The organism is Sphaerisporangium flaviroseum, assembly GCF_039537005.1.
GTDB classification, from domain to species: domain Bacteria; phylum Actinomycetota; class Actinomycetes; order Streptosporangiales; family Streptosporangiaceae; genus Sphaerisporangium; species Sphaerisporangium flaviroseum.
Map to the genome: position 1 here is coordinate 115,344 of NZ_BAAAZR010000040.1, position 93,235 is coordinate 208,578.

Annotated in this window: 77 protein-coding genes (1 of these 77 running past the window's edge); 44 read left to right on the forward strand and 33 right to left on the reverse strand. The window is 69.6% G+C overall.

Features of this window, described 5'->3' with window-relative positions:
* From ABD810_RS34355 to ABD810_RS34365, 3 genes are all read left to right on the forward strand, one after another.
* Positions 1-165: the 3' end of a DUF4307 domain-containing protein gene (locus ABD810_RS34355; RefSeq protein ID WP_344950616.1), read on the forward strand. Its footprint begins 273 nt before the window's first position; only the last 165 of its 438 coding nucleotides appear in the window; its start codon lies beyond the left edge, outside the window; it ends in the stop codon at positions 163-165.
* Between the two features lie 89 nt (positions 166-254).
* Positions 255-755, forward strand: coding sequence for a transcription elongation factor GreA (greA, locus tag ABD810_RS34360; RefSeq protein WP_344950618.1), 501 nt, complete (start codon positions 255-257; stop codon positions 753-755).
* 216 nt (positions 756-971) lie between these two features.
* Positions 972-2,333: a C40 family peptidase gene (locus ABD810_RS34365; protein WP_344950621.1), complete on the forward strand. Its 1,362-nt coding sequence runs from the start codon at positions 972-974 to the stop codon at positions 2,331-2,333.
* Here ABD810_RS34365 and ABD810_RS34370 read toward each other — a convergent pair.
* Entirely contained in the window at positions 2,330-2,938 is a 609-nt protein-coding gene (locus ABD810_RS34370; protein WP_344950623.1) for an acyl-CoA-like ligand-binding transcription factor, read from the reverse strand. The genes ABD810_RS34365 and ABD810_RS34370 overlap by 4 nt on opposite strands.
* A gap of 100 nt (positions 2,939-3,038) precedes the next feature.
* Here ABD810_RS34370 and ABD810_RS34375 point away from each other — a divergent pair, with 100 nt between their 5' ends.
* The 4 genes from ABD810_RS34375 (at position 3,039) to phoH2 (ending at position 8,391) form a co-directional block, all read left to right on the forward strand.
* Complete coding sequence (locus ABD810_RS34375; RefSeq protein WP_344950625.1) at positions 3,039-3,560, forward strand: hypothetical protein; 522 nt, start codon at positions 3,039-3,041, stop codon at positions 3,558-3,560.
* A 382-nt stretch (positions 3,561-3,942) separates the two neighbouring features.
* Entirely contained in the window at positions 3,943-5,727 is a 1,785-nt protein-coding gene (locus ABD810_RS34380) for a phosphoenolpyruvate carboxykinase (GTP) (RefSeq protein ID WP_344950824.1), read from the forward strand.
* A gap of 321 nt (positions 5,728-6,048) precedes the next feature.
* A complete protein-coding gene (locus ABD810_RS34385) occupies positions 6,049-6,810 on the forward strand; it encodes an isoprenyl transferase (protein ID WP_344950627.1) in 762 nt (253 codons plus the stop codon).
* A 312-nt stretch (positions 6,811-7,122) separates the two neighbouring features.
* The gene (gene phoH2, locus ABD810_RS34390; RefSeq protein WP_425567006.1) at positions 7,123-8,391 is read left to right on the forward strand and encodes an RNA 5'-3' helicase PhoH2; all 1,269 of its coding nucleotides are present in this window, start codon (positions 7,123-7,125) and stop codon (positions 8,389-8,391) included.
* 79 nt (positions 8,392-8,470) lie between these two features.
* Here phoH2 and ABD810_RS34395 read toward each other — a convergent pair whose 3' ends face one another.
* Genes ABD810_RS34395 through ABD810_RS34405 form a run of 3 tightly spaced genes read right to left on the reverse strand, consistent with a single transcriptional unit; the run spans position 8,471 to position 11,201 of the window.
* Positions 8,471-9,094, reverse strand: a complete 624-nt coding sequence (locus ABD810_RS34395) for a hypothetical protein (RefSeq protein WP_344950629.1) — start codon at positions 9,092-9,094, stop codon at positions 8,471-8,473.
* The gene (locus ABD810_RS34400) at positions 9,091-10,530 is read right to left on the reverse strand and encodes a sensor histidine kinase (RefSeq protein WP_344950632.1); all 1,440 of its coding nucleotides are present in this window, start codon (positions 10,528-10,530) and stop codon (positions 9,091-9,093) included. Before ABD810_RS34400 ends, ABD810_RS34395 begins: the two co-directional genes overlap by 4 nt.
* Entirely contained in the window at positions 10,527-11,201 is a 675-nt protein-coding gene (locus ABD810_RS34405) for a response regulator transcription factor (RefSeq protein ID WP_248961623.1), read from the reverse strand. The genes ABD810_RS34400 and ABD810_RS34405 overlap by 4 nt, the downstream gene beginning before the upstream one ends.
* Before the next feature lie 501 nt (positions 11,202-11,702).
* Between ABD810_RS34405 and ABD810_RS34410 the strand changes: the two genes are divergently transcribed.
* The 3 genes from ABD810_RS34410 to ABD810_RS34420 all read left to right on the forward strand — a co-directional run bounded on the left by ABD810_RS34410 (position 11,703) and on the right by ABD810_RS34420 (position 16,198).
* Positions 11,703-12,320 (forward strand): aggregation-promoting factor C-terminal-like domain-containing protein, encoded by a 618-nt coding sequence (locus tag ABD810_RS34410; protein ID WP_486387633.1) that lies wholly within the window; start codon positions 11,703-11,705, stop codon positions 12,318-12,320.
* Positions 12,321-12,441: 121 nt separating this feature from the next.
* Positions 12,442-14,442: a glycosyltransferase family 2 protein gene (locus tag ABD810_RS34415; protein ID WP_344950641.1), complete on the forward strand. Its 2,001-nt coding sequence runs from the start codon at positions 12,442-12,444 to the stop codon at positions 14,440-14,442.
* A 166-nt stretch (positions 14,443-14,608) separates the two neighbouring features.
* Positions 14,609-16,198, forward strand: coding sequence for a serine hydrolase domain-containing protein (locus ABD810_RS34420; RefSeq protein WP_344950644.1), 1,590 nt, complete (start codon positions 14,609-14,611; stop codon positions 16,196-16,198).
* On the opposite strand, the gene ABD810_RS34425 is transcribed toward ABD810_RS34420, so the two are convergent.
* From ABD810_RS34425 to ABD810_RS34450, 6 genes are all read right to left on the reverse strand, one after another.
* A complete protein-coding gene (locus ABD810_RS34425; protein WP_344950646.1) occupies positions 16,183-16,827 on the reverse strand; it encodes a response regulator in 645 nt (214 codons plus the stop codon). The two genes, ABD810_RS34420 and ABD810_RS34425, sit on opposite strands and share 16 nt — an antisense overlap.
* Positions 16,818-18,017 carry a sensor histidine kinase gene (locus tag ABD810_RS34430; protein WP_344950649.1) on the reverse strand — a complete coding sequence of 400 codons (1,200 nt, stop codon included), beginning with the start codon at positions 18,015-18,017 and terminating at the stop codon, positions 16,818-16,820. The genes ABD810_RS34425 and ABD810_RS34430 overlap by 10 nt, the downstream gene beginning before the upstream one ends.
* Before the next feature lie 458 nt (positions 18,018-18,475).
* A complete protein-coding gene (locus ABD810_RS34435; protein ID WP_344950652.1) occupies positions 18,476-19,888 on the reverse strand; it encodes a class II fumarate hydratase in 1,413 nt (470 codons plus the stop codon).
* A 15-nt stretch (positions 19,889-19,903) separates the two neighbouring features.
* A complete protein-coding gene (locus ABD810_RS34440; RefSeq protein ID WP_344950655.1) occupies positions 19,904-22,570 on the reverse strand; it encodes a serine/threonine-protein kinase in 2,667 nt (888 codons plus the stop codon).
* Positions 22,571-22,612: 42 nt separating this feature from the next.
* Positions 22,613-23,752, reverse strand: a complete 1,140-nt coding sequence (locus ABD810_RS34445; protein ID WP_425567005.1) for a serine/threonine-protein kinase — start codon at positions 23,750-23,752, stop codon at positions 22,613-22,615.
* A gap of 149 nt (positions 23,753-23,901) precedes the next feature.
* A complete protein-coding gene (locus ABD810_RS34450) occupies positions 23,902-25,557 on the reverse strand; it encodes a fumarate hydratase (protein WP_344950661.1) in 1,656 nt (551 codons plus the stop codon).
* Between the two features lie 202 nt (positions 25,558-25,759).
* Here ABD810_RS34450 and ABD810_RS34455 point away from each other — a divergent pair, with 202 nt between their 5' ends.
* The 12 genes from ABD810_RS34455 to ABD810_RS34510 all read left to right on the forward strand — a co-directional run bounded on the left by ABD810_RS34455 (position 25,760) and on the right by ABD810_RS34510 (position 40,894).
* A complete protein-coding gene (locus ABD810_RS34455) occupies positions 25,760-26,089 on the forward strand; it encodes a hypothetical protein (RefSeq protein ID WP_344950663.1) in 330 nt (109 codons plus the stop codon).
* 225 nt (positions 26,090-26,314) lie between these two features.
* Positions 26,315-27,298: a Gfo/Idh/MocA family protein gene (locus tag ABD810_RS34460; RefSeq protein WP_344950666.1), complete on the forward strand. Its 984-nt coding sequence runs from the start codon at positions 26,315-26,317 to the stop codon at positions 27,296-27,298.
* Complete coding sequence (locus ABD810_RS34465) at positions 27,295-28,275, forward strand: TIM barrel protein (RefSeq protein WP_344950669.1); 981 nt, start codon at positions 27,295-27,297, stop codon at positions 28,273-28,275. Before ABD810_RS34460 ends, ABD810_RS34465 begins: the two co-directional genes overlap by 4 nt.
* Complete coding sequence (iolC, locus tag ABD810_RS34470; RefSeq protein ID WP_344950672.1) at positions 28,272-29,216, forward strand: 5-dehydro-2-deoxygluconokinase; 945 nt, start codon at positions 28,272-28,274, stop codon at positions 29,214-29,216. Before ABD810_RS34465 ends, iolC begins: the two co-directional genes overlap by 4 nt.
* Positions 29,209-30,090, forward strand: coding sequence for a class I fructose-bisphosphate aldolase (locus tag ABD810_RS34475; protein WP_344950674.1), 882 nt, complete (start codon positions 29,209-29,211; stop codon positions 30,088-30,090). Before iolC ends, ABD810_RS34475 begins: the two co-directional genes overlap by 8 nt.
* Entirely contained in the window at positions 30,090-30,998 is a 909-nt protein-coding gene (gene iolB, locus ABD810_RS34480; RefSeq protein WP_344950677.1) for a 5-deoxy-glucuronate isomerase, read from the forward strand. The genes ABD810_RS34475 and iolB overlap by 1 nt, the downstream gene beginning before the upstream one ends.
* A complete protein-coding gene (iolD, locus tag ABD810_RS34485; protein ID WP_344950679.1) occupies positions 30,995-32,836 on the forward strand; it encodes a 3D-(3,5/4)-trihydroxycyclohexane-1,2-dione acylhydrolase (decyclizing) in 1,842 nt (613 codons plus the stop codon). Before iolB ends, iolD begins: the two co-directional genes overlap by 4 nt.
* 345 nt (positions 32,837-33,181) lie before the next feature.
* A complete protein-coding gene (locus ABD810_RS34490) occupies positions 33,182-33,355 on the forward strand; it encodes an FDLD family class I lanthipeptide (RefSeq protein ID WP_344950681.1) in 174 nt (57 codons plus the stop codon).
* Between the two features lie 161 nt (positions 33,356-33,516).
* Positions 33,517-34,872, forward strand: a complete 1,356-nt coding sequence (locus ABD810_RS34495; protein WP_344950683.1) for a lanthionine synthetase C family protein — start codon at positions 33,517-33,519, stop codon at positions 34,870-34,872.
* Complete coding sequence (locus ABD810_RS34500; RefSeq protein ID WP_344950685.1) at positions 34,869-38,063, forward strand: lantibiotic dehydratase; 3,195 nt, start codon at positions 34,869-34,871, stop codon at positions 38,061-38,063. The genes ABD810_RS34495 and ABD810_RS34500 overlap by 4 nt, the downstream gene beginning before the upstream one ends.
* Positions 38,063-39,904, forward strand: a complete 1,842-nt coding sequence (locus tag ABD810_RS34505; RefSeq protein WP_344950688.1) for an ABC transporter ATP-binding protein — start codon at positions 38,063-38,065, stop codon at positions 39,902-39,904. Before ABD810_RS34500 ends, ABD810_RS34505 begins: the two co-directional genes overlap by 1 nt.
* 27 nt (positions 39,905-39,931) lie before the next feature.
* Positions 39,932-40,894, forward strand: a complete 963-nt coding sequence (locus ABD810_RS34510; RefSeq protein WP_344950691.1) for an MsnO8 family LLM class oxidoreductase — start codon at positions 39,932-39,934, stop codon at positions 40,892-40,894.
* Between the two features lie 93 nt (positions 40,895-40,987).
* Here ABD810_RS34510 and ABD810_RS34515 read toward each other — a convergent pair whose 3' ends face one another.
* The 4 genes from ABD810_RS34515 to ABD810_RS34530 all read right to left on the reverse strand — a co-directional run bounded on the left by ABD810_RS34515 (position 40,988) and on the right by ABD810_RS34530 (position 44,593).
* Positions 40,988-42,169, reverse strand: coding sequence for an MFS transporter (locus tag ABD810_RS34515; protein WP_344950694.1), 1,182 nt, complete (start codon positions 42,167-42,169; stop codon positions 40,988-40,990).
* Between the two features lie 137 nt (positions 42,170-42,306).
* Positions 42,307-43,110 carry an ABC transporter permease gene (locus ABD810_RS34520; RefSeq protein ID WP_344950696.1) on the reverse strand — a complete coding sequence of 268 codons (804 nt, stop codon included), beginning with the start codon at positions 43,108-43,110 and terminating at the stop codon, positions 42,307-42,309.
* Positions 43,107-44,012, reverse strand: a complete 906-nt coding sequence (locus tag ABD810_RS34525; RefSeq protein ID WP_344950699.1) for an ABC transporter ATP-binding protein — start codon at positions 44,010-44,012, stop codon at positions 43,107-43,109. The genes ABD810_RS34520 and ABD810_RS34525 overlap by 4 nt, the downstream gene beginning before the upstream one ends.
* 179 nt (positions 44,013-44,191) lie before the next feature.
* Positions 44,192-44,593: a hypothetical protein gene (locus tag ABD810_RS34530; protein WP_344950701.1), complete on the reverse strand. Its 402-nt coding sequence runs from the start codon at positions 44,591-44,593 to the stop codon at positions 44,192-44,194.
* Positions 44,594-44,784: 191 nt separating this feature from the next.
* On the opposite strand from ABD810_RS34530, the gene ABD810_RS34535 reads away from it, so the two are divergent.
* Positions 44,785-45,480, forward strand: coding sequence for a DUF1707 SHOCT-like domain-containing protein (locus tag ABD810_RS34535; protein ID WP_344950704.1), 696 nt, complete (start codon positions 44,785-44,787; stop codon positions 45,478-45,480).
* 15 nt (positions 45,481-45,495) lie between these two features.
* Here ABD810_RS34535 and glpX read toward each other — a convergent pair whose 3' ends face one another.
* Complete coding sequence (glpX, locus tag ABD810_RS34540; protein ID WP_344950706.1) at positions 45,496-46,530, reverse strand: class II fructose-bisphosphatase; 1,035 nt, start codon at positions 46,528-46,530, stop codon at positions 45,496-45,498.
* Positions 46,531-46,673: 143 nt separating this feature from the next.
* Here glpX and ABD810_RS34545 point away from each other — a divergent pair, with 143 nt between their 5' ends.
* A complete protein-coding gene (locus ABD810_RS34545; protein ID WP_344950708.1) occupies positions 46,674-47,270 on the forward strand; it encodes a TetR/AcrR family transcriptional regulator in 597 nt (198 codons plus the stop codon).
* 141 nt (positions 47,271-47,411) lie between these two features.
* Positions 47,412-47,972 (forward strand): DUF4245 domain-containing protein, encoded by a 561-nt coding sequence (locus tag ABD810_RS34550; RefSeq protein ID WP_344950710.1) that lies wholly within the window; start codon positions 47,412-47,414, stop codon positions 47,970-47,972.
* A 76-nt stretch (positions 47,973-48,048) separates the two neighbouring features.
* Here the strand turns inward: ABD810_RS34550 and ABD810_RS34555 are convergent, their stop codons facing one another.
* The 3 genes from ABD810_RS34555 to ABD810_RS34565 are packed head-to-tail and all read right to left on the reverse strand — an operon-like array spanning position 48,049 to position 50,595.
* Entirely contained in the window at positions 48,049-48,288 is a 240-nt protein-coding gene (locus ABD810_RS34555) for an exodeoxyribonuclease VII small subunit (RefSeq protein ID WP_344950712.1), read from the reverse strand.
* 37 nt (positions 48,289-48,325) lie between these two features.
* Positions 48,326-49,537: an exodeoxyribonuclease VII large subunit gene (xseA, locus tag ABD810_RS34560; protein WP_344950715.1), complete on the reverse strand. Its 1,212-nt coding sequence runs from the start codon at positions 49,535-49,537 to the stop codon at positions 48,326-48,328.
* A 26-nt stretch (positions 49,538-49,563) separates the two neighbouring features.
* Positions 49,564-50,595 carry a hypothetical protein gene (locus ABD810_RS34565; RefSeq protein WP_344950718.1) on the reverse strand — a complete coding sequence of 344 codons (1,032 nt, stop codon included), beginning with the start codon at positions 50,593-50,595 and terminating at the stop codon, positions 49,564-49,566.
* Between the two features lie 186 nt (positions 50,596-50,781).
* Between ABD810_RS34565 and ABD810_RS34570 the strand changes: the two genes are divergently transcribed.
* On the forward strand, positions 50,782-51,753 hold the full coding sequence (locus tag ABD810_RS34570; protein ID WP_344950721.1) for a 4-hydroxy-3-methylbut-2-enyl diphosphate reductase: 972 nt from the start codon (positions 50,782-50,784) through the stop codon (positions 51,751-51,753).
* Between the two features lie 93 nt (positions 51,754-51,846).
* Here the strand turns inward: ABD810_RS34570 and ABD810_RS34575 are convergent, their stop codons facing one another.
* The 4 genes from ABD810_RS34575 to ABD810_RS34590 all read right to left on the reverse strand — a co-directional run bounded on the left by ABD810_RS34575 (position 51,847) and on the right by ABD810_RS34590 (position 55,318).
* The gene (locus ABD810_RS34575; RefSeq protein WP_344950724.1) at positions 51,847-52,374 is read right to left on the reverse strand and encodes a (d)CMP kinase; all 528 of its coding nucleotides are present in this window, start codon (positions 52,372-52,374) and stop codon (positions 51,847-51,849) included.
* Positions 52,371-53,006, reverse strand: coding sequence for a bifunctional 4-hydroxy-2-oxoglutarate aldolase/2-dehydro-3-deoxy-phosphogluconate aldolase (locus ABD810_RS34580; RefSeq protein WP_344950727.1), 636 nt, complete (start codon positions 53,004-53,006; stop codon positions 52,371-52,373). Before ABD810_RS34580 ends, ABD810_RS34575 begins: the two co-directional genes overlap by 4 nt.
* Positions 53,007-53,198: 192 nt before the next feature.
* Positions 53,199-53,723 carry a DUF6542 domain-containing protein gene (locus ABD810_RS34585; protein ID WP_344950730.1) on the reverse strand — a complete coding sequence of 175 codons (525 nt, stop codon included), beginning with the start codon at positions 53,721-53,723 and terminating at the stop codon, positions 53,199-53,201.
* A 50-nt stretch (positions 53,724-53,773) separates the two neighbouring features.
* Positions 53,774-55,318: a DNA recombination protein RmuC gene (locus tag ABD810_RS34590; RefSeq protein WP_344950733.1), complete on the reverse strand. Its 1,545-nt coding sequence runs from the start codon at positions 55,316-55,318 to the stop codon at positions 53,774-53,776.
* 74 nt (positions 55,319-55,392) lie between these two features.
* On the opposite strand from ABD810_RS34590, the gene ychF reads away from it, so the two are divergent.
* Positions 55,393-56,469, forward strand: coding sequence for a redox-regulated ATPase YchF (gene ychF / locus ABD810_RS34595; RefSeq protein WP_344950736.1), 1,077 nt, complete (start codon positions 55,393-55,395; stop codon positions 56,467-56,469).
* Between the two features lie 44 nt (positions 56,470-56,513).
* Here the strand turns inward: ychF and ABD810_RS34600 are convergent, their stop codons facing one another.
* Positions 56,514-58,097 carry a serine/threonine-protein kinase gene (locus ABD810_RS34600; RefSeq protein WP_344950738.1) on the reverse strand — a complete coding sequence of 528 codons (1,584 nt, stop codon included), beginning with the start codon at positions 58,095-58,097 and terminating at the stop codon, positions 56,514-56,516.
* 956 nt (positions 58,098-59,053) lie between these two features.
* Between ABD810_RS34600 and ABD810_RS34605 the strand changes: the two genes are divergently transcribed.
* From ABD810_RS34605 to ABD810_RS34650, 10 genes are all read left to right on the forward strand, one after another.
* Positions 59,054-59,884, forward strand: coding sequence for a conjugal transfer protein (locus ABD810_RS34605; RefSeq protein ID WP_344950741.1), 831 nt, complete (start codon positions 59,054-59,056; stop codon positions 59,882-59,884).
* Between the two features lie 117 nt (positions 59,885-60,001).
* Positions 60,002-60,274, forward strand: coding sequence for a hypothetical protein (locus ABD810_RS34610; RefSeq protein ID WP_425567007.1), 273 nt, complete (start codon positions 60,002-60,004; stop codon positions 60,272-60,274).
* Between the two features lie 38 nt (positions 60,275-60,312).
* A complete protein-coding gene (locus ABD810_RS34615; RefSeq protein ID WP_344950744.1) occupies positions 60,313-63,189 on the forward strand; it encodes a TcpE family conjugal transfer membrane protein in 2,877 nt (958 codons plus the stop codon).
* 37 nt (positions 63,190-63,226) lie between these two features.
* Complete coding sequence (locus ABD810_RS34620; protein WP_344950747.1) at positions 63,227-65,710, forward strand: ATP-binding protein; 2,484 nt, start codon at positions 63,227-63,229, stop codon at positions 65,708-65,710.
* A 44-nt stretch (positions 65,711-65,754) separates the two neighbouring features.
* Positions 65,755-68,346 (forward strand): type IV secretion system protein, encoded by a 2,592-nt coding sequence (locus ABD810_RS34625; protein ID WP_344950750.1) that lies wholly within the window; start codon positions 65,755-65,757, stop codon positions 68,344-68,346.
* A 2-nt stretch (positions 68,347-68,348) separates the two neighbouring features.
* Complete coding sequence (locus tag ABD810_RS34630) at positions 68,349-69,011, forward strand: hypothetical protein (RefSeq protein WP_344950752.1); 663 nt, start codon at positions 68,349-68,351, stop codon at positions 69,009-69,011.
* On the forward strand, positions 69,008-70,093 hold the full coding sequence (locus ABD810_RS34635) for a C40 family peptidase (protein ID WP_344950755.1): 1,086 nt from the start codon (positions 69,008-69,010) through the stop codon (positions 70,091-70,093). The genes ABD810_RS34630 and ABD810_RS34635 overlap by 4 nt, the downstream gene beginning before the upstream one ends.
* Positions 70,094-70,174: 81 nt before the next feature.
* Complete coding sequence (locus tag ABD810_RS34640) at positions 70,175-70,564, forward strand: (deoxy)nucleoside triphosphate pyrophosphohydrolase (RefSeq protein ID WP_344950758.1); 390 nt, start codon at positions 70,175-70,177, stop codon at positions 70,562-70,564.
* 105 nt (positions 70,565-70,669) lie between these two features.
* On the forward strand, positions 70,670-72,583 hold the full coding sequence (locus ABD810_RS34645) for a hypothetical protein (RefSeq protein ID WP_344950761.1): 1,914 nt from the start codon (positions 70,670-70,672) through the stop codon (positions 72,581-72,583).
* Positions 72,584-72,683: 100 nt separating this feature from the next.
* Positions 72,684-73,868, forward strand: coding sequence for a hypothetical protein (locus tag ABD810_RS34650; RefSeq protein ID WP_344950765.1), 1,185 nt, complete (start codon positions 72,684-72,686; stop codon positions 73,866-73,868).
* Positions 73,869-74,081: 213 nt separating this feature from the next.
* Here the strand turns inward: ABD810_RS34650 and ABD810_RS34655 are convergent, their stop codons facing one another.
* The 7 genes from ABD810_RS34655 to ABD810_RS34685 all read right to left on the reverse strand — a co-directional run bounded on the left by ABD810_RS34655 (position 74,082) and on the right by ABD810_RS34685 (position 82,122).
* Entirely contained in the window at positions 74,082-74,855 is a 774-nt protein-coding gene (locus tag ABD810_RS34655; protein ID WP_344950768.1) for a succinate dehydrogenase/fumarate reductase iron-sulfur subunit, read from the reverse strand.
* Entirely contained in the window at positions 74,855-76,762 is a 1,908-nt protein-coding gene (locus tag ABD810_RS34660) for a fumarate reductase/succinate dehydrogenase flavoprotein subunit (RefSeq protein ID WP_344950770.1), read from the reverse strand. Before ABD810_RS34660 ends, ABD810_RS34655 begins: the two co-directional genes overlap by 1 nt.
* Before the next feature lie 8 nt (positions 76,763-76,770).
* Positions 76,771-77,586 carry a hypothetical protein gene (locus ABD810_RS34665; RefSeq protein WP_344950773.1) on the reverse strand — a complete coding sequence of 272 codons (816 nt, stop codon included), beginning with the start codon at positions 77,584-77,586 and terminating at the stop codon, positions 76,771-76,773.
* Between the two features lie 223 nt (positions 77,587-77,809).
* Entirely contained in the window at positions 77,810-78,259 is a 450-nt protein-coding gene (locus ABD810_RS34670) for a response regulator (protein WP_344950776.1), read from the reverse strand.
* Positions 78,252-79,841 (reverse strand): sensor histidine kinase, encoded by a 1,590-nt coding sequence (locus ABD810_RS34675; protein ID WP_344950779.1) that lies wholly within the window; start codon positions 79,839-79,841, stop codon positions 78,252-78,254. Before ABD810_RS34675 ends, ABD810_RS34670 begins: the two co-directional genes overlap by 8 nt.
* Positions 79,838-81,034: a PP2C family protein-serine/threonine phosphatase gene (locus ABD810_RS34680; RefSeq protein ID WP_344950782.1), complete on the reverse strand. Its 1,197-nt coding sequence runs from the start codon at positions 81,032-81,034 to the stop codon at positions 79,838-79,840. The genes ABD810_RS34675 and ABD810_RS34680 overlap by 4 nt, the downstream gene beginning before the upstream one ends.
* Positions 81,035-81,183: 149 nt before the next feature.
* A complete protein-coding gene (locus ABD810_RS34685; RefSeq protein ID WP_344950785.1) occupies positions 81,184-82,122 on the reverse strand; it encodes a LysR family transcriptional regulator in 939 nt (312 codons plus the stop codon).
* Between the two features lie 232 nt (positions 82,123-82,354).
* Here ABD810_RS34685 and ABD810_RS34690 point away from each other — a divergent pair, with 232 nt between their 5' ends.
* From ABD810_RS34690 to ABD810_RS34710, 5 genes are all read left to right on the forward strand, one after another.
* Positions 82,355-83,086 (forward strand): succinate dehydrogenase cytochrome b subunit, encoded by a 732-nt coding sequence (locus tag ABD810_RS34690; RefSeq protein ID WP_425567008.1) that lies wholly within the window; start codon positions 82,355-82,357, stop codon positions 83,084-83,086.
* The gene (locus ABD810_RS34695; protein ID WP_344950790.1) at positions 83,083-85,008 is read left to right on the forward strand and encodes a fumarate reductase/succinate dehydrogenase flavoprotein subunit; all 1,926 of its coding nucleotides are present in this window, start codon (positions 83,083-83,085) and stop codon (positions 85,006-85,008) included. The genes ABD810_RS34690 and ABD810_RS34695 overlap by 4 nt, the downstream gene beginning before the upstream one ends.
* 56 nt (positions 85,009-85,064) lie before the next feature.
* Entirely contained in the window at positions 85,065-85,802 is a 738-nt protein-coding gene (locus tag ABD810_RS34700) for a succinate dehydrogenase/fumarate reductase iron-sulfur subunit (RefSeq protein WP_344950793.1), read from the forward strand.
* Between the two features lie 484 nt (positions 85,803-86,286).
* Positions 86,287-87,270, forward strand: a complete 984-nt coding sequence (locus ABD810_RS34705; RefSeq protein ID WP_344950796.1) for a glycoside hydrolase family 11 protein — start codon at positions 86,287-86,289, stop codon at positions 87,268-87,270.
* A gap of 232 nt (positions 87,271-87,502) precedes the next feature.
* Positions 87,503-87,973, forward strand: coding sequence for a hypothetical protein (locus ABD810_RS34710; protein ID WP_344950799.1), 471 nt, complete (start codon positions 87,503-87,505; stop codon positions 87,971-87,973).
* 1,245 nt (positions 87,974-89,218) lie between these two features.
* On the opposite strand, the gene ABD810_RS34715 is transcribed toward ABD810_RS34710, so the two are convergent.
* Genes ABD810_RS34715 through ABD810_RS34725 form a run of 3 tightly spaced genes read right to left on the reverse strand, consistent with a single transcriptional unit; the run spans position 89,219 to position 90,490 of the window.
* A complete protein-coding gene (locus tag ABD810_RS34715) occupies positions 89,219-89,626 on the reverse strand; it encodes a VOC family protein (protein WP_344950802.1) in 408 nt (135 codons plus the stop codon).
* A 36-nt stretch (positions 89,627-89,662) separates the two neighbouring features.
* Entirely contained in the window at positions 89,663-90,142 is a 480-nt protein-coding gene (locus ABD810_RS34720; RefSeq protein WP_344950805.1) for an SRPBCC family protein, read from the reverse strand.
* Between the two features lie 6 nt (positions 90,143-90,148).
* Positions 90,149-90,490: an ArsR/SmtB family transcription factor gene (locus ABD810_RS34725; RefSeq protein ID WP_344950808.1), complete on the reverse strand. Its 342-nt coding sequence runs from the start codon at positions 90,488-90,490 to the stop codon at positions 90,149-90,151.
* A 1,691-nt stretch (positions 90,491-92,181) separates the two neighbouring features.
* On the opposite strand from ABD810_RS34725, the gene ABD810_RS34730 reads away from it, so the two are divergent.
* Entirely contained in the window at positions 92,182-92,565 is a 384-nt protein-coding gene (locus ABD810_RS34730) for a hypothetical protein (RefSeq protein WP_344950810.1), read from the forward strand.
* Positions 92,544-93,235, forward strand: a 692-nt coding sequence (locus ABD810_RS34735) for a transposase (RefSeq protein WP_486387632.1), incomplete at its 3' end; no start/stop codon positions are given. The genes ABD810_RS34730 and ABD810_RS34735, both read left to right, overlap by 22 nt.

Genomic DNA, 93,235 nt, shown 5'->3' on the forward strand with positions numbered 1-93,235 from the left:
GAGGCCGTGTGCAGGCTGCGAGCCACCGACACCGACCACGTCGAGGTGGGCACGCGTGACGTCGTGCTTCCCCGCGGGCAGGCCGACTCCCGGCTGACCGAACGTCTGCAGACCAGCGCTCGCGCCACTTCGGGCCACGTGCAGTACTGCTATCTCGTACAATGAGACTTTTGGGAAAGCGTTCGGTCGGGTTAATTTGTTAGTCTCCCCGAATTCGAACGCTCGCAACTCTCACGAGTACGCAAGGAGAACCCGTGGTCGACTCCCGCGAAGAGAACGTCACCTGGTTGACGCAGGAGGCGTACGACCGCCTGAAGGCGGAGTTTGAGTATCTCTCGGGGCCCGGGCGCGTGGACATCGCCAAGAAGATCGAAGCCGCTCGCGAAGAAGGCGACCTCAAGGAGAACGGCGGGTACCACGCCGCCAAGGAGGAGCAGGGCAAGATGGAGGGCCGTATCCTCCAGCTCCGCCAGCTGCTCGACCAGGCGAGGGTGGGAGAGGCTCCCCGCGCCGAAGGAGTTGTCGGTCCAGGTATGACCGTGACCATCCGGTTCGACGGTGACGAGGACGAGGTGACCTTCCTGCTCGCATCCCGCGAGGAGAGCGGCGCGCCGATAGACGTCTACTCGCCCCGGTCCCCCCTCGGTGCCGCCATCAACGGCAAGAAGATCGGTGAACGCGCCACATACACGCTGCCCAACGGCCGGCAGAACACCGTGGAGATCCTGGAGGCCGTGCCGTACATCGGCAACTGACCCGCGCGGCCGGCCCCCGCGTCCCAGCCAGTGACATGATCCGCCGGAGCGCAGCTTCGGCGGATCCATGCTGATTAACGGCGAATCACCGGACACGCGGGTCTGGCTTCGGAACAATCAGGCACTGATGGGGACGAGGCACGCCTGGACGTTTCGACGAGCATGCGGCACTGTCATTGATCGGGACCTGCGAGACCAGGGCGAAAGGGGCGCGACGTGCTCGATCGGCGACCGGGTGGCACGACCGTCGTCCGAGAGAGCCTCACCCGGGGCCTGATCGGTGTCCGCGCCTATTTCGGCGGTGCCCTCAGCGAGGCACGCGAGGATCTGAGCTACCGGCCGCGCCTGCATCCCCGTCAGCGGCCCCGCCGCCGGCCGGTGCCACGGCTGCTGCGCCGGGCCGTGCCGATCATCGCCGTCGGCCTCGTCACGGTGCTCGCCGCCGACATCATGGTGCTCGGCGAGTTCGGCAAGCGCGAGTCGTGGGCCGCCGCGCCCGCCGCCCGCGTGCCGATCCCGAAGCGCGACGCCGGATACGTCGCGGCCACCCGCGACCTGCCCGCCGCCAAAGCGCAGACGCAGACGCGGTCCCAGGCCCAGACACAGGTGGCGCCGCTGGTCGCGCTCCGCAAGCCGCACCTGTTCGTGGTGACGCCCCGCTCGCTGTCCGCGGCCGCCGTCCGCAAGGTCAAGGCCCGCAGGGACGTCAAGGACGTCGAGGTCGTGAACGCCGCCGAGGTCATGATGGACGGCAAGCGCGTGCAGACCATGGGAGTGGATCCCTCGACCTTCCGCGCCTACACGCCTCGCTCCACGGCCCGCTCCGACGCTCTGTGGAACAGCGTGGCCGCGGGTGACATCGCCGTCTCGTTCACCCTCGGCAACGACGGTGGCGTGGCCCTCGGCTCCACGATCACCGGAGGCGGCCGCAAGCTGCGGGTCGGCGCCTACGCCACGATGGGCATGGGCATGATCAACGCCGTGGTCTCCCGGCAGGTCGCCACCTCGCTCGGCATCCCCGAGCGCAACGCGCTCCTCGTGAGCGCGCCGGGCATCGACTCCACCAGGCTCCGGCTGAGGCTGCTGAAGATCCTCCCCAAGGGCAGCCAGGTGGCCCTGATCAATCCGGTGCTCACACCCCCCGCCCAGGGGCGCACCTCCTGGCCTGTCGGTTCCTTCATGACCTCCGACCAGCTACGGGTGGCGCTCACGGCCGGGGCCGGCAAGCTGGGCCGGCCGTATGTCTGGGGCGCCGAGGGCCCGGACACCTTCGACTGCTCGGGCCTCGTGCAGTGGGCCTTCGCGCAGGCGGGGGTGCGAATGCCGCGCGTGACCCACCAGCAGTGGGTCAGCGGGCCGCAGGTTCCCCTGGCGCAGGCGCAGCCGGGCGACCTGCTGTTCTGGCGTAGCGACCCGACGAATCCCGGCTACATCTCGCACGTGGCGATCTACTGGGGTGACGGCAAGATGCTGCACGCGCCGCGTACGGGTGACGTGGTGAAGATCGCGCCCATCAACACCAGGAACCTCGCCGGAGTCGTCCGGGTGAGCCCGAGTGTGGCCGCCCGGGTCCGCTAGAGGGACAGCCCTCCTTCGAGGAGGTCCGGCACCTTCTCCATGATCTCGCCGAGTGGTTCCTCGCCGCCCGACTCGATCCAGCGGTCGACGGCCGCCACCCAGCCGCCGACGATGGCGCCGGCGAAGACGCGTACCTCGAAGTCATCGGCCGCCCGCCCGGTGCGCTCGGCGATGGCGCCGGTGAGCATGGCCATCGTGGCGATCTGTCCCTCGACCTGGCGGGCACGTAGCGCGGGGATCGACCACACGAGTCGCACGCGCCGCAGGATCGACTCCTCCTCGTCGGCGATGACCTGGGTGGAGATCTCGCGGACCGCCTCCCGGAGGGCGGCGAGGGTGGTCAGAGATCGGGGCTGCGCCAGGAAGGCCGAGATCAGCATGGGGCCGTAGTCGTCCTGCATGACCACGTCGTCCTTGGTGGGGAAGTAGCGGAAGAACGTGCTGGGCGACACCTCCGCGGCCTCGGCTATCTGCTCTATCGTCGTGCCGTCGTAGCCCTGCTCCGCGAACAGCCTCAGGGCGTGTTCCTGTATGGCGCGCCGGGTCTTGGCCTTCTTACGCTCGCGGAGACCGTGTCGCCGATCGGTTCGGGGTGGAGAGCTCATGGTCCGATTCTCCCGTGCCGGCCCGGTCCGGACTCGTCCTGATGGTCTCGGTCAAAATTGCTCTCTTGAACGTTGAACGTATGGGTGTAATCTCAATTACATGGAAACGGATGAAGCAGTAATCATCTCGTGGTTCACCGGTCGCCTGCCCCAGGAGTGGTTCTCCGGGCAGCACCAGTTCGTCCTCGACCGCGAGGAGATCGCCGTGGTCGGCACGCTTCCGACGCCGGCGACCGCCGAGGAGGCGTCGGCCGCGGAGAAGGCGGCACTGATCGACGGGCACATCCAGCGGTTCAGGGAAGAGACCCGCGAGCGCCGCATGGAGATCGCCCGAGAGGCCGAGCACCGGTTCCGCCGCAAGGTTTCCTGGGGGGTCTCCTACGGCGACGAGACAGTGATGTTCACCACCCTTTCGATCCCGGTCATGACCCGCCTGAGGCAGTCCGAGCGGCGCGTGCTCGACACGCTGGTCGCGGCGGGCGTCGCCCGCAGCCGCAGCGACGCTCTCGCATGGTGCGTGCGGTTGGTCGGCCACCACACCGACACCTGGCTCGCTGACCTGCGCGATGCCCTTCAGCATGTCGACCGCGTGCGTTCCGCCGGCCCGGAGTTGAATGCGTAGATTGGCCTAAACCAATTCTTTGACAGGCCTAGACCATTCGGATTGGCCTATACCAATGTGTACTCGGCGTCGGCTGGGTAGTGGGACCGCCGGCCGGGTGGCTCTCTTTTATCCCGGTCAAACGTGGGTAAAATCCACGGACCATCGCGGTCCCTGCCTGCCGTGACGTCGTACGGACGGGCAGCGGACAGGGGCCACGGCGGCGCATCGAATTCACCGGCGTGAAACAGAAATGAAATGGGAAGGGTGGATCTTCCGACTTGAGGAGTACTTGAACTCCCGTTTCATTGACTGGTCTACGCCAATTGGATTCGGCGCGGTTTGTCGTTAATGATGTTTGGCCTGAGAGTAAGGAGCCGGCCCCGTGTCAGTTTCCATTGAAATGACCGCACCGACGACCCACACCGAGCTCATCGCCTGGGTGCGGGAGATCGCCGAGCTCACCGGTCCCGACCGTGTCGAGTGGTGCGACGGGTCGGAGGCCGAATGGACGCGCCTCACGAACCTGCTGGTCAAGCAGGGAACCTTCACCCGCCTCGCCAAGCGCCCCAACAGCTTCCACGCGGCATCGGATCCCACCGACGTGGCCAGGGTCGAGGACCGCACCTTCATCTGCTCGGAGGACCCCGAGGACGCCGGGCCGACCAACAACTGGATCGCTCCCAAGGAGATGCGCGCGACCTTCGACGAGCTGTTCAGCGGCTGCATGCGCGGGCGCACGATGTACGTCGTGCCCTTCTGCATGGGCCCGCTCGGCGGCGAGATCTCCCAGCTCGGCGTGGAGATCACCGACTCCCCGTACGTCGCCGTCTCCATGCGGGTCATGACGCGGATGGGGGAGGAGGCGCTGCGGCTGATCGAGAAGCGCGGCGACTTCGTCAAGGCCGTCCACTCGGTCGGGGCGCCGCTCGCGCCCGGCCAGGAGGATGTCCCCTGGCCGTGCAACAAGACCAAGTACATCAGCCACTTCCCGGAGACCCGTGAGATCTGGTCGTACGGTTCCGGCTACGGCGGCAACGCGCTGCTCGGCAAGAAGTGCTACGCGCTGCGCATCGCCAGCGTGATGGCCCGTGACGAGGGCTGGCTGGCCGAGCACATGCTCATCCTGAAGCTCACCCCGCCGACCGGCGATACCCGCTACGTCGCCGCCGCGTTCCCGTCGGCCTGCGGCAAGACCAACCTCGCGATGCTCCGGCCGACCATCCCGGGCTGGAAGGTCGAGACGGTCGGCGACGACATCGCGTGGATGCGCTTCGGCGCGGACGGCCGGCTCTACGCGATCAACCCCGAGGCCGGGTTCTTCGGCGTGGCGCCCGGCACCGGCGAGTCCACCAACGCGAACGCCATCAAGACGCTCTGGGGCAACAGCATCTTCACCAACGTGGCGCTGACCGACGACGGTGACGTGTGGTGGGAGGGCCTGACCGACGAGCCCCCGGCGCACCTGACCGACTGGAAGGGCCGTGACTGGACCCCCGGGTCGGCCGAACCGGCGGCGCACCCGAACGCCCGTTTCACGACCCCGGCGGCGCAGTGCCCGACGATCGCTCCCGAATGGCGTGACCCCAAGGGCGTGCCGATCTCGGCGATCCTGTTCGGTGGCCGCCGCGCGACCGCCGTGCCGCTGGTGACCGAGTCGCGCAGCTGGCAGCACGGCGTGTTCCTCGGGGCCAACGTGGCGTCGGAGAAGACCGCCGCGGCCGAGGGCAAGGTGGGTGAGCTGCGCCGCGACCCGTTCGCGATGCTGCCCTTCTGCGGATACAACATGGGCGACTACTTCGCCCACTGGATCAAGATCGGTAAGACCGGTGCCGCCGACAAGCTGCCCCGGCTCTACTACGTCAACTGGTTCCGCAAGGACGCCTCGGGCCGCTTCCTGTGGCCGGGATTCGGCGAGAACAGCCGCGTGCTCAAGTGGATCGTGGAGCGCCTGAACGGCGAGGCCGAGGCCGTGGAGACGCCCATCGGGCTGGTGCCGCCCAAGGACGCTCTGGACACCGAGGGTCTCGACATCTCCGAGGCCGACCTGACGACCCTGCTGTCGGTCGACCGTGAGGTGTGGAGGGAAGAGGCCGCGCTGGTCCCCGAGCACTTCCAGACGTTCGGCGACCACCTGCCCAAGGAGCTGTGGGACGAGTACCACTCCCTGGTGAGCCGTCTGGGCTGAGCCTCTCAGGACGTTTGGGGGGTTATGTCCGGGAAATTATGACTAGGGTGATGGTTGTACGTTCCCGTGAGCCGACGGGCGCAACGGTGTTCGGCTCGCCGTACGACATCACCCTCGAACCTCCCAGGCCCCGCTCGCCGCAGGGCCGTTCGCACTGGTACGGAACGATGACGTCCCAGTACGCGGCCGGCCCCTGCACGCCGGCTGCACGGTTCCGGGACGGAACAGCAACCCAAGCGAGGGGCGGGCGAGCGCTCGGGCACGCGATAATTGCGTGTTGTCAACGCCCCGAAGCGGACGGGCGGCGAAGGGGAGGTCTTCATGGGCGTGCGCGATCTCGTGTACCGGCTGTACGAGCGCCGGCTCGAGACGAAGCTGTCCTCCGACCCGATACCCCGGCACGTCGGCGTCATCGTCGACGGCAACCGCCGCTGGGCGAGGGCCATGGGCCTGCGGGACGTCAGCCACGGGCACCAGAAGGGCGCCGACAAGATCTCCGAACTGGTCGAGTGGTGCCGTGAGGCGGGCGTGGAGATCGTCACGGTGTGGCTGCTCTCCAGCGACAACCTCACCCGGCCCAAGGAAGAGCTCGACCCCCTCATGGAGATCATCGAGGAAACGGTCCAGGGACTGGTCGTCGGGGGATGGCGGGTGAACCCGATGGGCGCGTTGGACCTTTTGCCCGATCGCACGGCCAGGATCCTTAAAGATGCGAAAGAAGTGACATCACGCCGACCTGGGCTGATTGTGAACGTTGCAGTTGGGTATGGAGGAAGGCGTGAGATCGCTGATGCGGTGCGCTCCCTCCTCCAGGAGCACGCCAGCAAGGGCGCGAGCATCGAGGAGCTTGTCGAGGTCCTCGATGTCGAGCACATCGCGGAGCATCTCTACACGCGCGGCCTCCCCGACCCGGATCTTCTCATCCGCACCTCGGGAGAGCAGCGACTCTCCGGATTCCTGCTCTGGCAGAGCGCCCACTCCGAGTTCTACTTCTGCGAGGCCTACTGGCCTGACTTCCGCAGGGTCGACTTCTTGCGGGCGCTGCGGTCGTATGCCGCGCGGCACCGGCGGTACGGGAACTGAAACACCCCGTGAATACCCCCTATTAGCCCTGGTCGAGCTGTTGGGTAGGGGGAATCCACGACGTACCGTAAGTAGTAGGCAGTCCATACGGCCTACTTCGGGAGAGGGTCCGCCCTTGCGTCGCCTTACGACGAGGAGGGCCGGGATCCGGCATCGCCTCGAACCTATGGGGGCGCACGACCGGACCCGGTCCGTTCACCACCTCATCTGGCAGGGCGCTTACTCCTGGCGCCCGGGGGAGAACGCGTGGCAGTGTCCTCGAGTAACTCGTCCACAACCTCCAGTAGCGCGACGCCGTCCAGGCGTACCTACATTGTGGACACCTCTGTCCTCCTAGCCGACCCTGCGGCGATGAGCCGCTTCGCCGAGCACGAGGTAGTACTACCGATCGTCGTCATCACCGAGCTGGAGGGCAAGCGGCACCACCCAGAGCTCGGTTACTTCGCCCGGAAGGCGCTGCGCTTCCTCGACGACCTGCGGGTGAAATACGGCAGGCTGGACGAGCCCATGCCGATAGGCGAGGGCACCATCAGGGTGGAGCTCAACCACAGCGACCCCGCCATATTGCCGGCCGGCTTCCGGCTCGGCGACAACGACACCCGCATCCTCACCGTCGCGCGGTCCCTGGCGGCCGAGGGCTGTGACGTGGTGCTGGTGTCCAAGGATCTCCCCATGCGGGTCAAGGCCGCCTCGATCGGGCTCGCCGCGGAGGAATACCGCGCCGACCTGGTGGTGGAGTCCGGATGGACCGGCATGGCCGAGCTCCAGGTGACGACCGAAGACGTGGAGTCGCTCTTCGAGAACTCCACCCTCGATCTGGAGGAGGCACGCGAGCTTCCGACGCACACCGGCCTGCGGCTGCTCTCGGCCAGGGGCTCCGCGCTCGGCCGCATGCTGCCCGACAAGTCCGTGCGGCTGGTGCGCGGCGACCGGGAGGTGTTCGGCCTGCACGGCCGCTCGGCCGAGCAGCGCATCGCCCTCGACTTACTCATGGACCCCGAGGTGGGCATCGTCTCCCTCGGCGGACGGGCCGGCACGGGCAAGTCCGCCCTCGCCCTGTGCGCCGGCCTGGAGGCCGTGCTGGAGCGGCGCCAGCACCGCAAGGTCATCGTCTTCCGCCCTCTGTACGCGGTGGGCGGCCAGGAGCTGGGCTACCTGCCGGGATCGGAGAACGAGAAGATGGGCCCCTGGGCCCAGGCGGTGTACGACACGCTCGGAGCCGTCACCACGCCCGAGGTCATCGAAGAGGTCCTCGACCGGGGGATGCTGGAGGTCCTCCCGCTCACGCACATCCGGGGCCGTTCGCTGCACGACGCCTTCGTCATCGTGGACGAGGCCCAGTCGCTGGAGCGCGGCGTCCTGCTGACCGTGCTCTCGCGCATCGGCGCCAACTCGCGGGTGGTGCTCACCCACGACATCGCCCAGCGCGACAACCTCAGGGTCGGACGGCACGACGGCGTGGTGGCCGTGGTCGAGAAGCTCAAGGGGCATCCGCTGTTCGCCCACGTCACGCTGACGCGATCCGAGCGCTCGCCCATCGCCGCACTGGTCACCGAGATGCTGGAGGACATCACACCCTGACCGCAGCCGGCGATCACGGTCCCGCCGGCCGCGGCGGACCGTGGTCGCGGTGGGGTCCACGCCGGACCCCGGATCTTGATCAGGGTGGGAGGTTCACGCCGGCGACCGCGAGGTCGTGGTACTCGCGGCAGGTGTGCTCGCCCAGCGCCATCGGCCCCTTGGCCGTCGTCTGAGTGATCTTCACGGCCCAGATCTCCTCGCGCAGCCGCGCTGTGCAGGTGATCTGGGCCATCGCCGTTCTGCCGAGCCTTCCCGGTCCGTTCACGATCACGTGCAGCCGCAGGCCGACCGGGTTCTCCGGGTCGTTTCGCACGCCGCTGTCGACCCCGTACCGCCCAAGGACGGTCTGTTCCAGCCGGAACCCTCTCAGGGCCGACCCGAAACCGTCCCCCGGCCGCTTCCCCACCTCGAACAGTGCGGTGATGACGTCCTGGGCCGCCGCCGAGGCGGTGGCGACGTTCTTGGGCGCGAGCCGCCCGTCGCGGAGCAGGTACACGCTCGCCGCCGCCCCCCGTGCGCTGACCACCGGGGCGGGTCCGGCGTCGACCACGTCCGTCGCATCGACGCCGCACGCCGTCGTACCGGCCATGGTCAGCAGCAGGGCCGGTACGACGAGGCGGCGGGCGCGCCGGGCCGTACTCGTGGGGCCGGGGGCTCGGCCTCGTCGATCCACGGCCCGCAGGGCGCGTCTGGGAGGCCTCATGGGTGCGGTATCCAGACGGTGAACTGGGTGCCGGGGTCGCAGAGCTCGACCTGGATCGTGCCGCCGTGCAGTTCGGCGTTGGCCCGGGCGATCGCGAGGCCGAGCCCGCTTCCCTCGCTGCGCGCCCGCCCCGCGCCGACCTTGTAGAAGCGCTCGAAGACGTGCGGCAGCGCCTCCTGGGGGATTCCCTTTCCCCGGTCGCGCACCTTCACCTCCAAGCCGCTGCGGAGGGCGCGCGCGGTCACCGTCACCGGGGACGCGCCGTGGTACAGCGCATTGCCCATCAGATTGGCGACGATGACGTCGAAGCGCCGGGGGTCGAGCGAGAACGACAGCCCGCGCGGGACGTCCAGGCGTACACGCCCGGTCCATCCCCGTATCTCCAGGCAGTCGGCCAGTGCGACGCCGACGTCGACGTTCTCCCTGCTCAGCACGGCGGCGCCCGAGTCGAGCCTGCTGGCCTCGATGAGATGCTCCACCAGGATCCTCAACCGGTTGATCTCGCGCACCACGAGGTCGACCGCCTTGCCGGCGTCCGGAGGCAGGCGCTCGGCCTCCTCGGTCAGCATGTCGGTCACCGCGGTCATCGCCGTCAGGGGAGTGCGCAGCTCGTGCGAGACGTCAGCCACGAACCGCCGGGACATCGCCTCCAGGGCGCGCAGCTCCGACACCGTCTGCTCCAGGGCGGAGGCGGTGTCGTTGAACGTCGCGGTCAGCCCGGCGAGCTCGTCCCTGCCGTGCACGGGCAGGCGCGTGTCCAGGCGCCCGGCGCCCAGCGCCCGGGCGGCGTCGCCGAGTCGGCGTACGGGCAGCAGGACGCTCCGCGCGGACACCAGCGCGACGGTGAGCGCGACCGCCAGCGTGATCCCCCCTGCCTGGGCCAGGGCGGTGCGCAGCCGTGCGAGGACCCCGTCCTCTTCCTTCAGGGAGACGAACACGAAGACCGTCATGCCGGTCGGCCTGACCGCCCCGGTACGGGTCAGCCGGTGGACCTGGGTGCCGATCAGCAGCCAGGGGTCGTCCCGGATCAGCAGCCGCTCGCGGACCATGCGCGACGCGGCCTGCCTGCGGACCTCGGCCGGGACGTCGGCGAGCCCGAGGCTCGTGCCGGTGCTCAGCCGCTCCTGGTCGCCGTACCGCAGGATCACCTGGCGGTCCGGCCCGCCCAGCGATTCGGCGAGGTCGTTGAGGTCGCTCTCGGTGACCACCGAGTCGGTCGGCCAGAGCAGGTCGCTGGTGCCGATGGGCAGCGAGATCCGCTCGAGGACGTCCCGTACGTCGACGACGGCGCCGTTCTCCGCCCTGTCCAGCAGCGCGCGGCGGACGAGCTGGAAGCCGATGCCCGCGACCAGGGCCGAGGCGGTCACCGCGACGAGGACGAAGGTGACGACGAGCCGGCCGCGCAGTCCGGTGGGACGACGGCGGCCGATGTTCATGGCGGGCTGAAGCGGTACCCGAACCCGCGCACCGTGTGGATGAACACCGGCTCGGCCGGGACAGGCTCGATCTTGGCCCGGATGCGCTGCACACAGGCGTCCACCAGGCGGGAGTCGGCCACGTGGTTGTGGTCCCAGACCGCGCGCAACAGGTAACGGCGGTTGAGCACCTGCCCCGGGTGGCGGACCAGTTCGAGCAGCAGGCGCAGTTCGGTCGGGGTGAGGTGGATCTCCCGGTTGGCCAGGGTCACCTTCAGCGCTCCCCGGTCGACCACCAGGTCGCCGAAGCTGATGCGGTCCGCGGAGGCCGACTCCAGGCGGCGCAGCACCGCCCGGATGCGGGCGTCGAGGACGCGCGGCTCCACGGGCTTGACCACGTAGTCGTCCGCGCCCGCCTCCAGCCCGACCACCATGTCGAGGTCGTCGCCCCGCGCGGTGAGCAGGATGATCGGCAGCGAGTCGAGCCTGCGGATGCGGCGGCACACCTCCACACCGTCGATCCCGGGCAACATCACGTCGAGGATGACGATTTCGGGACGGCGGGCACGCACATGGTCGAGGGCTTCCTCGCCGGTCGCGTACGCGGTGACGGAGTGACCTTGCCGCGTGAGCGCCAGCTCCAGCCCCGTCCGAACTGAGGGGTCGTCTTCAACGAGCAGGATGCCGGCCACCCGCACATTATGGCTTAAAGTCCGATATCCCCTTCTGTGTCACAGAACTGTGACCTGGCGCCGACCCGAACCCGATAGTAGCTATGGAGCCTTGAGGTGGTCCGCGCCCGATCACGAGTCCCATGCCGCCCTTCAGGTCATGTCCGCCTGGACGGTCGGGGGGATCCGCGCTCTGCCCGCGGACGCACCTCCAGGGCGGTTCGCCGCTCCGCCGCCCTCCGGCGCGGGGGTCCGGAGGGCGGACCGCGGATCGCGAGTGTGGCGAAAGTCACATCTGACCGGAAAAGCGCACGTTACTGATGGGTTAGGTCAGGTAACCGTCAAATAACTTCCACGTTTGGGTTGCGAACCACCCCCCATGTCAAGGCAAGCTCATAGGCCGTGAGCTCAGGTCAGCAGTTACGGGATAGGCGAAGCAGGCGGGACGACGATTACGTCAAGCCGCCGCGTGGCCGTGCCCGGCAACGGCCACCACGCGGTTCACGGCTGACCCCCAAGCGGATCATGGTCATCGGCCTGTCCCTCGCGGTGGTCGCGGCCCTGGGTGTCTTCACGGTCAAGACCATGCAGGAGAACGAGGCCGCCAAGTCCAGCGCGCTCACGCTGGAGGAGCTCATGCGCGGGGTGAACGACCCGTTCGCGCCCGACCCCGAGACCGACGCGCTGAAGGCCGTCGCGGCCCAGGCCCAGCGGGCGCACGACATCAAGAAGGCCCGCCAGGCGAACGCTCCCGGATGGGACCCGGTGAAGATCGTCAAGGAGGCGCCGGGGGGCGGGGGCTTCAGCCCGCAGGCGTTCCCGCCCGGCTCCAAGCCTGATCCCGGCAGCAACAAGGCGCTCGGCCAGAAGATGGCCGCCGCCAGGGGCTGGTCCGGCGAGTGGGGCTGCCTGGAGAAGCTCTGGGACAAGGAAAGCAACTGGAACGAGCGGGCGATGAACCGCAGCAGCGGCGCCTACGGCATCCCCCAGGCCCTGCCCGGCCCCAAGATGGCGAGCGCGGGCAGCGACTGGCAGGTCAACCCCGCGACCCAGATCAAGTGGGGTCTCGGCTACATCGCGGCCCGCTACAAGTCCCCCTGCGGCGCGTGGGCCCACTCGCAGTCCGTCGGCTGGTACTGACCGCGCCCGCCGTCGGTCTCTGCTGGAACGGCTCTGAACAGCGCGAACTCTTAGTCAGGGTTGTTTGACGTTTCGGCAAGCCTGACGGCGTCGCGGCGTCGCGCGTCGCACGCTGACCCACATGGGTGTGAAGGTCAGCGTGGTGGTGCCGGTATCAGAGCCAGGCCCGGACGATGACGCGTTCGACGCGTGCGTACGTTCGCTCCTGGAGCAGTCCATGCCGTCGGACGAGTACGAAGTGATCTTCGCGGACGACAGGTCCGGGGACGGCACGAGGGAACGCCTCGACGCCGTCGCGGCCGTCCGGCCGAACGTCAGGGTCCTGCACCTGGAGCACACCGGCTCGCCGGCGCGTGGCCGCAACGTGGGCCTCGCCGTGGCCAAGGGCGAGTACGTCTACCTGCTGGGTCAGCGTGACCGGCTGGAGCGCGTGGCGCTCGAGATGATGTACCGGACCGCCGTGGAGACCGACGCCGACGTGCTGATCGGCCGGCTGGTCAGCGGCGACAACCCGCCGGCCAGGGCCTTCAGCCGCAACCGGGAACGCGCCGACGTGCTGCGCGACCGCCTCCTGGCACTGCCCACGGCGCACAAGCTCTTCCGCCGCGCCTTTCTCGACACGCGGGACATCCGCTTCTCCGAGGTCGAGCCCGAGCTGTCGGAGCAGGCGTTCGTCGTCAAGGCGTACCTGACCGCCAAGATCATCGCAGTGCTCGCCGACCAGGTGTGCTGCCACCTGGGCCCCGAACCCGACGGCCCGGTGGATCCGAGCGCCCACGCCGCCGGGATCCGAGCCGTGCTCGACGTCATCGACGCCCACAGCGGCCCGGGGGAGCAGCGGGACCAGCTGTACGCCCACTGGTTCCGCACCGGCGTGCTGCGCATGCTGGGCGGGCGCCGCCTGCTGTCCGCGCGCCCGGACCAGCGCGCCGCCATGTTCGCCGAGCTTCGCGAGCTGACCCGGGAGCGATTCCCCGAGGAGCTGGATCGCCATCTGCCGGTCCATCTTGGCGCCCGGGCGGTTCTGGTCAGATCCGGCGAACTGGGGCGCCTGGTGGCCCTCAGCGAGGCGTCCCGGGGTACGTCAGTGCACGCGGAGCTCCGTGATGTGCGCTGGGAGGACGGCAGCCTGATCCTCGACCTCGCGGTGGAGATCGTCGACGGTCAGGGGGCGCCCATGACCTTCAGGGCCGACGGCGACCGCCTGTTCTGGACGCCGCCGCTCGGCGATCTCACCCTGCCGCCGCAGGTGGCCGACGTGACCGAGGCCGTGGCCCGAGCCCGGATGGAGATCTACATCCGCCACGTCGACTACGGGCTGATCTTCTTCATCCCGGTGGCAGGCGAGGTCTGCCGATCCCAGGAAGGCGACAGGGTGCGCGTCTGGGCGGTGGGCCGGGCCCGGCTCGACGTCGACACCGCCGCCCTCGGACGTCCCCTGCGCTCGGGCGAGTGGGAGGTGCACGTGCGCATGTACGGCGGTGCCCACCAGGCCAGAACCCGCGTCGCGGGACACCGTGGTGCCCAGCTGAGCTGCGTCGGCGTGCTCGCCGGGCAACCGCGCAGGCTGGTCATCCCCTGCTGGTCGGACAGGCGGGAACTCAGCGTGTGCGTCGAGCCCCGGTCGTTCTCCGAGTCGATCCTGCTCGTCTCCCCCGGAGCGTCGGTCACCCACCGGGAGGGGCACGTGTTCGTCGTCCTGCCGGTCCCGTACGTCCCGCCGAGCGGCGGGCCGGCGGCGGAGATGGTGCTGCGGCAGATCGCCAGCCGGGGACGGGTCATCACCGTTCCCGCGCTCGTCGAGCCGGGGGTCCCCGGCCGCTTCCCGGGCCAGCTCGTCGCCAAGGTCCCGGTCCGCCGGTTCCCCGGCGACGGCTGCCTGGGACGCGGGCTGTGGGCGCCCCAGCTCAGGGTCGACGGCAAGGAGACCGACCTGCGGTTCGTCCTGGAGATCGGCAGCGGGGGACGGGCCAGGATCCAGGCCGGCGGCGAGCCGGGCACCCTCGCGGTCCGCCGCTCGACGCTGGGCAAGCTGATGTCCCACACGCCCGGCGGCAAATACGCCCTGCGCCTGGCCCAAGCCCTCCAGCAGCGCTACCTCCCCTCCCCGCCTCCGGACTGAGAGGTCTTCCCTTCGGCGCTCCACCCCTGAGCACCTGCGGCCGGCCCTCAGCGCGAGCACCCGGGCGTGCGAGGGCGACTTGAATGCCTCATCCTGGGGTTTTCCGCAGGGTGGAGTACGGGATATCGCAATGGTGGCGGCGGGGCCGCCTGCCTAGCTTCAGGTGATGGTCCACCTCAGGAACACCGGCATCCCTCTCCGGCGGGGCCGCCTCTCGGCGGTCCTCCGCGCTCTCCCGCGCCGAGTGCGCGGCGTTCAGCGACTCGCGCCGCCGCGCCGCGTCTTCGCCGTCCCGCTCCTCCTGCTTGTCGTGACGCTCGCCTCGGCACCGCCGGGTTTCGGGGACGTGCGGGACGACGAGCTCACCCCCGCGTCCGTCGACCGGTTCGTGGAGCAGTACCGCCGCGCGACCGGCCTCCCCGGGGTCGCCGTGGCCGTCACCAAGGGTGAGCGGATCGTCCACGCCGCCGGGTACGGCCGCGCACCCTCCGGAGAGCGCGTCACGGCGGACACCCCCATGGCCGTGGCCTCCGTGAGCAAGTCCTTCACCGCGCTGGCGGTCATGCAGCTCGTGGAGAAGGGGAAGGTGCGGCTCGACGCGCCGGTGCGCGACCATCTCCCCGAGTTCGTGATGGCCGACGGCCGTGCCGCCACGATCACGGTCCGCCAGCTGCTGAACCAGACGTCGGGCATGGCCGACTCGACGTTCCACGAGAAGAGCCTCCCGCAGCCGGACTCCCTGCGGGAGGCGGTCGCACGGCTGAGACCCGCCCGGCTCGCCACCGCGCCCGGAACCCACTGGAGCTACCACAACACCAACTTCCAGGTCGCGGCACGGCTGGTCGAGGTGGTCGGCGGAGAGCCCTTCGCCGCCTACATGAAGGCTCACGTGTTCGCGCCGCTCGGGATGCGGCACAGTGTCACGGTCGACACCGAACGCGACCTGCCGCCCAGCGCGCGAGGGCACCTGTACATCCTCGGTCGTCCCGTGCCGCTCCCCGAGCCGCATGGATTCGGCAACGGCTCAGGCGGTGTGATCAGCAGCGCCGCCGACCTGACGCACTGGATGATCGCGCAGAACGATCAGGGCCGCGGACTCGGCGGCGTCCGCGTCGTCTCCGCGCGGAGCATCGCGGAGATGCGTACGCCTTCCAGTGCCGGCCGTTCCTACGCCCTCGGCTGGTCACTGGGCAGCACTCCGAACGGGGCCCCGGTCGTGAAGCACGGCGGCGACCTGTTCACCTCCACCGCGGAGGTGGTGCTGCTGCCGGAGACGGGATACGGCATCGCGGTCATGGCCGGCACCGGCCTGGCGTTCGACGACGCGGGCGCCATCGCCGACGCGCTGGTGGCCATGGCCGAGGGCAGGCGGCCGGTGTCACCACCGGCGGTGTCACCCTTCCTGCTCATCGACGTGACGCTTGCGGTCGCCACCGCGGTGACCCTCGTCCTGGCCGCGCTCGGGCTCGCGCGCTCACGACGGTGGGCCGTGCGCCGTACCGGCCGTTCCCGGTGGGGCACGGCGTCACGGCTCGCGCTCTACGTCCTGCCGGCCGCGCTGTGCGCGACCGCCGCCCCGATCTTCCGGGTCCTCTCCAGGGGGCGCGACATCGCCTGGATCCAGCTCTTCTACATCTACCCGACCTTCATGATCTGGCTGGTGACCGCGACACTGCTCACCATCGCCGTGCTCGCGACCCGCACCTTCCATCTCGTACGACCGCGGACCGAAGGCGACGCTCAGGCGTTCAGGTAGCGCAGGATGGCCAGGACCCGCCGGCTGTAGCCGGGGGTGCGGTCGAGGCCCAGCTTGTCGAAGATCGCGTTGACGTGTTTCTCCACCGCGCTCTGCGATACGTACAGCCGCTCGGCGATGGCGGAGTTGACCAGGCCCTGTGCCAGCTGCTCCAGAACCTGGCGCTCGCGCGGGGTCAGCCTGGCCAGTGGGTCCACGTGGGCGGTCCGGGCCAGCAGGCGGCGCACCACCTCCGGGTCGAAGGCGGTGCCACCCGCGTGGATCCGTTCCAGCGCGGCCAGGAACTCCGGGACCTCCGTCACCCGGTCCTTCAGGAGGTACCCCAGGCCCTCCGGCGCCGTGGACAGCAGCCTGGCGGCGTAGAAGGTCTCCACGTACTGCGACAGCACCAGCACGCCGATGTCCGGCCGGCGTTCACGGATCTCCAGCGATGCCCGCAGCCCTTCGCTGGTGTGGGTGGGCGGCATGCGCACATCCACGACCACGACGTCCGGCCGGTGCTCGTCCACGGCGGCCAGCAACGCCCCGGCGTCACCGACTCCGGCGGCCACCTCATGACCCGCGTCCTCCAGCAGCCTCTTCAGCCCTTCGCGCAGCAGGACCGAGTCATCGGCGAGAATCACCCGCATGGCGGCTCCGAGACGGGAGCCTGCCGGGCCGAGGGCTCGGTCTCCTGCAAGAGCAGCGGGAGCGTCGCGGTCACGCGTGTCGGGCCGCCCGCGGGGCTGTGCACATCGAATCGGCCGTCCAGCGCGCGCACCCGGCGCGCCAGACCCGACAGCCCGCCCCCGGAGGGATCGGCTCCGCCCCGGCCGTCATCGGAGATCACCACGTTCACCGACCGCTCGTCCTCCGTCAGGGACACCACGATCTCACGAGCCGCGGCGTGCTTGGTGGCGTTGGTGATGGCCTCGCGGACCACGAAGTACACGGCGGTCTCCACCTCGCTGACGGGCCGCCCCGCCAGCCGATAATCGATGCTCACCGGTACTCCGCTCCGCTCCGCCACGCCTCGCAGCGCGTCCCGCAGGCCGAGTTCGTCCAGGGCCGCCGGATAGATCCGCCAGGCGACGCTGCGAAGCTCGTCGAGCAACCGCCGCGACTCGGTGTACGCCTCGTCCACCAGCCGCGCGGCCTTCCCGGGGTCCGGCGTGTGACGCGCGCGGCCGAGCAGCATCGAAAGCGCGAGCCCTCGCTGCTGGACGCCGTCGTGCAGGTCGCGCTCGATCCGCCGGCGCTCGTCGTCGATGGCCCGCACCATCCCCGTGCGTGTGACGGTCAACTCGGTGATCCGCCGCCGCATCGCCTCCCGCGTGTCCGCGCCGAGGAAGTGAGCGGCCAGCCGCCTCTCCGCCGCCACGACCACGAGACACCAAGGGCCGAACAGGGCCAGCGACGCGATGCCCCCGGCGATGCCGACCACCCAGGTGTCGCTCACCATATGCACACCGGGGAACCTCAGCGGCACCGCGTCCGACTGTCCCGACCGCAGAGCCCACAACCCGCCGAACAGCAGGAGCACGCCGAAGAACAGGATCCCGGCGGCGACATAGCCGCCCAGCACCCCGACGACGGCGCGAAGCACCAGGTACCTGTATCCGCCATGCTCCAGCCTCTCCCCGGCACGGCTCTTCAGGTTTCCCCCGGCAACACCGTGGTCGAACCATCCCGCCAGGCGAGCCCGCTCGATGGCGACGAATCGCGCCGCACCCGTCGCCGACGCACGCTGGACGCGCAGCCGTGCCCGCGGCCATGGCGACAACAGCCCGGCCACGCCGCCCGCGAGACAGAGGAAAACCAGCTCCGCGACACCGGTCACCAACCCCAGAAGCACACCCCAGACGCGACGCCCCCCGCGCGCGGTCGGCGACGTGCGCCATCGAGGACCTGACACCGCGCCAGATGCCGCATCATCGCTGGACACGAACGTGAATTCTATTTCCTGCCCTGACGGCCAATGGGCCTCGCCTTCGGCTCGGGCTGTGTTCTTTTGAGCCTGCGGCCCTTCCGGATGGCCTCAGATCAGGGGGAACCGGCTACGTGCAGCCGCTGCGCCTTGACTGCTTCTGCTCTCACCCTCGGATGAATTAAAACCATTACTCGATGATCGGCGAAGCGTGGGTTCTTGGAAAAACAGCCCTCGCCGAAGGCGAGGCCCATTTTCCAGGTCAGCTGATCGGCGAAGCGTGGGTTTCTGAAACACAGCCCGAGCCGGAGGCGAGGTCCTTTCTGGTGCGGTGCCCGCACCCCAGGGAGGGGCGGGCACCGCAGCCGGAGCTACTCCTGCGGCGGTGTGGGAGGGCGGGGTGGGGTGGTCATGGCCAGGACGTTCAGTAGGTCGTCGAGCTGAGGTTCGGTGAGTTTGCCGGACTCCACGTGACCCCGTTCGATGACCACCTCCTTGATGGTCTTGCGCTCCTTGAGCGCCTGCTTGGCGATCGCGGCCGCCTCCTCGTACCCCAGGTGGCGGTTCAGGGGCGTGACGATCGACGGCGAGGACTCGGCGTACTCGCGCAGCCGTTCCCCGTTGGCGGTGATCCCGTGGACGCACCGGTCGGCGAGCAGCCGCGACACGCTGGTCAGCAGCCGGATCGACTCCAGCACGTTCCGCGCCATGACCGGCATCATCACGTTGAGCTCGAAGCTCCCGGACGCCCCCGCGAAGGTCACGGCCGCGTCGTTGCCGATGACCTGGGCCGCCACCATGCAGACCGCCTCGGGGACGACCGGGTTCACCTTGCCCGGCATGATCGAGGAACCTGGCTGCAGGTCGGGCAGGTTGATCTCGCCCAGGCCGGCGCGCGGGCCCGACCCCATCCAGCGCAGGTCATTGGCGATCTTGTTGAGGGACACGGCGATCACTTTGAGCTGGCCGGAGAGCTCCACGAGCGCGTCACGGGCTCCCTGGGCCTCGAAGTGGTCGCGTGCCTCGGTGAACGGCAGCTCGGTGGCCTCCCTGAGCTTCTGGACCACCCCCTGGGCGAATCCGGGCGGCGTGTTGATTCCCGTGCCCACCGCCGTGCCGCCCAGGGGCAGCTCGGCCATCCTGGGCATCGCGGAGCGCAGGCGCGTGATGCCGTTCTCCATCTGCGTCGCGTACCCGCCGAACTCCTGGCCGAGCGTCACCGGCGTGGCGTCCATCAGGTGGGTACGTCCGGCCTTCACCGTCTTGTCGAACTCGACGGCCTTCTGACGCAGCGCGATCGCGAGATGGTCGAGCGCCGGCATCAGTTCGTAGACCACGTCGACCATCGCCGCCACGTGGATCGACGTCGGGAACACGTCGTTCGACGACTGCGACGCGTTGACGTGGTCGTTCGGGTGCACCGGGCGGCCGAGCCGCTTCTCGGCCAGCGTGGCGATCACCTCGTTGGCGTTCATGTTCGACGAGGTGCCCGACCCGGTCTGGAAGACGTCGATCGGGAACTCGTCGTTCCACTCTCCCTCGGCGACGTCGGTGGCGGCCTCCGAGATGGCCTCGGCCATGTCGGAATCCAGCACGCCCAGCTCACCGTTCACCTCAGCGGCCACGGCCTTGATCAGACCGAGCGCCGCTATGTGGGCCGGTTCGAGCCCGCGCCCGGATACCGGGAAATTCTCCACCGCCCGTTGCGTCTGCGCTCGCCACTTGGCCGACGCCGGGACTCGTACTTCGCCCATCGAGTCATGTTCGATCCGGAAATCCTCCATGACACCAGTTTTGCGCTACGAACCGCCGGATGTGTCTACGCGGGCGGGCTGGAATGAGGACAGGACCGTGCCGAGCTGTGGCCGGTGGGTCTTCCAGCGGGCTTCCGGGGTGGACCAGTAGATCGCGTAGCTGGCGCCGCCGGGCACGGCCACCCAGCGGGAGAGCACGTGGGTGGGGCCGGAGGGCCCGGTGTAGGTGAACTCCCAGTCGACCACGTCCGTCCCGGGATACGGCGTCGGACGTGTCGCGCCCATGCGGATGAGCTTGTACCCGGGGTACGTGCCCGCGCCGATGGCCCGTGTCTCCGCCGTCTTCACGGCGGCCTGGACGTCGGGGGTGCCGTCCGCCGAACGGCTGATCCGCACCGTACGGACGTCGCCGGGGGCGCTGAAGCCGACGGTGCGCCCCTTCGCGATTCCGTGCAACTGGGTGGGGAGATCGATGATGAAGCCGGTCTTGTCGATGTAGCGCCGGAGTCCTTCCGCGGGCGGGGGCGCCGTGTCGGCGGTCGCGCTCGCTCCTGTGTCGCCCGTCGACCTCCCACTGGGGTCGAGGTCGGATGCGGTGGCGACCTCCCCTGATCGGACTCCGGCCGGCGATCCCGCTCCGGTGGGGGTGGTGGGGCCACTGTGCGAGACCGCGGCGGCGACGAGCATGACGATGGCGGCCAGCCCGAGCAGCGCGATGGCCACCAAGATGATCATGCCTGCCGGACTGCTGCCCCGGGGCGGGGCCGCGCCCTGGAAGGCGAACAGGTCGGTGCCGAGCCCGTTCTCCGGCGTGTCCTGGGCGGCCGTTGGCATCGGCGCCCCGGATGGCGTCTGAGGCGGGGAGGAAGGCGTGCTGGGCGGGGAGGACGATGCCTGGGGCCCCGGTGACGACCGAGGTCCTCGCGATGCCGAAGGCTCTCTGCCGGGGTCGCGCGGTCGCTCGTCCGGCTTGGGCACGACCTGGGTGGGCTCGTTCGCGGGGACGGCGGAGGGCTGGGTCGCGCCGTACGGCCGCACGCGCGGGGCAGCGGGCGCCGGATGCGCGGAGGACACCGCCGGGATGGGGGGAAGCTGCCCCACCATGGTCGCCTGGCTGTCCTCGTCGACGTCGGCGGGCCGGCCTGCGGCGGCGGAGGCGGGAGCGGCCGAAGGGCGGGCGGCGGAGGCGGGAGCCGAAGGCCGGGCGGCGGCTGGGGGAGTCGCGGGCCGGGTGGTGGCTGGGGGAGTCGCGGGGCGGACGGTGGCTGGGGGAGTCGTGGGCCGGGCGGTGGTTGGTGAAGCCGCGGGCCGGGCGGTGGGCGATGGGGCTGCGGGGCGGGAGGCGGAGGGCGAAGGCCGGGGGGTCGCCGGGGGAGCCGCTGGGGTGTCCACCTGACCACCGGGAGCCGCCGGGGGCGTCTGCACACCGGGAATGCGCAGCCCGCCCTTGGGCCGGATGATCGTCATCGTCTGGTTGAGGTCGCCGTCCAGGCCGGAATCGTCATTCGCGGAGGGTTCCGCGCTTGAACCGGCGGCCACGACCGGCACGGGGGACCCCCCGGGCGCCGGCCTCGAAGGGTCTGCCGGCCTGGGAGCGTTCACCGGCTTCGCAGCGTTCACCTTCGCTGCGTCCGCCGGCTTGGCTGCGTCCGCCGACTTGGCTGCGTCCGCCGACTTCGGTACGTCCGCCGGCTTCGCAGCGTCCGCCGATGTCGGAGCGCCCACCGGCTTCGGTGCGTTCATCGGCCCAGGAGCGTCCGTCGGCTTCGGAGCGCCCGCCGGGCTGGACGTGGGGGTGGGGGCGATCGCGGAAGGGACGGCGGGTTTCTGGGAGCCGGGTCCAGGACCGGCGGGTTTCTGGGAGCCGGGACCGGCGGTGGGCGTGGTCGCGGAGGTCTTGGCGACCTTGCGGAGCAGGATGAGGGCCTGCTCGTAGGTCAGGCGCTTGGTGTAGTCCTTCTCCAGGAGCGCTTCCAGCACCGGGCGGAGACGCCCGGCCTGGGTGGCGGGGTCGGCCTGTTCGGTCATCAGCGCGGCCAGCGTCTCGCTGACCGAGTCGCGCTCGTACGCGGGGCGCCCCTCGACCGCGAAGTACAGCGTCGCGCCGAGTGACCACAGGTCCGACTCTGGGCCGGTGTGGTCTCCCCGGGCACGCTCGGGGGCGGTGTAGCCAGGGGACCCGATCACCATCCCGGTCTTGGTGAGGTTGGAGTCGCCCGCCGCCTTGGCGATGCCGAAGTCGGTGAGGACGACCCTGCCCGTGTCGGTCAGTAGCACGTTGCCGGGCTTGACGTCGCGGTGGAGGACGCCCTGCTCGTGGGCGGCGCCCAGCGCTCCCAGCAGATCGACGCCGATCTCGGCCACCAGCCGGGGCGGGAGCGGGCCCTCCTCGTCGATCACCTGTTCCAGTGACCTGGCCTCGACCAGCTCCATGATGATCCACGGGCTGCCGTCGACCACGATGGCGTCGTGGACGGTCGCCACGGACGGGTGGGCGATCTTGGCGGCCGTACGACCCTCGCGGATCATGCGCTCCCGCAGCTCGTCTCGTTGCTCCCTGCTCAGCCCCGAGTCCTGGCGGATCTCCTTGACAGCGACGTCACGGCCGAGGAGGCGGTCGTGAGCGCGCCAGACAGTGCCCATCGTTCCCCGGCCCAGGGGGACGATCAGCTCATATCTGTCGGCGAGCAGCCGCATCTGCTGTTCCGGCATGTGTAAGAAGATAGCGACCCTGCCTTGAGAATTGCTTTCGCCTCACTTACGCATATTTTTTGGCCAGAAGCGGCGCGGCAGCACCATACGCATGATTTCGGACAACTGGCGCAGCATCGGGCTCGCTTCGGGGTTCGCCGGGGCCCGCCTGCGGCCCGGTGAGGGATCCGGCGGCTTGCGGTGCAGGCCTTCGGCCGACCTGCGCGGCATGCGTGGTTCGGGGACCGGGTTCGCCTCGTAGGAGGGGACGGGAACCGGGCGCTCGAGCCTGGGGTCCGCCCGGTGCTGCCCCCGATGGGACGCCCTGCGGGGTGACGGGGCCAAGCCGCCCAGCGGGGGGTGCGACCCCGGTGGTGTGCCGCCCATCGTGGCCGTGGCCTGCTGACGGGCCGCCGGACGGTGGGTGGGGCCGCCGAGCGGCTCCTCCGCCGAACCGCCCGCCGCCACCCGGGCGAGCATGAGCGAGGCCCGCATGCCGTCGAGCCGGGCATCGGGGTCGATCTGGAGCAGGCCACGCAGGATGGGGGCCAGCGGCCCGGCCAGGTCCATGGGGATCGGCTCGCCGCTGGTGAGCGCGGCGAGCGCCGCCGCGGCCGTACGGCGGCCATGCAGCCCCCGGCCCTCGACGGCGGTGTACAGGGTCGCGCCGAGCGACCACAGGTCGGCCGCGGGGCTCGCCTTGTCGCCGAGGACCCGCTCTGGGGCGATGTAACCGGCAGAGCCGAGCACGATGCCGGCCTGAGTGATGGACGCGTCGCCTTCGAGGGCGGCCAGGCCGAAGTCGGTGAGCACCGTGCGGTCGTCGGTGACCAGCACGTTGCTCGGCTTCACGTCGCGGTGCAGGATGCCCTTGGCGTGCACCGCACGCAGCGCGCCGAGCACCTGGCGGCCGATCTCGGCCACGCGGCGCGGGGGGAGCGGGCCCTGCTGCTTGACGAGCTCCTCCAGCGATTGGGCGTGGAGAAGCTCCATGACGATCCAGGGACGGTCGTCCTCGGTGACCACGTCGAAGACCGTGATCACCGACGGGTGGGCGACCATCGCGGTGGCCCGGCCCTCGCGCTCGGTGCGGGCGCACAGCTCGGCCCGCAGCTCCTCGTCGAGGACCAGCGGCAGCCGCACCTCCTTGACAGCCACGTCACGGTCGAGAAGGTCGTCGTGGGCACGCCAGACGGTGCCCATGCCACCACGCCCAACCGGTTCGACAAGCCGGTATCGCGAGGCTAGCTCGTATCCGGCCGGGGCGCGCATGGGTGGCAGCTTACCGATTTGTTTATCGCCGCCTGTAGAGGCCATGCCGATTCTCTGTTGAGATCTTCGGTCAAATCCTGTCAGGCCCGGCGACCGATGGTGATGATGGGACTACCGGTGTCTTGGAAGAAGTCGCCGCCCTTGTCGTCCACCACGATGAACGCGGGAAAGTCCTCGACTTCGATCTTCCAGACGGCCTCCATGCCCAACTCCGCGTATTCCAGCACTTCCACCTTCCTGATGCAGTCCTGGGCGAGCCGGGCGGCCGGGCCGCCGATCGAGCCCAGGTAGAAGCCGCCGTACTTCTGGCAGGCCTGGGTGACCTGCTTGGAGCGGTTGCCCTTGGCCAGCATGATCAGGGATCCGCCGGCGGCCTGGAAGCGCTCGACGTAGGAGTCCATGCGGCCGGCGGTCGTCGGGCCGAAGGACCCAGACGCGTATCCCTCGGGCGTCTTGGCCGGTCCCGCGTAGTAGACGGCGTGGTCCTTGAGGTACTGGGGCATCTCCTCGCCGGCGTCGAGCAGTTCGGCGATCTTGGCGTGGGCGATGTCCCTGGCGACGACGAGCGGGCCGGTCAGCGAGAGCCGGGTCTTGACGGGATAGCGCGTGAGCTCGGCGAGGATCTCGCTCATCGGCCGGTTGAGGTCGATGGACACCACGTCGTCCGACAGGTGCTCGTCGGTGGTCTCGGGCAGGAAGCGGGCCGGATCGGTCTCCAGCTTCTCCAGGAAGACACCCTCTGGGGTGATCTTGGCGAGGGCCTGCCGGTCGGCGCTGCACGAGACGGCGATCGCCACCGGGCACGAGGCGCCGTGCCGGGGGAGCCGGATCACCCGCACGTCGTGGCAGAAGTACTTGCCGCCGAACTGGGCGCCGATGCCGAGCTTCTGCGTGAGCTCGAAGACCTTCTTCTCCAGCTCCAGGTCACGGAAGCCGTGGCCGGAGAGGGAGCCCTCGGTGGGGATCGAGTCGAGGTAGCGGGCCGAGGCGTACTTCGCGGTCTTGAGGGCGAACTCGGCGCTGGTGCCGCCCACGACGACCGCCAGGTGGTACGGCGGGCAGGCGGCGGTGCCGAGCGAGCGGATCTTCTCCTCCAGGAACCCGAGCATCCGCCCCTCGTTGAGTACGGCCTTCGTCTCCTGGTAGAGGAACGACTTGTTGGCGCTGCCGCCTCCCTTGGCCATGAACAGCAGCTTGTACTCGTCCGGATGGCCGTGCGGGTCCTCGGCGTACAGCTCGATCTGGGCCGGGAGGTTGTTGCCGGTGTTCTTCTCGTCCCACATGGTCAGCGGGGCCATCTGGGAGTACCGCAGGTTCAGCTTGGTGTAGGCGTCGTAGACCCCGCGCGAGATGTGCTCGGCGTCTGCGCCGTCCGTCAGCACGTGGCGGCCGCGCTTGCCCATCACGATCGCGGTGCCGGTGTCCTGGCACATGGGCAGGACGCCGCCGGCCGAGATGCTCGCGTTCTTGAGCAGGTCGAGGGCCACGAACCTGTCGTTGCCGCTCGACTCGGGGTCGTCGATGATCTTGCGAAGCTGGGCGAGGTGGGTCGGCCGCAGGTAATGGGAAATGTCGTGAATCGCGGTTTCGGTGAGGAGGCGAAGCGCCTCGGGATCCACCTCGAGGAACGTACGTCCCGCCGCCTCGACCTTCCGCACCCCCTCCGCGGTGACCAGACGGTATTCCGTCTCGTCAGGCCCCATCGGAAGCAGGTCGGTGTAGTCGAACTCGGGCATCGCCTGTGCTCCTCCGTTTACGTGGCGCTCGCCGCCGTCCTGAGCAGGGTACGGCTCCCGATGGGGGCTCCCTTACGCGGGGCGGCCCACAATTTTGCCAATCATGGGCGAGCGGTGACGTCCCTGCACCACTCAAGGACGAAGTCCTATATGTCGTTGTTTGATAATGAAAGTACGTGCAACGGCATGAATGGGGGGAATCATGGATCCTGGCTACATCGTCCTGGTGGTCTTGGGCGTCCTGGTGGTCGCCTCCACCCTGGGGGTCGCGCTCGTCACCATCGTTCTGCGCGGTATCAGGGGAGAGCGCGCCATGTGGCCGGTGACCCCCGACACGAGACACGCCCCGCCCGGGTCGGAGTCGACCGGCGCTGACACGCGCGCCGCCGGGATCCAGCGTGGTGGCACTGAAGAAGCGGGCAGGCGTGAGCACCCCGAGTGGACCGGCCGGGAGCTGGCCGGCGACGACCTCCGGCCGATTGGCACCCATGAGGAGAAGCACGCCCTCCCCGGACGGGCGCGGTGGTGGTGACACTTCCGCCCCACCGTTGAGCCCGGCTTCCAGCGCCTGGAACCCGGGCTCATCTCATGAACGGGGCGGTCAGCGGGTCCGCGTGAGCCTGGGGCGAGCCGGCGCGCCGCGACATCGCCAAGACCATAGTTCGTCTGAATGTCAGGACAAAGTCTTGACTCTCGGCATTCTGATACCTAGAACTGGGGACGGGCCGTCATGAGGTGATCGAGGCGCGGAGGCAGTATGCGTGTGGGTCTGTTGGGTCTTGGCAGGATCGGAGCGTTCCACGCCACAACGCTCGCCGCCCACCCCGAAGTCGGCGAGCTGATCGTGTCCGACGCGGACGAGGTGCGGGCGAAGGAGGTGGCAGGCCGGGTCGGCGCGCTGGTCGGAAACGCCTTCGAGGCCGACGCCGTGGTGGTCGCCACCCCCACCTCCACCCACGCCGAGCTGATCCTGCGCGCGTGCGCGGCCGGGATCCCGGTGTTCTGCGAGAAGCCCGTCGCTCCCGGCATCGAGGAGACCGCACGGGTCGTCGAGGCGGCCGACCGCAGCGGCACGCTGGTCCACATCGGATTCCAGCGGCGCTTCGACGCCGGGTACGCCGCCGCGCGCCGGGCGCTCCGCGACGGCGAGCTAGGCGACCTGCACCGGGTGCACCTGCTGACCGCCGATCCCCGGCCTCCCGCCGCCGCGTACATCCCGCTCTCGGGCGGCATCTTCCGCGACTGCCACATCCACGACTTCGACATCCTGCGCTGGGTGACCGGCCGCGAGGTGGAGTCGGTGTACGCCACCGGCGCCAACCGAGGGGCCGCGTTCTTCGCTGAGGCGGGCGATGTGGACACCAGCGCCGCGCTGCTGACCCTCGACGACGGAACGCTGGTGACGATGCAGGGATCCCGGTACAACGGCGCGGGGTACGACGTGCGGATGGAGATCGCCGGCACCCGCAACACGCTCGTCGTGGGACTCGACGACCGCGTGCCGCTCACCTCGGCCGAGCCCGCCGTGGAGTTCCCCGTCGGGGAGCCGTGGCCCGACTTCGGCAGCCGCTTCGAGGCGGCCTACGTCACCGAGATCGGGGCCTTCCTCGCCAGCGTGCGCGACGGCGGGCAGAGCCCCTGCACCCTCCAGGACGCCCTCGCCGCCCTCCGCGTCGCCGAGGCCGCCGAGCTGTCCCGGGCCACCGGACGCCCCGTGCGGGTCGCGGAGGTGACGGCATGACCGGCCTGACCGGCTCGGTGCGGATCGCCGCCGCCCCGATCTCGTGGGGAGTGTGCGAGGTTCCGGGCTGGGGCCACCAACTCGACCGGGAACGCGTCCTCGGAGAGATGCGCGCCCTCGGCATCACCGCCACCGAGCTCGGCCCCGACGGCTTCCTGCCGCCGTCCCCCGAACACCGCCGCACGCTTCTGGAGTCGTACGGCCTGCACGGCATCGGGGGCTTCGTCCCCGTGGTGCTGCACGATCCCGCGTACGACCCGGTGCCGGAGGCACGGGCCACGCTACGGGCCTTCGCCGACGGAGACGTGGAGACGGTCGTGCTCGCGGCGGCGACCGGCGCCGACGGCTACGACGAGCGGCCGGTCCTGGACGCCGAGGGATGGAAGACGCTGCTGGCCAATCTCGGACGGGTGCTGGCGGAGGCCAAGGGGTTCGGGCGGTCCGTCACGCTGCACCCGCACGTCGGCACCATGATCGAGTCGCGCGACGAGGTCGACCGGGTGCTCGACGGCTCCGAGATGCCGCTCTGCCTGGACACCGGCCACCTTCTCATCGGGGGCACCGACCCGCTCGACCTGGTGTCCAGGGCCGCAGCCAGAGTGGCACACGTCCACCTCAAAGACGTGGACGCCACGCTCGCCGAGCAGGTCCGCGCCGGAAAGCTCACCTATACCGACGCGGTGCGCGCGGGGATCTACCGTCCCCTCGGCCGCGGCGACGTCGACGTGGCGGGCATCGTCACCGGGCTGGGCGCCGTGGGCTACCAGGGCTGGTACGTCATGGAGCAGGACGTCGTGCTCGACGAGGAGCCGCCGGAGGGCCAGGGGCCCGAAGCGGCCGTCCGCGAGAGCCTGGCGTACCTGTCCGCGCTCTCGCGCCCCGCGCCCGAGGCCCCGCCGGGGTCGGGCATGCCGGGGCAGGACCCGCCGCCCGGTTCCGGTTCCGCGTACGGGACCGGCCCGGAAGGCCGCCCATGACCGAGGTGCTCACGATCGGCAGGGTGGGCGTCGACATCTATCCCCTCCAGGTCGGCGTCTCCCTGCGCGAGGTCGAGACCTTCGGCAAGTACCTCGGCGGCAGCCCGACCAACGTCGCGGTCGCCGCCGCCCGGCTCGGCCGCCGATCGGCCGTGATCACCCGGACCGGCGCCGATCCGTTCGGGGCGTTCATTCACGACGCGCTGCGCTCGTACGGGGTGGACGACCACCACGTGACCGAGGTGCAAGGGCTGCCGACACCGGTGACGTTCTGCGAGATCCGTCCGCCTGAGGACTTCCCGCTGTACTTCTACCGGTTCCCGAAGGCTCCTGACCTGGAGATCCACGCGGAGGAGCTCGACCTCGCCGCGATCAGGGACGCCCGCCTGTTCTGGGCGACGGTCACCGGGCTCTCCCAGGACCCCTCCAGGAGCGCCCACTTCGCCGCCTGGGAAGCACGCGGCCGTACCCCGCCGACCGTGCTGGACCTCGACTACCGCCCCATGTTCTGGGCCTCCCCGGAGGTGGCCCGAGAATGGGTACGTAAGGCGCTGCGGCACGTCACCGTGGCCGTCGGCAACCTCGACGAGTGCGAGGTGGCCACCGGCACCCGCAAGCCCCACGAGGCCGCCAGGGCGCTGCTCGACATGGGCGTCGAGCTGGCCATCGTGAAGCAGGGCTCGGAGGGGGTGCTGGGTATGACCGCCGAGGAGACGGTGGAGGTCCCGCCCGTGCCCGTCGAGGTGGTGAACGGGCTCGGCGCCGGCGACGCGTTCGGCGGCGCGCTGTGCGACGGCCTGCTCGCCGGGCGAGGCCTGGAGGAGACCCTGCGGTTCGCGAACGCGGCCGGTGCCATCGTGGCGGGACGGCTCGCCTGCGCACCCGCCATGCCCACAGCCAAGGAGGTCGAGGCCGTGCTCTCGGGGGAAGCCCATGCGTGACGAGGACCGCCGGCGGCTGGCCGAATACCGTGCCAGGTACCCGGAGAAGATCACGCAAGCCGCCGCCGAGCGCCGGCGAAGGCCGCTGCTGGCCGACCGCGACCAGCTACTGATCATCGCCGCCGACCACTCCGCCAGGGGCGCGCTGGGCGTGCGGGGACGGCCGATGGCGATGGCCAGCCGCATCGACCTGCTCGACCGGCTGTGCGTCGCGCTGGCCCGGCCCGGGGTCGACGGCCTGCTCGCCACCCCCGACATCGTGGAGGACCTGCTGCTGCTCGGCGCCCTTCACGGCAAGGTCGTGATCGGGTCGATGAACCGGGGCGGCCTGCACGGGACGGCATTCGAGTTCGACGACCGTTTCACGGCCTACGACACCGACTCGATCGTCCGGATGCGGCTCGACGGGGGCAAGATGCTCTGCCGCATCGGCCTTCGGTCCGCTGAGACGGCGGCCACCCTGGAGTCCTGCGCGCAGGCGGTGACCAGCCTGGCCAGGCAGGGTCTGGTCGCCATGGTGGAGCCGTTCTGGTCCCACCGCGACGAGGGCGTGGTCCATCACGATCTGTCGCCAGAAGGCATGATCCATGCCATCCACGTCGGCCAGGGGCTCGGCGCGACCTCGGCGCACACCTGGCTGAAGATCCCCGTGATCGACGACATGGAGCGCGTCATGGAGGCGACCACCCTCCCGACCCTGCTGCTCGGCGGCGACCCCACCGTGGCCCCCGACCAGGTCTACACCGCGTGGAGCAAGGCGCTCCGGCTTCCCGGCGTGCGGGGTCTCGTGGTCGGGCGCGCGCTGCTCTACCCTCCTGACGACGACGTGGCGGCGGCCGTCGACACCGCCGCCGGGCTGCTGGAGGTGTCCTGATGTCGTACATCCCCGCTGGTTCCACCACCGAGGCCCCCTGGGCGCTGCGGATCTCGCCCGAGCTCGCCGGATGGACCTACGCCGGGCTGCGAACGCTCAACCTCTCCGGCGAGACCGTCGAGTTCGACACGGGGAACGAGGAGATGCTGGTCGTCCCCCTCTCGGGATCCTGCGCCGTGGAGTGCGACGGAGTCCGCCTTGAGCTGCACGGGCGCGAGTCGGTCTTCTCCGGCGTGACGGACTTCGCCTACCTGCCCATCGGGTCGACGGCCCACCTCACCGGCGAGGGACGCTTCGCGCTGCCCTCGGCCCTCGCCACGCGCCGGCTCCCGGTGCGGTACGGCCCGGCTGAGAAGGTCCCCGTGGAAGTGCGGGGAGCGGGCCAGGCCAGCCGCCAGGTCAACAACTTCTGCTCGCCCGACGCATTCGAGTGCGACAAGCTCGTCGCCGTCGAGGTGCTGACCCCGGAGGGCAACTGGTCGTCCTATCCTCCGCACAAGCACGACACCCACACCGACGACGAGGCCGTGCTGGAGGAGATCTACTACTTCGAGGGCGGCCCCGGCTACCAGCGGGTGTACGGCTCGCCGGGCAGGCCGATCGACGTGCTGGCCGAGGTGGGCTGCGGCGACGTCGTGCTCGTGCCACACGGATACCACGGGCCCTCCATGGCGGCCCCCGGCTACGACCTGTACTACCTGAACGTGCTCGCCGGGCCCGCGGAGAAGCGGTCCATGGCCTTCTGCGACGACCCACGGCACGCCTGGATCCGGTCCAGCTGGGAAGGCCAGGCCGTCGACCCCCGCGTCCCGATGACCTCGGCGAGCCCGGGCGCATCCCCTGTGAACGGCACGCCGGGCGGCGGGCCGTCATCCCCTGCGAACGGCACGCCGGAGGCGAAGGCATGACGACGATCCGGTTGACGGTGGCCCAGGCGCTCGTACGGTTCCTCGGCGAGCAGTGGAGCGAGCGCGACGGCGTGGAGCAGCGGCTCATCGAGGGCTGCTTCGGCATCTTCGGGCACGGGAACGTGGCCGGCATCGGGCAGGCGCTCGCCGAGCGCGGCGCGGGCCTCGGGGATCCGCTGCCGTACTACCTGGCGAGGAACGAGCAGGCCATGGTCCACACGGCCGTCGGCTTCGCCAAGGCGCGCAACCGGCTCTCCACCTTCGCGTGCACGACCTCGATCGGGCCGGGTGCCACCAACCTCGTGACCGGGGCGGCGCTCGCGACGATCAACAGGATCCCCGTGCTCCTGCTGCCGGGCGACATCTTCGCGACCCGGGCGGCCGGAGCGGTCCTGCAGGAGCTTGAGGACCCGCGTTCGTACGACGTCAGCGTCAACGACTGCCTGCGGCCGGTGTCGCGCTTCTTCGACCGGATCAACCGGCCCGAGCAGCTGCCCTCCGCCCTCATGGCGGCCATGAGGGTGCTCACCGACCCCGCCGAGACGGGCGCGGTCACGCTGGCCCTGCCGCAGGACGTGCAGGCCGAGGCGTACGACTGGCCGGTCGAGCTGTTCGCGCGCAGGGTCTGGCACGTGGCGCGGCCCATCCCCGACTCGGCCGCCGTCGAGCGGGCGGTGGAGGCGATCAAGCGGTCCCGGCGGCCGATCATCGTCGCGGGCGGCGGAGTGGTCTACAGCGAGGCATGGGAGGAGCTGGCCGCGTTCGCCGAGGCCCACGGCGTGCCCGTCGGCGAGACCCAGGCGGGCAAGGGCGTCCTGCCGTACGACCACCCGTGCGCGCTCGGGGCGATCGGGCACACCGGCACCGCCGCCGCCAACGCCATCGCCCGCGAGGCCGACCTGGTCATCGGGGTCGGCACGCGCTACACCGACTTCACCACGGCCTCGCGCACGCTCTTCGGCGACGCCCTCTTCGTGAACCTCAACGTCACGGCCTTCGACGCCGCCAAGCACGCGGGGACCATGCTCGTGGGCGACGCCCGTGAAGGGCTCGCGGTGCTGGACCTCGGCGGCTGGAAGGCCGACCCGTCCTGGACCTCCCGGGCCACCGAGCTGAGCCGCGCCTGGCAGGGTCAGGTGTCGGCGCTGTACGGTGGCGACGCGCTGACGCAGCCGGTGATGCTGGGCGTGGTGAACGAGGTCGCGGGGCCGGACGGCGTGGTGGTGAACGCCGCCGGATCCATGCCGGGTGACCTGCACAAACTGTGGCGCGCTTCCGACCCGAAGGCCTATCACGTCGAGTACGGCTACTCCTGCATGGGCTACGAGATCGCGGGCGGCCTCGGGGTGAAGCTGGCGGCGCCCGACCGCGAGGTGTTCGTTCTCGTCGGCGATGGCTCGTACCTGATGATGGCGCAGGAGATCGCCACCGCTGTACAGGAGGGCGTCAAGCTGATCGTCGTGATCGTGGACAACCACGGATTCGCCTCGATCGGCGGCCTTTCCGAAGCCGTGGGCGCGCGGCGTCTCGGCACGGCCTACCGCATGCGCTCGGCGAGCGGCGGGCTGGACGGCTCGTTCCTGCCCGTCGACCTGGCCGCCAACGCGGCGAGCCTCGGTGCCGACGTCCTGCGCGCCGCCGACCCGGAGTCGCTGCGAGTCGCCCTGATCAAAGCCAGGGAGGCGACGGGAACGACCGTCGTCCACGTCGAGACCGTCCCGGGGCCGTCTCCTGAGACCAGCGCGTGGTGGGACGTCCCGATCGCGGAGGTCTCCGGCACCCCCGACATCCACGAGAGATACATGACCGCCAAGCGGCACCAGCACCCGTACCTGTAGGAGCACAGCCCTTACCGCGCCGGCTGAGGCGCGGCCTTCAGCGCGGCCTTCAGCGTGGTCTTCAGCGCGGCGCCGTGGTATGGCGAGTACGGGCTCCGTAGTACTGCGACGCGGTTCCGTACTGGCCCGTTCCACGCACGCCCTCCGAGCGCGTTCTCGGCCCTTCCGGAGCGCGCAGGCATACCGGCATGCACGATCCCTCCATAAGTGGATAAATCGTGCATTTCCTTAAAATGCCCTCTTGAACGGATAAACCTCCCTTCTTGTCGTCTTTACGGAAGACCCTTGATCGTGAATTCGCGTTATGCATAACATGCATGCACCCAACCCAAGAGAGGAGATCAAATGAGCGATGACTTCGACCTGAACGTCAACGTGGCCAAGCCCAGCGGGGACACCATGACCCCCGCCTGGACGAGTTTCGGTACCACGTGCTGGTCGTGTGGCGACCCGAGCTGTGACCACAACTGCTGGAGCGACGGCATCAGTTGCGGTACGTGCACCGGCACGGGTTGTTGATCGAACACAGCTGACACGGACAAAGGTGCGGGCGGCCGAGGCTTCGCCCTCGGCCGCCCGCACCGGCGTGGCGCCCCAGGGAGCAGGTCGCCGCGGATGGATCACCGGCCGGGGTTCGGCCGCACTGCGAGCACGGTCACCGGAGAAGCACAGGGAGCGAAGTGGACACCAATTCGGACGCCATGAAACTGGCTCTGCGGGTGGCGGAGCGTCTGGGGAACCTCGACATCATCGGCGCGGGGCCCGGCCCCGACGGCTCCGGGGAGTATCCCCCCGCGACACTGAGTGGAGGAGATCTCGGAGTCGCCCTGGCGTTGTTGCACGCGGGTGAGGCGTTGGACGACGAGGTTCACCTCTCGGCAGCGCACACGCTGCTCCGGCGGGCGGCGCGGTCGACGGCGCACCGGCCTTTGAAGCATCCCGGCCTGTGGACGGGCACGGCCGGCTTCGCCTGGGTGCTCGCCGAGTTCACACGGCGGGAGCCGCGCTACCTCGGCACGCTCCATCGCGTGGCCACCGACCTCAGCGCTCAGGTGCTCGCGGAGCCGTTGCACGTGCCGTCGAGAAAACTGTACGACTACGACATGGTGTCCGGTAGCGCCGGACAGCTCGCCGCCCTGCTGGCGGTCGCCGACGTGGCGGACGCGGCGGACGAGGACCTGCGTACCGCCCTGCGGAAGGCCGCCGAGCACCTGGTCGAGCACCTGATGGCGGTCACCTCGCTGGACGAGGACGGGCTGCCACTGTGGTTCGTCCCGCCCCACCTGTACTCGCACGTCGAATGGCGCACCGCCTCCCAGCCGCACGGCTTCTACGACCTGGGATTCGCCCATGGCCTGCCGGGCGTCCTCGCCGCCCTGTGCCGGGCCGAGGCCGAGGGGTATGGGGGAGGTGCGATCCCCGGACGTGTGGCCGAGATCACCGGCTGGCTGGCGCGGCTCGCCCTGCGAGACGAGACGGGGCCGTCCTGGCCGGCGGCGTTCCCCGTCCGGCCCGGCACGCGGGAGCCGATGATCGAGTCGGTCGCTCCCGGCCGCGCCGCCTGGTGTTACGGACCGGAGGGCGTCACGGCGGCACTGCTCCCGGCCGCGGTGACGATCGGCGCCCCGGACGTCTACGCCGACGCCGTCGCGGCCCTGGAGCGGGCCGCACGCACGCCGTCACGCGAGCGGGGGTGCTTCTCTCCGACGCTGTGTCACGGACACGCCGGGCTGCTCACCATGTACACGCGCGCCCACACCCAGACCGGGCGGCCCGCGTTCGCCGCGGCCAGGGATACGCAGGTGGCCGAGCTCGAAGCGCTCGCCGACGACGAGCACGCCTTCATCTTCGCCGACGAGCCGGAGCGGGGTTCGATCATCCAGAACCGGGGCCTGCTGGAGGGCGCGGCCGGGGTCATGCTGGCGTTGCTCGGCGCCGCCGGGGCGGTCCAATGGGACGAGATACTCCTGCTCACGCCGGCCGGTTCCGGAGTCATGGCCGGCACGGCCCGAGCCGGGGAGCGGGCGGCGCCGTGAGCGGTGAGGATGCCGTGGTGTCGTTCCGGGCCGGTGACGCCTTCCTGCTACGGACCCCCGCGCTGCCCGTCGGCCGGATCACCGAGATCCTCGCCATGTGCCCATGGCAGGCCGAGCACGAGGAGCTCTCGCGGGAATGGGAGGACCTCTACGCCACCAAGGTCCTTGAGCTGTGGCGACTGCCGCTCGTCGCCGCGGCGATCCGGCTGGCCGCACCCGACCTGGCCGGCGCCCTGGACCGGGTGGACGCGCTGTCGGACAAGGACCGGCGTCGCGCCGTGATGAGCCTCGGCCGGTACCTCAACCGGATGAGCGTCCGCGCGACCCCCTTGGGGCTGATGGCCGGAGTCGCCGGCGGTGGTTTCGGCGACAGCGCCGGCGCCGTTCTCGGACAGGAGGCCATCGGCGCGCTGCGGGTCCGTGCGGACATGGGCTGGATCATGCACCTCGCCCGGCAGGCCGCCGGCGCGGCGAGCGCGTCCGCCGACTTCTTGGTGCGGGCCAACGACCTGCTGTACGAGTCACGGGGCCGGTTGTGGCTTCCCGGGGCGGACACCTACGGCGCCGGGGACAACCGCGTCGTGGACATCCGGCTGACCCGGCCGGTGCGTGCCGTCCTGGATCAGCTTCGCGTGCCGAGAACCGTTGGAGCCCTGCGCGCCCATCTGACGGAGGCATTTCCGGCCGCCGCACCGGAGAAGATCGACGGGCTGCTCGACCAGTTGCTGGAGCTCGGCATCCTCACCAGTGCCTGGCGGCCCCGGCTGACGAACGGCCCCGAGGAGGTCTCACCGGTCCCATCGCTGGGAGGGATCGCCGACGACGGCACCGCTCAGGCGCTGCGATCCGTCGAGGAGACCATCGAGTCGTTCCACCGAACGGGAGATCTCCACCAGGCCGGACAACTCGTCACGCGGGCGCAGGAGGCGGCGTCGGGCCACGACGGGTCGGTCCTGTCGATCGACGCGCACCTGTCGGTCGTCGAGAGACCCGTTCTACCGCGGGAGGTCCAGACGCTCGCGGAGGAGGCGGTACGGATCCTGAGCCGGATCCAGCGCATCGGCGCCTACCCCGAACATCTGCGGGAGTACGCCAACGCCTTCACCGATCACTATGGATCCCACGCCGAGGTGCCGCTGCTGGAGGTGCTCACCGCGGAGACCGGGCTCGGCCCACCCAACGGATACCGCAACCCTCCCCGGGCATACCCGCTCGCCGGCGCGGCGTCCGACGGCGGCCAGGCGCGGGGGCAAGACGTGCTGGCACGGCTGGTCGCGACCGCGCTGGCTCGGGGAGCACGGACCGTCGAACTGGACGATCAATGGATGGCCGAGCTGGCCGACGCCGCCGACGGCACGGGGGACAGCCGCCCGCCGGCGTCCGTCACGGACGTCTGTATGCAGCTTCTCCCACCCGGTGACGACCATCCGTCATGGCGCGCCGTCCTTGGTCTCTACAGCCTCTCCGTCGGCGGCCGCATGTCGGCCCGCTTCCACGACATGCTCGACCAGCGGACGCGCCAGGCGTTTCGTGACCTGGCACGGGAGGAGGAGGAGCGGCTCGCGCCCTACCTCGCCGTCGAGCTCACGTACCTGCCGTTGCAGGGCCGCTACGCCAACATCGCCATGCGGCCGTGCCTGCTGGGCTGGGAGCTGCCGGTCAACGTGACCCCCGGCGTGCCGGACGAGCGTGTGATCACGCTCGAGGACGTCCTTGTGAGCGTGGGCCACCACGGCCGCCTGCGGCTGCGCAGCGCCAGGCTCTCGCGCGACCTGCACGTCACGCAGAACACCCAGTTGAACCCGCTGCTCGCGCCCAACGTCTGCCGCTTCCTCGTGGAGGTCTCCCGGGCGTTCTTCCGGCCGATGACCGTCTTCGACTGGGGGACGCTTGGAACGGACATGCCGTTCCTGCCCCGCGTGACCCGGGGAGACCTGGTACTGCGGAGAGCCCGGTGGAGACTCCGGCGGGCGGACGCCCCTCCCGGGGGCGCAGGACGAGGCCACGAGAGCCTTCCGGCGTTCGCCAGAGCCGTTCGCGAGTGGCGGGAGCTGTGGAAGGTGCCGCGCCGGGTACAGCTCACCGAGGCGGACAACTGCATCCTGCTCGACCTGGACAGCGCCCCTTCCCTCGAAGAGCTACGGCTGGCGCTGATACGCCTGCGCGACAAGAGCGCCACGCTCGAAGAGGTACTGCCCGGACCCGGCGACGGGTTCGTACAGGACGCCCAAGGGGAGCGCTACACCGCCGAAGTGGTCGTCCCCGTGGTGGCCGGCGCGGAGCCCGTCGAGACGCGGAAGACCGAGGCGGAGCCGGCGAGCTCCGCCCGCGCCCTGGCATCGCGGCGGGACCGCCTGCGGACGGTGGGCAGCGACTGGCTGTACGTGAAGCTGTACGCCGAGCGCCCGGCGCACGACACCATCATCACCGGCGAGGTGGCGGAACTGTCGGGTGACCTGACCCGGCGGTACGGCGTCGGCCACCCGTTCTTCCTCCGTTACGTCGATCCGGACCACCACCTCCGCCTGCGGTTCCACGTGCCACAGGAAGGCACCCGCGCAGGGGTGCTCGGTGACGTCGCAGGATGGGCCGGCCGCCTGACCGCCTCCGGACTGCTCAAGGACTACTCCTTCGCGACCTACAGCCGGGAGATCGAGCGATACGGCGGGCCCGCGCTCATCGAACACGCCGAGTCGCTGTTCAGGCACGACAGCGCCGCGGTCACCCTGCTTCTGCGCCACCTGACCGGCGGCAAGACGACGCTCGACCGCGTGCCCCTCACGGTGCTCTCCCTGGAGTGGGTGACACGGCTCATGGTCCCCTCCTTCGATGAGCGGCGATCACTCGCCGCAGGGGCGGCGGGCAACGCGGGCGGCACCCAATACCGGGTCGCGGGACGACCCCTGTGGGAGGCCCTCGTAGGACCCGGGCCCGACCAGACGCTGATGGAAGAGGTGGCCGACCTCTGGCAGGGACCGGCGACGGCGTACATGAGGCGGCTCGACGAGGTGACCGAAGCGGGCGAGCTGTGGTCCGACCGCCGGCAGATCATCCGGAGCGTGCTCCATATGCACTGCAACCGGATGGGACTGACCAAGGCGGATGAGGCGGTCGCCTACGGCATGTGGCGGAGGCTGCTGGACCGGATGGCCCACAGCCGCGATCGGCCGTCCCCCGGGGGAACGCGGTGATGGGACGGCTCGCCGCGCCGTGGCGCAGGACCGGCGGAGCGCGCGGCACCCGGGACTTCCTGACCGTTTTCCGGGTGGCGTGGCGTGCCGACCCCTGGCACGTCACGCAGGCGCTCGCCTGCGCGATCGTGGCGGCGGGCAACCCGGCGGTCCAGGTGTGGCTCATGGCGGCGCTGACCCGGTCCTTCATCGAGGCGGCCACGGGACGGTCGGACCTGCGCGGCGTCTTCACCGCCCTCGCCATGATGGCGGCGGCCGGGCTCATCGCCCAGCTCCTCTCCATGGTCCAGACGCGAGCGATGCAGAGGTGCCAGTCCCAGCTCACGGCACACCTGTCGGGCCGCATCGTGGATCGGGCGATACGGCTGACGCTCGTCCAGGCGGAGGACCACCAGGTCCAGGACGCCCTCCAGCGGGCGACCCGGGAGGTGGGCTTTCGGCCCGGCATGCTCCTCCAGCAGATGGTGCAGCTCGTCGGGCAGGTGTCGGGCTTCGCCGCCGTCGGGGTGGTGCTGTTCTCCCTCGACTACCGCGTGGCGCTGCTGGCGATGGTGGCGCCGCTCCCGACTCTGGTCGCCCAGATCCTGGCCGGACGCCGCGGTTACGCGCTCGAACACGCGCGTTCGGCGGACCGGCGGCGGCTCGCGTACTGGCAGCAGCTCGCATCCCAGCCCGAGCCCTTGAAGGAGCTCATCGCACTGCGGCTCGGGCCGCTGGTCGCGGGCCGGCACTCCGCGGTCCTGGCCCGCGTGGTGCGCGAGGATCAGGCTCTGGCCGGACGCAACTTCAGGCAGGGCGTTCCCCTGGCGGTCGTCGCCGCCGTGCTGACCTTCGTGGCGCAGGTGGTGGCGGTGCTGGTGACCGTCGGCACCGCGGGGATAGTGAACATGTTCGCCGTGATCCAGGGGATCGTGGCACTCCAGTCGAACGTGCAGCAGATCCTGTCGTCGCTGAGCAATGCCTATCTCAACCAGCTCTACCTGCGTTCGGTGATGGGATTCCTCGCCCTGCCCGAGGCCGGTGTCACCGAGGGGACGCTCGCCTTCCCCTCCCGCCTCGAACGCGGCGTCGAGCTGCGGGAGGTGACCTTCACCTACCCGGGGACCGAACTCCCGGCCGTCCGCGACCTGTCGGTCACTCTGCGGCCAGGAGAGACGACCGCGATCGTCGGGCTGAACGGCGCCGGGAAGTCGACGCTGGCCAAGCTCATCGGACGCCTCTACGAGCCCACGGCCGGGGAGATCCTCGTCGACGGGAAGCCGATACACGCTTTCACGATCGACAGCCTGCGCGACCGCGTGGCGTTCGTGTTCCAGGACTACGTGCGCTACCAGTTCACCGTGGCCGACAACATCGAGCTCGGCGCGGAAGGCGCGGAAGGCGCGGAAGGCGCGGCGGTGCCGCGCCCGGCGGTCCGGAGGGTGGCCGAAGCGGTGGGAATGGCCGCGTACATCGACGCTCTCCCACAGGGGTACCACACCCAGCTCGGCAAGGTCTTCGAGGGCGGCGTGGACCTGTCGGGCGGGCAGTGGCAGCGGCTGGCCGTCGCCCGGGGGCTGATCCGCGAGGCCAGCGTGCGGGTGATGGACGAGCCGACCGCGGCGATCGACGTCGTGACCGAGGCGTCCCTGCTGGACGTGCTGACCGAGGCGGCGCCCGGCCGGGTGAACGTGCTGATCGGACACCGATTCTCCTCGGTCTCCCGCGCCGAGCGGATCCTCGTGCTGTCCGAGGGACGGCTGGTCGAGGACGGCTCCCACGACGAGCTGATGCGAATGGACGGCGTCTACGCCGACATGTACAAGACCCACGTGCTCGCGCCCGACCCGGCCGTGCCGTGATCCCGAACCGAAGGAAGTGATCGACACATGCTGCTTGCCGTGCTCGACCAGACATCGATCTTCTCGGACGCCGGTCCCGGCGTCGCGGTCAGGGAGACCGTGGACCTGGCCCGGGAGGTCGAGCGTCTCGGCTACCGGCGGTTCTGGATCGCCGAGCACCACGGGCCCACGTCGGGCTGCGGCTCACCGGAGATCCTGGTGGCGGCGGCCGGTGAGGCGACCACCACCCTGCGGGTGGGCACGGGCGCGGTGCTGCTGCCCTACTACAAGCCCCTGAAGGTGGCCACGACGTTCAACCTCCTGTCACGGCTGTTCCCCGGGCGGATCGACCTCGGCGTCGGCCGGGGACCTGGGGCGGGTCCGGCCACGGCCTACCTCCTGGGCGGGAACGGGCCGTCATCGTTCGAGCCGAAGCTCTCCGAGCTGGTCCGGATGATCTCGGACGACTCGGCGGCACCGCAGTTCTTCCCGAAGGCGGATCGACCGGAGCTCTGGGTGATGGGCAGCGGGGGTGGCAGCGTGCACACCGCGGCGCGGCTCGGGCTGCCGTTCTCGTTCGCGCAGTTCATCCACGACCGGCCGAAGCCGGAGGTGGCCGACCAGTACCGCGCGCAGTTCACGTCCGGGGACACCGTTCCACGCTTCAGTCTCTGCGTCAGGGTGGCCTGCGCGGACTCCCGGGAGGACGCGCTGGCGCTCGGAGCGCTCGCCGGATGGCTCCAGACCGCTCACGTGTCCGCGCCCTCGGCGCTCAAGGGCACGATGCCCTCGTGGAGCGAGTTGCGAGAGCTCGCGGCGCCATCGGGGCCGCCCACGGCGTCGACGCTCATCGGCACGCCTTCGGAGGTGCAAGAGCAGCTCGGCGAGCTCATCGCCGCCTACCGTCCCGATGAGCTGGCCGTCACCACGGCATGCCCGCGCTTCGATCTGCGGGTTCGTACATTCGAACTGATCCAGGAGATGTGCGGGGCGCTGGTGCCCGCCGGGTAACCCTTCCAGCGCCCGCCTGGGAACGGCGTGCCGGGTCACGCTCCGCCCGCCGGGTGAGCCCTTCCGTGGACGAATGTGGCGTGGCGTACCGGGTCAGACTCCGCCGGCCACGTGCGCGGGGGTGAGGGTCCTCGGCTGGAAGCCCCGGGCCAGCGTGATGATGGCCGCCGCCAGCACGAGGGGCGCGATGAAGGCGATCTGGTAGTTCGCGGCCTCCGCGATGCCACCGACCAGGGCCGCTCCCACGATGAAGCCCACGTAGTTGAACATGTTGACGCGGGCGATCGCGACGCCCGTGCCGGCCGGGTCGAGCCGTCCGGCCGCCGAGAACGACTGGGGCGCCACCACCGACAGCCCCACACCGGTCAGGCCGAAGGCCACGATGGCCAGCGGTTCGTTGGGCGCGGTCACGATGCCGGCCAGGCCCAGGGCGGCGAGCGCTCCGCCGATGCGGACGATCGCGGCAGGGCCGTACCTGCGGACGGCGAAGTCGCCACCGACCCTCACCACGAAGGTCGTCGCCTGGTACGCCCCGAGCGCCAGCGGGATCACCGCCGCGGAGGAGTGCATGATCTTGTCCATGTAGACGGAGCCGAAGTTGGAGATGGACGCGTCGCCGACGTAGAGGAAGGCCATCGCCAGGCACAGCGGCAGGATCGGCCGCCACGGGAAGCGAGCGCCCGAGGCCACGGTCTCGGTCGCCACGTGCTCCTCTTCGGGACCGCACAGGGTGCGGCCGGCGATCAGGGCGATCACGACGCCCGCCAGCATGGCGACGGCGAAGGTGACCGGAAGACCCAGCCCAACGCCTCCGGCCGCCGATGCCCAGACGGCGCCGATGACCGCCGCCGCGCTCCACAGGGCGTGGAATCCGGTGAGTATCGGCTTGGCGTACCTGCGCTCGACCGTGACGGCCTGCATGTTCATGCCCGCGTCGACCGCCCCGAGGCACAGGCCGAACAGCACGTTGGCCGCGACAAGCTGGGGGACGTTCGACGCCAGCCCTGCCAGGACGACCGCCAGGGCCGCGAGGGGCTGGGCGACCCGGAGCACCCACCGGCTGCCGAACCGCTTGGCGATCTCCCCCGCGAGCACGCTGCCGACGCCCGCGATCACGGGCACGACGAGGAGCAGGATGGACAACTCGCCGTCACTGAGCCCGTGCTTCTTCTGCAGGGCCGCCACCTGGGTGAGCAAGGTGGCGAAGGTCAGCCCTTGCACGAAGAAGACGGCGTAGGTGGCGAGGCGCGCGCGCCGGTCACGTTGGGTGGGCACCGCGGCCTCCGGGGGGCTGAAACATGAGGCGAATTCAGGTTTCGCCAGGGTACGAGCACCGGCCACCCCGGTCAATGGGCGGCCGGTGAAGTCGGCGACCGGTTGACGAAACAGAGCCGCCCGCACGGAGGAAGGCGTCAGTCGATCAGGCGAGCGGTCATCTTCCAGACGGCGAGGATCCACATCAGGGCGGCGAAGAGGAGGAGGGCGCCCACGTGGATGAGGTCGTGAAGGCCCAGTTTGGCGAAGACGGCGTCCCTGACGAGCTCGACGCAGTGGTACAGCGGGTTGAGCCTGGCGACCCCCGCAGCCCACGAGGGCAACTGGTCGACCGGGAAGAACGTGCCCGCGACCAGGAACATGGGCGCCAGCACCCCGCTGATGATGTAGTCGAAGGTGTTGATCGTCGGCACGATGGCCGACACCCAGATGCCGAACAGCGCGAACGCCAGCCCGGTGAGGAACCCGATGAACGGCACCAGCAGCATGCCGGGACCCGGAGGCAGCCCGAACGCCATGCCCACGATCATGGGCGCGCAGCCGTAAACCCCCGCCTTGGCGGCGAGCCAGGAGGCCTCGGCGGTGACCAGCTCATGAACGTCGACGGGCGCGGCCAGCACCGCGTCGTAGGTGTGCTGGAAGGTGCGGCGGATGAAGGTGCCGAACATCGCCCCGAAAGCGCTGATGAACAGCACCGAGGTGGCGACCACGCCCGTCGAGACGAAGTCGCGGTAGTCGTACCCGTACGCGGCGCCGATCACCGCGCCGAAGCCGAAGCCGAACGCCAGCAGGTAGATCGTGGGCTCGACGAGCGAGGCGAAGGAGGTGGACGCCCAGTAGCGCTGGTAGAGCACCATCTCGCGGCGCCACACCCCGCGCACGGGCGCCCACTCGAACCACCGCAGCGTCGGCTCGCTCGTGACGGCAGGACTGGCGGTCATTCGACACTCTCCCCGGTCAGGACGACGAACACGTCTTCGAGGCTGGCGGCACGCCGGACGTTGGCCGGGCCGAGCTCCTGGCGGAGGGACTCGGGCTGCCGCTCGGCCGCGAGGACCGAGACCGAAGGGCCGGTGCGCCGGGTCGGGAGACCGGCGTTCTTGGCCAGCTCCTCCACCTCGGAGAGCCGCTCGGGCGGGCCGTAGTGCTCATCGACATGCGTGCCGGCGTGCTCGGCGATGAGGTCGGCGGGCGTGCCGCGCGCGACGACCTTGCCGTGCGACATCAGCGCGCACTCGTCGGCGAGCCGCTCGGCCTCCTCGATGTAGTGCGTGGACATCAGCGTGGTGACGCCTTCGGAGCGCAGCGCCGCCACCAGCGACCACAGCTCCTGCCGGACCTGCGGGTCGAGGCCGACGGTCGGCTCGTCGAGCAGCACCAGCCGGGGGCGGTGCACGAGGCCACGGGCGATGAGCAGCCGCCGTCTCATGCCGCCGGAGAGGTTGCCCGTCTTGGTGTCGGCGCGGTCGACGAGCTGGGCCACCGCCAGCGCGCGGCCGACCGCCGCCGCGCGGTCGTCCTTGGGGACGCGGTAGAGGTGGGCGAAGACCTCGAGATTCTGCCGGGCCGTGAGCTCCTCGTCGAGATTGTCCTGCTGCGGCACGACGCCCATCGCGGCGCGCGCCCTCTTGGACGCGCCGGGAAGGGAATGGCCAAGGACGGTGATCTCACCTTTGTCGGCGCGTGACTGGGCGGTCAGCAGACGCATCGTCGTGCTCTTGCCCGCTCCGTTGGGGCCGAGCAGCCCCAGGCAGATGCCGTGGGGGACCTCGAGGTCGAGACCATCGACCGCGGTGACGTCGCCGTACCGCTTCACCACTCCGCGGATCGAGATCGCGCTCAAGGCAGGGTCGGGCGCAAGTGTGTCTCGTGATCGCGCATGCAAGGTGGCCACACCGCCACCATAGGAAACGTCACCGACACTTCTCCAAGGGTTTTCCGCGCCCGGCCCATGTGGCCACGGCGCCCGGCCACATGGCCATGGCGGCCCGCCCCCGGTAGGCGCTTGGCCGTCGTACGTTCCTACGGCCAGACTCTCTCGCCGCTGGGGACGTCCGGGGACGGCGCCAGCCGTACGGCCCGGGTGTCCTTCACGGTGAAGGCGTCGACCACGTGCCGGTTGTGCACGAGGAAGCCGACGACGCCCGCCACGGCCTGCGCCCCCCGCTCGGCACGCGCGTGGCCGGTCAGCAGGTAGATGTGCGGAGCCGAGAGCTTGTCGAGGAGGAACCGGCGGCCGTGCCGGTGGACGTCCTGCAGAGCCTTCACGGGTATCGGTTGGTCTGAGGTGAACCACACGGCGACATCCCACATGGGCAGTTCGACGTCTGGGCTCGCCGACTCCTCGAAGCAGGTGACGCAGCCGTGGCGGGCGTCCTGCCCATGGGGGCACGCCCAGAAAGCGGCATCGTCCCTGTAGCTCACGCGTTGGGCTCCTTCTTGCGCAGGCAGGCGATCATCATGTGCTGCCCCCGATGAACACAGAGGCCGTAATGGCCGAGGTCAGATAATTCTGACCGAACTTCTGTCCTGATGTGCTCCGTACCTGGTGGCATTCCGGCGGGTCGTGGCGAATCGGGTACGTCGGTGTCCTCCTCGCGGGTTACTGTCGAGGCGTGGAAGCCGAGCGCCGCGCGCGTTACGACCGTTGGAACAGCCGTTGGAACCAGCAAGGGGCACCGGCCCTGCGGCAGTTCCTCTCCGGCATGCTGAACGGCGTGTCGACCACCAGGCAGGGCCCGGCCCCCCACGAGCTGAGGGCTTCCGACGCCGATCGTGAGCGTGTGGTCGACGTCCTGCGCGACGCCGTGGCCGACGGCAGGCTCACCCACCAGGAGCACGAGGAGCGGGTGGAGAGCGCCTACACCGCCCGCACCCTCGGCGAGCTGGCCGCCGTCACCGCCGACCTGCTGCCCGAGGACCTCCAGCCGCTGCGCGCCGACGGACGGCCCGTTATGGCGCTGTTCCGTTCCGAGCAGCGCGGGGGCCGCTGGGTGGTTCCCTCGCACTACTCGGTCACGGCCGTCGGCACCGGCGTCTCGCTCGACCTGCGTGAGGCGCTGCTCCAGAGCAGCCACATCACGGTGCAGGCCACCGTGGTGGGAGCGACGCTCACACTGATCGTCCCGGATGGCGTCCGCGTGATCATCCCCGCGTCGTCGATGCTCGGCGGGAAGAAGAACCAGGTCCCCGCGTCGGTGCCTCCCGACGCGCCGGTGATCGAGGTCACCGGCACGATCATGATGGGCAACGTCGTCACCAAGTACCCCAAGCCGCCCAAGCGGGGCTGGTCCAGGCGCCGCAGGCCGTAGCCGGGGCGCCGCCCGTCAGGTGGCGGTGTCGAAGTTGATCGCGCTGTAGGCCCGCAGCTTCCAGAGCTGGTGCTCGCTCTCGACCTTGCGCACGGTGCCGGACCGGCCGCGCATGACCAGTGAGTGGGTGACCGCGGCCCCGCTGCGATAGCGGACTCCGGCCATGAGCTCCCCGTCGGTGATCCCCGAGGCGGCGAAGAACACGTCGTCGGAGGTCACCAGGTCGTCGGTGGTCAGCACGCGGTCGAGGTCGTGCCCGGCGTCCAGGGCGCGGCGGCGCTCATCGTCGTCACGTGGCCACAGCTTGCCCTGGATCACGCCGCCCAGGCACTTCAGCGCGCAGGCCGCGATGATGCCCTCCGGCGTGCCGCCGATGCCGAGCATCAGGTCGATGCCGGTGTCCGGGCGAGCCGCCATGATCGCGCCGGCCACGTCGCCGTCGGTGATGAACTTGATGCGCGCCCCGGTCTCGCGGATCTCCTTGACGAGCCGCTCGTGGCGGGGCCGGTCGAGGATGACCACCATGACGTCGGACGGCGAGGCGCCCTTGGCCCGGGCCACGGCGTCGATGTTGGCGGCCACGGGAGCGTTGATGTCCACCGCGTCCGCCGCCTCGGGCCCGGTCGCGAGCTTGTCCATGTAGAAGACCGCCGACGGGTCGTACATGGACCCGCGCGGGCTGACGGCGATCACGGAGATGGCGTTGGGCATGCCGAGCGCGGTCAGCCGGGTGCCGTCGATCGGGTCCACGGCCACGTCGCACTCGGCTCCGCTGCCGTCACCCACGCGCTCGCCGTTGTACAGCATGGGCGCGTTGTCCTTCTCGCCCTCGCCGATCACCACGACACCGTCCATGGAGACCGTATTGATCAGCTGGCGCATGGCGTTGACCGCGGCGCCGTCGGCGCCGTTCTTGTCGCCTCTGCCCACCCAGCGGGCCGCGGCCATCGAGGCGGCCTCGGTGACGCGGACCAGTTCGAGAGCGAGGTTGCGATCGGGCGCGCGCTCCTCTGTGGCCAATGCGGGCGGTACGGACGTCTGCTCCGACATGGTGACAAGCCCTTCTAATTGGTGCGAACGGCGATCGGACGCCCTGTACTGGACCTACCTGCTTCCCCGCTTTCTAATCCAGCCGACTGCAACGATCGTAGTTGTCTCACTCCAGCGGGCGATGGGGGGATACTGTCGCCTCCATGAGCAGTGACACGGAACGACCGGTGACTGTGCGCACCTCGGAGCGCGGCGCCGCCACGCGTGGCGCACTCCTGGACGCCGCCAGGGAGATATTCGTCACACGCGGCTTCGCCGAGGCCGGGGTCACCGACGTCGTCTCCCGTGCGGGCGCCAGTGTCGGCAGTCTCTACCACCACTTCTCCGGCAAGGCCGATCTTTACCTCACCCTCTTCGACGAGTTCCAGGCCCGCCAGACCCAACGGACCAAACAGGCCGTCCAGGCGGCTCGCGCCGACGGCGAGTCCGATCCGATGCGGCTGTTCATCGCCGGCGCCCGCGCCTATCTCGAAGGCTGCTTCGACGAGCGCGAGCTCGCCGCTCTGTTCCTGCGCGGAGACGGGCCTCCCGGCTTCGAGGTGATCATGAGAGACCGCATGCGCCAGTGGGCCCGGCGCAACGCCGCCCTCTTCGAGGACGACCGAGGCGCCCTGGTCGCGGTCGTGACGGGCGCGCTGGCCGCCGCGGTGTCCGAGGTCGCGCTGTCGGAGGACGTGGCGGCCTCCAGGAGGCTCGCCGAGGACGTCCTGTTGATCATCTCGCAGATCCGCCGCCCGTAGGCCCGGCTCCCCGGTGGGTTGCGCGTCCCGGAACGCTCTTTGATCAACGCGCGGGTCCGCCGCCCGTAGATCGCCGGCCCCGGGTCCCCCGGTGGGGTGCGCGTCCCCGACCGCCCTCACCGGCCGGTATTGTCGCTGGCTGTGCGTCGATTCACCGAAGGATTCCGCGGATACGTGTTCGCCGTGCTCTTCTGCCTGGCGCTCGTCGGGATCTTCCTGCTGATCACGCCGCAGAGCCGCGAGGAGCACATCCCCAGGGTCGACTACTCGATGACCCTCGCCGACCTCCGCCGCACCGCGTCGTACGAGGTCGTGGCGCCCGAGCCGGTCCCGGCCAACTGGGTGCCGAACAGCTCCAACGTCGACAGGAACGCCTACGTCACCTGGCGGCTCGGATTCGCCACGGCCAAGCGCTCCCACGCCATGCTGGCCCAGAGCGACGAGCCGGGCGCCCAGTTCGCCAACCGCCTGGCCAACACCGACAAGGTGTCAGGAAGCCGGCAGATCAACGGGGAGACCTGGCAGGAGCGCTTCCGTCCCGACAAGAAGCAACGCTCGCTGGTCCGCCTCCAGCCAGGCGCGACCGTCGTGGTCACCGGCCTGGCCGACTGGGACGAGCTGGCCCAGCTCGCCGGCTCGCTGAAGCCCCAGCCCAAGACCACCTCGACGCCCACACCCAACGGCACGGCCACACCGCGCTAGCTCGGCCGCCCGGTACCCACGCTAGGCCGGCCGCACGGCCGCGCCGCGCTAGCTCGGCCGCCCGGTCACCCCGGCGCTAGAAGGGGGCGTTCTCCGTCTTGGCGTCGGGTTCCTCGCGTCGGGCCATGGCGGCGGCGAGCCGCACCCGGGCCCCCTGCAGCCACTCCTCGCAGAGCGCGGCGAGCCTCTCACCACGCTCCCAGAGCTCGATCGACTGCTCCAGAGTGAGGCCACCCGCCTCCAGGCGCCTGACCACCTCGGTCAGCTGCTCACGGGCCTGCTCGTACGACGGCGTCTCAGCTTTCTCCTCAGCCACGGAACCCACCCTACGGGCACCCACCACGTCCCCCGTCTCAGATGGACGGCTTGGTCACGGTGACGCCGATGCGGTCGTCGGGGAACCGCACGCTCAGCTCCTCGCCCTCGCTGACGCTCGACGCGCGGCGTACGACCTCGCCGGAGGGGAACTGCACGATGGCATAGCCGCGTTCGAGGGTGGCGGCGGGGGACAGCGTGACCAGACGGGCGCGCACGTGCTCCATGGAGTCCTCCGCGCGATCGAGGGATGAGATCAGGCAGCGGCGTGCCCGGTCGCGAAGCCCGTCGACCTGCTCCGCGCGGCGCTCGATCTCACGGACCGGGTCGGCCAGCGAGGGGCGGGAGCGCACCGCCGTCACCCACGACATCTCGCGCTCGAGCCAGCCGACCACCACGCGCCGCCCCCGGTCGCGCAGCTGCCCGATCAGGGCGAGTTGCTCGCCCACATCGGGGACGACCTTCTTGGCGGCGTCGGTCGGCGTCGAGGCGCGCACGTCGGCGACCAGATCGATCAGGGGATTGTCCTGCTCGTGGCCGATGGCGCTGACCACCGGCGTGCGGCAGGCCGAGACGGCGCGTACCAGCGACTCGTCGGAGAACGGCAGCAGGTCTTCGAGCGAGCCGCCACCCCGGGTGATGATGATCACATCGATCTCGCGGTCGGTGTCGAACTTGTGGAGGGCCTCGGTCACCTCTCCCACCGCGTACGGCCCCTGGACGGCCACGGTCTCCACCTTGAAGCGGACGGCGGGCCAGCGGCGGCGGGCGTTCTCCAGGACGTCTCGCTCGGCGGCCGAGTCACGGCCGCAGATCAGCCCGATGGCACCCGGCAGGAACGGCAGCCGGCGCTTGCGGTCGGCGTTGGACAGGCCTTCGGAGACGATGATCTGCCGGAGCCGCTCCAGCCTGGCCAGCAGCTCGCCGATGCCCACCGGCCGGATCTCCAGCGCGGTGAACGCGAACGAGCCCCTGTTCACCCAGAAGTCGGGCTTGACCAGCACGACCACCCGCGCGCCGTCCGCCGGCCTCGGGACGGTCGCCTCGTACACGTTGCGCGGGCAGGTGACCCTGGCCGACACGTTGGCCACGGGATCGCGCAGGGTGAGGAACACCGTGCCGCCGCGAGAGGACAGCTCGGTGATCTGCCCCTCGGCCCAGACGGTGCCCAGCTTGCCGATCCACTGTGCCACCATCTGCAACACCGAGCGGATGGGCAGTGGCTGCTCCGGTGAGGTCTTGGCCGTCATGCGGGCAGCCTACAAACCATCGGCGACTATTCCCCCGCTTCAAGCTTGGCGAGGCGCTTGGCGTACATCTGGACGATGTCGTCCCTGCCCGAGGTCTTGCGCTCGTATTCGATGAGCGTGCGGATCTCGTCGGCGGACTTGCCGCGCAGCCGGGCGCGCAGAGAGGCCATGGTGAGGTCGGAGTAGCCCGGCATGGGCTCGGCCAGGGTCGAGGTCGTCCCTGCGGCCGAGGAGGCGACACCGGCGGACGGCGCGGACGCGGCCACCTCGGGAGCGGTCTGGACCGCGTCGGCCAGCTTGCCCGCCTCGGCCCGGGGCTTCCTCGTCCGCGTCTTGGTCTCGGCCTTGGCTTCAGCCTTGGGCTTGGCCTTGGTCTCGGCCTTGGTCTCAGCCTTGGGCTCAGCCTCGGCCTTGGCTTCAGCCTTGGCCTTGGTCTCAGCCTTGGTCTCGGCCTTGATCTTGGGCTTCGCCTTGGACTCGGGCTTCGCCGGAGTGGACTTGGGCTTCCTCGCCTTGGTCGCCGGCTTCGCCGTCCCGGCCACGGGCTCGGTCACCGTGGCGGGCTCTGTGACGGTGGCGGGCTGCTCTGTGACGGTGGCGGCCTCGGCACGCCCCTGCTCACCCGCGGCCGGGGAGGCCGTCCCCGCGCCGGGCGCCGGCCTCATCGTGGGCGCGGGTGCGGGGGGCGGGGCGGCCACGGTGGACTCGGTCTTCGGCGCGGACCCGTTGAGGCTGTCACCCGGAGCGCTCGGGCGCGGCGCGAAGATGACGGGCTCACGCTTCGCCGGCTTCTCATCTCGATCTTCGGCCGCCACGGGGGCCGCCGCCGTTCGACCGGCCGGCTGCGTGTCGGACGCCGCCCTTTCGTCCTCGTTCAGCAGCCGCTTGATGCCGGTGCGGATGCGGTCGCTCAGCATCAGAGCCTGCCCGACTCCGGTGAGCGCGGTCTGCAGCACGTTGAGGGGCAGGTCCTTGGCCTTTTCCTTCAACTCGCTCGGGTTGGAGACGGTCTGTCGGACGTTGTTGGCTATGGTGCGGACGATGTCGGTCACTGACATGCCGGCTCCCTAGAGGTTCTGATATTGGACGACCAGTCTGACCAGACTGTGCCGCATGAGGTCAAGGGGCGGACGGACAGGGCCGTCGCACACTCCCTCAAGCATAGGAAAGCAGATAAACGGTGCGTGACGATGGATCGCAAGCATCAAGGCGGGAAGGAATCCCCGAGCACATAGCATTGAGGCATGACTTCGGAGACCTCTGCGACCCGTCGTGTCCTGGTGGCCAAGCCGCGCGGTTACTGCGCGGGCGTCGACCGCGCAGTTCAGGCGGTCGAGAAGGCTCTCGAGCGATACGGCGCCCCCATCTACGTCCGCAAGCAGATCGTCCACAACACCCACGTGGTCAAGACCCTCGAGGAGCGCGGCGCGATCTTCGTCGAGGAGACCGACGAGGTGCCCGAGGGTGCCATCGTCGTGTTCTCCGCGCACGGTGTCGCCCCGGCCGTCCACGACGAGGCGGCCCGGCGGTCCCTGAAGACCATCGACGCCACCTGCCCGCTGGTCACCAAGGTCCACAACGAGGCCAAGCGGTTCGCCGCCGGCGACTACGACATCCTGCTCATCGGCCACGAAGGCCATGAGGAGGTCGAGGGTACGGCGGGCGAGGCCCCCGACAGCATCCAGCTCGTCGACGGCCTCGACGGGGTCGACCGCGTCCAGGTGCGCGACCCCGAGCGGCTCGTCTGGCTCTCCCAGACCACGCTGTCGGTCGACGAGACCAACGAGACGGTCACGCGGCTCAGGGAGCGTTTCCCCAACCTCATCGACCCGCCGAGCGACGACATCTGCTACGCCACGCAGAACCGCCAGATCGCGGTGAAGGAGATCGCCCGCGAGTCGCAGCTCGTCATCGTCGTCGGCTCGACCAACTCCTCCAACTCCAAGCGCCTCGTCGAGGTCGCCAGGGACGCCGGGGCCGACGCCTCCTACCTCGTCGACAACGCCTCGTTCATCGAGGACGCGTGGCTGGACGGCGTCACCACCGTGGGCGTGACCAGCGGCGCTTCGGTGCCCGAGGAGCTCGTGGAGCAGGTGCTGGCCCGTCTCGCCGGACACGGCTTCGACGATGTCCAGGAGGTCGAGTCGGTGGCCGAGAGCGTGCGCTTCGCCCTGCCCCACGAACTCCGCCGCGACCTACGCGCCGCCGCCCACTGAGCCGTCACCCGCTTCGCGTGGCGCCACGCCAGCCGTCACTCCGCTTCGCGTGGCGTTCGCTGAGCCGTCACTTCGCTTAGTGCGGCGATGTCGTCACTCCGCGTCGCCGGCCGTACCGGTGTCGATGATCGCGTCGGCCCGGTCCCGCACACGGTCGGCGGCGAAGTACGCCTGCTCCTGGCGGGCCCATCGTTCCCAGTGGGGGCGGTAGGTCTCGCCGTCGCGGCTCAGCGCCCTCGCCCGGCGCACGCTGACGGGGGCCTCCATCCAGACCAGGAACGATGTGTACGGCCGCGCGGCCACCGCGCCGGTTCCCACACCCTCGACGACCACGACCTTCGACGGCGGCACCTCGCGCCACTCGGCGTACGCCCCCAGCGTCCAGTCGTAGCGTCGCCAGCGGGCGGCCTCCCCGCCGGCGAGCGGGCGCAGGATCCACTCCACGAGCCGGTCGACGCCGTCGCGCAGGCCGTCCCAGCCGGGATACAGATCGTCCATGTGGATCAGGGCCGCGTCCAGCTCGCCGGCCAGGGCCCTGCCCATCGTCGTCTTGCCGGACCCCGAGGGCCCGTCCACGGCGATCACCCGGGTGGCTCCGGCCACGCGGGTCGCCGGGTTCATGGCAGCACTTCGCCGTGCGGGAGGGCTCGCCGGAACCGTCGTGCCCGCTCGCGCAGCGCCACCGGGTCGCCGCCGTCGGCCGCGTCGCCGATGAGCGGCGAGCCGACGCCCACGGCGACCGCCCCCGCGTCGAGGTAGGCGCCCGCCTGGTCCACCCGCACGCCTCCCACCGGGATCAGCGGGACGCGGGGGAAGGGCTCGCGCAGCCCGGCGATGTAGGAGGGGCCGTGCACCGAGGCAGGGAAGATCTTGACGGCCGTGGCGCCCGCCACCGACGCCGTCCACACCTCGGTCGGGGTCAGGGCCCCGACCAGGGTCGGCATCCCCAGCTCGATGCCCCTCGTCGCGCCCTCGCACATGGCGGGGGTGACCAGGAACTCCGCGCCGGCGTCCCGGGCACCGTCGGCCTCGGCACGCGTCAGGACCGTGCCCGCCCCGAGAGTCACCTGGTCACCGAGCTCGGTGCGGATCCTGCCGATGACCTTCAGGGCGTCCGCGCCGGTGAGCGAGACCTCCATGACGTCGATGCCCTCCTCGGCGAGGACGCAGGCGGCGCGGAACGACGACTCGGGGTCGACTCCCCGGATGATCGCCAACAGGTGCTTCTTCCACAGCAGGCTCAGCAACTCCATGTACGGCTCCACGCTCTGTTCTCGCAGCAGGTTGGGACAGGGGTCTCACGCGGTTCACAGCGACTCGGCGGGCTTCACGGCGGCACGGCACAGGGGCGGGACGGCTGGGTGCGGGACGGCTCGCGGGCGCGACGGCTCGGGGGCGACGGCCGTCACGGCAGGGCGGTGAGCGATCTGCGGGGAAGGCGTCGGTCAGTCCTTCTGCTCCCTCGCGGATCCGTAGGTGCGGGGCTCGAAGTAGCCTTCCGGCTCGGGGACGAAGTGCTGCTCGTCGCCCGGCTGTCTGCGCCTGGTGTCGGCGGCGGGGCGGCTCGCGCGCAGGTCCGCGCGCAGTTCGCCGATGTTCGCGGGAAGGCCACGGAACCAGGCGATGGCCAGTACGAGCGCCGAGCCGCCGAACAGCCACGGCGCCGCCGCCGAGAGGTTCGTGAACATGCCGAGGCCGAGCGCCTGGATCAGCGACGGCGCCCCGAACACGCCGATCACCGCGCTGATCAACGTGGCGACGAAGAAGATCAGAGGCGGCGCGACCACAAGGGACAGCAGATCACGTGGTTGCACGAGCAGGACGGCGGCCAGGCACGCCACGGTGAAGACGAGCCCGACGATGAACGTCGAACCGGTCACCTCTGAAGCGAGCGTGATCACGAAAATGAGCGCGATGGCACCCCGGGCGGTCAGCCTGACTCCCGGTCGCGCCCGTTCCTGTGTTACCACTGTCGCCCCCTCCGAGCCTGGTCGGCGGCCTCATGGCCGGCAGGCTGGCCCTACGACGAGTCTCGCGCCAACTTACCGTTCAGGCGAGGGGCCGGGAACGGGCTTGCCGTCTCTTCACCGTGCGGTTGCGGGGTCTCTTCCCCCGCCGGCTCGGGCGGCTCCGCGCGGCCCCACTCGGACACCTCACCATGCGCTTCCGCCTCGGAACCGTCGATCTCCTCCTCCGGGAACGGCTCGTCTTCGAAGGCATGGGGTCCCCTCCGCGGCGGAGCATCCGCGGAGGCGTGGGCTTCCGTTGGTGGCGGCTCCTCTTGGGAGGCGCCGGACCGCGGTTCCGTGAGGTCCTCGCCGACGAGCTCCGGCATGGACGGTGGCCTCGGCAGTTCCTCGACGAGCTCCGGCTGGGGGAGCGGCCCGTCGACCAGGCCGAGGTCGTTCAGCTTGCGCGCGCTCACGAGCACGCGGCTCTCCAGCGAGCCGACCGTCTTGTTGTAGGCCACGACGGCCCGGCTCAGCGCCTTGCCCACCGCGTCGACGTTGCGGCCCATGGCACCGAGCCGCTCGTACAGCTCCTTGCCGAGATCGAAGACCGCCCGGGCGTTCTCGCTCAGCGCCTCCTGCTGCCAGGCGTACTGCGCCGTACGGAGCATGGTGATCAACGTGGTGGGGGTGGCGATGTGCACCCGCCTGTTCATGGCGTGTTCCAGCAGGCTCGGGTCACGCTCCAGCGCGGGGGCCAGGAACGCCTCCCCGGGGATGAACAGCACCACGAACTCGGGCGCCGGGCTGAACGCCTGCCAGTACGCCTTGGCGGCGAGCCTGTCGACGTGCTCGCGCAGGTGACGGGCATGGGCGTCGAGCCGCGCTTCCTGCATTTCGCTCTCACCGGCCTCCGCGGCGTCCAGGTAGGCCGCCAGCGACACCTTGGAGTCCACGACGATGTTCTTGCCGCCCGCGAGGCGGACGACCATGTCGGGCCGTACGACTCCATCGGCGGTGGTGGCGGAGGCCTGCTCGTCGAAGTCGCAGTGCCGCGCCATGCCGGCGATCTCGGCGACCCGGCGGAGCTGGAGCTCTCCCCACCTGCCGCGCGCCTCCGGTCGCCGCAACGCGCGCACGAGGGCCGTCGTCTGCGTCTTGAGCTGTTCGGAGCTCTCCCGTACGAACTCCATCTGCTTGCCGAGCTCCGCTTGGGCGACACGGTTGCCCGTCTCGCTCTCGCGGAGCTGCTCCTGCACCCTGGCAAGGGTCTCCCTCAGCGGGGCGACGAGGTTCTCCACGGCCTGCCTGCGCTGCTCCAGATCCCCGGCGGCGTCGGCCCGGGAGGCGGCGAGCCTGCCCTCCGCCAGCTCGAGGAAGCGCAGGTTGTTGACGTCCAGTGCCCGCGTGGACAGAGACTGGAAACGCTGGGTCATCTGCTCCTCGACGTAGGCGACCTTCTCCTCGGCGGCCTGCGCCCGGGCCTCGGCGAGCGCGACCTTGCTCTCGGCCTCCGACGCCCGGGCCGTCGCCCGGACCCGCCCGAGCGCGAAGCCGATGACCAGCCCGGCGGCGAGGCCCACGGCCAGTTGGAAGGCGAGTGCGATGACGTTCACCTCCGGCATGATTCCAGGCCCGTGACCCCCGCGGGTGTCCTGCGTACGACCGGAGCACCGTAAACTCGGCCAACGTGAGCCTGAGCATCGGCATCGTCGGCCTGCCCAACGTCGGCAAGTCCACGCTATTCAACGCGTTGACCAAGAGCGGGAACGCCCTCGCGGCGAACTACCCGTTCGCCACCATCGAGCCCAACGTGGGCATCGTCGGCGTGCCCGACGCCCGGCTGGGGAAGCTGGCCGAGATCTTCGGCTCCGCGAAGATCCTCCCGGCCAAGGTGGAGTTCGTCGACATCGCCGGCCTGGTCAAGGGCGCGTCCGAGGGGCAGGGGCGCGGCAACCAGTTCCTGGCCAACATCCGTGAGACCGATGCCATCTGCCAGGTGATCCGGGTCTTCAACGATCCCGACGTCACCCACGTCGACGGCGAGATCTCCCCGCGGCGCGACATCGAGACGATCAACACCGAGCTCATCCTCGCCGACCTGCAGACCATCGAGAAGGCCCTGCCCCGGCTCGCCAAGGAGTCGAAGTTCAACAAGGACCGCAAGGTGGTGCTCGAGGCGGCCGAGGCCGCCTCCAAGGTGCTCGACGGCGGCACGACGCTCTACGCCTCGAGTCTCGACCTCGCCGACCTGCGTGAGCTGCACCTGCTGACGGCCAAGCCGTTCCTGTACGTCTTCAACCTCGACGCCGACGAGCTCACCGACCAGGAGCTGCGCGGACGGCTCTCCGAGCTGGTCGCACCGGCCGAGGCGGTCTTCCTGGACGCCAAGATCGAGTCGGAGCTGGTCGAGCTGCCCGACGACGAGGCGCTGGAGCTGCTCCAGTCGGTGGGCCAGGAGGAGTCGGGCCTCACCCAGCTCGCCCGCGTGGGGTTCGAGACCCTGGGCCTGCAGACCTACCTCACGGCCGGGCCCAAGGAGAGCAGGGCCTGGACCATCCGGAAGGGCGCCACGGCCCCCGAGGCCGCCGGAGTGATCCACACCGACTTCCAGCGCGGTTTCATCAAGGCGGAGGTCACCTCCTTCCACGACCTGGTGGAGGCGGGGTCGCTGGCGGCGGCCAGGTCGGCGGGCAAGGCCCGCATCGAGGGCAAGGACTACGTGATGCGCGACGGCGACGTGGTGGAGTTCCGCTTCAACGTCTAGAAGACCCGCCCCGCACGGCCGCGTAGGGCCGTCTCGGCATGCGGTCAGCGGAACGCCTCCAGGTTCTTCTCGACCAATCTCGCCGCGAGGTCCGCGCGGGCGTACCCGGGAGTGTGGAGCGTGAAGTAGAGGACGATCGTCATGTTGCCCTTCCGGAAGAGGATCTGCGTCCGGTAGATGCGCGTGCTGACGATGACCTCCTCTCGGGTGTAGGCGAAGGATTCGTCGCCCGCCGTGGACCTCGAGCGGAGCCTGGTCCCGGGGGTCCTTCTCGGTTCCTCCTCCATGGTGGTGCGGGTCGTGGAGTAGACCATGTGGGCGAAGTCGGAGGTCGCCGAGCGGATCGTCGTGAGGTTCATGAAGACGCCGGTGTCGCCCTTCATCCACATGCAACCGCTGTGGGTCTGGAACTGGCGTTTCACCGGGGTGCCGATGATCCGTCCGGCCTGCTGGTCGGTCAGCAGCTTGCAGGCTTCCGGGTCTCCCCTGTAGAGGGCCTCCTTCTCCTTCGCGGGAGAAGGAGCGGCCGCGGAGGTCGCGCGCGTGGTGGTCCCGCCTGGCGGGCGTGCCGTCGTCTGAGGACTCAGCCACACGTCCCGGGTCGCGACCCCGGCGGCGGTGACCATGACCACCGCGAGTACCGAGCCCAGGATGACCGACCTCTTCCGGGACGCCGGCCTCGGCTCGGGAGCCGTGGCCTGGGTTCCGCCGCCGCGCGGGGACGGCTGGGTCGACGCGGCGGTGCCGCGTCTCGGCGGAGTACTGGAGGCAGGGCCGCCGGGCACGCCAAGGGGAGGCGGGGCGGTACCTGCGGCGATGGGGCGTAGTTGGAGGATCGCCTGTTCCCGGGTGATACGCCGGGCGGGGTCCTTTTCGAGCAGGCCGGTCAGCACGGGTGCGAGGGGCCCGGCCAGCCTCATCGGGTTGGGCTCCTGCATGAGCACGGCGGCGAGTACGGCCGTCGGCCTCTCCCGCGCGTAGGGGGCCTGGCCCTCCACCGCGGCGAACAGGGTGGCGCCGAGCGACCACAGATCGGACGGGGGCCCGTCGTCCTCGCCTCTGAGCCGCTCGGGGGCGACGAAGCCCGGGGTGCCGGTCAGCATCCCGCTCTGCGTGAGAGAGGGGTCCCCCGAGACCGTGGCGATGCCGAACTCGGTCAGCACGACCCGGCCCTCAGCGGTGATCAGGATGTTGGGCGGCTTGATGTCCCGGTGCAGGATGCCCGAGCCGTGGGCGGCGCCGAGCGCGTCGAGCATGTGCAGGCCGATGTCGGCGACCTGGTGCGCGGGCAGGGGGCCCTGGTCGCGGATGATCTGGCCGAGCGAGCGGCCCTGGACGAACTCCATGACGATCCACGGGCGCTCGTCCTCGATGACGATGTCGTGCACGGTGACGATCGAGGGATGGGCGCGCAGCCGGGCCGCCGCCCGTGCCTCGCGCAGGGTCCGCTCGCGCAGTTCCGCGCGCAGGCCCTCGTCCAGGTCGGGTGGCAGCCGTACCTCTTTGATCGCGACGTGCTGGCGCAGGAGGTCGTCGGAGGCCAGCCAGACGGTGCCCATGCCCCCCTTGCCGAGCAGGGAGATGAGGCGGTAACGCCCGACCAGGAATCGAGAGGGTGGCGTACTCACAGAGGGCAACATAGTGCGATGTAGAGTGATCTTCGCTTTGTGTTCAACTGTGTTCACCTTGTTGTGTCTCTCCCTGGGCAGGGCTGTTCGATCCGCAGGGCGGTTCACGATGCCCGCCGGCCCCTGCCGTGGCGGTGTTGCCTTCACCAAACGCGCCGATGGTGCCCGCCCCTGTGACCTGCGGATAGCAAGGCCTGGCTGTCAGGTAATCGAGCCTGGCCGACTGCCCCGCGTAACCTCCAGTCTTGGTCGGTTGTGCGCCCCGCCGGGGCCTGTCGCGGTGTATGCGACAGCCGTACGCCGACTCGCACGAGCAGGCTGGTGGAAGGGAGGCCGGTGCGTGCCGATGGTTCGCAGCCTCCCGGGCGAGCCTGACGCCTTCATCGCCATCGGAAGGTCCATGCGGATCGGCGCGTGCGATCCGAAGTCCTCCCTGAGCAGGAAACATGCCTCCAGGGCATGCCGAAATGACAGTGGTTTCCTGTGCGGTGCGAGCTTTGTCCCTGATGCGTATTTTGTCGCGGAGGTGAGTCATGGCTCGCGAGCGAGCGCAACCCCTGTGTCCTGCGAGAACTCTGCGGTCACGTTCCTGAAACCGGAGGAAGACCGACTTGGTCTGCTACGTGGATGCCTGCAGCATGGGCGTGGCTTTCCTGGAACAATTGGCGAGGCCGCTAAAGTGAATACTTCACCATGGATAACCGGAACGACAGTAAGACGACAGCGCGTCAGCCGGGGGGATCGGCGCAAGCGGAGGCGTGATGGCTCGCAGGTCAAACGTCCAGCAGGGTCTGCGGACCGCTGGCGAACCCGAGCATTCAACGTACCCTCCGTCGCCCTACGACCCGGATCCTGAGTACGTGCCGGCTCGGGGACGCAAGGCCTCGCGCCGCGGTGGATGGTCCGGCGGGGGCGGGCGCTGGCTCGTGTGGACGGGCAGGGCCGTTCTGTGGGCCGTGATCATCGTGATCGTGGTCAACGGGGTCCGCGCGCCGATCGAGCGTTTCACCCAGGGCGACCAGCCCGCGGGCTCATCGGTGACTCCGACGTCTTCTGGGTTCCCCGAGGCCGACGCGGCGGCGTTCGCCGGCCAGTTCGCGGCCGCCTATTTGGTTTTCGACGGCAAGAATCCCGACGACAGGGCGGAGCGGCTGAAGCCGTTCATTCCCGAGGGCGAGGAGCGCCAGTTCGGCTGGAATGGGTTCGGCCGCATGTCAGCGGGCGCTTTCCAGCTCTCCAACGTCGAGGTGCTCGATGCGCAAAATGCCGTTGTGACGGTTTTCGCCCAGTCTGGCGCGCAGCGCTGGCGGCTTTCCGTCCCGGTTTACTACTCGAATGGCAAGTTCGTCGTCTCCGGCAAGCCGGCCCTGCTGCCGGCCGGAGGGGCGGCGGGCCTGCCCCTGTCCGCCCAGGTCGAGCACGACGACACCGCCGAGAACGAGCTGCGGCCGCAGCTCGAAGGCTTCTTCAAGGCGTACGCGGCGGGAGACGCAACGCAGTTGCAGCGTTACGTCGCCCAAGGAGTGACACTCGATGGTTTCGATGGGAGGGTCACGCTCGCCGATCTGAAGAGCGTCAGCGCCCCTCCCGGAGGGACCAGCCGCGAGATCACGGCCGTGGTCGTGTGGAACATCGCCACGATGGCGACCCCGACGCCGGGGGCCACCCCCACCGATCCGGCCGCCCAGGCGGGTGGGTTGGAGCAGGCTTACCGGCTTACCGTCGAGAAGCAGGGCGACAACTGGTACATCAAGGACATTCGCGGTGCAGTCCGGTCCGCGGAGTGAGGCCGGGGAGGCGATGGGGAGCGAGGGAGCGGCAACGGGAGCGCGACGATCCCGGTCCGGATCACGGACCGGCCAGCGCGACCATGAGCAGGAGGACGAAAGTTGATTCTGAAAATCATCGTGGAGAACGCGCTGGAGGCCGTGGCACCGTCGGCGCCGCCGGCAGGTGGAGTGAACACCGCGGGTCTCGCGGACTTCCTGCGGAAGTTCTTCGCCCCGCTGTTCCTCGTCGTGGTCTCCGTGGTCGCGATCTTCTTCCTCTTCACGCGGGAGATCACCAGATTCGTGCAGTTCATCATCCTGGCGATCGCCATCGGTGTGATCTTCTATGTGCCCAACGTCATCGAGGTGACGGCCAGGGCGATCGCGGGAGCGCTCGGCATCAAGTGAGCGCGACCCGATGGCCGTGAGAGGGAGAGGAGGATCGGGTGGACCTGCCTACCTATACCAATATCTGGCGCATTGAGAAGCGGCTCTACAAGCTGTACGACCTCCGGCTGCCGATGCCGCTTCCGATCGTCTGGATCGGTGTGTTCGTGGGCGTTCTGGTCCCATGGTCGATCCTTCTGGCGCTCGTCAACATCCCCTTCGACGCGCCCTGGCACGTCCTCTACCTCGTGCCACCGGGAATCGTGACCTGGCTGTCGACCCGGCCGGTGATCGAGAGCAAGCGGCTCAACGAGTTGTTGCAGTCCCAGGTCCGTTACCTGGGTGAGCCCAAGACCTGGTGCCGCCTCGCGCCGGTCGACGAGCCGGACGAGATCACGTTCTCGGCCAGGGTGTGGCGCTCGGCTCCGGACGCCGCGCGTCTGGTGTCGGCCGACTCCGTCAAGTCGGCCGCCAAGGCCCGGCGTGGCACCAGGGCGAGGCCCAAGCACACCGCGCCCCGGCGCAGGCCGCTGGAGGCCTGGAGCCCTTCGCGGCAGCTTCCGTCCGTCAAGCAGGGCTCGCGTCGAGGCGTGCCCGCTCCGGGCGAGGTACGTCCGGCCGTGGCGGCCGCCGCGGCGGCCGCGGCCGCGCTGCCTGCGGCCGAGACACCGCTGCGCGTGACCGAGTCACCGGTGCGCGTGTCCGAGAGGCCGGTGCGCGTGTCCGAGAGGCCGCGCGTCACTTGGGGCAGCGTGGTCAACCAGCCCGCCGCCGCGCTTCCTCCTGGTTCCGCCACCGCGCGGTCCACCGGCGCCTCCGGCCCGTCCCCGGACCGGATCACCGAGATCCCGAGGCTCACATCCGACCGGGCCGCCGAATCCCTGGCCTCCCGGCCGGACCGCGTCCCCGAGTCCCCGGCGTACCAGCCGGACCGGGCCGCCGAGTACCCGGTCGCCAGGCCGGACCGCGTCCCCGAATCGCGGGCACCGGAGCCGGAGCGGGTGGTCGACCCCCGGAGTCAGAAGCCGGGCGGCATCACCGGTCTTCCCCGGCCGAATCCGCAGCCGCCCGCCGAGCCGGTGGTCTACAGACTCCCGCCGGCCGCCTCGAAGGTGCTGCTTCCTCCCACGGTGCCCGGTGTGTCCGCCAAGCCCCCGGCCGGAAGCCCGGAGGTTCTCGGCACCACGCCCGCTGGACCGCAGGCGGAGCGGCCCGCGGTCGCGGAGACCGCCGTCTCGGGGCTGTCCGCGGTGCGGCCGCAAGCCCCGCCGCCCGTCCACGAGCCGGAGACGGTCTCATCCACGCCGGCCGCCCGCGAGCCGGAGGCGGGGCCGTCCGCTCCCGCGCCGATCGGCACCGAAGCGCTGCGCCGCCTGCGGAGGCTCGCGGCCTCCGCCGAGAGCCGCGGCGCGTCGGCATCCGGCCCTCGGCCGGCGTCCAGCCCTCAATCGGCATCCGGCCCGCAGATCGCCTACCCCGGACGTCAAACGGCCGGGCCAGAGCACCAAGCGGCCGCCGCACCCCAGGTTCCCTCCACAGGGCTCCAGAGCACGCCTGCGGGCGCGGAGGGCACGGCCAGTGCCGAGAAGAACCCCGCGGCTATGGCGGAAGGCTCCATGACCGGGGTTCAGGCACACGCGCCGGCGGGGGCCGCTCCCGATGCCGAGCCGGACGTCCGAGAGAAGCACCGCAAGGGCCAGCCGCCGCGTCCCGCCGCCCACAGCCGCCTCCCCGAGGCCCGTACGGTCTGGCCGGCCTCCCGGTCGCGCACCCCCGAGACGCCACTGGCCACGGGCTCCGGGCAGGTCGGGCCGGAGCAGGCGGTGCCGTCCAAGCCCGCGGCGCCCTCGAAGCAGGCCCCGCCGAGGATCCCGGTGCGCTCCACGGCCCGCGAGCAGGCGCCCCCTCCGCTGTCCATCCGCACGGTCCCGGCGGCGTCGGGGCGGACGGCCGATCCCGCCGCGCCCTCCGTTCCCGTGCCGGTGCCCCGTACGGGCGACGAGCCGCGTGTGCGCCGGGTCGAGTCCGTCGTGGGCCGTGACCAGTCCGGCGGCTGGCGCCGTCTGGCCCAGGTGGTGGTCGGCGGCGGCGCTCCGAGCCGTAACGACGGGATCGAGACCGACGAGGCGAGGGCACGCACGGTTCTCACCGGCAGCCGCCGCGTCGTCGTGCTCGGTTGCACCGGCGGCGCCGGACAGACCACCACCGCGCTGATGCTGGGCCACACCCTCGCCCGCTACCGCGAGGACCGCGTCGTCGCGGTCGACGCCAACACCGGTGACCACACGATGACCGGCCGCATCCCGGCCGACTCGCCGGAGACGCTGACCTCCCTGCTGGCCGGCCTCGACGGTGTGAGCGGCTACCTCAGCATGCGGACGTACACCACCCGTTGCGAGTCGGGGCTGGAGGTCATCGGGTCCGACTCCGACGCGGCGGCGGCGCGGCGCCTCGCCGACCAGGGGCTCTTCTCCGACGAGCGGCTCGCGCAGGCCATGCGGGTGCTCGACCGGCACTACAGGCTCATCCTGGTCGATCCCGCCGCGTCCGTGGCGGCGCGCATGCTGCCGCACGCCGACCAGCTCATCCTGGTGGCGCCGGCGAGCGAGGACGCGCCCGAGGCGGTGGCCATGACCTTCGACTGGCTCGACGGGCACGGGTCCACCGAGCTCCGGCGGCGGGCGATCATGGTGATCAACGGTGTCAGCCGGCGGAGCATGGGCGGCGTGGAGCAGGCGGAGGCGGTGGCCCGCGGCCGTTGCCGCGCGATCGTCCGCGTCCCCTGGGAGGACGAGCTCGCCCCCGGACATGCCGGTCCCGCGCAACTGACGCATCTCAGGTCCGGAGGGCGCAGGGCGTACATCGCCCTCGCCGGAGTTGTGGCAAGCGGCCTGGCGGCGGCCGGCCGCCCGAGCGAGGAGGAAGTGGCTCAGTGACGAGAGAGCGAGCCCGGCGCGGGGAGCGGACCGGCTGATGGGGAAATCGTCGCGGTCGAGAAGCAGACTGGCCGTGCGTTATTTCGACGACCGGATCCTCCTTACCGACTCGTCAGCGTGGGCATATTTCCGGCTTCCGACGGTGAGCTATGAGTTCGTCACCGCGGAGGAGCGGGAGGCACTGGCCACCAACATCACCATCGCCCTGGCCGCCATCCGCATGACCGACGCGGAGGTGCACCTGCGGGTGGCCCACCGTGCCTATCCCGCCGCCGACTGGGCGATGGCGCTCAACGCCACCTCGGACGAGGGGGAGGGCTGGCGCGACTACCTCGAGGACATGTACCGGCATGTCTGGGCGAAGGACTTCTGGAGCAAGGAGGTCTTCCTCGGGGTGCGGCTCGGGCCTCGCGGCGCCCAGCTCGGCACCGGCGTGCTCGCGCAGATGCTCGGCTTCTACCAGCGCAGTGAGAAGACCCTCGGGCTGGAAGACGACCACGTCCCCGACAACGAGATCAACAAGTGGACCGAACAGGCGGAGCGCCTCGGCCGCGCCCTCGGTTCCAGCGCCCTGTACGCCCGCCACGCCTCGTCCGGTGAGATCGCGTGGCTGTTCCGGCACGCCGCGTCGGGCTCGCTCGGCGATCCGCCGCCGTCGGCGACCCCGTCCAGGCGATGGGGCAAGGGCGAGGTGGAGTCGCTGGTGGAGGGCCAGATCCACAACGGCCGGTCACTGCTGCGCATCGAGCAGCCGGCGGGCGACTCCTACGTCGCGCACCTGTCGTTCGCGCGGTTCCCCGACCTGATGCCGTTCCCGGACGGCGAGCCGTGGCTGCACTTCATCGACCAGTTACCGTTTCCGGTGGAGGTCAGCTCGCGGATGCGCTTGATCCCTCCGATCAAGGCGAGCAAGGACGTCGCGCGCAAGCTGGCGCACGCCCGTGACATGGACATCCACATCCGTGAGGCCGGCGCGGAGGCGCCGATCGCCCTGGCCGAGCAGATCGACGCGGCCCGCATGCTGGAGCACGGCATCACCAAGGAGCGGCTGCCGTTCGTGTACGGCTGGCACCGGCTGATCGTGGCGGCTCCCACCGAGGAGATGTGCGTCCAGCGCGTCGAAGCGGTCGTGGAGCACTACCGCGACATGGGCATCGACATCGTCAACTCGACGGGCGACCAGTTCTCGCTGTTCTGCGAGGCGCTGCCGGGCGAGCGCGTGCGGGTCAACGCCTACGCCCAGCGGCAGCCGCTGCGCACGATCGCGGGCGGGATGGCCACGGCCACCGTCGATCTCGGCGACCGCGTCGACGAGAGCGGGGCCGGGTGGGCCGGGCCGTACATCGGGGAGACCCTCGGGCGGGCACGTTCCATCGTCCACTTCGATCCGCTGGTGGCCGCCACGAGGAACCGGCCGACGGCCATCGCCATCACCGGGGAGCCGGGCGGCGGCAAGACCACCCTCGCGCTGCTGCTCATCTACCAGATGGCGCTGCGCGGGGTGACCGTCGCGGTCATCGACCCCAAGGGCGACGCCGAGTCGCTGGTCCGGCTCCTGCAGAAGCGCGGGCGCAAGGCGCGCATCATCCCGCTGGGCTCCGCGGCCCCCGGCCTGCTCGATCCGTTCTCCTTCGGCGACGACATCGCGGCCAAGAAGACCATGGCCACCGAGACCCTGCGCCTGCTGCTTCCGCGCATGTCGGAGGAGCGCGAGTCGGCCATGATCCAGGCCGTCTCCACGGTGTCCAACGGGCCCAGCCCGTCGCTCGGCCGGGTCATCGACCACCTTGAGGCGGCCGAGGATCCCGCGTCCAGGAACCTGGGCGCGGTGCTCCGCTCGATGGCCGAGATGCGGCTCGCCCGGCTGTGCTTCGACCCCTCCGGCGGGGAGCAGATCGACACCGAAGGGTGGACCACGGTGTTCACCCTGGGTGGGCTGACCCTTCCCGACGTCACCACGGCGCGGGACGACTACTCCTACGAGCAGCGCCTCTCGGTCGCGCTGCTCTACCTGGTGTCGCAGTTCGCCCGGCGGCTGATGAACGGCCTCGACCGCAGGGCGCCCAAGGCGATCTTCCTCGACGAGGCGTGGGCGATCACCTCCACGCCCGAAGGGGCGAAGCTGGTTCCGGAGGTGTCGCGCATGGGCCGGTCGAGGAACACCGCGCTGGTCCTGGTCTCGCAGAACGCGGGCGACCTGCTGAACGAGCAGGTCACCAACTGTCTGTCCTCGGTGTTCGCCTTCCGCTCGACCGAGCGTGTCGAGGTCGACCACGTGATGGCGCTGCTCGGCGTGGAGCCGTCCGAGGAGCACAAGGCCGCGCTGCGCGCGCTGGGCAACGGAGAGTGCATCTTCCGCGATCTGGACGGCCGGGCCGGCCGCATCGGGGTCGACCTCATCTCCGAGGATCTCCTGCGCTGGCTGGACACCAACCCGACCCACGACAGACCCGACGAGAACGCGCAGGAGCGTCGTGGGGGAGTGAGCAGGTCGGGGACCTCGCAGGGTGTGCGGTCATGAAAAGCCGTGAGGGCGTGCCGGTGACGCGACTGAGGAGCGAGCGCATGAGACGGTTGCGGCGCAAGGTCGTTGTGGTCCTCGCGATCCTCGCGAGCGTGGTCGTGGTCCCGATCGTGGTCTCACCGACCGCGGCCCTCGCCGCGCCGTGCGACATGTCGCCGGACCTCGCCCCCGAGATCGTCGGTGGCGGCGTCGACGGGCTCGTCAAGCCGCCGCCACCCGACTCGGCCGTGGGCGCGAGCACCGGGGGCCAGGGCGTCGGCGGGCAGACGGGCGCCGGTGCCACGACGACCACCAAGGGCGTGGCGGAGCCGCTGACCAACTACGACCGGTACGGCATGGCCGGGCAGTTCTGGCACACCTACGGTCTGGGCTGCACCGACATGGCGGCGGTCCTCGGCAACGCCTGGGCGAACACGGTGTTCTCCTGGGCCAAGGCCATCGACCGGATGACCATCACGACCTACCAGGCGGCGGCCACCGAAGGCCCACTCCAGTCGATCAAGGACGTTGTCGACGACATCGTCACGAACCTGGCCAACGCCATGTACTGGCCGTACCTGCGGGTGATCATCCTGCTCGGCGCGGTCTGGCTGGCCTGGTACGGCCTGATCCGCAAGCGTGCCAGCACGACGGCCGAGGGCGTCATCTGGATGATCCTCGCCGTGACGGTCGCGGTGTGGTTCTTCAGCCGCCCCGGTGACTTCACCGGCCTCGGCAAGACCGTGACCGACAAGACCGGCGAGGTCGTGAACTCGGCCTTCAGCGGGCTGCCCGGCGCGGGTGGCGCGTCCTGCCTGCCGACCAAGGGCCAGACCAACGCCAAGGCGGGACCGGGCGGGTACGGCCAGAGCGGCACCCCGGGCGTGGCGCAGAACGCCGACGCGCTGTGGTCCACGCTCGTCTGCAAGCCGTGGCTGATGGGCACGTTCGGCACGGCCGACCCCAACGCCCCCATCGTGAAGACGTTCGGGGCCAAGATGCTCGACATCCAGGCGACCGACGCGCAGGAGCAGACCTCCGGCCAGAGACCCAGCTCAGGGGCGCACCAGGCGAGGTTCGAGGAAGAGGTCGCGAAGCCGCTGGAGAACACCCCGATGTTCTTCCTCTTCCAGGGCAAGGACTGGACCAGCAGGCTCGGCATCGCGATCGGGGCGTTGATGGCCGCCATGGTCACCGGTGTGCTGATCTTCCTGGTGGCGGTGTCGCTCATCGCGCTCAAGATCGGCTTCCTGCTGCTGCTCATCCTCGGCCCGGTGTTCCTGCTGATCGGCGTGCATCCAGGATCCGGGCGCATCATCGCCATGCGCTGGGTCGAGATGCTGGTCGGCACGCTGCTGCGCCAGGCCGTGCTCGCTCTCGTGCTCGGCGTGCTCGTGTACGGCTACGCGCTGATCATCTCCACGAACCTTCCGTGGGGCATGCAGATCATGTTCATCGCCCTGCTCACGATCGCGGTGTTCTTCTACCGGCGCCCCTTCCAGCACCTGTTCTCCTCCATGGACGGGCACACCCTCACCACCAGGATGCTGGGCGAGGCGGCCTCCGCGCCGACCCTGTCCCGTGCCGCGAACGCGCTGCCGCCGGTGGCCGCGGCGCGGGTGGGCCGCTGGGGCCTGCGCAAGGCCGAGCCGGTCATCAACGCGGCGGCCATGGCGGGTGGCGGCGTGGCCGCGGCGACCGCCTCGCAGGTCGCCCAGGGCCGGGTCAGGGGCGAGGAGGTCGCGCCTGGCGCCACGCAGCAGTCCGGTACCCGCGTGCCGGTGGGCGCCCAGCCGGCGCCGCTGGACGCCGACGGGCAGGCGGGCGCGCGGCGCAAGGCGACCGGGCGCGGCACCGCCGTCCCGCGTCCTGGGGCGGCCCCGCCGCTCAACCTGTCAGGGCGTCCCGGCGGATCCGGGCGTATGGGCGGGTCCGGACGGGCCGGGGGACCGGGCGCGACGGGGCCACGCCCCGCGGTCCGCACCGGCACCGGCACCGGCACCGGCACGGGCCCCGGCACAGGCGCAGGCGCCGGGGCGGGTGCGGGAGGCGGCGGATCGGCGGGTGGCTGGTTCGGCGGCAGGGCCGGCGGCGGCTGGGCCTCACGGTCCGGCTCCTCGGGCGGGTCGTCCGGTGGCTCGTCGAGTGGCTCCTCCCGCCGTTCCGAGGGAACGGCGCCGAGGGCTCCGCGTTCCACGGCCGGTGGCCCGCGTGGCTTCTCGGGTGGCGGCGGCTCGGCCGCCGGTTCGTCCGGCGGATCCTCCGGCCGGTCGTCTGGCTCGTCGGGACGTTCCTCCGGCGGCTCGGCGGGCAGCCTGTTCGGCGGGTCGTCGGGACGTTCCTCGGGTGGTTCGGCGGGCAGTCTGTTCGGCGGGTCGTCCGGCAGGTCGAACAGCTCGTCCGGCCGGGGATCCTCGAACGGTTCCGGAAGGTCGTCCAGCGGCTCCTCCGGAGGGTCGGGCGGGTCGTCAGGCGGCTCCTCCGGCAGGCCGGGCAGGTCATCGGGAAGCTCCTCCGGCTGGCTGTCAGGAGGAGGACGGTCGGGGTCCGGCGAGGCTCCGCCGCTCTGGCTGCCGCCACGCTCCGATTCGGGACGTGGTGAGCCGGAGTCCGCGCCCTTCTGGCTCCGACCGGCCGACCGCGACAAGGACTGACGATGGTGCAGGTCAACGACCGGCGAGGGCTCGTGTTCGCCGGTGTGGTCGTCGCCCTGGCGGCCGTCGGCATCTACCTGTCCATGCGGCCCGCGTCAGGCGGTTCCGACGGCGTCGAGCCTTCCGGCAGGGTGGCGGTGGTCTCCTCGGCCCCCGTCCCTCAGGCGTCGTCGTCGCAGGGCGCGTCAACCGCTCCGTCGATCACTCCGGGCTCCTTCGACATCTACAGCTACCTGCCGCTGTCCAAGGAGCAGATCGCCCAGGCCGCCGACGTGGCCCAGCGGTTCACCGCCTCCTACGCGACGTTCCGGTACGACGAGGATCCCGTCTCCTTCGCCGAACGGCTGAAGGGCTTCACCACGACGGACCTGGGCGTGATCCTCGCCAGGGACGTCACCACACCGGCCACGGTCGAGCAGAACCGCGCCGATGAGGTGATCTCCCAGGGGTCGGCGACGCTGAAGTCGATCAGGGACATCTCCAAGGGGTCGGTCGTGGTCGTGGTCACCGCCGTCCAGCGCATCACCGCCAAGAGCGGGCCGCAGGAGCGCAGGGCCGACTACGCGATCACCCTCACCCAGGTGGGCACGGACTGGCGGGTGTTCGACATGCAGCCCGCTGACGCAGGTCAGGACGGGGACACCGGCGACGGGACCACGCAATGACGTCCCGGGTGCGCATCGCGCTGCTCGTCGGGCTGGCCGGAGTCGTGCTGGTCACCCTCATCATGGCGCCGATGCTGATGAGCACGTTCCCCTCCTTCCTCGGCGGCGAAGGTACGTCGGGCGACTGCGGCGACGATGTCACCAACGTCACGAACGTCTCGGATACCGCCCAGTCGGACATCCCCTCGAACTACCTCCAGATTTACAAGAAATGGGGCAAGAAGACCGGCGTCCAGTGGACCGTTCTGGCCGCCGTGGGCAAGCGCGAGACCGACCACGGCCGCTCCAATCTCGCCGGGGTGAAGAGCGGCACCAACTACGCGGGCGCGGCCGGGCCGATGCAGTTCCTGATCAGCACGTGGGGCGGCAAGGCCAAGATCAAGATCCCCTCCAAGTTCAACGGGTACGCCTCGGACGGGGACGAGGACGGCATCGCGGACGTCTACAACCCGGCGGACGCGGTTCTCGGCGCGGCGAAGATGCTCAAGCGCAACGGCGCTCCAGGCGACCTGAAGCGGGCACTCTTCGCCTACAACCACGCGATGTGGTACGTCGAGCAGGTGCTCGAGATCGCCAGGCGGTACGCCTCTGACGGGACGCTGGAACTGCCCCCGGCGGACGACCCGGCGTGCGACACGCCCCTCGTCGAGGCGGCCCCCACCGACGCCGTGCGGAAGATCCTGGAGTACGCCCTGGCCCAGCGCGGCAAGCCGTACCGCTGGGGAGGCACGGGGCCGGACGGCTTCGACTGCTCGGGGATCATCTACATGGCCTACCGGTCCGCCGGGCTCTCCATCCCGCGCACCACCTTCGGCCAGTGGCCGTTCGGCGTGAAGATCCCCAAGGGCTCCGAACAGGCGGGAGACCTGGTCTTCTTCAACTCCGGGCCTGGCACCTCCTCCAACAACCCGGGACACGTCGGTCTGGTGGTCTCCCCCGGCAAGATGGTCGAGGCCCGCTGCACCCTCTGCGGGCCGATCAAGATGGCGACCTACCGCGACCGGCCCAACATCGTCGGGTACACGCGCCCGCTCCAGAATCCGACCGTTCTCGGGCAGCTCAAGCGGCTGGGTCTCACGTAGATCTGGTCATTCTGCCCACTTGTCACATTCTCGCCGCGCCGCTGAGGGACATCGGGTGGAGACTCCTTAGTCTTTACCCGCATGGAGAGGATTGTTGTGGCGGCGGCCATCGTCGATGGGGGCAGGCTCCTCGCCGCCCAGCGTGCCGGGCCGCCCGCGATGGCCGGTGGCTGGGAGTTCCCCGGAGGCAAGGTCGACCCGGGGGAGAGCGACCACGAGGCGCTGATCCGGGAGTGCCAGGAGGAACTCGGCGTCGGAATCGCCGTGGGGGACCGGATCGGAGGCGACTGGCCACTCAGCCCTGGATATGTGATGCGCGTCTGGCTGGCCCGCCTGACCTCGGGGGTTCCCCACCCCCATGAGCACTTGGCGCTGCGCTGGCTGGCCCCTGACGAGCTCTTCGACATCGCTTGGCTGCCCGCCGACCTGCCCATTGTCCGGGTCGTACGAGATCTGATCCCCGAGGGTTGAAGCCCGGCACGGTGTGAGATAACAGTTACACAGCGTGACAAGTTTGTCGCGCATCGTATCGGGGGACGGGGATTTGCTGTGGCCGGTTGGTGGCGACGTGCCCAGGTGATGTCCGTAGTCGGCGCTGGGGCGCTGGTTCTCAGCGGTGGGGGCTCGGCACTCACCGCGATCGCGGCGGAGCGTGGTTCCGCGGAGCCGCCGGATCCTGGGGACGGTGCGCGGCTCAGCGTGCGTCTGGTGCGGGACGGTGCTGCCGGCCGCCCGAGCACGCCCATCCGTGCGGGTGACGTCCTGCACTTCCGTATCAGCCTCGGCGGCCCGGCCCGGCGCGCGCGCCTCGCGGTGGCCGCCACGCCGAAGGACGCGCTCTCCTCGCTCGGCTGTGAGGACGCCGCCGACAAGCCGGTGAAGCCGGCCGCGCATCCGCGAGTCTGCGAGTTCGAGGACATCACGGGCACCAAGAACGTGGATGTGGCGCTGCGGGTTCCCGGCGAGGCGGAGATGGTCGGCGTCACCGCCGTCGCCCACATGCGGGACCCGGCAGGCGTCCAGTGGGTCCGCCGCATGGCGGACGTCAAGTTCCGCATCGTGAAGCCGTCGGGCCCGCGGGGCTCCGTCCCCGAGCTGGGTGAGCCGGAGGTCGAGTCCGAATCCAGGGCCAAGGGGGCCGGTCCCGATCCGGAGTCGCGCGGCGACGCGCCGCGCCCGGGGTTCATCGAGGGATCCGGGCCCGCCGGAGGCCCACCGGTGGACGGTGCGGCGCCGAAGGTGCCGGACATCGCCTCCCCCGCATCGGCTGGACCGGCGGCTCCCGAGGCGGCGAAGAGCCAGGCCGGGAAGGGTGAGGATCCGGCCGGCGACGCCGCGAAGAAGGCGGAAGCGGGCAGGGCCGAGGCTTCGAACGGTGACGCGTCGAAGAGCGAGGCCGCGAAGGGGGAGACCCTCGCGGGCAAGGCCGAGGCCGGCAAGGTCGAGGCCAGCAAGGTCGAGACGCCGAAGGGCGACGCCGCGAAGGGCGACGCCGGCAAGGCCGAGGCCGCGAAGGGCGAGATCTCGAAGGCTGAGGCCGCGAAGGGCGACGCAGGCAAGGCCGAGGCCGCGAAGGGCGAGATCTCGAAGGCTGAGGCCGCGAAGGGTGACGTCGATAAAAACTGGGGAGCGGGGTACTTCGCTGCGCCGGGCTTGGTCGACCTCCTGTCGGAGCCCGCAGGCTCGGTGGAGAGCCCCGAAACCGCCGCTAAGAATGTTCCGGATAAAACGGATAAAACCCCAAAAAGCACAGTAAAGCGCCTAGAAGCACCCGAAAACAGTGTGAGTCCTGACGAAGCTTCTCAGCCCACGGAAGCTCGCGGCCCGGCCGACGCGAGTGCCCGAAGGCCGGAGAGGTTCGTCGCCCTGACGGCCCTGCCGCCCCAGGTGACCGGCGGGCTGAAGGCGCACTCCGGTCCCGGGGCCGCACCGGCTCTCGCCCAGCCCTTCATCGGTGCGACACGGACGCCTGCCAAGGCGAAGGCGTCGCCGCCGATCCCGCACCCGGCCCCCGGCATCCCGGCCAGACCCGCCGCGCCGGCCAGGGTCGCGAACGCTCTCCCGGCGCCGATGCCCGTTCAGATACCGGTCGCCGCTCCCGTCCCCGCACTGGGACAGGCTCCCGCCGTGGCACCGCTCGGCGCCACGGGGATCCAGATGCCTCAGGCGGGCACGGTACCGCCGATCATGCCCGCACAGGCCGCCGTACCGGCGCCCATGCCCGTCCAGACTCCGGCCGCCGCGGCCGGGCAGGCGCCGGTTCCCGGCCCGGCCGTGCAGGGCTTCCCGGGCGCTGCGCCGGCTCCGGCCCTGGGCGCGCCCCTCCCTCAGGAGATCCGCCCTGCCAAGCGGGATCTGACGGCCGATACGGAGGAAGGTGACCTCGAAATGGTGCGGGGCCTGCCCGCCGCCGTGGCCGCGGTGGTCCTGTTGCTCGCGGCGCTCGCGTTGCAGCTGAAGCTCCGGCGCCGGTGGGCATCCCGGAAATAGCAGACGCCTTGGAGCGGTGTCGCTAAACTGCCTTTACTGTTACTTTTGCCAAACTAGTATGTGGATTGGTTTGACAGGCAATAGTTGGTGGAGGGCAGTGGTGAGCGGACGCGTGCGTATGACGGCCGTGTCCGCGGTGGTGGCCTCGATGGGCCTGACCGGGGCCGTGCTGCTGGTGACCGCGCCGATGACGGCGCCCCGGGCGAACGCGGCCCAAGCCGTGATGGCCGAGCCCACCAAGATCGAGCCGACCGACCCGACCATCACCGACGAGCCGGGCGCCGAGCCGGAAGAGCCCGACCCGACCGTGACGGTGACCATCATCGACACCCCCGCTCCGACGGTGACCATCACGCGTACGGCCAAGCCGACCACCAAGCCCAAGGCGCCGAAGACTCCCAAGGTGACCGTGACGCGGACCCCCGTCATGCCGCCGTCCACCCAGAGCGTGCCCACGACGGCGCCGGTGATCCCGCCCAACCCGCTGCCCTCGACGCAGCCTCCGGTGGAGAGCCTGGTGCCGGAGCCGCAGGTGTCGCTGGCGCTGGTCTCGCCGACGCCGACCCCGCTCCCGTCCGAGACGGCCGAACCCAGCCCGTCCTTCGAGGAGCCGACGCCCGACTCGGTGCCCATCGAGATCCGCAACGCGTCACCCGAGTACAACCAGCTCGAGCTGAGCAGGAAGCTGGCCATCCCCGGTGTGCTGCTCGCCGTCCTGGTGATGCTCGGGGTGTTCATCTTCGAGGGACGCATCCGGCGCATGGCGCACGCGGCGGCGATCCGCAAGGCGGGGCCCCGCGCGGCGGGCAGGCACCGCGGCGACGACTTCCCCGGCGCCTATCCCATGCCGGGCTATCCGATCTACCACGGCGGCACGGCGTACGCGCCGATCATCAGCTTCGTGCCGGTGCAGGGCGGCTACCCCGTAGAGGGCTCTCCGCTGCCGCACGGCCGGCAGGGGCACGGCCCGTACGACCAGGCGCCGTACGACCAGGCGCCCTACGGCCAGGGGCACGGCGCCCAGATTCCGCTGGCGCCCGCGCCCTCCGAGCCGTGGCCCCGCAGGGACGACTACGAGCACCTGGGTCACGGCCCCGACGCCACGGCGGCCTTCCCGGTCGCCGGCGCACGCCCGCCGCTTCCCGGCGAGCCGATGGCCGGAGGCTTTCCGGTGCCGGGGCAGCCTCCCACCGGCGGCGAGAAGGCGACGTTGCAAGGCCCGCTACCGGCGCACGGAAAGCCCCGCCGTGGCCTCCTCGGCCGCTTCCGGCGCGGCTCCTCCTGATCTACGGAAAGACCGTGCAGACGGCTCCTCGGGGCCTTACGGCGTCCGTTGCCCGCGCACGGCCTGAAGTACGGCCCCCGGCAGGCCTACGAGCGTCCACCGGCTGGTTGTCCGGCCCTCGGCACGCGTACGCGCCGGGTACGGCCCTTGACACGCGTACGGGCCGCCCACCGTCTGCCGTACGGTGGGCGGCCCGAGTGCGGTGTCGCCGTTCTAACCGGTCTTGGAGCCCGATGAGCTCGACCGCTTGAAGATCTTGTTGCCGAGCCACACCAGCGGGTCGTACTTCCGGTCGACGACGCGCTCCTTCATCGGGATCAGCGCGTTGTCAGTGATCTTGATGTGCTCGGGACAGACCTCGGTGCAGCACTTGGTGATGTTGCAGTAGCCGAGGCCGTGCTCCTCCTGCGCGGAGTCCTTGCGGTCGGCCACGTCGTACGGGTGCATGTCGAGCTCGGCGATCCGCATGAGGAACCGCGGACCGGCGAAGGAGGTCTTGTTCTCCTCGTGGTCGCGGATCACATGGCAGACGTTGTTGCACATGAAGCACTCGATGCACTTGCGGAACTCCTGGGACCGCTCGACGTCGATCTGCTGCATGCGGTACTCGCCGGGCTTGACGTTGTCCGGCGGGGTGAACGAGGGGATCTCGCGCGCCTTCTGGTAGTTGAACGACACGTCGGTGACCAGGTCCTTGATGACGGGAAAGGTACGCATCGGGGTCACGGTGATGGTCTCGTCCTCTTCGAACGTCGACATCCGCGTCATGCAACCGAGCCGGGGCTTGCCGTTGATCTCCATCGAACAGGAGCCGCACTTGCCGGCCTTGCAGTTCCACCGGACGGCGAGGTCGGGTGTCTGTGTGGCCTGCAACCTGTGGATGGCGTCGAGGACGACCTCGCCCTCGTTCACCTCCACGACGAAGTCCTCGAGGGCGCCCTCGCCGCCTTCGCCGCGCCAGATGCGGAACTTGGCCTTGTAACCCATCAGGACTCCTTAACGAGCGTGTCGTAGTCCGCCAGCTCATCGCCGGTGACGTACTTACTGAGCTCCGCCCGGTCGAACAGCTTGATCAGGTCCTCCCGCATGGGAGGCTGGTTCTTCTCCTCGATCGTGACCTCGCCGTCCGGGGTGACCCCGCACAGCAGCACCTTGCGCCGCCACTCGGCCGACATGCCGGGGAAGTCGTCACGGGTGTGCCCGCCGCGGCTCTCCTCCCGGATCAGCGCCGCGCGGGCGACGCACTCGGAGACGAGCAGCATGTTGCGCAGGTCGATCGCCAGGTGCCAGCCCGGGTTGTAGACGCGCCCGCCCGGCGCGCCGGCGTTGGCCGCACGCTCCTTGAGCTTCTCGACGACCTCCAGGGCCTCCTTGACCTCCTCGGCCTTGCGGATGATCCCGACGAGCTCGTTCATCGTGCGCTGGAGCTCGTGGTGGACCTCGTACGGGTTCTCCCCGCCCGTCCGCGAGAGGGGGGCCATGGCCTCGATCTCGGCCGTCTTCAGCGTCTCCTCCGGCGTGACGGGCCGGGCCGCGAGGCCGTCGACGTACTCCGCCGCGCCGGCGCCGGCGCGGCGGCCGAACACCAGCAGGTCGGACAGCGAGTTGCCGCCGAGGCGGTTGGAGCCGTGCATGCCGCCCGACACCTCACCCGCGGCGAACAGCCCCGGCACCGACGACGCGGCGGTGTCGGCGTCCACCTCGATGCCGCCCATGATGTAGTGGCAGGTGGGACCCACCTCCATGGGCTCGGCCGTGATGTCGACGTCGGCGAGCTCCTTGAACTGGTGGTGCATCGAGGGCAGCCGCTTGATGATCTCGGCGGCGGGAAGCCGGCTCGACACGTCCAGGAACACCCCGCCGTGCGGGGAGTTGCGACCGGCCTTCACCTCGGAGTTGATCGCCCGGGCGACCTCGTCACGCGGCAGCAGCTCCGGAGGGCGGCGGTTGTTGGCCTGGTCGTTGTACCAACGGTCGGCCTCCTCCTCCGTGGTGGCGTACTTGTCCTTGAACACCTCGGGGATGTAGTCGAACATGAACCGCTTGCCCTCGGAGTTGCGCAGCACCCCGCCGTCACCGCGTACGGACTCGGTGACCAGGATGCCGCGCACGGACGGCGGCCACACCATGCCGGTCGGGTGGAACTGGATGAACTCCATGTTGATCAGCTTGGCCCCGGCGAGCAGCGCCAGGGCGTGCCCGTCACCGGTGTACTCCCAGGAGTTGGAGGTCACGGTGTAGGACTTGCCGATGCCGCCGGTGGCCAGGACGACCGCCGGCGCGTCGAAGCAGATCAGGCGGCCGGTCTCGCGCCAGTAACCGAACGCGCCGCTGATGGCGGCACCCTCGGCGGGGCCCTGCTTCAGCAACTGCGTGATCGTGCACTCGGCGAAGACCTTGATGAACGCCTCGGGGTCGCCGTGCAGCTTCTCGTCCTCCTGCTGGAGGGCGACGACCCGCTGCTGGAGGGTGCGGATCAGCTCCAGGCCCGTGCGGTCGCCGACGTGGGCCAGCCGCGGGTACTCGTGGCCGCCGAAGTTGCGCTGGCTGATCTTGCCGTCCTTGGTGCGGTCGAACAGCGCGCCCCAGGCCTCCAGCTCCCAGACGCGGTCCGGGGCCTCCTTGGCGTGCAACTCGGCCATGCGCCAGTTGTTGAGGAACTTGCCACCCCGCATGGTGTCACGGAAGTGCACCATCCAGTTGTCGTCGGAGTTGACGTTTCCCATGGCCGCGGCGGCCCCGCCTTCGGCCATGACCGTGTGGGCCTTGCCGAACAGCGACTTGCAGACGATGGCTGTTCGCTTCCCCTGCTGCCGGGCCTCGATTGCCGCCCGGATGCCGGCGCCGCCCGCTCCGATGACGACGACGTCGTAGTCGTGACGCTCGATTTCCACTGTGATCCTTAAGCGAACGGGAAGTTGATGATGCCCTTGGAGACGAGCCGCACGTAGAGGTCCGCCAGCATCACGGAGTACATGGAGAGCCAGGCCAGCAGCATGTGCCTCGAGTTGAGCTTCGAGACGAAGGTCCACATCTTGTAGCGCACGGGGTGCTTGGAGAAGTGGTTGAGCCGGCCGGCCGTGATGTGGCGGCAGGAGTGGCAGCTCAGCGTGTACGCCCAGATCAGCACCACGTTGATCCACAGGATGGCCGTCCCGAGGCCGAAGTGACCCCAGTTGCCGTGGGCGTCGCGCAGAGCCAGGACCGCGTCCCAGGTCAGCACACCCGCGATGAGGATGGCGCCGTAGAAGAAGTAGCGGTGCACGTTCTGCATGATCAGCGGCAGGCGGGTCTCTCCGGTGTACTTCTTGTGCGGCTCGGAGACCGAACAGGCCGGCGGCGACAGCCAGAACGCGCGGTAGTAGCCCTTGCGGTAGTAGTAACAGGTGAAGCGGAACCCGGCCGGCAAGCCGAGGATCAGGATGCCGGGCGGCAGCTTCCACCAGTCGCCGAAGGGGGCGAGCCCGAGGAACCGCGCCCCCTCGGGACAGGACGTCGCGAGACAGGGCGACGAGAACGGGGCGATATAGGGCTCGATGAAGTAATTCGTGTCGAAGATCGCCCACAGGCCGTAGACGAGAAACGACGTGAGCGCCGCGAATGTGATAGCCGGGGCCAACCACCATCGGTCCGTACGCAGGGTGCGGGCCTTGATCTGGGCTCGCTGCTTTCTCTGCGCCGGTTCACTGGTCGGCCGGCCGGCCGTTGTCTGGGTCATCGGAGAACTCTCCACCTCCCGCGGACCCCCCTCGCCTCATAGGTGCGGGGTCCGGGCTTTCACATTTGGCTGGGTGCCGCGCGCGTTGTGGTTTCGCGCCGGTCACACAGCCGCGCGCGTGCCGGTGGGGGTCTACGTTACGACGGTGCGATACCTATGTGTGAGAACGGTCACTCACTTTTTCGACTGACCTGGTGTGATTCCTGTCACGTACCAGTCAGGCTCAGGAACGTTGACCCGTTCTTGGCAGTTTGACGACCGTCACGAAGAAGTCGTCGATCTGGCGAACCACCCTAATGAACTGGTCGAAGTCCACTGGCTTGGCCACATACGCGTTCGCATGCAGATGATAGCTCTTCAGGATGTCCTCTTCGGCCTCCGAGGTCGTGAGCACGACCACCGGGATGCTGCGGAGGTCGGCGTCGGCCTTGATGTCCTCCAGGACCTCCCTGCCGTCCTTACGGGGCAGGTTGAGGTCGAGCAGGATCAGGTCGGGCCTGGGCACGTCGCTGTACTCACCCTCCTGGCGCAGGAAGGCGATGGCCTGCTCGCCGTCGCTGACGACGTGCAGCTTGTTCTGGACCTTGTTGTGCTCGAAGGCCTCTTTGGTCAGCAGGACGTCCCCTGGGTCGTCCTCCACGAGAAGGACGTCGATGAAGCGGTAGTCATCCATGCGTTTCTCCAGGGATCGCGGGCAAGGTCCATCGGAAGGTCGTGCCTGACCGTCCGGGATCAAGGTCCTCCAGCCAGATCTTCCCACCGTGATACTCGACGATCTTCCTGCACAACGCCAAGCCGATGCCGGTTCCGGGATAGACGTCTCGTGGATGCAGGCGCTGAAATATCAGGAAGATTCGGTCAGCGTACTTGGTATCAACGCCGATGCCGTTATCCGCGCACGCGAACTCCCACATGTCGCCCTGGTCCTGCGCGGAGATGTGGACGCGCGGCGGCTCATTGGTGCGGAACTTCAAGGCATTCCCGATGAGGTTCTGGAAGAGCTGGGTGAGCAGCACCTTGTTTCCGAAGACCGAAGGGAGGTCGTCGTGGGTCACGATGGCGTCGGTGTCCTCGATCTGCGCCGACAGGTTCCCGATCGCGGTCTCCAGCACCTTCTGGACGTCCGTGGAGGCCTTCTCGCCGCCTAGACGCCCGACGCGTGAGAGGTCGAGCAGGTCGTTGATCAGCAGCTGCATGCGCTTGGCCCCGTCCACCGCGAAGGTGACGTACTGCTTGGCGCGCTCGTCGAGCTGGTCTCCGTACCTCTGGTCCAGCATCTGCGTGAAGCTCGCGACCTTGCGGAGCGGCTCCTGCAGGTCGTGGCTGGCGACGTAGGCGAACTGCTCCAGCTCGGCGTTGGACCGGCGCAGCTCCGCCGCCTGTTCCGAGAGCAGACGCTGGGCGTCGGCGGCGCGGCGCCACTCGCGCAGTATCCGCCCGCGCATGGCGTCGACCCGGCCGGACAGCTCCGCCAGCTCGGCCGGGCGGTCCACCTGCAGCGTACGGTCGAAGTCGCCGAGGGCCACGGCCCTGACCTGCTGGGTGAGCTGGGATATCGGCCGCAGCACGATGTACCTGACGATGAGGGTGAAGGTCACCGCGGCGCCCACGAAGACGAGTGCGAGCAGGCTCAGCACGAAGTAGAAGGTCCGCCAGCCCTCTTCTATACGGATGCTGCCGGTGTCGTGCATGCGGCTCAGATCGTCCTGCTGCGCCGAGAGCGCGGCCCGTACGGCGGTGTAGCGCCGGCTGTTGATCGGGGCGTAGGCGGTGGCCGTCTGCTTCTTCAGCGTCGGCACCTTGGCGATCACCACTTCGGCGTAGTCGCGGCGCCAGGCGGCGGAGGTCTCCACCAGGCGTACGAGATCGGCCTTGCTCTCCCGGTCGGGTATCTGGGCCATCAGCCTGGTCAGCTTCGCGATCGCGATCTTCTCGCCCTGCAGACCGGCCTTGTAGTCCTGGAGGTACTGGGCCTCGTTCGTGCGCCCGTAGGTGCGGATGGAGCTTTCCTGGGTGGACAGGGCCGTCGCGGCCTCCAGGGTGCCGAGGACGGCCGGGTCGATCACGTCGACGACGGACTCGCGGGCGAGCCGTAACTGGTTGATCGTCGCGATCGTGAGCCCTCCGGCCAATACGAAGATCAGCGCGGTCGTCATCCCGGCGATGAGGAACCATCGTCCGAGGGGAAGCCGCCCGAAGCCGCTCGGCGGCGCGGGCGAGGGCAGCGGCGCGGGCGGTGGAAGGGGGTCGGTCACCGGGCCCTCCGGCCGACGAGCACGGCGGCGAGGTCATCGCTGAGGGCATCCCTGTGCATTTCCTGCACGGCGGTGATGATGCGGTCGAGGTCGATCTCACCCTGCTCGCGGATCAGCCGGATGAGCCCTTCGGTGCCGAGCAGGTCGGGGCCGCCGCCCACCGTGGCCTCGATCAGCCCGTCGGTGTAGAGGAGCATCGACCAGTCGTCGCCGAGCTCCAGGTCGATCGTGGTCCAGTCGACGTCGTTGAAGATGCCCAGCGGTGGCCCGGAAGGGGTACCGGGCACGATGTCGAGGACGCCGCCGTCGACCCCGCCGCGTACGAGCAGCGGCGGCGGATGCCCGACCACGTGGAGCCGGGCCTGGCGAAGGTCCTCCTCGATCGTGACCATGCACATGGTCGTGAAGATCTCCGGTGACTTGCGCTCGTTGCGCAGCACCTTGTCGAGCGTCGTCAGCAGTTCGTTGCCCTGGTGGCCGGCGAGGACCAGGGTGCGCCAGGCGATGCGGAGGGCGACGCCCAGCGCCGCCTCGTCGGGGCCGTGGCCGCAGACGTCACCGATGACGACGTGCACGGCGCCGTCGGGAGTCTGAATGGTGTCCCAGAAGTCGCCCGCGAGCAGGGCCTGCCTGCGTCCGGGCAGATAACGCGCCTGGTGCTGCAGCCCGTCTCGTTCGAGCTCCTTCTTGAGCATGGGCACGGGCAGCAGGCCGTGCTCGAGCCGGGCGTTCTCACGGCTGAGGTGCTGGGCGTCGGCCAGGTTGCGCTGGGCGAGATCGGCGCGCTTGCGCTCGATGGCGTAGCTGATGGCGCGCGCGAGCAGCCGTTCGTCGACGTCCTGTTTGACCAAGTAGTCCTGCGCGCCGGCGGCGACGGCCTCGACCCCCACGTGGGCGTCGTTGAGGCCGGTGAGCACGAGCACGGCGGTGTTGGGCGCCATCGCGAGCACCTGCCGCAGCGCCTCCAGACCGGTGGCGTCGGGCAGGGAGAGATCGACCACCACGCACTGCACCTCGGAGGTCAGCCGGTCGCGGCTCTCGGCCAGACTGCGCGCCCAGATGATCTTGGGAGGCGTCGCCGCTGTCGCCAGCAGCTCCTCAACTAGGAACGCGTCACCCGCGTCGTCCTCGATGAGGAGGATGGTCTGCATCTCGGTCGGCGCCTCCGGCATGCCGGGCGAGAGCGCGGTCACAGGTGCCTCTTGTGAAGTGGTGGTTGACCTTGCCTGTTGCCCTGCACCATATAGCGAAAGTCGTCCAGACGCATGAATGTACGAAACCGTGACTTAGGGGTATGAACCATATGAAATGCCACTGCGGTACTGACCAGTAACCATGCAGGTTACCGGGCCGGTAAGCCGGCCAACCCGACACCCTGCGGCAGCGTTCCCTCCTCGGCGGCTTCGGACAGATAGGAAAGAAGCGTAGCGCGGAAGGCTTGGGCGGCCCTGGTCGGTTCGACGTCTTTGCGGTGAGCCAGGGCGATTGTTCTACGTAGCCCTGGAGGGGCGAGTGGAGTGCCCGACAGGCCCGGCCGGCCGTCGAGGACCATCGAGGGCACCACCGCGACTCCGAGCCCCGCCTCGACGAAGCGCAGCACCGCGTCCATCTCGCCGCCCTCGACCGCGAAGCGCGGCTCGAACCCGGCCTGGCGGCACGCGCTCAGCGTCGCGTCCCGCAGGTCGTACCCCCGGCGGAACATCACCAGCGGCCGGCCGCGCAGCTCGTCGATCCGGATGTACGGCTTGCGCACGCGCGTCGCGGTGGGGGACGCCACGACGAGGCTCTCCTGCAGGATCTCCTCGGTGATCAGCGACGGATCGCTGCTGTGCAGCGGCAGGATGATCAACGCCAGGTCGAGCTGGCCCCTGGCGAGGTCACGTACGAGATCGCGCGATCCGCCCTCCTCGACCAGCAGGTCGATGCCGGGATAGTCGAGGTGGAAGCGCGCCAGCGCGTCCGCCAGCAGCCCCGCGCAAAGAGAAGGTGTGGCGCCGAGTCGCACCCGCCCCCGGCGGAGCCCGGCCAGCTCGGCCACCTCGCGCCGGGCCGTGTCGGCGTCGGCGAGCATGCGGCGTGCGAGAGGCAGCAGCGCCTCACCCGCGGGGGTCAGGGTCACGTTGCCCCGGGCACGGCTGAACAGGGGCGCGCCGAGCTCGGTCTCCAGGGACTTGATCTGCTTGCTCAGCGACGGCTGGGCGACCCGCATCCGCTCGGCCGCGTGCGTGAAGTGGGAGGTCTCGGCCACAGCGACGAACGAGGCGAGTTGCTGTAGCTGCACGTCTCACAGCGTACGGTGACCGCCGCCGCGCGTCTGCGGCGCGCCGGGCTGTCCGCATTGTGAGATTGCTCGCATCCGCGTGCCGCCGTTCGGCCCCCGAGCCGTACGGAGCCATGGTTATAGCCATTGGCTATCGGAACCAGGCATCACATGACTTGGACGCTTGGAGCTTTGGTATCTAGCGTCCGAAGACGTGACATCGACGATCGACCGAGGTGCGGCCACCGCAGTGGTGACGCCCCGCGCCACGCCCCCGAAGACGCCGGCGCCGGGGAGGTCTCCGGGACTCCGGGGCTTCTTCAGGACCTCCAACGGCAAGAAGGCCGTCATGGCGGTGACCGGGGCCGTGCTCGTGCTCTTCCTCATCGCTCACATGGTGGGCAACCTGAAGATCTTCCTCGGTGCGGAGTCCTTCAACTCGTACGCCGAGTGGCTGCGCACCGTCGGTGAGCCCGCGGTGCCCGCCAGGACCGTGCTGACCCTCACCGAGATCGTGCTGGCCGGCGCGGTGGCGCTGCACATGTGGTCGGCGGTCTCGCTGGCCCGCCGCGCGTCCAAAGCCCGGCCGGTGAAGTACGTCGCCAGGAGGAAGTCGCAGGCAAGCGGGTACGTCGTGCGCACCATGCGGTACGGCGGCGTGATCATCGTGCTCTTCGTCATCTGGCACCTGCTCGACCTGACCTTCGGGACGGTCAACCCCAAGGGCTTCGGCGCCACGCCCTACGACCGCGTCGTGGCCGGTTTCGACCCCTCGCGCTGGTGGGTGACGGCCTTCTACCTTGTGGCCCTGGTCATGGTGGGCCTGCACCTGCGCCACGGCCTGTGGAGCGCGTTCCAGACGCTCGGCCTGACCAGCGGCGGCCGGCGCCGCACCCTGAACCTCTTCGCCGCGGTCTTCTCCACCCTGCTGGTCCTCGGCTTCGTCGCCGTCCCCATCGCCGTGATGATCGGAGCAGTGAAGTGAACTACACGATCGGCGAGCCGATTCGCGACGCGAAGGCCCCCGAGGGGCCGATCGAGGAGCGCTGGGACAAGCGCCGCTTCTCGGCCAAGCTGGTCAACCCGGCCAACAAGCGCAAGCTCAACGTCATCGTGGTCGGCACCGGGCTGGCCGGGGGATCGGCCGCCGCGACCCTCGGTGAACTGGGCTACAAGGTCAAGTCGTTCTGCTACCAGGACTCGCCCCGGCGCGCGCACTCGATCGCCGCGCAGGGCGGGATCAACGCGGCCAAGAACTACCGCGGCGACGGTGACTCGATCCACCGGCTGTTCTACGACACCGTCAAGGGCGGCGACTTCCGTGCCCGCGAGTCGAACGTCTACCGGCTCGCCCAGGTGAGCGTGAACATCATCGACCAGGCCGTGGCCCAGGGCGTGCCCTTCGCCCGCGAGTACGGCGGCCTGCTCGACACCCGTTCCTTCGGCGGCGCGCAGGTCTCCCGTACGTTCTACGCGCGCGGGCAGACGGGCCAGCAGCTTCTGCTGGGTGCGTACCAGGCGCTGGAGCGCCAGATCGCGGCCGGGACCGTCGAGATGCACACACGTCACGAGATGCTCGATCTGGTCATCAGCGACGGCCGGGCGCGCGGCGTCATCGTCCGCGACCTGGTGACCGGCGAGATCGAGACGCACCTCGCCGACGCCGTGGTCCTGGCGACCGGCGGGTACGGCAACGTGTTCTTCCTGTCGACCAACGCCAAGGGTTGCAACACCACGGCGATCTGGAGGGCGCACCAGCGCGGGGCCTACTTCGGCAATCCCTGCTACACGCAGATCCACCCGACCTGCATCCCGGTCAGCGGCGAGTACCAGTCGAAGCTGACGCTGATGTCGGAGTCGCTGCGGAACGACGGCCGGGTATGGGTGCCGCTGCGCAAGGGCGACGACCGGGTGCCGAGCGACATTCCAGAGGACGAGCGCGATTACTACCTAGAACGGATTTATCCCGCCTTCGGCAACCTGGTGCCGCGCGACATCGCCTCCCGGGCGGCCAAGAACGTGTGCGACGAGGGACGCGGCGTCGGGCCCGGCGGGCTGGGCGTCTACCTGGACTTCGCCGACGCGATCGGCCGCCTCGGCCGGGAGGCGGTCGAGCAGAAGTACGGCAACCTCTTCGAGATGTACGAGCGCATCACCGGCGAGGACCCCTACACCCGGCCCATGCGCATCTACCCGGCCGTCCACTACACGATGGGCGGCCTGTGGGTGGACTACGACCTGCAGTCGACGATCCCCGGCCTGTTCGTGATCGGGGAGGCCAACTTCTCCGACCACGGCGCCAACCGGCTGGGCGCCTCGGCCCTGATGCAGGGCCTCGCCGACGGCTACTTCGTGCTCCCCACCACCCTCGGCGACTATCTGGCGAACGGCCCCTTCGGGGAGGTCGACCAGGAGAGCGTCGACGAGGCGCTCGGCCAGGTCACCGGCAAGATCGGCCGGCTGCTGTCGGTCGACGGCACCCGCACGGCCGACTCCTACCACCGTGAGCTGGGCAAGCTCATGTGGGAGTACTGCGGCATGGAGCGCACCGAGGAGAGCCTGCGCAAGGCCATGGAGCGCATCCCGGAACTGCGCGAGGAGTTCTGGTCCAACGTCAAGGTGTCCGGCGACGAGGAGGGCCTCAACCAGGCGCTGGAGCGGGCCGGCCGGGTCGCGGACTTCTTCGACCTCGCCGAGCTGATGTGCCTGGACGCGCTGCACCGCACCGAGTCGTGCGGAGGCCACTTCCGGGCCGAGTCGCAGACCGAGGACGGCGAGGCGCTCCGCGACGACGAGAACTTCGCGTACGTGGCCGCCTGGGAGTACAGCCCTGACGGGGCGCCGGTGCTGCACAAGGAAGAGCTCGAATACGAATACGTCAAGATGACCCAGCGGAGCTACAAGTGAGCGCGGTCGGCCACGAAGAGCCCCGTACGGCGACCGAGGAACGGTAAGCGGAACCCATGAACCTCACCCTGAAGGTCTGGCGGCAGAACGGCCCCGCCGACAGCGGACGGATGATGACTTATCAGGTTAAGGACGTGTCGCCGGACATGTCCTTCCTGGAGATGCTGGACGTCCTGAACGAACGGCTCATCCTCGAAGGCGACGACCCCATCGCCTTCGACCACGACTGCCGCGAGGGCATCTGCGGCATGTGCGGCATGGTCATCAACGGTGTGGCCCACGGCGAGCAGCGGGCCACCACGACCTGCCAGCTCCACATGCGCCACTTCGAGGACGGCGCGACGATCACCATCGAGCCCTGGCGGGCGGCCCCCTTCCCCGTGGTCAAGGACCTCGTCGTCGACCGCGGCTCCTTCGACCGCATCATCCAGGCCGGCGGCTTCATCTCCGTGCCCGCGGGCTCGGCTCCGGACGCGCACAGCCTCCCGGTCAAGAAGGACGACGCGGACGACGCCTTCGACGCGGCGACCTGCATCGGCTGCGGCGCCTGCGTGGCGGCCTGCCCCAACGGCTCGGCGTCCCTGTTCACCGCTGCCAAGATCACCCACCTGGGTCTGCTCCCGCAGGGCCAGCCCGAGCGCGACGCGCGTGCCGTGGCGATGGTGGAACAGATGGACCTCGAAGGCTTCGGCGGCTGCACCAACACCGGCGAATGCACCGCGGTCTGCCCCAAGGGCATCTCGCTGGACGTCATCGGCCAGATGAACCGCGACTACCTCAAGGCCGCCAGATAACGCCCTGTCTTATGAGGCCCATGCCGCACGGCATGGGCCTCACCTGTTTCAGCACACTCTACGCAACATCACCGAAAGTTATCTGAAACTTTCGGCGGTGGTGGCTTTGATCTGATCATTAGTCAGAGGCTTTCATCGAAGTGCCTGTCGGCGAGATCAATAGGTCCAACTCGCTGAACAGGCTAGATACCCCTTTGGAAAAACTCTCATCAAGATCAAGTTTCCGATATATTTCTGAAAGTTATTGACAGTCAGAAGCGTCAGTCACATAATTTCGCCATCGACGGACCTCATCGGCCCTCGATCCGGGTCACCCGCCACGACCTGGTCCACCGGTCGTCGATCGCACGACGACCGGCTACCCCGCCGCGTGTACGACGTCTGCGCGCGGCGGGCCGTCACCTCTGTGCCGCCGACAGCCCTACCGGGTTTGTCTCACGCTGCCCGGCCTCCCGGCCGGCCTTCCCGAGAAGGAAGCACGCACATGAACGAGGGCCCCGCCCACCCGTACAGCCGCAGACGTGGCCAGACGATACGGCTCGTCGGCCGTGCCTGCGCCGTAGTGCTGGTCGCGGTCATAACGATGCTGCCCGGCATCGCCAACGCGGCCATAACCACCAATCAGACCGGCACTAATAACGGCTACTTCTACTCGTTCTGGACCGACAGTCAGGGGTCGGTCTCCATGGAATTGGGATCCGGCGGCAACTACAGCACCTCATGGCGCAACACCGGGAACTTCGTCGCCGGTAAGGGCTGGAACCCTGGGGGGCGTCGGACCGTCACCTACTCGGGGAGCTTCAACCCGTCCGGCAACGCGTACCTGACCCTCTACGGGTGGACGAGGAACCCGCTCGTGGAGTACTACATCGTCGACAACTGGGGCACCTACCGGCCCACCGGAACCTTCAAGGGCACGGTCACCAGCGACGGTGGGACGTACGACATCTACCAGACGACGCGGTACAACGCCCCGTCCATCGAGGGCACCAGGACGTTCAACCAGTACTGGAGCGTCCGCCAGCAGAAGAAGACCGGTGGCACCATCAACGCGGGCAACCACTTCGACGCATGGTCTCGTGCCGGCATGAGCCTGGGCAACCATGACTACATGATCATGGCGACCGAGGGCTACCAGAGCAGCGGAAGCTCCAACATCACGATCGGCGGCTCCGGCAACCCGACCACGCCTCCGCCCACTGGCGGTGGCTGCTCGGCCAGCTGGAGCCAGGGTCAGCAGTGGTCCGACCGCTTCAACCTGACGGCCAACGTCTCGGGCGCCAGCAACTGGACCGTCACGATCACGCTTGGGAGCGGCCAGACGCTGCAGAACTCCTGGAACGCCAGTGTCAGCACCAGCGGGAACACCGTGACGGCGCGCCCGAACGGTGCCGGCAACTCCTTCGGCATCACCGTCCAGCACAGTGGGAACACGAACTGGCCGAGCATCTCCTGCAGCGCGGGCTGACCTTCCAGCACCCGGAACACCGCACCTGTGGCGCGGCGGCCCATGGCCGCCGCGCCGCACTGCCTCAGCCGGCCTTCCGGCGGTGGTGATCTCCCTCGCCACCTTGCCGAGGCGGCCGAACCGGCTCTCCTTCACTGACACAAGGCGTCAGTGGTGTGGCCCTACGGTCCAGGCATGGCTTCCCGGCCTGCGTGCCTGATCGCACCCCCCGAGGCAGTGAAGGAGACCGCTCATGAACGATTTCGACTTCTACACCGGCACCTGGGACGTCACCAACCGGCGGCGGACGGACTTTCTCCAGGAAACGTGCTTCTACGAGGAAGCGACCGAGTGGGAGGAGTTCCCGGCCGTCAGCCGCGCCTCCCGTCATTTCGAGGGCGGGGCGAACTTCGACGAGATCGAGTTCCCCACCAAGGGCTTCGGCGGCCTCACCCTGCGGCTGTACGACCCCGAACGCGAGGAATGGTCCCTGTACTGGGTCAACAGCCGTGACGGCAAGCTGACCACGCCCGTCGTCGGCCGGTTCGTCGACGGGCGGGGCGAGTTCTACGGGGACGACACCCTCGTCGGCAAGGACATCCGCGTGCGCTACATCTGGTCGGGCATCACCGCGGACTCCGCCCGCTGGGAGCAGGCGTTCTCCGTGGACGGCGAGAAGACCTGGATCACCAACTGGATCATGGATTCGACCCGCAGGCCTTGAGCCGCCACAGGCGCGACGTCCGGCGGTCATCAATCGTCGGGACGGCACTTTCCACCATCCTGGGTGATTACTCGCCATGCCCTGGTTCCGAAATGGGAATCCGCTCAGGAAAGGGTGAGGCAACCTATTCTCTTGCGTTATCTCATCCGGTGAGAATGGCTCTGGCCGACCATGCTGATAGCCTTTAAAATACGGAGTACCAGCGCAGTGGCAGGTGTCTTCCCGTAAGGCGCTCAACGGCCGATCGCGGGCCCAGGGGGCCCGCGGAATAGCACGAAAGTCCTCGCCGCCGATCGTGGTGACCGGCGGCGACGACTTCGTCATCCAGGTGGCCGTGCGCCACACCGGTCACCTGAAGGGTCTCTTCCTCGACCACGTCGTCCGGCCCCGGAGCGCCGCCGACGTGCGCGCCTCAACGGTCTACGGCCACATCCGCAGGAGGTTCTTCCTCCAGAAACGCCGAGCTCTCCGCGCACCCGCCATGGACGAGAGCCCGGTGGTGGCCACGTCACCAGCAGGGACGTCGGCCGTCGGGGAATGTCGCGTATCCGGGTGGCAGGAAGTGGTCACCGGCGCGCAGCTTGCTGCCGCCCATTCGTCTGGTTCGTGGGTTGTGATTCCCGCAGAGTTGTTTGTGCGAGAACAAATACACAGCCCTCAAGAAAGAGACGAAGAAATGACGAACTCCACCATCTCCACCCGCTCCGCCGGCACCACCTGGGACTCGTACTCCCGCGCCGCCGGAACCACCTGGGACGGTTACTCCCGCGCCGCCGGCACCACCTGGGACTAAGAATCGCGACCAACCCGCGTAACCGCTTATCGAACCCAATACAAAAGAACACGGCTCGACAGTACAGACAAGCTTCACCCAGCCGGCTGAGACCATCCATATCGATTCGATGGCACCGGCGCACATCGCGGCGGCCAGGTCAACGCCGAGGCATCTCCCTCAAGGCCCGACCGGCCCGATCACCCCGTACAGCGGCCCGCCGCGCCGGCACTCTCGCCGCTCACCTCTTGCTGACACCCGCTGGAGACCGTGACACGGTCATGCCAGGGGAAGGTCTCATGCACTGACCCGACCGCCGTCGACGGCCGGTCGGCGTCCGGCACTCACATGGCTGCGTATGCGCTATTCCCTCGGGTGGTGCCTGACCTGGTGTTACTCACCCGTGCCCTCCTCGGGCCGAAGGTGCCCGGTCCTCACCGGTCCACGTGCCGCGGGGATCTACGGGACGGTGCCTATCCCCGCGTGGATATCTGCTGTACGCCCCAGCGGTTGCCGTCCGGGTCGCTGAAGAAGACGAACCCGACGTTGTCGAGAGCGTTCGGTACAGGCCGGGGATTCTCGCCGAGGACCTGGACCTCGCTGACCTCCACCCCGCGTTCCACGAGCTGGGCCCGCGCCTTGTGGATGTCGGAGACCACGAGTTGCAGGCCCTGGAGCGAGCCTGGCGGCATGTCGGGGGCGACTCCCTTCCCTATGACGATGGAGCAGCCCGACCCCGGAGGGGTCAACTGGACGATGCGCACCTCGTCGCCGGCTCTGGTGTCGTGGTCGACGGCGAAGCCGAGTTGATCGGCGTAAAACGCCTTGGCGCGGTCAACGTCCGATACCGGGACGATGACCACTTCCAGCGTCCAATTCATGGATGTCTCCACTTCTTTGCTGTGATTTGTCGGTGGTCAGCGGGACCGGAGCAACTCGGCGAGCCGGGCGTAGCCCTCTGCGACGCCGCGGGCCATGGGATAGCGGAGTACGGTGTCCCGGCCCTCCCGCGTCGAGTACAGCACCGTGCTGGTCAGCGTGGTCCTGCCGTCGTGCTCGGCGAATTCGTGGGTGACCAGTGACCTTCCAGGGTAGGACTGGTCGTCGAACAATTCGGTGTAGACCAGGCGGCCGGGTGGCACGATCTCGAGGTACACACCGCCATGGCCCATGTCCGTGCCGTCGGGGCCACGAGACACGAAGCGCCAGCTCCCGCCGACGCGCAGGTCGACTTCGCAGACGACCAGGTTCCAGCCGCGCGCTCCGAGCCAGCGCTTGAGCAACTCGGGCTTGCTCCACGCGTCGAACACCAGGTGGCGGGGCGCTTCGAAGGTCCGGGTCAGTACGATCGCCCGGTCGCCCGGCGTCGTCACGCTCAGGGCTTGGGGGTCGTTCATGAGCGCCTATCCCTTGGAGGGCTCTTCGCCCTTGAGCTCGTCGAGCAGGGCGTCGAGGCGCTGGTAGCTGTCCTCCCAGTAGTCCCGGTAGTTCTCGAGCCAGTCGGTGGCGGCCTTGAGCGGGCGCGCCTCCAGCCGGCACGGCCGCCGTTGAGCGTCGCGGCCGCGGGAGATGAGGCCGGCGCGCTCCAGCACCTTGAGGTGCTTGGACACCGCCGGCTGGCTCATGTGGAACGGCGCCGCCAGCTCCGTCACCGTGGCCTCTCCTGACGCCAGCCGGGCGAGGATCGCCCGGCGCGTCGGATCGGCCAGCGCGGCGAACGTCGCGTCGAGCAGGTCCGGACTCATGCTTTATAACCCTTCAGTTTAATAACCTGATGGTTTTATACAGGGGCTTCGTGCGAGCTGTCAAGCGTGATCACGCGGGGCCTGGATGAGGTGGATGCCTCCATCAGGGGTGATGTCGGCCGTCGCTGAATGTCGCGTATCCGGGTGGCAGGAAGTGGTCACGGGCGCGCAGCTTGCTGCCGTCCATTCATCTGGTTCGTGGGTTGTGAATGCCGCAGAGTTGTTTGTGCGAGAACAAATACACAGCCCTCAAGAAAAGAGACGAAGAAATGACGAACTCCACCATCTCCACCCGCTCCGCCGGCACCACCTGGGACTCGTACTCCCGCACCGCCGGAACCACCTGGGACGGTTACTCCCGCGCCGCCGGCACCACCTGGGACTAAGAATACGAACCGCCGAATCCGAAACGACGCACCAAATGTAATCCGGGATGACATCCCGGGCCCCGGTGAACAACTGAAAAGCACATCCGCTCCACAGCACATGAGTGATCCCCGACGCGCCGGCTAAGACCATTCGCATCTGATTCGATGGCACCGGCAAAGCATCAAACGTCGATTCCCGGACGAGTCTCCGACGCCGAGACCCGCCTCCCTGGCCGACCGGCCACACCGACACACCAGCCGGTCCCACGCCCGTGCCCCATCGGCCCAGCCGAACCCGGGACGACCACGGCCCCGCCTTCCGCTACCCGGCCCCCTCCGGTCCCGCGTGAGCCCGACTCCGAGTCGGACGGGTCCGGCCTGCCTTTCAGGGATGACGTGGCGGCTGTCGTGTAGCTCCCGATGGACACGGGAGGCCCTGTGCCGACGTCGGCGGAGGCCCTGTGCCGACGTCGTCCCCCTCTCGGTGTCGCAGACAGGGAACGCCCTGGCCAGCGGTGATGACGGCGCCTTGGCGATGCCGGAGACATGTCACGCGTATGGGTGGCAGGAAGTGGTCACGGGCGCGCAGCTTGCTGCCGTCCATTCATCTGGTTTGTGGGTTGTGAATGCCGCAGAGTTGTTTGTGAGAGAACAAATACACAGCCCTCAAGAAAAGAGACAAAGAAATGACGAACTCCACCATCTCCACCCGCTCCGCCGGCACCACCTGGGACTCGTACTCCCGCACCGCCGGAACCACCTGGGACGGTTACTCCCGCGCCGCCGGAACCACCTGGGACTAAGAATAAGAAATCAGCGAACACCATACGATGAACCGCATCCGGATCTGACGGTTCTCCAGTCCTAAGAAATACCGATACGCTCCTCGCTCGACAGCAAAGTGAACAGCCCGACCAAGCCGGCTAAGACCAGTCGCATCTGATTCGATGGCACCGGCAAAGCATCAAAGGGTCGTATATCAAAGCACAGGCCGACGCCGAGTCACACCCTTCCGGCCACCGGCCAGCACACCACCCACCGCCTCAGCCGCAACGGCTCTCACGACGCTGGGTCCCCACCTCCTCAAGCTCCGCCCCTCTCGGCCTGTCGGCCAGTTCGGGTCTGCTCTCGACCTAGTTCGGCCCCACTTGCGGCCGAATCCAACGGTGGTGATGCCGGGCAGGGGGTTGTAGAGCACCTCCAGTGGCCCCGGTGATGATTGGTGCACTGCTCCCGGCCTGTCGGTCAGTTCGGTTCCCTTGGTGGGGTCACGTCCAGCGGAGTGGTGGCCGCGTTGGGCGGTGGTGGTGTCGGGCAGGGGTTGTGGAGCTCCTCCAGTGGCCCGGGGTGAAGGTTGGTGCACTGCTTGGTTTTGTTCGCGTCCAGGAGGAACGTTTGTCGATGAAACTCGGCAACACCCCTGATCACAGCGATGTCGTGTCGATGAGTTTTGGCAACACCCTGGCCCTTGCGGTGAGAGCATCAAAGTGCTGCTCGCCGCAAAGGGGACCCGATGCGTCGCAGTCCAAGACTGAGCTCTACGCGGCGATCCGACGCGACGTGCGAGGTGGGATGTCGATCCGCGCCGCGATGCGCAAGTACTCGGTGTCCTATCCCACGGTGACCAAGGCGATGACGTCGGCGTGGCCCGAACCACGTAAAAACCGTCCGCGCGGCCGACCCGTTTGGATGTCTACAAGCCGCTGATCGACGCGATGCTCCTGGCGGACTTGGACGCCCCTCGAAAGCAGCGCCACACTGAAACGAGAATCTTTGACCGGCTGGTCGATGAGCACGGCGCGGTGGACGTCTCTTATGGGATCGTGCGCCGTTACGTCGCTGAAAGGCGCCCGCAGATCCGCGTCGAGGCAGGTCGCGGGCCGGTGGAGGCGTTCATCGCCCAAAGCCACCGCCCCGGCGCCGAGGCCGAGGTCGATTTCGGTGATGTGACGGTGCGCCTGGCCGGGGAGCAGGTGATCTGTTACCTGTTCAGCTTGCGCCTGTCCTACTCCGGTAAGGCGGTGCACCGGGTTTTCCTCTCTTGCGGCCAGGAGGCGTTCTTCGAGGGCCACGTCCACGCTCTGACCGTGCTGGGCGGAGTGCCCTTCGGCAAGATCCGCTACGACAACCTCAAAGCCGCGGTCGCCCAGATCCTGGGATTCTCACGCCAGCGGGTAGAGACCGAACGCTGGACCGCGTTTCGCTCTCACTACGGCATCGAAAGCTTCTACTGCCGCCCCGGTATCGAGGGCGCGCACGAAAAGGGCGGCGTGGAGGGCCAGATCGGATGGTTTCGCCGCAACCACTTCGTCCCGGTGCCTTCTCTGAACTATTCGCCGAGCTTGCGACGTGCGAAGAGAACGGCTTGTGAGACCTC

What these genes read in the sequence shown, in the direction of transcription:
- ABD810_RS34370 (WP_344950623.1), bottom strand. Translation starts at nt 2,938, where the DNA reads ATGAGCTCTCCACCCCGAACCGATCGGCGACACGGTCTCCGCGAGCGT.
- ABD810_RS34375 (WP_344950625.1), top strand. Translation starts at nt 3,039, where the DNA reads ATGGAAACGGATGAAGCAGTAATCATCTCGTGGTTCACCGGTCGCCTG.
- ABD810_RS34380 (WP_344950824.1), top strand. Translation starts at nt 3,943, where the DNA reads ATGACCGCACCGACGACCCACACCGAGCTCATCGCCTGGGTGCGGGAG.
- ABD810_RS34385 (WP_344950627.1), top strand. Translation starts at nt 6,049, where the DNA reads ATGGGCGTGCGCGATCTCGTGTACCGGCTGTACGAGCGCCGGCTCGAG.
- ABD810_RS34395 (WP_344950629.1), bottom strand. Translation starts at nt 9,094, where the DNA reads ATGAGGCCTCCCAGACGCGCCCTGCGGGCCGTGGATCGACGAGGCCGA.
- ABD810_RS34400 (WP_344950632.1), bottom strand. Translation starts at nt 10,530, where the DNA reads ATGAACATCGGCCGCCGTCGTCCCACCGGACTGCGCGGCCGGCTCGTC.
- ABD810_RS34415 (WP_344950641.1), top strand. Translation starts at nt 12,442, where the DNA reads ATGGGTGTGAAGGTCAGCGTGGTGGTGCCGGTATCAGAGCCAGGCCCG.
- ABD810_RS34420 (WP_344950644.1), top strand. Translation starts at nt 14,609, where the DNA reads ATGGTCCACCTCAGGAACACCGGCATCCCTCTCCGGCGGGGCCGCCTC.
- ABD810_RS34425 (WP_344950646.1), bottom strand. Translation starts at nt 16,827, where the DNA reads ATGCGGGTGATTCTCGCCGATGACTCGGTCCTGCTGCGCGAAGGGCTG.
- ABD810_RS34435 (WP_344950652.1), bottom strand. Translation starts at nt 19,888, where the DNA reads ATGGAGGATTTCCGGATCGAACATGACTCGATGGGCGAAGTACGAGTC.
- ABD810_RS34440 (WP_344950655.1), bottom strand. Translation starts at nt 22,570, where the DNA reads ATGCCGGAACAGCAGATGCGGCTGCTCGCCGACAGATATGAGCTGATC.
- ABD810_RS34445 (WP_425567005.1), bottom strand. Translation starts at nt 23,752, where the DNA reads ATGGGCACCGTCTGGCGTGCCCACGACGACCTTCTCGACCGTGACGTG.
- ABD810_RS34450 (WP_344950661.1), bottom strand. Translation starts at nt 25,557, where the DNA reads ATGCCCGAGTTCGACTACACCGACCTGCTTCCGATGGGGCCTGACGAG.
- ABD810_RS34455 (WP_344950663.1), top strand. Translation starts at nt 25,760, where the DNA reads ATGGATCCTGGCTACATCGTCCTGGTGGTCTTGGGCGTCCTGGTGGTC.
- ABD810_RS34460 (WP_344950666.1), top strand. Translation starts at nt 26,315, where the DNA reads ATGCGTGTGGGTCTGTTGGGTCTTGGCAGGATCGGAGCGTTCCACGCC.
- ABD810_RS34465 (WP_344950669.1), top strand. Translation starts at nt 27,295, where the DNA reads ATGACCGGCCTGACCGGCTCGGTGCGGATCGCCGCCGCCCCGATCTCG.
- iolC (WP_344950672.1), top strand. Translation starts at nt 28,272, where the DNA reads ATGACCGAGGTGCTCACGATCGGCAGGGTGGGCGTCGACATCTATCCC.
- ABD810_RS34475 (WP_344950674.1), top strand. Translation starts at nt 29,209, where the DNA reads ATGCGTGACGAGGACCGCCGGCGGCTGGCCGAATACCGTGCCAGGTAC.
- iolB (WP_344950677.1), top strand. Translation starts at nt 30,090, where the DNA reads ATGTCGTACATCCCCGCTGGTTCCACCACCGAGGCCCCCTGGGCGCTG.
- iolD (WP_344950679.1), top strand. Translation starts at nt 30,995, where the DNA reads ATGACGACGATCCGGTTGACGGTGGCCCAGGCGCTCGTACGGTTCCTC.
- ABD810_RS34490 (WP_344950681.1), top strand. Translation starts at nt 33,182, where the DNA reads ATGAGCGATGACTTCGACCTGAACGTCAACGTGGCCAAGCCCAGCGGG.
- ABD810_RS34505 (WP_344950688.1), top strand. Translation starts at nt 38,063, where the DNA reads ATGGGACGGCTCGCCGCGCCGTGGCGCAGGACCGGCGGAGCGCGCGGC.
- ABD810_RS34510 (WP_344950691.1), top strand. Translation starts at nt 39,932, where the DNA reads ATGCTGCTTGCCGTGCTCGACCAGACATCGATCTTCTCGGACGCCGGT.
- ABD810_RS34520 (WP_344950696.1), bottom strand. Translation starts at nt 43,110, where the DNA reads ATGACCGCCAGTCCTGCCGTCACGAGCGAGCCGACGCTGCGGTGGTTC.
- glpX (WP_344950706.1), bottom strand. Translation starts at nt 46,530, where the DNA reads ATGTCGGAGCAGACGTCCGTACCGCCCGCATTGGCCACAGAGGAGCGC.
- ABD810_RS34545 (WP_344950708.1), top strand. Translation starts at nt 46,674, where the DNA reads ATGAGCAGTGACACGGAACGACCGGTGACTGTGCGCACCTCGGAGCGC.
- xseA (WP_344950715.1), bottom strand. Translation starts at nt 49,537, where the DNA reads ATGACGGCCAAGACCTCACCGGAGCAGCCACTGCCCATCCGCTCGGTG.
- ABD810_RS34565 (WP_344950718.1), bottom strand. Translation starts at nt 50,595, where the DNA reads ATGTCAGTGACCGACATCGTCCGCACCATAGCCAACAACGTCCGACAG.
- ABD810_RS34570 (WP_344950721.1), top strand. Translation starts at nt 50,782, where the DNA reads ATGACTTCGGAGACCTCTGCGACCCGTCGTGTCCTGGTGGCCAAGCCG.
- ABD810_RS34575 (WP_344950724.1), bottom strand. Translation starts at nt 52,374, where the DNA reads ATGAACCCGGCGACCCGCGTGGCCGGAGCCACCCGGGTGATCGCCGTG.
- ABD810_RS34580 (WP_344950727.1), bottom strand. Translation starts at nt 53,006, where the DNA reads ATGGAGTTGCTGAGCCTGCTGTGGAAGAAGCACCTGTTGGCGATCATC.
- ABD810_RS34620 (WP_344950747.1), top strand. Translation starts at nt 63,227, where the DNA reads ATGGGGAAATCGTCGCGGTCGAGAAGCAGACTGGCCGTGCGTTATTTC.
- ABD810_RS34625 (WP_344950750.1), top strand. Translation starts at nt 65,755, where the DNA reads ATGAGACGGTTGCGGCGCAAGGTCGTTGTGGTCCTCGCGATCCTCGCG.
- ABD810_RS34630 (WP_344950752.1), top strand. Translation starts at nt 68,349, where the DNA reads ATGGTGCAGGTCAACGACCGGCGAGGGCTCGTGTTCGCCGGTGTGGTC.
- ABD810_RS34635 (WP_344950755.1), top strand. Translation starts at nt 69,008, where the DNA reads ATGACGTCCCGGGTGCGCATCGCGCTGCTCGTCGGGCTGGCCGGAGTC.
- ABD810_RS34640 (WP_344950758.1), top strand. Translation starts at nt 70,175, where the DNA reads ATGGAGAGGATTGTTGTGGCGGCGGCCATCGTCGATGGGGGCAGGCTC.
- ABD810_RS34655 (WP_344950768.1), bottom strand. Translation starts at nt 74,855, where the DNA reads ATGGGTTACAAGGCCAAGTTCCGCATCTGGCGCGGCGAAGGCGGCGAG.
- ABD810_RS34665 (WP_344950773.1), bottom strand. Translation starts at nt 77,586, where the DNA reads ATGACCCAGACAACGGCCGGCCGGCCGACCAGTGAACCGGCGCAGAGA.
- ABD810_RS34670 (WP_344950776.1), bottom strand. Translation starts at nt 78,259, where the DNA reads ATGGATGACTACCGCTTCATCGACGTCCTTCTCGTGGAGGACGACCCA.
- ABD810_RS34700 (WP_344950793.1), top strand. Translation starts at nt 85,065, where the DNA reads ATGAACCTCACCCTGAAGGTCTGGCGGCAGAACGGCCCCGCCGACAGC.
- ABD810_RS34705 (WP_344950796.1), top strand. Translation starts at nt 86,287, where the DNA reads ATGAACGAGGGCCCCGCCCACCCGTACAGCCGCAGACGTGGCCAGACG.
- ABD810_RS34710 (WP_344950799.1), top strand. Translation starts at nt 87,503, where the DNA reads ATGAACGATTTCGACTTCTACACCGGCACCTGGGACGTCACCAACCGG.
- ABD810_RS34715 (WP_344950802.1), bottom strand. Translation starts at nt 89,626, where the DNA reads ATGAATTGGACGCTGGAAGTGGTCATCGTCCCGGTATCGGACGTTGAC.
- ABD810_RS34720 (WP_344950805.1), bottom strand. Translation starts at nt 90,142, where the DNA reads ATGAACGACCCCCAAGCCCTGAGCGTGACGACGCCGGGCGACCGGGCG.
- ABD810_RS34725 (WP_344950808.1), bottom strand. Translation starts at nt 90,490, where the DNA reads ATGAGTCCGGACCTGCTCGACGCGACGTTCGCCGCGCTGGCCGATCCG.